General features: G+C 69.1%; 87 protein-coding genes and 1 pseudogene (1 of these 88 cut by a window edge). 40 read left to right on the forward strand and 48 right to left on the reverse strand.

The window, feature by feature from the left end; all coding sequences use genetic code 11:
• Nucleotides 1-668 precede the first annotated feature (668 nt).
• The gene (locus tag GGR66_RS14235; RefSeq protein WP_184448678.1) at nt 669-2741 is read left to right on the forward strand and encodes a carbon starvation CstA family protein; all 2073 of its coding nucleotides are present in this window, start codon (nt 669-671) and stop codon (nt 2739-2741) included.
• Nucleotides 2741-2965, forward strand: coding sequence for a CstA-like transporter-associated (seleno)protein (locus tag GGR66_RS14240; RefSeq protein WP_160970142.1), 225 nt, complete (start codon nt 2741-2743; stop codon nt 2963-2965). The genes GGR66_RS14235 and GGR66_RS14240 overlap by 1 nt, the downstream gene beginning before the upstream one ends.
• Nucleotides 2966-3239: 274 nt before the next feature.
• On the opposite strand, the gene GGR66_RS14245 is transcribed toward GGR66_RS14240, so the two are convergent.
• Nucleotides 3240-3926 carry an HAD family hydrolase gene (locus GGR66_RS14245; RefSeq protein WP_184448679.1) on the reverse strand — a complete coding sequence of 229 codons (687 nt, stop codon included), beginning with the start codon at nt 3924-3926 and terminating at the stop codon, nt 3240-3242.
• Between the two features lie 332 nt (nt 3927-4258).
• On the opposite strand from GGR66_RS14245, the gene GGR66_RS14250 reads away from it, so the two are divergent.
• Both GGR66_RS14250 and GGR66_RS14255 read left to right on the forward strand, forming a co-directional pair.
• Nucleotides 4259-5026, forward strand: a complete 768-nt coding sequence (locus tag GGR66_RS14250; protein WP_184448680.1) for an ankyrin repeat domain-containing protein — start codon at nt 4259-4261, stop codon at nt 5024-5026.
• A gap of 34 nt (nt 5027-5060) precedes the next feature.
• The gene (locus GGR66_RS14255) at nt 5061-6257 is read left to right on the forward strand and encodes an XVIPCD domain-containing protein (RefSeq protein WP_184448681.1); all 1197 of its coding nucleotides are present in this window, start codon (nt 5061-5063) and stop codon (nt 6255-6257) included.
• Nucleotides 6258-6613: 356 nt separating this feature from the next.
• Here the strand turns inward: GGR66_RS14255 and GGR66_RS14260 are convergent, their stop codons facing one another.
• The 5 genes from GGR66_RS14260 to GGR66_RS14280 form a co-directional block, all read right to left on the reverse strand.
• Nucleotides 6614-7273, reverse strand: coding sequence for a hypothetical protein (locus GGR66_RS14260; RefSeq protein ID WP_184448682.1), 660 nt, complete (start codon nt 7271-7273; stop codon nt 6614-6616).
• A complete protein-coding gene (locus tag GGR66_RS14265; protein WP_184448683.1) occupies nt 7260-7781 on the reverse strand; it encodes a sigma-70 family RNA polymerase sigma factor in 522 nt (173 codons plus the stop codon). Before GGR66_RS14265 ends, GGR66_RS14260 begins: the two co-directional genes overlap by 14 nt.
• A gap of 111 nt (nt 7782-7892) precedes the next feature.
• The gene (locus GGR66_RS14270) at nt 7893-9137 is read right to left on the reverse strand and encodes a DUF819 family protein (protein ID WP_160970154.1); all 1245 of its coding nucleotides are present in this window, start codon (nt 9135-9137) and stop codon (nt 7893-7895) included.
• 365 nt (nt 9138-9502) lie between these two features.
• The gene (locus GGR66_RS14275; RefSeq protein WP_184448684.1) at nt 9503-11572 is read right to left on the reverse strand and encodes a S9 family peptidase; all 2070 of its coding nucleotides are present in this window, start codon (nt 11570-11572) and stop codon (nt 9503-9505) included.
• A 471-nt stretch (nt 11573-12043) separates the two neighbouring features.
• The gene (locus GGR66_RS14280) at nt 12044-14002 is read right to left on the reverse strand and encodes an oligopeptide transporter, OPT family (RefSeq protein ID WP_184448685.1); all 1959 of its coding nucleotides are present in this window, start codon (nt 14000-14002) and stop codon (nt 12044-12046) included.
• An 842-nt stretch (nt 14003-14844) separates the two neighbouring features.
• On the opposite strand from GGR66_RS14280, the gene GGR66_RS14285 reads away from it, so the two are divergent.
• From GGR66_RS14285 to GGR66_RS14295, 3 genes are all read left to right on the forward strand, one after another.
• Complete coding sequence (locus GGR66_RS14285) at nt 14845-16605, forward strand: oligopeptide:H+ symporter (RefSeq protein WP_184448757.1); 1761 nt, start codon at nt 14845-14847, stop codon at nt 16603-16605.
• 450 nt (nt 16606-17055) lie between these two features.
• On the forward strand, nt 17056-17220 hold the full coding sequence (locus tag GGR66_RS14290) for a hypothetical protein (RefSeq protein ID WP_160970075.1): 165 nt from the start codon (nt 17056-17058) through the stop codon (nt 17218-17220).
• A gap of 112 nt (nt 17221-17332) precedes the next feature.
• Nucleotides 17333-18898 carry an asparagine synthase-related protein gene (locus GGR66_RS14295; RefSeq protein ID WP_184448686.1) on the forward strand — a complete coding sequence of 522 codons (1566 nt, stop codon included), beginning with the start codon at nt 17333-17335 and terminating at the stop codon, nt 18896-18898.
• Nucleotides 18899-19144: 246 nt separating this feature from the next.
• Here GGR66_RS14295 and GGR66_RS14300 read toward each other — a convergent pair whose 3' ends face one another.
• Nucleotides 19145-21127 (reverse strand): S9 family peptidase, encoded by a 1983-nt coding sequence (locus GGR66_RS14300; RefSeq protein WP_184448687.1) that lies wholly within the window; start codon nt 21125-21127, stop codon nt 19145-19147.
• A 213-nt stretch (nt 21128-21340) separates the two neighbouring features.
• A complete protein-coding gene (locus tag GGR66_RS14305) occupies nt 21341-22348 on the reverse strand; it encodes a LacI family DNA-binding transcriptional regulator (protein ID WP_184448688.1) in 1008 nt (335 codons plus the stop codon).
• Between the two features lie 95 nt (nt 22349-22443).
• Here GGR66_RS14305 and GGR66_RS14310 point away from each other — a divergent pair, with 95 nt between their 5' ends.
• From GGR66_RS14310 to GGR66_RS14330, 5 genes are read left to right on the forward strand one after another with little or no spacing between them, the layout of a single operon-like run.
• The gene (locus GGR66_RS14310) at nt 22444-23496 is read left to right on the forward strand and encodes a sugar phosphate isomerase/epimerase family protein (protein ID WP_184448689.1); all 1053 of its coding nucleotides are present in this window, start codon (nt 22444-22446) and stop codon (nt 23494-23496) included.
• Between the two features lie 27 nt (nt 23497-23523).
• Complete coding sequence (locus GGR66_RS14315; protein WP_184448690.1) at nt 23524-24741, forward strand: nucleoside permease; 1218 nt, start codon at nt 23524-23526, stop codon at nt 24739-24741.
• 11 nt (nt 24742-24752) lie between these two features.
• On the forward strand, nt 24753-25877 hold the full coding sequence (locus GGR66_RS14320; protein WP_184448691.1) for a Gfo/Idh/MocA family oxidoreductase: 1125 nt from the start codon (nt 24753-24755) through the stop codon (nt 25875-25877).
• A gap of 19 nt (nt 25878-25896) precedes the next feature.
• Nucleotides 25897-26751 carry a sugar phosphate isomerase/epimerase gene (locus tag GGR66_RS14325; protein ID WP_184448692.1) on the forward strand — a complete coding sequence of 285 codons (855 nt, stop codon included), beginning with the start codon at nt 25897-25899 and terminating at the stop codon, nt 26749-26751.
• Nucleotides 26752-26769: 18 nt separating this feature from the next.
• Nucleotides 26770-27066, forward strand: a complete 297-nt coding sequence (locus tag GGR66_RS14330) for a cytochrome c (protein ID WP_237475439.1) — start codon at nt 26770-26772, stop codon at nt 27064-27066.
• 27 nt (nt 27067-27093) lie between these two features.
• On the opposite strand, the gene GGR66_RS14335 is transcribed toward GGR66_RS14330, so the two are convergent.
• The 5 genes from GGR66_RS14335 to GGR66_RS14355 all read right to left on the reverse strand — a co-directional run bounded on the left by GGR66_RS14335 (nt 27094) and on the right by GGR66_RS14355 (nt 32253).
• Entirely contained in the window at nt 27094-27837 is a 744-nt protein-coding gene (locus GGR66_RS14335) for a DUF1080 domain-containing protein (protein WP_184448693.1), read from the reverse strand.
• Nucleotides 27838-27880: 43 nt separating this feature from the next.
• Complete coding sequence (locus tag GGR66_RS14340) at nt 27881-28453, reverse strand: gluconate 2-dehydrogenase subunit 3 family protein (protein WP_184448694.1); 573 nt, start codon at nt 28451-28453, stop codon at nt 27881-27883.
• On the reverse strand, nt 28453-30138 hold the full coding sequence (locus GGR66_RS14345; RefSeq protein ID WP_160970060.1) for a GMC family oxidoreductase: 1686 nt from the start codon (nt 30136-30138) through the stop codon (nt 28453-28455). The genes GGR66_RS14340 and GGR66_RS14345 overlap by 1 nt, the downstream gene beginning before the upstream one ends.
• Before the next feature lie 30 nt (nt 30139-30168).
• Nucleotides 30169-31065, reverse strand: a complete 897-nt coding sequence (locus tag GGR66_RS14350; RefSeq protein ID WP_184448695.1) for a TIM barrel protein — start codon at nt 31063-31065, stop codon at nt 30169-30171.
• A 663-nt stretch (nt 31066-31728) separates the two neighbouring features.
• Nucleotides 31729-32253: a single-stranded DNA-binding protein gene (locus GGR66_RS14355; protein ID WP_160970056.1), complete on the reverse strand. Its 525-nt coding sequence runs from the start codon at nt 32251-32253 to the stop codon at nt 31729-31731.
• Between the two features lie 280 nt (nt 32254-32533).
• Between GGR66_RS14355 and GGR66_RS14360 the strand changes: the two genes are divergently transcribed.
• Entirely contained in the window at nt 32534-33532 is a 999-nt protein-coding gene (locus tag GGR66_RS14360) for a polyprenyl synthetase family protein (protein WP_160970054.1), read from the forward strand.
• 181 nt (nt 33533-33713) lie between these two features.
• On the opposite strand, the gene GGR66_RS14365 is transcribed toward GGR66_RS14360, so the two are convergent.
• The 5 genes from GGR66_RS14365 to GGR66_RS14385 all read right to left on the reverse strand — a co-directional run bounded on the left by GGR66_RS14365 (nt 33714) and on the right by GGR66_RS14385 (nt 40408).
• Nucleotides 33714-34517, reverse strand: coding sequence for a dienelactone hydrolase family protein (locus GGR66_RS14365; protein WP_184448696.1), 804 nt, complete (start codon nt 34515-34517; stop codon nt 33714-33716).
• A 79-nt stretch (nt 34518-34596) separates the two neighbouring features.
• A complete protein-coding gene (gene murD, locus GGR66_RS14370; RefSeq protein WP_184448697.1) occupies nt 34597-36030 on the reverse strand; it encodes a UDP-N-acetylmuramoyl-L-alanine--D-glutamate ligase in 1434 nt (477 codons plus the stop codon).
• Nucleotides 36011-37366, reverse strand: coding sequence for a UDP-N-acetyl-alpha-D-muramoyl-L-alanyl-L-glutamate epimerase (gene murL, locus GGR66_RS14375; RefSeq protein ID WP_184448698.1), 1356 nt, complete (start codon nt 37364-37366; stop codon nt 36011-36013). Before murL ends, murD begins: the two co-directional genes overlap by 20 nt.
• Nucleotides 37363-37815 carry a hypothetical protein gene (locus GGR66_RS14380; protein ID WP_184448699.1) on the reverse strand — a complete coding sequence of 151 codons (453 nt, stop codon included), beginning with the start codon at nt 37813-37815 and terminating at the stop codon, nt 37363-37365. The genes murL and GGR66_RS14380 overlap by 4 nt, the downstream gene beginning before the upstream one ends.
• Entirely contained in the window at nt 37799-40408 is a 2610-nt protein-coding gene (locus tag GGR66_RS14385; protein ID WP_184448700.1) for a bifunctional aspartate kinase/diaminopimelate decarboxylase, read from the reverse strand. Before GGR66_RS14385 ends, GGR66_RS14380 begins: the two co-directional genes overlap by 17 nt.
• A gap of 148 nt (nt 40409-40556) precedes the next feature.
• Here GGR66_RS14385 and GGR66_RS21045 point away from each other — a divergent pair.
• Nucleotides 40557-40682, forward strand: a pseudogene (locus GGR66_RS21045) (phenazine biosynthesis protein); the annotation flags it as partial.
• 38 nt (nt 40683-40720) lie between these two features.
• Nucleotides 40721-41599: a PhzF family phenazine biosynthesis protein gene (locus tag GGR66_RS14390; RefSeq protein ID WP_184448701.1), complete on the forward strand. Its 879-nt coding sequence runs from the start codon at nt 40721-40723 to the stop codon at nt 41597-41599.
• A gap of 82 nt (nt 41600-41681) precedes the next feature.
• Here GGR66_RS14390 and GGR66_RS14395 read toward each other — a convergent pair whose 3' ends face one another.
• Both GGR66_RS14395 and GGR66_RS14400 read right to left on the reverse strand, forming a co-directional pair.
• Nucleotides 41682-42287: a glycine zipper 2TM domain-containing protein gene (locus GGR66_RS14395; protein WP_184448702.1), complete on the reverse strand. Its 606-nt coding sequence runs from the start codon at nt 42285-42287 to the stop codon at nt 41682-41684.
• Nucleotides 42288-42512: 225 nt separating this feature from the next.
• On the reverse strand, nt 42513-42944 hold the full coding sequence (locus GGR66_RS14400) for an OsmC family protein (protein WP_160962704.1): 432 nt from the start codon (nt 42942-42944) through the stop codon (nt 42513-42515).
• A 289-nt stretch (nt 42945-43233) separates the two neighbouring features.
• On the opposite strand from GGR66_RS14400, the gene GGR66_RS14405 reads away from it, so the two are divergent.
• From GGR66_RS14405 to GGR66_RS14425, 5 genes are all read left to right on the forward strand, one after another.
• Nucleotides 43234-43632 (forward strand): HU family DNA-binding protein, encoded by a 399-nt coding sequence (locus GGR66_RS14405; RefSeq protein WP_026143706.1) that lies wholly within the window; start codon nt 43234-43236, stop codon nt 43630-43632.
• 144 nt (nt 43633-43776) lie between these two features.
• Entirely contained in the window at nt 43777-44478 is a 702-nt protein-coding gene (locus tag GGR66_RS14410) for a tellurite resistance TerB family protein (RefSeq protein ID WP_160970038.1), read from the forward strand.
• A 4-nt stretch (nt 44479-44482) separates the two neighbouring features.
• Nucleotides 44483-45049, forward strand: coding sequence for a M23 family metallopeptidase (locus GGR66_RS14415; RefSeq protein WP_184448703.1), 567 nt, complete (start codon nt 44483-44485; stop codon nt 45047-45049).
• A 94-nt stretch (nt 45050-45143) separates the two neighbouring features.
• Nucleotides 45144-45446, forward strand: coding sequence for a DUF3861 family protein (locus GGR66_RS14420; RefSeq protein ID WP_160970034.1), 303 nt, complete (start codon nt 45144-45146; stop codon nt 45444-45446).
• 91 nt (nt 45447-45537) lie between these two features.
• Entirely contained in the window at nt 45538-46134 is a 597-nt protein-coding gene (locus tag GGR66_RS14425; protein ID WP_184448704.1) for a DUF1439 domain-containing protein, read from the forward strand.
• 133 nt (nt 46135-46267) lie between these two features.
• On the opposite strand, the gene GGR66_RS14430 is transcribed toward GGR66_RS14425, so the two are convergent.
• Complete coding sequence (locus tag GGR66_RS14430; RefSeq protein ID WP_184448705.1) at nt 46268-46813, reverse strand: type 1 glutamine amidotransferase domain-containing protein; 546 nt, start codon at nt 46811-46813, stop codon at nt 46268-46270.
• Nucleotides 46814-47176: 363 nt separating this feature from the next.
• Nucleotides 47177-47644, reverse strand: coding sequence for an SET domain-containing protein-lysine N-methyltransferase (locus GGR66_RS14435; protein ID WP_160970028.1), 468 nt, complete (start codon nt 47642-47644; stop codon nt 47177-47179).
• Nucleotides 47645-47839: 195 nt separating this feature from the next.
• Between GGR66_RS14435 and GGR66_RS14440 the strand changes: the two genes are divergently transcribed.
• The 9 genes from GGR66_RS14440 to upp all read left to right on the forward strand — a co-directional run bounded on the left by GGR66_RS14440 (nt 47840) and on the right by upp (nt 56024).
• Nucleotides 47840-48298 carry an SUF system Fe-S cluster assembly regulator gene (locus tag GGR66_RS14440; protein WP_017913833.1) on the forward strand — a complete coding sequence of 153 codons (459 nt, stop codon included), beginning with the start codon at nt 47840-47842 and terminating at the stop codon, nt 48296-48298.
• A gap of 15 nt (nt 48299-48313) precedes the next feature.
• On the forward strand, nt 48314-49756 hold the full coding sequence (gene sufB / locus GGR66_RS14445; RefSeq protein ID WP_160970026.1) for a Fe-S cluster assembly protein SufB: 1443 nt from the start codon (nt 48314-48316) through the stop codon (nt 49754-49756).
• A 165-nt stretch (nt 49757-49921) separates the two neighbouring features.
• Entirely contained in the window at nt 49922-50689 is a 768-nt protein-coding gene (sufC, locus tag GGR66_RS14450; RefSeq protein WP_184448706.1) for a Fe-S cluster assembly ATPase SufC, read from the forward strand.
• Nucleotides 50686-51948, forward strand: coding sequence for a Fe-S cluster assembly protein SufD (sufD, locus tag GGR66_RS14455; protein ID WP_184448707.1), 1263 nt, complete (start codon nt 50686-50688; stop codon nt 51946-51948). Before sufC ends, sufD begins: the two co-directional genes overlap by 4 nt.
• On the forward strand, nt 51945-53195 hold the full coding sequence (locus tag GGR66_RS14460) for a cysteine desulfurase (RefSeq protein WP_184448708.1): 1251 nt from the start codon (nt 51945-51947) through the stop codon (nt 53193-53195). The genes sufD and GGR66_RS14460 overlap by 4 nt, the downstream gene beginning before the upstream one ends.
• Before the next feature lie 102 nt (nt 53196-53297).
• On the forward strand, nt 53298-53834 hold the full coding sequence (locus GGR66_RS14465; RefSeq protein ID WP_160970018.1) for a GNAT family N-acetyltransferase: 537 nt from the start codon (nt 53298-53300) through the stop codon (nt 53832-53834).
• Complete coding sequence (locus GGR66_RS14470) at nt 53831-54163, forward strand: non-heme iron oxygenase ferredoxin subunit (protein ID WP_167087568.1); 333 nt, start codon at nt 53831-53833, stop codon at nt 54161-54163. Before GGR66_RS14465 ends, GGR66_RS14470 begins: the two co-directional genes overlap by 4 nt.
• Before the next feature lie 210 nt (nt 54164-54373).
• Nucleotides 54374-55303 (forward strand): alpha/beta hydrolase, encoded by a 930-nt coding sequence (locus tag GGR66_RS14475; RefSeq protein WP_184448709.1) that lies wholly within the window; start codon nt 54374-54376, stop codon nt 55301-55303.
• An 88-nt stretch (nt 55304-55391) separates the two neighbouring features.
• Complete coding sequence (upp, locus tag GGR66_RS14480) at nt 55392-56024, forward strand: uracil phosphoribosyltransferase (RefSeq protein WP_184448710.1); 633 nt, start codon at nt 55392-55394, stop codon at nt 56022-56024.
• 43 nt (nt 56025-56067) lie between these two features.
• On the opposite strand, the gene GGR66_RS14485 is transcribed toward upp, so the two are convergent.
• Nucleotides 56068-57798 carry a glycoside hydrolase family 9 protein gene (locus tag GGR66_RS14485; RefSeq protein WP_326521019.1) on the reverse strand — a complete coding sequence of 577 codons (1731 nt, stop codon included), beginning with the start codon at nt 57796-57798 and terminating at the stop codon, nt 56068-56070.
• A gap of 188 nt (nt 57799-57986) precedes the next feature.
• Between GGR66_RS14485 and GGR66_RS14490 the strand changes: the two genes are divergently transcribed.
• Genes GGR66_RS14490 through GGR66_RS14510 form a run of 5 tightly spaced genes read left to right on the forward strand, consistent with a single transcriptional unit; the run spans nt 57987 to nt 65936 of the window.
• On the forward strand, nt 57987-59474 hold the full coding sequence (locus GGR66_RS14490) for an efflux transporter outer membrane subunit (RefSeq protein ID WP_221236448.1): 1488 nt from the start codon (nt 57987-57989) through the stop codon (nt 59472-59474).
• Between the two features lie 3 nt (nt 59475-59477).
• The gene (locus tag GGR66_RS14495) at nt 59478-60677 is read left to right on the forward strand and encodes an efflux RND transporter periplasmic adaptor subunit (RefSeq protein ID WP_184448711.1); all 1200 of its coding nucleotides are present in this window, start codon (nt 59478-59480) and stop codon (nt 60675-60677) included.
• On the forward strand, nt 60674-63826 hold the full coding sequence (locus GGR66_RS14500; RefSeq protein ID WP_184448712.1) for an efflux RND transporter permease subunit: 3153 nt from the start codon (nt 60674-60676) through the stop codon (nt 63824-63826). Before GGR66_RS14495 ends, GGR66_RS14500 begins: the two co-directional genes overlap by 4 nt.
• Nucleotides 63823-64506: a heavy metal response regulator transcription factor gene (locus GGR66_RS14505; protein ID WP_184448713.1), complete on the forward strand. Its 684-nt coding sequence runs from the start codon at nt 63823-63825 to the stop codon at nt 64504-64506. The genes GGR66_RS14500 and GGR66_RS14505 overlap by 4 nt, the downstream gene beginning before the upstream one ends.
• Complete coding sequence (locus GGR66_RS14510; protein WP_184448714.1) at nt 64503-65936, forward strand: heavy metal sensor histidine kinase; 1434 nt, start codon at nt 64503-64505, stop codon at nt 65934-65936. Before GGR66_RS14505 ends, GGR66_RS14510 begins: the two co-directional genes overlap by 4 nt.
• 16 nt (nt 65937-65952) lie before the next feature.
• On the opposite strand, the gene GGR66_RS14515 is transcribed toward GGR66_RS14510, so the two are convergent.
• The 6 genes from GGR66_RS14515 to rsmD form a co-directional block, all read right to left on the reverse strand.
• Nucleotides 65953-66846, reverse strand: coding sequence for an MBL fold metallo-hydrolase (locus GGR66_RS14515; protein WP_184448715.1), 894 nt, complete (start codon nt 66844-66846; stop codon nt 65953-65955).
• Between the two features lie 55 nt (nt 66847-66901).
• Nucleotides 66902-68659 (reverse strand): gamma-glutamyltransferase, encoded by a 1758-nt coding sequence (gene ggt / locus GGR66_RS14520; RefSeq protein ID WP_184448716.1) that lies wholly within the window; start codon nt 68657-68659, stop codon nt 66902-66904.
• Nucleotides 68656-68940 (reverse strand): YfhL family 4Fe-4S dicluster ferredoxin, encoded by a 285-nt coding sequence (locus GGR66_RS14525; protein WP_184448717.1) that lies wholly within the window; start codon nt 68938-68940, stop codon nt 68656-68658. The genes ggt and GGR66_RS14525 overlap by 4 nt, the downstream gene beginning before the upstream one ends.
• 288 nt (nt 68941-69228) lie before the next feature.
• Nucleotides 69229-69723, reverse strand: coding sequence for a hypothetical protein (locus GGR66_RS14530; RefSeq protein ID WP_160970243.1), 495 nt, complete (start codon nt 69721-69723; stop codon nt 69229-69231).
• A gap of 40 nt (nt 69724-69763) precedes the next feature.
• Entirely contained in the window at nt 69764-70270 is a 507-nt protein-coding gene (gene coaD / locus GGR66_RS14535) for a pantetheine-phosphate adenylyltransferase (RefSeq protein ID WP_019801822.1), read from the reverse strand.
• Nucleotides 70267-70872: a 16S rRNA (guanine(966)-N(2))-methyltransferase RsmD gene (gene rsmD / locus GGR66_RS14540; RefSeq protein WP_184448718.1), complete on the reverse strand. Its 606-nt coding sequence runs from the start codon at nt 70870-70872 to the stop codon at nt 70267-70269. Before rsmD ends, coaD begins: the two co-directional genes overlap by 4 nt.
• Nucleotides 70873-71084: 212 nt before the next feature.
• Between rsmD and htpG the strand changes: the two genes are divergently transcribed.
• On the forward strand, nt 71085-72989 hold the full coding sequence (htpG, locus tag GGR66_RS14545) for a molecular chaperone HtpG (RefSeq protein ID WP_184448719.1): 1905 nt from the start codon (nt 71085-71087) through the stop codon (nt 72987-72989).
• 210 nt (nt 72990-73199) lie between these two features.
• A complete protein-coding gene (locus tag GGR66_RS14550; protein WP_184448720.1) occupies nt 73200-74222 on the forward strand; it encodes an Ldh family oxidoreductase in 1023 nt (340 codons plus the stop codon).
• Nucleotides 74223-74540: 318 nt separating this feature from the next.
• Here the strand turns inward: GGR66_RS14550 and GGR66_RS14555 are convergent, their stop codons facing one another.
• The 19 genes from GGR66_RS14555 to GGR66_RS14645 all read right to left on the reverse strand — a co-directional run bounded on the left by GGR66_RS14555 (nt 74541) and on the right by GGR66_RS14645 (nt 111232).
• Entirely contained in the window at nt 74541-77417 is a 2877-nt protein-coding gene (locus GGR66_RS14555) for a TonB-dependent receptor (protein ID WP_167087562.1), read from the reverse strand.
• Nucleotides 77418-77921: 504 nt separating this feature from the next.
• Nucleotides 77922-80336: a glycoside hydrolase family 127 protein gene (locus GGR66_RS14560; RefSeq protein WP_184448721.1), complete on the reverse strand. Its 2415-nt coding sequence runs from the start codon at nt 80334-80336 to the stop codon at nt 77922-77924.
• A gap of 382 nt (nt 80337-80718) precedes the next feature.
• Nucleotides 80719-82545, reverse strand: a complete 1827-nt coding sequence (locus GGR66_RS14565) for an Svx/AvrXca family virulence/avirulence protein (RefSeq protein ID WP_184448760.1) — start codon at nt 82543-82545, stop codon at nt 80719-80721.
• A 409-nt stretch (nt 82546-82954) separates the two neighbouring features.
• Nucleotides 82955-84550, reverse strand: coding sequence for a family 43 glycosylhydrolase (locus GGR66_RS14570; protein ID WP_184448722.1), 1596 nt, complete (start codon nt 84548-84550; stop codon nt 82955-82957).
• On the reverse strand, nt 84547-88728 hold the full coding sequence (locus GGR66_RS14575; RefSeq protein ID WP_255421710.1) for an Ig-like domain-containing protein: 4182 nt from the start codon (nt 88726-88728) through the stop codon (nt 84547-84549). Before GGR66_RS14575 ends, GGR66_RS14570 begins: the two co-directional genes overlap by 4 nt.
• A 167-nt stretch (nt 88729-88895) precedes the next feature.
• Entirely contained in the window at nt 88896-91724 is a 2829-nt protein-coding gene (locus GGR66_RS14580; protein WP_184448723.1) for a TonB-dependent receptor, read from the reverse strand.
• 331 nt (nt 91725-92055) lie between these two features.
• Complete coding sequence (locus tag GGR66_RS14585) at nt 92056-94422, reverse strand: Tat pathway signal protein (protein ID WP_184448724.1); 2367 nt, start codon at nt 94420-94422, stop codon at nt 92056-92058.
• A 149-nt stretch (nt 94423-94571) separates the two neighbouring features.
• Nucleotides 94572-94880 carry a flagellar basal body protein gene (locus GGR66_RS14590; RefSeq protein WP_160970223.1) on the reverse strand — a complete coding sequence of 103 codons (309 nt, stop codon included), beginning with the start codon at nt 94878-94880 and terminating at the stop codon, nt 94572-94574.
• Nucleotides 94881-95716: 836 nt separating this feature from the next.
• Entirely contained in the window at nt 95717-98029 is a 2313-nt protein-coding gene (locus GGR66_RS14595; RefSeq protein WP_184448725.1) for a S9 family peptidase, read from the reverse strand.
• Nucleotides 98030-98169: 140 nt separating this feature from the next.
• The gene (locus GGR66_RS14600; RefSeq protein ID WP_184448726.1) at nt 98170-99741 is read right to left on the reverse strand and encodes an APC family permease; all 1572 of its coding nucleotides are present in this window, start codon (nt 99739-99741) and stop codon (nt 98170-98172) included.
• A gap of 408 nt (nt 99742-100149) precedes the next feature.
• Nucleotides 100150-101982: a DUF885 family protein gene (locus tag GGR66_RS14605; RefSeq protein ID WP_184448727.1), complete on the reverse strand. Its 1833-nt coding sequence runs from the start codon at nt 101980-101982 to the stop codon at nt 100150-100152.
• A complete protein-coding gene (locus tag GGR66_RS14610) occupies nt 101979-103802 on the reverse strand; it encodes a DUF885 family protein (RefSeq protein ID WP_184448728.1) in 1824 nt (607 codons plus the stop codon). Before GGR66_RS14610 ends, GGR66_RS14605 begins: the two co-directional genes overlap by 4 nt.
• Nucleotides 103803-103884: 82 nt before the next feature.
• Complete coding sequence (locus tag GGR66_RS14615) at nt 103885-105093, reverse strand: Xaa-Pro peptidase family protein (RefSeq protein ID WP_184448729.1); 1209 nt, start codon at nt 105091-105093, stop codon at nt 103885-103887.
• Complete coding sequence (locus GGR66_RS14620; protein WP_184448730.1) at nt 105090-106682, reverse strand: aldehyde dehydrogenase family protein; 1593 nt, start codon at nt 106680-106682, stop codon at nt 105090-105092. The genes GGR66_RS14615 and GGR66_RS14620 overlap by 4 nt, the downstream gene beginning before the upstream one ends.
• Nucleotide 106683: 1 nt before the next feature.
• Nucleotides 106684-107589: a dihydrodipicolinate synthase family protein gene (locus GGR66_RS14625; protein ID WP_184448731.1), complete on the reverse strand. Its 906-nt coding sequence runs from the start codon at nt 107587-107589 to the stop codon at nt 106684-106686.
• A complete protein-coding gene (locus GGR66_RS14630; protein WP_184448732.1) occupies nt 107586-108956 on the reverse strand; it encodes an FAD/NAD(P)-binding oxidoreductase in 1371 nt (456 codons plus the stop codon). The genes GGR66_RS14625 and GGR66_RS14630 overlap by 4 nt, the downstream gene beginning before the upstream one ends.
• The gene (locus tag GGR66_RS14635) at nt 108949-109197 is read right to left on the reverse strand and encodes a (2Fe-2S)-binding protein (RefSeq protein WP_010343411.1); all 249 of its coding nucleotides are present in this window, start codon (nt 109195-109197) and stop codon (nt 108949-108951) included. Before GGR66_RS14635 ends, GGR66_RS14630 begins: the two co-directional genes overlap by 8 nt.
• Entirely contained in the window at nt 109194-110294 is a 1101-nt protein-coding gene (locus tag GGR66_RS14640) for an FAD-dependent oxidoreductase (protein ID WP_184448733.1), read from the reverse strand. Before GGR66_RS14640 ends, GGR66_RS14635 begins: the two co-directional genes overlap by 4 nt.
• Nucleotides 110291-111232: a 4-hydroxyproline epimerase gene (locus GGR66_RS14645; RefSeq protein ID WP_167087558.1), complete on the reverse strand. Its 942-nt coding sequence runs from the start codon at nt 111230-111232 to the stop codon at nt 110291-110293. The genes GGR66_RS14640 and GGR66_RS14645 overlap by 4 nt, the downstream gene beginning before the upstream one ends.
• A 173-nt stretch (nt 111233-111405) precedes the next feature.
• Between GGR66_RS14645 and GGR66_RS14650 the strand changes: the two genes are divergently transcribed.
• The 4 genes from GGR66_RS14650 to GGR66_RS14665 form a co-directional block, all read left to right on the forward strand.
• A complete protein-coding gene (locus tag GGR66_RS14650) occupies nt 111406-112113 on the forward strand; it encodes an AraC family transcriptional regulator (protein WP_017911046.1) in 708 nt (235 codons plus the stop codon).
• A gap of 367 nt (nt 112114-112480) precedes the next feature.
• Nucleotides 112481-113869, forward strand: coding sequence for a signal recognition particle-docking protein FtsY (gene ftsY, locus GGR66_RS14655; protein ID WP_184448734.1), 1389 nt, complete (start codon nt 112481-112483; stop codon nt 113867-113869).
• A 166-nt stretch (nt 113870-114035) separates the two neighbouring features.
• Entirely contained in the window at nt 114036-115097 is a 1062-nt protein-coding gene (mutY, locus tag GGR66_RS14660; RefSeq protein ID WP_184448735.1) for an A/G-specific adenine glycosylase, read from the forward strand.
• 41 nt (nt 115098-115138) lie between these two features.
• Nucleotides 115139-115343: the 5' portion of an oxidative damage protection protein gene (locus GGR66_RS14665; RefSeq protein WP_184448736.1), read on the forward strand. Its footprint extends 74 nt past the window's final position; 205 of the gene's 279 nt are visible here — the first part of the coding sequence; the start codon lies at nt 115139-115141; the stop codon falls past the right edge of the window.

A 115343-nucleotide genomic window follows, 5' to 3' on the forward strand; every position in this document is an offset into this window, starting at 1 on the left:
ATGAACTCCCTTCTCCCGCCGGGAGAAGGTGCCCCGCAGGGGCGGATGAGGGTACGGGCGCAGCCTCGCGCACCGCCCCGTCGTGCAAGCTGAGTTCGCGCGGGCTTCGCCCCTACCCTCACCCCAACCCCTCTCCGGAGGGGAGAGGGGCGCAAGCGGCCGCGCCCCTTGTGCCGTCGCAGCCATGAATCCCTTCTCCCTCCGGGAGAAGGTGCCCCGCAGGGGCGGATGAGGGTACGGGCGCAGCCTCGCGCACCGGCCCGTCGTGCAAGCTGAGTTCGCGCGGGCTTCGCCCCTACCCTCACCCCAACCCCTCTCCCGAGGGGAGAGGGGCGCAAGCGGCCGCGCCCCTTGTGCAGTCGCGGCCATGAATCCCTTCTCCCGCCGGGAGAAGGTGCCCCGCAGGGGCGGATGAGGGTGCGGGCGCAGCCTCGTGCACTGCCCCTTGGCGCGAACTGGTTTCGCGAGGGCTTCGCTCCGTACCCTCACCCCAACCCCTCTCCCGGGGGGAGAGGGGCTGAAGCGTTGCGACGCGCGAACCCTCACTCTCTCCAATCGCGTCACAAGGGCTGTCTACGACCAAAGTACTAGGCCCCTGACCGCCCCCGCCATTGACCCCCCAGGCCATCGGGGCGACCCTTGCGGCAATCTCTGGGGGAGCGTTCTGCATGAAAGGGTTTTCCAAGCTGGCCTGGGCCGCACTCGCCATCCTGGCGGCGTTCTGCCTGGGCACCATCGCCCTGCGCCGCGGCGAACACATCAATGCGCTGTGGATCGTGGTGGCCGCGGTCTCGATCTACCTGATCGCCTACCGCTTCTACAGCCTGTTCATCGCCAACAAGGTGATGCAGCTCGACCCCACCCGGGCCACGCCCGCGGTACTCAACAACGACGGCCTGGACTACGTGCCGACCAACAAGCACGTCTTGTTCGGCCACCACTTCGCCGCCATCGCCGGCGCCGGACCGCTGGTCGGGCCGGTACTCGCCGCGCAGATGGGCTACCTGCCCGGGCTGCTGTGGCTGGTGGTCGGCGTGGTGTTCGCCGGCGCGGTGCAGGACTTCGTGGTGCTGTTCCTCTCCAGCCGCCGCAACGGCCGTTCGCTCGGCGACCTGGTGCGCGAGGAGATGGGCCAGGTCCCCGGCACCATCGCCCTGTTCGGCGCCTTCCTGATCATGATCATCATCCTGGCGGTGCTGGCCATGGTGGTGGTCAAGGCGCTGGCGGAAAGCCCATGGGGCATGTTCACGGTGATCGCGACGATGCCCATCGCGATCCTGATGGGCGTGTACATGCGCTACATCCGCCCCGGCAAGATCGGCGAGATCTCGATCGTCGGCCTGATCCTGCTGCTGGCGGCGATCTGGTTCGGCGGCAAGGTCGCCGCCGATCCCACCTGGGGCCCGGCCTTCACCTTCACCGACGTGCAGATCACCTGGATGCTGATCGGCTACGGCTTCGTCGCCTCGGTGCTGCCGGTGTGGCTGCTGCTGGCGCCGCGCGACTACCTGTCCACCTTCCTCAAGATCGGCACCATCATCGCCCTGGCCATCGGCATCCTGGTGGTCATGCCCGACCTGAAGATGCCGGCGCTGACGCAATACGCGCACAACGGCATGGGCCCGGTGTGGACTGGCGGCATCTTCCCGTTCCTGTTCATCACCATCGCCTGCGGCGCGGTGTCCGGCTTCCACGCACTGATCTCCTCCGGCACCACGCCCAAGCTGCTCGCCAACGAAGGCCATATGCGCTACATCGGCTACGGCGGCATGCTGATGGAATCGTTCGTCGCGGTGATGGCGCTGGTCGCCGCCTCGATCATCGAGCCGGGCGTGTACTTCGCGATGAATGCGCCGGCGTCGATGGTCGGCAACGACGTCGTCGCGGTCGCGGCCAAGGTCAGCGAATGGGGATTTGCGATCACCCCCGAGGTGCTCCAAGCCACCGCCCGCGACATCGGCGAGACCACCATCCTGGCCCGCGCCGGCGGCGCCCCGACCCTGGCGGTCGGTATCGCGCAGATCCTGCACCAACTGCTGCCGGGCGAGGACATGATGGCGTTCTGGTACCACTTCGCGATCCTGTTCGAGGCGCTGTTCATCCTCACCGCGGTCGATGCCGGCACCCGCGCCGGGCGCTTCATGCTGCAGGACCTGCTGGGCAATTTCGTGCCGGCGCTGAAGCGGACCGAATCGTGGGCCGCCAACATCGTCGCCACCGGCGGCTGTGTGGCGCTGTGGGGCTATCTGCTCTACACCGGGGTCAAGGATCCGTACGGCGGCATCCGCACGCTGTGGCCGCTGTTCGGCATCTCCAACCAGATGCTCGCCGGCATCGCGCTGATGCTCGGCACCGTGGTGCTGTTCAAGCTCAAGCGCGACCGCTACGCCTGGGTCACCATCGTGCCGGCACTGTGGCTGCTGATCTGCACCACCTACGCGGGGCTGATCAAGATCTTCGACCCGAACCCGGCGCAGGGCTTCCTGGCGCAGGCGCACAAGTTCCAGGACGCGATCGCCAGCGGCACGATCACCGCGCCGGCCAAGACGGTGGCGCAGATGCAGCAGATCGTGACCAACGCCTACGTCAACACCGGGCTGACCGCGCTGTTCCTGTTCGTGGTGTTCTCCGTGCTGATCTACGCGGTGAAGACCATCCTCGCCGCCCGCCACACCCCGCAGCGCAGCGACAGGGAAACCCCGTACGTGGCCTTGCAGCCGCACCAGATGGCGGACCTGTAATGAGCGGCGCACTGGTTCCGGTCGGCCAGTACCAGGCGCACCGCCGGCTGTGGCGGCGCCTGGTGCAGACCGCGCGGCTGTGCTGCGGCATCCCCGACTACGACAACTACGTGCGGCACATGCTCGAGAAGCACCCGGACCGCGAGCCGATGGACTACAAGACCTTCTTCCGCGAGCGCCAGGAGGCAAGGTATGGCGGCAAGAGCGGATTCCGCTGTTGTTGAGGGGCTGGGATTAGGGAGTCGGGATTGGGGATTGGTGGGACGCCTGACGGCGTTTGGCGATTCGACCGGATCACACGGCGGCTCTCGTTCTGACGCGGCAATGCCTGGCGACAGGCATCGCCGCGGCGCTGTTGTAGGAGCGGCTTCAGCCGCGAGGCCTTACCGATAGCGCGTCGCGGCTGAAGCCGCTCCTACGAACAGAGCGACATTCCGCGATGCCAGGCACTCGCGGAAACCTCCCATTCCCGAATCCCCATTCCCGAATCCCGGCTCTTCAGGCCGCCGCGGCCCGCACCAGTTCCGCATAGGTCTGCGGCAGCTCGCGCATGTGTTCCATCACCGCGGCCACGCCGAGTTGGCGAAGGGTCGCCGCATGCCCGGCAGGAATATGCGCGGCGCCGGTGAAGCCGATCACGGTCATGCCCACAGCCAGCGCGGCACTGGCGCCGGTGGCGCTGTCCTCGATCACCAGGCAGCGCTCCGGCGCCACGTTCAATGTGCGCGCCGCCAGCAGATACACGTCCGGCGCGGGCTTGGGCCGCGCCACCATGTCGGCGCTGAAGATGCGCTCGCCGACGCGCTCGTGCAGGCCGGCACGCGCCACCGAGGCGACCACGCTCTCGCGCATGCTGTTGGAGGCGACGGCCAGCGGCAGCGGCAGCGCCAGCAAGGCCTCGCGCACGCCGTCGATCGGCTGCACTTCGGCCGCGATCAGCGCTTCGGAGCGCGCGCGGATCTCCTGATACAGGCCCGGCGGCAACGTCAGCGCGTACTGCCGTTGCACGCGCTGCACGATCTCCTGCGCGGTGAGGCCGAAGCTGCCGGCGAGAAAGCGTTCCAGTTCGGCCCGCGGCACATAGGCGCCCAGCGCGTCGAGCATCACTCGGTCGGCCAGCACTTCGCTGTCGACGAGCACGCCGTCGCAATCGCTGATCAACAGGTCGAAGGGGGTCGCCGTCATCGCGCGCTCCTTTGGGAAAACGTCATTATGCCGCTGCGCACATGTCCCTCGCCTGTGTGGCATCTGCAGCCGCGGCAGCGCGTGCATGCAGGAGGCGCACGCGGCGCTGCCTGTATGCCCTGCCCGTTCGCCGCCGCACCACATCGCGGCGCATCCCGACTGACGGGCGTTTGTTTCCGGTTAAACCACCATCCAGCTGGTGGGACGCCACCCGAGATCCGCAGACAGCGTCACAAAACTGGCGCAACACCGCCGCGATCGGCTGCTAGCATCGGGAGCGGCGCCAGGATCTGCGCCGTCATCCAGGACCGCGAACAGGAAAGGAGCCTTGCATGCGTACGCCCGTCCCCGCCCTGATCGCACTCGCGACCTCGCTGTTCTTCTCGGTCAGTTGCGCCGCACAGTCCGGCGCCAAGGAGCATTCCGCCATGTCAGCTTCGCTGCAGGATCAGTCGGTCGCCTTTCGCGACCCCGCACTCGCCGACATCGTCGCCGCCATCGCGCGCGGCGATGTCGCCCGCATCGCCGCCCTGGCGCCCAGCACGGATCTGTCCGCGCACGGCGACCAGAACGTCACCCTGCTCGAATGGGCCATCTGGAACGAACAGCCGCGCGCACTGGCGGCGCTGCTCGACGCCGGTGCCGACCCGTCGCTGCCGGGCATGGACCAGGAAACCGTGGTGCACATGGCGGCCATGGCCAAGGACCCGCAGTACCTGCAAGTCCTGCTGCAGCACGGCGCCCCGGTCGACCCGGTGAGCGCGCGCGCGCACTGGACGCCGCTGTTCCGCGCCGTGCAGAGCAAGCGCGACGCGCAGATCGAGATGCTGCTCAAGGCCGGCGCCGATCCGAAGCGGGTCGACGCCACCGGCAACTCGTTGCTGCACCTGGCCGCGCAGAGCAGCGCCGGCAACCCGTGGGTGCCCAAGCTGCTGCAGGCCGGTGTCGATCCGACCCTGCGCAACGCGCAAGGCAAGACCTTCCAGGCCTACTTCTTCAACACGCCCGAGCGCCTGCTCAACGCCAACGCGCAGCAGACCCGCAACGACGTGCGCGCCTGGCTGAACGCCCACGCCATCCCCTTGGAAGCGACCCGCTGATGCGGTCGGTCACCCTCTTCGCACGGAGCCGCGCATGAACCAGAGCGATCTTTCCCCGTCCGATCCGTCCACCTCGTTCTCCGAGGCCGTCCGCGGCCAACAGCCACAGGCCGTGGACCGGCAACTGCCGCCGCTGCTGCAGGACCTCTATCACACCGCGGCCGAGCGCCGTGCCGGCGGCGCCGAGACCTTCGCCGCGCTGCCCGATGGCTGGTCGCGCATGGACGACGCCGCACTGCAGCGCGCCGGCATCGACCCGAGCCTGCAGCACGACGCCAAGAGCGGCTTCGATGCCGCGTTCTACCGCAACCCGCAGGGCAACGTGGTGCTGGGGTTCTGCGGCACCGACGAGCTGAAGGACTGGAAACACAACCTCGGCCAGGGCCTGGGCTTCTCCGACGCGCAATACGCCTCGGCGATCCAGCTCGGCAGCCAGGCCAAGCAGGCCTTCGGCGAGAACCTGCTGATCTCCGGGCACTCGCTGGGCGGCGGCCTGGCCGCGGCGTCCTCGATGGTCAACGACGTGCCGGCGGTGACCTTCAACGCCGCCGGAATCAACAACAAGACCCTGGAACGCGAGGGGCTGGACGCCGAGGCCGCCAAGGCCTACGCCGCCGACGGGCTGATCCGCGGCTACCACGTCAAGAACGAACTGCTGACCTACCTGCAGGAAGACAACCTGCTCACCCGTGGGCTGATGCCCGACGCCGCCGGCCGCCAGATCCAGTTGCCGGAACCGGACCCGCTGTCGTTCGGCCAGCGCCTGATCCCCGGCATGATGCTCAAGCACCGCCTGGACCTGCACGGCATCGACTCGGTGATGAAGGCCGAGGACCTGGCGCAGAACCAGAGCCAGCGTCAGGCGGAATCGGGCACGCTGTCGACCGGCAGCCGCCTGTTCAACGACGCGGTGGTGCAGTTGGACGGGCAGCGCGAGCGGCTCGGCCTGCACGACGACGCGGCCTTCCTCAACACCGCCGCCAGCGTCGCCGCGCGCGCCGGCCAGGACGGCCTGCAGCGCATCGACCAGGTCCTGCCCAGCCGCGACGGCGACCGCCTGTTCGCGGTCCAGGGGCAGCCGGAGAACCCGGCGCACCTGCGCAGCCAGGTGCAGACCGCGGCCGCGGCCCACGAGCCGTCGCAGGCCAACGTCGGCCAGTTGCAGCAGCAGAACCTGCAGGCGCCGCCGCAACAGCAGGAAGAACGGCAGCGCAGCGTGGCGATGCAGTAGTCGCTAGCAGTAGGCCGCATCGCGGCAGGCGTCCACGGAGACGCCTGCCGCGGCGGCCGACTAAGGGCCCCTGCCTGCACGGTGCTGGCCCTGCCCCACTCGCCAGCATGAGCCGGATGACGCATGCGTCGCCGGATGCGGCCCCCCGCTGAAGGGAGCTTCTACTAACTACGGACGCTGCCTGTAGGAGCGGCTTCAGCCGCGACAGGCTTGACCAGGAATGCCTGTCGCGGCTGAAGCCGCTCCTACACGGGCAATGGCGCGTCCCGCTGAGCGAAAGCAAAGCGCGTCATTCGAGGTGCACCGAAGACGCGCCATCCCCGCGAGGCGATTGCGCAAGGTCGGCGGCGTGCGTGTCATGCGCCGCGGCGTGTCCGCCCATCATCGTCCGGACTCTCCTCGTCCAGGCCACGCAGATCGCGCTCGATCTCGGCCAGGCGACGATGCTGCGCAGAGCGCTCGAACCAGGCCGGCCAGCGCAGCGATGCCACCACCAGGGCAACCGAGATCGCCAGCCCTGCCAGCAGATTCGCCAGCACCACCGCCGGACGCAGCACCCACAGATCCACGCCCGCGGTGTGCAGCAGCAAGCCCAGTGCCGGCACCCACATGACGCCGCCGCACGCGAACAGGATGCGATCGCTGCGCAGCCGCGTGCGGCGTAAGCACACGATCGCCTGCTGGCTGTCGGCGATCGGGCCAGCGTAGTCGATCGCGCCGATGCGCCGCAGCTGCACGGCCGCGGTCAACAGCAGCGCCAGGCCGTAGCCGTGCAAGGCGAGGCCGTAGGCGACCAGATGCCAACTCCCCCAATGGTCGGTCCAGGCCGCCCCGCCCCACAGACTGAACAACAGGCCGATCGCCAACTGCAGCCACTGGGCGCCGGCGAGCAACCGCACGCGCCGGCCGATGCCGTGCAGCCCGCGCACGCGCTGCAGCGCATCGCTCCGCGCCGTCTGCCGTTCCAGTTGCCGGCCGTAGTCGATCCAGGCCGTCTTGAGTTCATCGAGTTCCATTGCCGTCTCCTCGGTTGCCGCCGGTGGTGCGGCGCAGTTGATCCTTGATGCGGCCCAGGCGGGTCGCCACGTTGCCTTCGCTCGTGCCCAGCACCTCGGCGCATTCGCGCTGGCTGCATCCGTCCAACTGCAGCAACAGCAGCGCGCGGTTGAGCGGGGACAGCAGGCGGATCGCCTGCTGCAGCAGCGCGACGCGCTGGCGCGCTTCGATATCGACGTCCTGCGCGCCCACCGCGTCCGGCGCGTGCTCGGCAGCCACCTCACGATCGCGATGGCGGCTGCGCCGCTGGTGCGAGATCGCCACGTTCAGCGCGACGCGGTACATCCAGGTGGAAAACGGCCGTGCCGGATCGTAGGACGGCCACGCGCGCCACAGCGCAGCAGCGATCTCCTGGGCCAGATCCTCGCGGTCGTGGTAGCCCAGGCCATAGCTGGCGGCAATCTTGTAGACGATGCCGCGGTGCGCGCGCAGCAGGTCGGTGAAGTCGGAGGCGGCGCGGGGCGACATGACGGTGCCGATGGGAAGGTTGTCCAGGTGATACGCACCAGCGGCCGAAACCTCACACCGGCCGCAGTCGCCGCCGCAGCAAGCCGCGGCTGACCGTCACGCCGCCCCGGCTCAGCCGGCGCCGGCCATCGCGCGCAGCACGATGCCCACCACATAGGCCAGATAGGTACCGGTGGCATAGCCCATCGTGCCCAGCAGCACGCCGACCGGCGCCAGCGCCGGATGGAACGCGGCAGCCACCACCGGCGCCGAGGCCGGGCCGCCGACGTTGCTCTGCGAGCCGATCGCAAAGTAGAAGAACGGCACACGCAGCAGCTTGCCCAGCGCCAGCAGCAGCAGGACGTGCACGATCAGCCAGATCAGGCCCAGCGCGAAGATCCAGGGCCGGTCGAACAGCGCCAACAAGTCCATCTGCATGCCGATGCAGGCGATCAGGAAGTACAGCAGCAGCGTGCCGATGCGCGAGGCGCCGGCGCCCTCGAGGGTGCGCGCGCGGGTGAAGCTGAGCAGCAGGCCGAAGGTGGTCGCCAGCACCACCACCCACACGAACGGGGAGCCGAGGCTGAACTGTTTGGCCCAGCTGACGTTGGCGTCGAACCAGGCCGCCGCCGGCGTGGCGATCGCATGCGCCAGGCCGACCGCGCCGAAAGCCACGCCGACGATCAGCATCAGGTCGGTGAGGCTGGCCACGCGTTCGTGCTGGGCCTGGAAGTGCGCGATGCGTTGCTTGAGGTCGTCGATACCGCGGGTGTCGGCGCCGCTGCGCGCGTCGATGGCCGGCGCACGCTGTGCCAGGAAGATCAGCAACGCCATCCACACGTAGCCGACGCCGACGTCGACCACGGCGAACTGGCCGAAGGTGGTGGCGTCGACCTGGAACACTTCGCGCATCGCCAGCATGTTGGCGCCACCGCCGATCCAGCTGCCGGCCAACGCCGCCATGCCGGCCCAGGTGTCGCCTGCCACGGTGACCGGGTGCAGCCACTTCATGATCTGGAACGCCACCACCGCGCCGAGCATGATGCTGAAGGAGGCGCCCAGGTACATCGCCACCAGCTTCGGCCCCAATCGCAGGATGCCCTTGAGGTCGACGGTGAGGGTGAGCAGCACCAGTGCCGCCGGCAGCAGCACGTCGCGCGCGACCGGGTTGTAGAGCGAATTGTGTTGCCCGTCGATCAACCCGACGGTGTTGTAGATGCCCGGGATCAGGTAGCACAGCAGCAGTGCCGGCACGATGCCGTAGAAGCGCTTCCAGAATCCCGACGGCCGCGCCGCGGTCCAGAACACCGCGCCCAGCGTGGCGGCGATCAGGCCGAAGATGACGATGTCGTTGGTGATCAGGGGCGTCGAGGGCATCGGGCGATGGGGCCGGGATTGGGGATTGGGGATTGGGGATTGGGGATTCGCGATTGGAGGTTGGAGGTTGGAGGTTGGAGGTTGGAGATGAAAACAGGGATCGAAAGAAAGCAGCAGGTTGAGTTCGCAGCATGGGAGCGCCGCAAGCAACCTGCTTTTTGTGGGAGGGGCTTCAGCCCCGACGCTTTACGAATGAAGCGTCGGGGCTGAAGCCCCTCCCACAACGGCTAACGGATCGCTGGGAGCGCAGGGAAAAATCCCGAATCCCGAATCCCGAATCCCCAATCCCCAATCCCCAATCCCCAATCCCGGGACCTGGGCCATGACCCAGAACGGGGCCCGGTAAACCCGAGCCCCAGGTCCCCTCACTGCCCGATATGCTGCTTCAGCCAGCCGTTGACCGTGTCGTGCCACAACAGGCTGTTCTGCGGCTTCAGCACCCAGTGGTTCTCGTCCGGGAAGTACAGGAACTTGGACTCGATGCCCTTGCGCTGCAGCGCGCCGAACGCGGCCAGGCCCTGCTCCATCGGGATGCGGAAATCCTGCTGGCCATGGATCACCAGCATCGGCACCTTCCACTTGTCCACGTGCAGGATCGGGTTGAACTTCTCGTAGCCGGCCGGGTTCTGCCACGGCGTGCCGCCGTTCTCCCACTCGCTGAACCACAGTTCCTCGGTGGCGTAACCCATCATGCGGTTGTCGAACACGCCGTCGTGGTCGACCAGGCACTTCCATGGCTTGTTCCAGTTGCCGGCCATCCAGTAGACCATGTAGCCGCCGTAGCTGGCGCCCAGCGCGCAGGCCTTGTCGCCGTTGAGGAAGCCGTACTGCTTCTGCGCCGCGTCCCAGCCCTTCTGCAGGTCTTCCAGCGGGCGGTCGCCCCAGTGCTGGCTGATCGCATCGGTGAAGGCCTGGCCGTAGCCGGTGGAACCGTGGAAGTCGATCATCACCACCGCGTAGCCCTGCCCCGCGTAGGTCTGCGGGTTCCAGCGATAGCTCCAGCCGTTGCCGAAACTGCCTTGCGGGCCGCCGTGGATCAGGAACGCGACTGGATAGGTCTTGCCTTCCTGGTAGTTGTACGGCTTGACCACGTAGCCGTGCACGGTGTCGTTGTTCCAGCCCTTGAACGAGAACTGCTCGTAGTCGCCGAACTTCACGTCCGGCAGCATCTCGCCGGCGCTGGAGGTGATGGCGCGCGGCTGCTGGCCGTTGGCGTCGGCGACCATGATCTGGTCGCCGCTCTTGAGGCTGTTGCGGGTGAAGGCCAGCGTATTGCCGGCCAGCACCGGCGCGCCGACGCTGCCGTCGGCGGCCACGGTGCGCACCTTGCCGCTGGCCACGTCGACCGCGAACAGCGGGTGCTGGCCCATGTCGTCGGCGGTGGTGTACACGGTGGTGCCGTCGGCCGACAGCACGATGTCGCCGGCGGAACCGTCCCACTGCGGGGCGATCTCGCGGGTCTTGCCGCTGGCCACGTCCATCGCCATCAGGCCGAAGCGGTCGGCTTCGAAACCGGGACGCTTCATGGCGCGGTAGTACAGGGTCTTGCCGTCGGCGGAGAACACCGGGCCGGCGTCCCAGGCCGGATTGGCCGCGGTCAGGTTGACCGGCGCAGCCTTGCCGGCGGCATCCAGCCGGTACAGGTCGAAGTTGGTCGACCACGGCTCTTCGCGACCGGCCACGCGCACGCTGGCGACCAGCGACTGCCCGTCCGGCGCCCAGGTGTAGTCCTCGCTGCCGCCGAACGGCTTGGACGGGATGTCGCCGGCCAGGGTCACGCTGACCGCCGAAGCACCGGCCACCGGCTTGGCCTTGGCGCCGGCCGGCAACGGCGCGACGAACAGGCTGTTGCGGCGGCCGTCGTTCCAGGTGTCCCAGTGGCGCACGAACAACTGGTCGAACACCACGCCGGTGGCCTTGGACTGCTTCTTGGCATCCAGGCGCTTCTGCGTGCAGGCCAGGTCCGAGCCGCAGTCCTGGAACACGCCGGCGCTGAAGGCCACGCGGTCGCCCTGCGGGGCGATGTGGTAGCTGTCCACGTCCAGCGCGAAGTCGGTGAGCTGGCGCGGCGCGCCGCCGGCCAGCGGCAGCGCGTACAGCTGCTGGCGGCCGGACTTGGCGCTGAGGAAGTACACGGTCTTGCCGTCGGCCGACAGCTCCGGCGAATTGACGTTCCAGCCTTCCGGGGTCAGCCGCTTCGGCGGCGCCGCATCGCGGGTGCGCAGGTCGCGCAGCCACAGGCTGGTGTTGGACTTCTCCAGCGCCTTGTCCATCTGCCGCTTGGCGAAGATCACCGTACCGCCATCGGGCGTCAGCAACGGCGAGGACACCCGGTCCAGCGCGACCATGTCGCGGACATCGAAACCGCGGGTGGCGGCCAGCGCGGGCAGCGCGGTCAGCAGGGCCAGGGGCAGCAAGGCGTAGCGCAGGGTCATCGGGCGTCTCCGGAACACGGCAAAACGTCGATGGTAGGGGCCGCGGCGGGCATGGCGCAAAGGACTGAAGTCATGGAAGAGCTGGGATTGGGGAGTCGGGAGTGGGGATTGGCAAGTGCGGCACTGGCTCGGTTTGAAATACGAAGACCAGTGCGAGCCTTCGGATCGCAGGCGGACAGCGGTGGGCGCGCGGCTGGATCGAGAGGGGGCCTCGGGAACGGCAAGCGCGATGCGCTGGCTCGGCGAGGCGTGCGAAGGTCGATGCCGGGCTGGCCTGGTGGGTGAGGCGGACAGCGACAGGCGCGCGCGGCTGAGGCGCGATTCGGTCTTTGCAATGCACGCGGCGCCGCGCCGCCGGCGAGAAACAGATGGGATCGGCACGTGCGGCACGCACGCTGGCTCGGCCGCAAAGGCGAAGCCCGGCACGGGGCCGGGCTTCGGATGTTGCGTTGCGGGAGGCCGTTGCGCCGGTTATGCGCGCGGCGCAGCCGCGGCCTCGCCCTTGCGGCCGGTGCGGTACAGCAGCCAGCCGACGAAGGCCAGCAGCGCCAGGCCGTACCACTGGTTGAGGTGGAACGCTTCCGGCAGCGCCAGCACGTCGGCGCGGCCCGAGGCCACGATCGGCACCGCGATGGCGATGCCCATCAGCGCCTCGCCGGTGATCAGGCCCGCGGCGAACAGCGTGCCCGGACGGTGCACGCGGTCGCGCCCCTCTTCGTCGTCGGCACGGATCTTGTGGAAGCGCTCGACCAGATGGGTCAGCAGGCCGCCGAGGAAGATCGGCACCATCAGTTCCAGCGGCAGGTAGATGCCGATCGCCGCAGCCAGCACCGGCACGCGGAAGCGCTTGCCGGTCTTCTTCAGCCACTCGTCCAGGGCGATGATCGCCGCGCCGACGCCGGCGCCGATGCCGATCATGGTCCACGGCAGCTCGCCGCCGAACAGGCCCTTGGCCACCGACGCCATCAGCGTGGCCTGCGGCGCCGCCAGCGCATTGGGATGCTGCGGCGTGGCCGCGCCGATGCCGTAGGCCTGGGCCAGCAGGTTCAGCACCGGCGCCATGATCAGCGCACAGGAGAACGCGCCGATCGCCAGCATCAACTGCTGCTTCCACGGCGTGGCGCCGACCAGGTAGCCAGCCTTCAGATCCTGCAGATTGTCGCCGCCCACTGCGGCGGCGCAGCACACCACCGCGCCGATCATGATCGCGGCGACCGCGCCGATCGGCGAATCGCGCCCGAGCAGCAGCACCAGCACCGCCGAGGCGAACAGGATGGTGGAGATGGTGATGCCGGAGACCGGGTTGTTCGACGAGCCGATCAGCCCGGCCAGGTAGCCGGACACCGAGACGAACAGGAAGCCGGCGACGATCATGATGATGGTCATCGGCACGCTGACGTGCCACTGGCCGACGATGGCCTGGTACAGGCCCAGCAGCGGCAGCGTGCACAACAGCAGCGCCACCAGCATCCACTTCATCGGCAGGTCGCGATCGGTCTCGGCCACCGCGGCGCCACCGGTGCTCTTGCGCGCCGCAGCGAAGCCGCTCTTGACGCCCGACAGCAGCGACTTGCGCAGCGAGAACAGCGTCCACACGCCGCCGATCAGCATCGCGCCCACGCCCAGGTAGCGCACCTTGGCCGCCCAGATCCCGAACGCGGCCTCGGCCGCCGGCGCATTGGCCAGGCTCTGCGCCAGCGCCGGATCGGAGTTCATGAAGAACTGCTGGTACAGCGGGATGGCCAGATGCCAGGACAGGATCGAACCGGACAGCACCACGATGCCGACGTTGAGCCCGACGATGTAGCCCACGCCCAGCAGCGCCGGCGACAGGTTGGTGCCGACGTAGCCGACCATCTTGCTGCTGCCGATGTACGCGGCCTGCGCCCAGGTATCCGGGATCACCTTCAGGCCGCTGGCCGCACCGAGCTTGACCAGCCCGCCGATGGCCGCCGACAGGCCCAGGATCTTCAGCCCCGGCCCGGGGTTCTCGCCGGCCTTGAGCACTTCCGCGGCGGCCTTGCCTTCCGGGAACGGCAGCGGATCCTCGACGATCATCGAACGCCGCAGCGGCACCGAGAACAGCACCCCGAGCAGTCCGCCCATGCCGGCGATGCCCAGCACCCACCAGTACTTGAAGTCCGGCCAGTAGCCCATGATCACCAGCGCCGGGATAGTGAAGATCACCCCGGCCGCGATCGAGGAACCGGCCGAGGCGCCGGTCTGCACGATGTTGTTCTCGAGGATGGAGCCGCCGCCGAGCAGGCGCAGCACCCCCATCGACACCACTGCCGCCGGAATCGCGGTGGCGATGGTCAGGCCAGCGAACAGACCGAGATAGGCATTGGCGGCGGACAGCACCACGGCCAGCACGATCGCCAGCACCACGGCACGGAACGTGAGCTGGCGCGGCGCGGCAGCGTTGTTCATGGTTACCCCTGAAACGACAAAAACGCTTTGCACGCTAGCGTCTGGGGCGGGGCAAGTCCAGCCTCGCGGTGCCCAGCTTGTGGCACATGCCTGGGAGGCTGGAATTGGGGATTGGGGATTCGTAGAAGCAGCAGTACTCAGCGGCACATGGTTGCCCCTCTCCCACCGGGAGAGGGGTTGGGGTGAGGGTACGGCGACACGCAGCGCATCCAATCCTTGCCTGCCCTGCCCGACCATCATCCGCCCCTGCGGGGCACCTTCTCCCGACGGGAGAAGGAACCGCAGCAGCCCCTCTCCCACCGGGAGAGGGGTTGGGGTGAGGGTACGGCGACACGCAGCGCATCCAATCCTTGACTGCCCTGCCCAACCTCATCCGCCCCTGCGGGGCACCTTCTCCCGGCGGGAGAAGGAACCGCAGCAGCCCCTCTCCCACCGGGAGAAGGGTTGGGGTGAGGGTACGGCGACACGCAGCGCATGCAATCCTTGCCTGCCCTGCCAAACCCTCATCCGCCCCTGCGGGGCACCTTCTCCCGGCGGGAGAAGGAACCGCAGCAGCCCCTCTCCCACCGGGAGAGGGGTTGGGGTGAGGGTACGGCGACCCAGGGTCCGGCAGCACGCAGGACATCCACCATTGCGTGCCTGCCCGACCCTCATCCGCCCCTGCGGGGCACCTTCTCCCGGCGGGAGAAGGAACCGCAGCAGCCCCTCTCCCACCGGGAGAGGGGGTTGGGGTGAGGGTCCGACCTCGTGCGACACCTCACGTGCCGCGGACCGCCATTCGAGCGAACGCCGGCCCCCCTATACTCCGCCGCCTGCCTCCTGCGCCGAGAGTCGCCGTGTCCGTGTCCTCCCTGCCGTTGCGCGACGCGCGCGACGATTTCCTCGGCCATCCCAAGGGCGTCTACGTCTGCTTCTTCACCGAGATGTGGGAGCGCTTCTCCTTCTACGGCATGAAGGCGCTGCTGTTGCTGTACCTGACCAAGTACCACCTGTTCGGCGACGACGCGGGACTCGACCTGCTCGGCGCCTACGGCGGCCTGGTGTACTGCGTGCCGGTGCTCGGCGGCCTGCTCGCCGATCGCTGGCTGGGCATGCGCAAGGCGGTGGTGTTCGGCGGCCTGCTGCTGGTGCTCGGCCACATCGGCATGGCCTTCGAGGGTCACGCCGCCACCCGAATCAACGGCGAGGTGGTGCGCGACACCGCATCCCTGGGCGTGACCTACCTGTCGCTAGCGCTGATCATCATGGGCGTGGGCTTCCTCAAGCCCAACATCTCCACCATCGTCGGCAAGCTGTATCCGGCCGACGACCCGCGCCGCGACGCCGGCTTCTCGCTGTTCTACGCCGGCATCAACCTCGGCGCCCTGTTCGCCTCCCTGGTCTGCGGCTTCCTCGGCGAAGCCTACGGCTGGCGCTACGGCTTCGGGGCGGCCGGCATCGGCATGCTCCTCGGCCTGGGCATGTTCCTGTGGGGCCAGAAGTACCTGCACGGCCACGCCGAACCGGCGCAACCGGCGCTGCTGCGCGAGCGCGTGCTCGGCGTCCCGCGCGAATGGGCGATCTACCTGTGCGCCGTGCTGGGCGTGCTGCCGGTGGCCGCCTTGATGTGGGCCGCGGCCAACGGCGCCTTCAGCCTGGGCGGGGAAATCTCCCTGGCCCTGTTGCTGATGCTGCTGGTGCTCGGCGCGGTGCTGCTGTGGTTCGCCTGGTTCACCGGCACCCAATGCACCCCGGTGCAGCGCCAGCAGATGATCGCGCTGATGGTGCTGATCGCGATGGCGCTGGTGTACTTCACCCTTTACGAGCAGACCTACGGCTCGTGGGTCACTTTCACCGACCGGCTGATGACCAAGGACATCGTGCCATCGCTGGTGATCCGCGGCGGCACGCCCCTGCCCTGGTCGATCGCCTCGCTGCTGCTGGCGCCGCTGGGCTTCGTGCTGGCGGCCTCGCTGTCCGACCGCCGCCCCAGCTCGTCCGCGCCGCGGCGGCTGTTCGTCGCGGTCAGCGCGCTGATGCTGCTGTTCCTGATCCGCGACTGCCTGGTGCTGCCGCAGACCGCCGGCTCGCTGACCTACCTGGGCGCGCTGTTCCTGGTGCTGCTGGCGCCGCTGTTCGCCGCGCTGTGGGCGTGGCTGGCGCGGCGCGGACGCGAGCCGTCCAAGCCCGCCAAGTCGGCAATGGGATTGTTGCTGGCCGGCCTGTCCTTCGTGCCGCTGGCGCTGGCCGCGCAACAGGTCGGCGCGACCGGACAGATGGCGAGCGTGTGGTGGCTGGTGCTCGCCTATTTCGTGCTGGAGGCCGGCGAAATGTGCCTGTCGCCGGTCGGCCTGTCGGCGGTGACCCAGCTCGCAGTGCCGCGCGTGGTCAGCCTGATGATGGGCACCTGGTTCCTGGCAACCGCCTTCTCCGAAGCGCTGGCAGCGCTGTTCGGCAAGCTCGCCGCGATCGAGGTGCCGGACGGCCAGACCCTCAACGTCGCCGACGCCGCGGCCAAGTACGCGCATCTGTTCTGGCTGCTGCTGTGGATCGGCGTGGGCTGCGCGGTGCTCGCCTTCCTGGCCGCGCCGCTGCTGCGGCGGATGATGCACGGAGTGCGCTGAGCGGCTGCGTCGCCTGAGCGGCGACACAGCCGGCTCAGATCTCGACGCGCGCGCATCTGACGTGGTCAGTGCCGACCACGACGATAAGACCGCGAGTCGCACTGAACCCAAAATCCAACCGGGCCCGCTCACTGCCAGGCCCCAACCGTTCGCACAAATAAGTCTGGCCGGTACCGCGTTACTGGCGTCGCCTTTTCACATCGATCAGCGGCACATGATACAAACAGACATAAATTGCCACATCGCGAGACAGTAACGGGTCTTGGCTGCCCATTAACGATACATGGGCGATACATTAAGAACATAAAGGCAGTTTTCTTTATTAAAACACCTGATTTAACAAGTTTCATGTGAAACCATGAAATTCGGCAAACTTGTTTTGCCGTAGGCGCAGTGATAGGTTCTGTTCGTCGCCGCATGACGACGACATCTAAAAAAAGGAGTTTTGTGATGAAAATCCAAGATGGCAAGCTTGAGAAACAAGAGTCCCTCTCCAATCCTTTCGCTGTCCAGCTCGACGAACCCATGCAAAATATCGCAGCGCCCGGCGTCTGCGAGATGAAGCCCTATCTCGGCGACGATTCTCGCTGGTACTCCACGCAGCCGGGCGGCTAAAACGACGGCGATTCGATCGATACGTCGCGATGAAGAACGCCGCCATCAGGCGGCGTTCTTTTGTTCGAAAACGCGGTCACCACACGACACCGCTCTCAGGCAGCCGATCTCCATGATCAAGGCCACCATTGCCTTTTCCGACCTCGAGCAATCGCCGCTGTGGCAGAACGACACCCTGTGCCTCGGGAAAAGCCAGATCGTCCCCTACCGTCACTCCGCTGTGGAAACCGTTGTGGTCCGCACGCAGGGACAGTGGTTCGCCACGGTGCGCGAACGTTGCACGGAGATCGAATGGACAAAAGACGATACAGGCATGCTGGTCGATGCCGATCGATTCAACCAGCTCTACAAAGAGGCTTTGCTATGGCCGCTCGATTATCTCATGATCGAAGTGGCCCAGGCCGGATGCCGATTGAAGCTGCGCGCGGGCCTGCTCGGATCGGCGCCAGTCTACTGCCGGGTCTCCGATGACGCAGTAGAAATCTCCTACGATCTGGCCGACTTTTTTTCCCGGTCCACCACCATTGATCTGGAGATGGCCAGCCGGCGCCTCGCACTCGGCGCGGATTATTCCGCCAGGCAATTGTTTTCGGGCGTTCTGATGCTGACGGAACGCGCCACGCTTTATGCGGAGCCGGGCAAGGTCCGTTACGTCTACCCCTCGCCTGCAGAAACCGTAGCGCCTTCCGATGACGCATTGAGCGACTACGGCATGGAGCGATTCGGCCAACTATTGCATCGCGCGGTTTCGATTCGACCCGCGTCGAAACAGGTGGCCGTCGAGTTGAGCGGGGGCATGGACTCGGCGACCGTTGCATGCGCGCTGACGCGATCGCAGCACAACATCCTTAGCCTGGGAATCTTGCTCGATGAGGGATCCAGTCAGAACCAGGTCGAACGTCGCCGCCTGCTTGTCGAAAAGCTGGGTCTTCGCGACACGGCGGTCAATATCGACGCGTTCCCGCCGACGCTCGATCTGCAACCGAGTGCGAGCCGACCGGACTATCCCCTTGCCGAGTTCTACCTCGAAGCGTTCGAAAGCGTGTGGGACAGTGCTCAAGCGCAGGGGAGCGATCGGCTTTTCACCGGCATTGGCGGAGACCAGTTGTTCCCGACGTATCGGAATGAGGAACACTCCACCGGCAGCCGCAATGGCATTGTGGCCGCAGAAGCCAAGCGGCGCGCGGACCTATTGTTGACGCCCCGAGCGCTCAATGCATCGCGTTCGCTCAATGGATTCGATGCGCCCGCCGGGCCTTTATCGGCCTCCGTGTTGGCCTCGAGCATGTGCCAGGCTCCGCATCTGCTGCGGCGAGGCCTTTGGCCGGTCAATCCGCTAAGCGATCCACATCTGGTTGCTTTTTGTCGGCGCCTGCCGCTCGAGAGCCGGAAAGATCGAGAAACGATGTGGCGATATTTGCAGGCCAACGTAGGCGACATATTTCCACGGGATTATTGCAAGGAAACGTTCGCCCATGTCCTGCCTGAGCTGATCGCACATCACGCCAAGACGATCGCCATGCAGCTGAGCGAATGCGCCCTTGCCGACTTGGGCCTGGTCAACCGCGACGCCGTACTGCAACTTCTGGACGAGTTGGTGGCGACGCGCGCACGTCCGCTGACGGCGCCGTTGATCTCGTTCCTTTGGCTGGAGCGCTTCGTCCGGCAGTTTGCCTGACAATCCCATGCGGCAGGCGAGGACGTCGCTTTCTCAGCCTACGATCGAGGCGCCGGACGGCCAGAGCGGCAAGATCGACCAGCCATGGAAGCAGGTGACCAATTCGGCAAGACCCCGAAGTGCCAGTTGGCCACGCTGAACTATGGAGCCCAACCGTCATCAGTGCGGTCCGGAAGCACCGGACCGCACTGATGCCGCGCAGCTGTGGCGCCTGGCGCCTCACACGTATCGCCGGGCGAAAACCACTTACGGCTTCGTCGCTGCCGGCGCCGCCTGCGCGCCGCCCAGCGACTTGCTCAGAAACGCCAGCAGCCGGGTGTAGAACTCGCGACGGTGTTCCTCGGTATAGAAGCCATGGCCTTCGGTCGGGACATACAGCGTTTCCACCGGCACCCCGGCCTTCTTCAGCGCGGCTTCCATCTTCTTGGAATGCAGGATCGGGGCGCGCTCGTCCTCGCCGCCAGCGGCCAGGAATACCGGCACCTTGATCCTGTCGGCCAGGTTGACCGGCGAGACCGCAGCCAGTTCGCTGCTCGGCCCCAACCACTCCCGCAAATAGGTCTGGCCCGCGTCGCGTTGCTGGATATCGCCCTTCGCGTACATCAGCGGCAGGTCGTAGACACCGACATAGCCGGCCGCACAGCGGTACAGCGACGGCTCCTTGGCGACCCCCATCAACGACGCGTAGGCACCATAGCTGGCGCCGAACATGCAGATGCGCTGCGGATCAGCGATGCCCTGGGCGATCGCCCAGCGTGTGGCATCGGTGACGTCGTCCTGCATCTTGCCACCCCACTGGCCGGCGCCCGCCTGCTTGAACGAGCGGCCGTAGTTGCCGGAACCGCGATAATTGACCTGCAACACCGCATAGCCGGCACTGGCCAGGATCTGGGCATCCTCGTCGAACAGGCCGTTGTCGAAGATCCCGAAGGGGCCGCCATGCGGCATCACCACCATCGGCACCTTGCCCGTGGCGGCCGACGTGGGCAGCGTCACGAAGCCGTGCAAGGTCAGGCCATCGCGTGCCTGCAGCGCGATCGGCCGCACCTCGCCCAGCTTGGGCGGCTGCAAGGCAGCGCGACGCGCAAAGACGAACTCTGCCTTCTTGGCCACCGTATCGAACAGATAGAACTCGCCCGGATTGCGCCCGGACTGCACCTGCACCAGGTTGAGCCGGCCATCGCGGGTGCTCGAGGTGACGTAGACCGCCTGCCCCGGGAAGGCCGCTTCCAGCGAGCGCTGGGTCTTGGCTTCCGGCGAGTTCGCGTCGAAGAACAGGCTGCGCGGCTTGTCGCCCAGCACCTCGACCCCGACCGGGACACGGGTGCCGTGGCGGTACATGATCCGGTAGGGATCGGCCAGCGCATCGTGCGCCACGACCTTGCGCTCTCCGCTGTCCGCATTCCATGACTCGATCGCGTCGCTGCCCTTGGCCTGCTGAACCTGCAGATAGGCGATCCGCCCATCCTCGGAGAATCCGAGCGGCGTCTCTACGTGCTGACTGACGTTCTCGTCGTTGATCAACTTCCAGTCGCCGCCCTGCGGATCGCGGTAGAACAGCTTCCTGGCATTGTCGGCGTCGGCGCCCGAGGCGAAGCGCACCTTGCCTTGCTCGTCGCTGTAGAACTCGGCACCGCGCACCTTCGGCGAACCGGCCAGCGTGCGGCGGCGACCCGTGTACACATCCATGATCTCGGCGCGGCTGTAAGGGTCCTTGCTGACGCTGAACGGGCGGACCTGGATGATGACATTGCGGTCATCGCCAGGCAGCGGACCGACCATGTCGGCGATGACGTCCTCGACCTTCTTGGTCTGGATCAAGGTGCCGGGACCGTTGCCGGTCACCCGCTGACCCACCAGCAATTCGGCGGCACTGCCATCGGCATTGATCGCAAACAGCTCTCCCGTCCCCCTCGGCGCGTCCAGCGACCCTATCTTTTCGGCCATGCTGAACACCACGCGGGTGTCGTTGACCCACTCGAATTCGTTGACGTGGCTGTTCTTGTCCATCGAAAAACTGCCGACGATCTTGCTGTCGGAGCGGCGCATCACCGCCAGCGCAGTGCGGTCGGCCAGCGGCACGGTCGCGGCGTAATACTCACCGGTGGGCGACAGCTTCAACTCGCCAACCTGTTCCTTCTTGAGATAAGGCGCCAGATCCACCTGCGCCCATGCATTCCCCGCTCCCAGCAGACACAACAACGCGACTGCGCGCAGTCCCCTCTTCATTCCCTGTCCCCCTGTTCCTGTTGGCGTGACGTTCGCGTGAAGTTTAATCCAGGCGCTTGTCCGATGGCGTGCCGGAACCTGGGCGCCGACCTCCATCGACGTCACGGCTAGCAACCAAAAAGGGCGTGCAGCCCGGAGGCCGCACGCCCTCATCTGCCACGGAACTGGCAGCGCGCACCGATCAAGCGCATCGCCCCATATCCCCGCCGTCATTTACCCCCTCGGCGCACCGGTCGACCCGCGCACCATCAAGCTGAAATCCAGCGTCTGCTGCAACGGCACGTCCACCTTTTCGATGATGGCGAGCAGCAGGTTGACCGCGCGGACGCCGATTTCGCGCATGGGCTGCCGGATGGTCGTCAATGGCGGCGTGAGGTAACTGGACGAGGCCAGGTCGTCGAAGCCGACGATGGACAGGTCGTCCGGCACGCGGATACCCAGGTCGCGGCAGGCCGCCAGGGCACCCAGTGCCATCTGATCGCTGAAGCAGAAGATCGCGGTCGGCGCGGCTGTACGGCCCAATAGCGCCATCGCCGCCGCATGGCCGGATTCGACGGAGAAGTCGCCCGGCACGACGGTCAGGTTGCGCAGGCGGCCGCATGTCTTGGCGGAAGCGCGGACCCCTTCCAGTCGTTGCTGATGCAGGGGATTGTCGGGCGGGCCGCCCACCACGGCGATCCGCGCGTGCCCCAGTCCATACAGGTGTTCCATCACGGCGCGTGCGGCAGCCGCGTTGTCGATGTGGACGCTGGGAATCCCCAGCGCCGGGTCGAACTCGCAGCCGTTGACCACCGGCGCGGCGGCGCCCTGCTGCTTGACGATCTCACGCGCCGTCGGCGGCAGGCGATGTCCCAGCACGATCAGGCCGTCCGCCTCGTTGCGTGGGAGCATCTGCGCATAGCGCTCCTCGCGGTCGGGCTGGTGCTGGGTATCGCCCAGCAGGACGGCGTAGCCGACCGCCTGCGCGGCGTCCTCCGCGCCCTGCAGGATCTGGGCGAAGAAGGGATTGGCGATGTCCGGGACGGTGACCAGCAGCTTGCCGCTGCGCTGGGTCTTCAGCGTCCGGGCCACCGTGTTGGGGACATAGCCCAGCGCGGCGGCGGCCTGCTCGATGCGCGCGCGCGTGGCGGGCAAGACCTTTTCCGGCCGGGAGAGCGCCCGCGACACCGTGCCCGCGGTGACGCCGACGTGCTTTGCGATGTCGTAGATGGTGGTCGCCATGAACTGAGCTCTTGTTGCTGCTGTGCAGTGCACAACGGGTCTTGCGGGAGGCCCATGCTAGGATGATTCAATCGATTGCATGAGGGCGAATCACGTTGAAGACGCTCAAGGGTCCAGCGCTGTTCCTGGCACAGTTCATCGCCGACACACCTCCCTTCAATCGCTTGGACACGCTGGCCGAATGGGCCGCGGGCCTGGGCTATTCTGGCCTACAAGTCCCCACCAGCGCGCCCCACCTGTTCGATCTGGCCCAGGCCGCGCACAGCCAGGCGTACTGCGACGACCTCGCCGGCATGCTGGCCGGGCACGGCCTGCAGATCACCGAGCTGTCCACCCACCTGCAGGGACAGCTGGTCGCCGTCCACCCCGCCTACGACAGCCTGTTCGACGGCTTCGCACCGCCGGACAAGCGCGGCAACCCCGCCGCCCGCCAGGCCTGGGCGGTGGAGCAGCTGCGGCTGGCCGCCAAGGCCAGCCAGCGCCTGGGGCTGACCGCGCATGCCACGTTCTCCGGCGCGCTGGCCTGGCCTTACTTCTATCCCTGGCCGCAACGCCCGCCCGGGCTGGTGGAAGAAGCCTTCGCCGAACTCGGTCGGCGCTGGCGCCCCCTCCTGGATGCCTTCGACGCCTGCGGCGTGGACCTGTGCTTCGAGATCCACCCGGGCGAGGACCTGCACGACGGCGCGACCTTCGAGTGCTTCCTCGACATGGTCGATCACCACCCCCGCGCCAAGATCCTGTACGACCCCAGCCACCTGCTGCTGCAGCAGATGGACTATCTGGGGTTCATCGATCGCTACCACGCGCGCATCGGCATCTTCCACGTCAAGGACGCGGAGTACCGCGCCAGCGCGCGCAGCGGCGTCTATGGCGGCTACCAGGACTGGATCGATCGTCCGGGGCGGTTCCGTTCGCTCGGCGATGGCCAGATCGATTTCAAGGCGATCTTCTCCAAGTTCGCGCAATACGACTTCCCGGGCTGGGCCGTGCTGGAGTGGGAGTGCTGCCTGAAGCACCCGGAAGATGGGGCACGCGAGGGTGCCGCGTTCATTCGCGACCACATCATCCGCGTGACCGAACGCGCCTTCGACGACTTCGCCGGCAGCGGCGCCGATCCGGACTCGCTGCGGCGCATGCTGGGAACCTGAGCCATTGCCGCCCTGGGAGGGGACGCCATGACGCACACCATGTCGCGCTTGGGCGCGATGATGTTTCTGCAGTTCTTCATCTGGGGGGCATGGTTCGTGACCCTGGGCACGTACCTGGTGCAAGGCCCCCTGCAGGCCAGCGCGAGCCAGGTGGCGACGGCGTTCCTCAGCCAGTCCATCGGCGCCATCGTCGCCCCGTTCCTGGTCGGCCTGATCGCCGATCGCTACTTCGCGGCGCAGCGCATCCTCGCACTGCTGCACCTCGCCGGTGCGGTGCTCATGTGGCTGGCGTCCACGGCGACGACCTTCAGCGTGTTCTTCGCCTGCGTCATGGGCTACATGCTGCTGTTCATGCCGACGCTGGCACTGGCCAACAGCGTGGCGATGCGGCACATGCAATCGCCTGAAAAGCAGTTTCCGCCAGTACGCGTGGCCGGGAGCGTCGGCTGGATCGTGGCCGGCGTGCTGATCGGCTGGCTGGGCTGGGAACAGGCGCATCGGCTCGAGCTGACGTTCCGGATGGCGGCGATGGCGTCGCTGGCCTTGGGCCTGTATGCCTTCACCCTGCCGCACACTCCGCCACTGGCGCAACAGCGCGATGCCGGGCTGGGGCAGATCCTGGGGCTGGACGCGCTGCGGCTGCTGAAGTCGCGTTCCTATCTGGTGTTCTTCCTGGCGTCCATCGCCATCTGCATTCCGCTGGCGTTCTACTACAACTTCACCAACCCCTACCTCAACGATCTGGGCGTGCGCGGTGCGGCCGGCCTGCAATCGCTGGGCCAGGTGTCCGAAGTGCTGCTGATGCTGGCCATGCCGTTCCTGTTCGTGCGGCTGGGCGTCAAGACGATGCTGGCGGTGGGCATGGCGGCGTGGGTGGTGCGCTACGCGATGTTCGCCTTCGGCGATGCGGGCGGCGGCTTTTCCCTGCTGGTGATCGGCATCGTGCTGCACGGCATCTGCTACGACTTCTTCTTCGTCACCGGCCAGATCTACACCGATGCGCATGCCGGCTCCGCCGCGCGCAGCAGTGCGCAGGGCTTCATCACCCTGGCCACATACGGGGTGGGCATGCTGATCGGTACGTTCCTGTCCGGCGCGGTGGTGGAGCACTACACCACCGCGGCAGGCCCGGACTGGCAGCGGATCTGGCTGTTCCCGGCCGGTGTCGCGCTGCTCGTGCTGATCGCCTTCCTGCTGCTGTTCCGCGACCGGCCCGCCGTCGCGGCCGCACCTTCCGCGCCTTGAGGAACCCCCCGATGCCCAAGCTTGGAATCGCCATCGTCGGCACCGGCATGATCGGCGCCGTGCACCGTCGCGCGGCCCTGCTCGCCGGGGCCGCGGTCCGCGGCGTCGCCGCCTCCTCCCCGCAGCGCGCGCGCGACGTGGCGCAGTCGTGGGACGTCCCGCGCGCCTATCGCGATCTCGAGGAGGTGGTCGCCGATCCGCAGGTGCAGGTCGTGCACGTCTGCACGCCCAACCACCTGCACCGTGCCATGGCGCAGGCGGCGCTGGACGCCGGCAAGCACGTGATCTGCGAGAAGCCGCTGGCCACGACGCTGGACGACGCCGGGGCGTTGGCGGCCTTGGCCCGCTCGACCGGACTGGTCGCCACGGTGCCCTTCGTCTACCGCTACCACCCGGTGATCCGCGAGGCGCGCGCCCGCATCGCCCAGGGCGAACTGGGGCCGCTGCGCCTGATCCACGGCAGCTACCTGCAGGACTGGCTGTTGGACCCGGCCAGCAACAACTGGCGCGTGGACCCGACGCTGGGCGGCGCGTCACGGGCGTTCGCCGACATCGGCTCGCACTGGTGCGACCTGGTGGAATGGGTCAGCGGCGAGCGCTTCGCCGAGGTCAGCGCAGCGTTCGCGACCGTGATCGCCGAGCGCGGCACCACCACCGGGCAGAGCTTCACCACGCCGGCGGCGGGCGGCGCGATGCAGGCGGTCTCCAGCGAAGACGTGGCCATGGCGATGCTCAGAACCGGCGCGGGCACGCTGGCCTCGTTGACGGTCAGCCAGGTCTCGGCGGGGCGGCGCAATCGCCTCTGGTTCGAGATCGATGGCGCCCAAGCCAGCGTAGCGTTCGACCAGGAGGACGCCGAACGCCTGTGGATCGGCCGGCCCGATCAGCGCGAGGAAATCTTCGTGCGCGGTCCGGGCGCCGGCAGCGCCGAACAACGCCGGCTGGCGACGCTGCCGGCCGGGCACGCGCAGGGCTACGGCGATTGCTTCGAGGCGTTCGTCGCCGACACCTACCGCGCCATCGACGGCGAGCGGCCGGAAGGCCTGCCCACCTTCGACGACGGGCTGCGTTCGGCGCTGATCGTCGATCGCGTCATCACATCGGCCAGGACACGCGGCTGGACATCCATCGATTGATTCCCGGGAGGACTTCCTGATGAACACACCGACACGCAGAACCGCAACCCTCGCACTGCTGCTCCTGGCTGCCCTGCCCGCCTTCGCACGCGACGCCGCCGGCCCGCAGCCACCCATCGCGGTGCAGATGTACACGCTGCGCAACGCCGGCTCGCTCGACCAACAGTTGAAGATCGTCCACGACGCGGGCGTGGGCGCGGTGGAAACGGTCGGTACGCAGAACGTCAGCGCGGTGGAACTCAAGCAGTTACTGGACAAGTATGCGATCAAGGCGATCTCCTCGCACGTGCAACTGGCCGATCTGCGCAAGGACCTGGACGGCGCGGTGGCCTTCAACCGGTCGATCGGCAACACGACGCTGGTGGTGCCTTACCTGGACCAGAAGGATCGGCCCACCGATGCCGCAGGCTGGACGGCATTGGGCAAGGAACTGGGCCAGATCGCGAAAAAGGCGCGCGCCAAGGGCATGCGCCTGGCCTATCACAACCACGACTTCGAACTGGTCGACTTCGATGGCAAGACCGGCCTGGAGCTGCTGTTCGCCGCGGCCGGCCCCGATCTGCAGACCGAGCTGGACCTGGCCTGGGTCGCGCGCGCGGGCTACGACCCGGCGACGATGCTGGGCAAGTTCAAGGGCCGCATGTTCGCGGTCCACGCCAAGGACAATGCACCGAAAGGCCAGGCCGAAGACGAAGGGGGCTTCGCCGCCGTCGGCCAGGGCGTGCTGGACTGGAGCGCGATCCTGCCTGCCGCGGCGGCGAGCGGCGTGCAGTGGTACATCATCGAGCACGACCAACCGCGCGATCCGGCCACCGTCGTCAAGACCGGGGCGGCGTACCTGCGCGAACACCTGCCCGCCGCCACGCCGCGTTAGTCCACAAAGGAGGCCCGCTTGAAAACGATCCTGACGATGGCCGTGGTGCTGCTGGGGACGACGCTTGCGCCCACGGCATGGTCCAAGGACGACCCGACGGCCGGCGCGCAGCTCTACGCTACCCACTGCACGGCATGCCACGGCGCCAATCGCGCAGGCGTCCCGCCCACGTTCCCCGCACTGACCGACGTGGGCAAGCGCCTGCAGCCTGCGCAGATCAAGGAGAAGATCCGCAAGGGCGGCGGCTTGATGCCCCCCTTTTCGCAGCTGTCCCAACAGGAAGTCGACGACCTCGCCAGCTTCCTGGCGCAATAGGCGACCGGCGCCGACGGCGCGCCGGCGCTACAGCTCGCGCACCCAGATGTTGCGGTAGCTGACCTTGGAATCGTGCTCCTGCAGGAGGAGCGGCGCGCATGCATGCGGCGCGTACGACGGCGCGCCGATGTACTCGGTCTTGCCCGACAGCACGGTGTCGTCCTGCACCAGGACGCCGTTGTGCAGGACGGTGATGCGGGCCGGCGACGTGAGTCCGCCGCCCTGCGAGAAGCGGGGCGCCTTCCAGATGATGTCGTACGCCTGCCACTGGCCCGGCGCACGCGATGCATTCACCAGCGGAATGGCCTGCTTGTAGATCGCACCGGCCTGGCCGTTGGCATAGGTGGGGTTGTTGTAGCTGTCGAGCACCTGCAACTCGTACAGTTCCTGCAGGAAGATGCCGCTGTTGCCCCGCTGCTGGCCTTCGAATCCGCGGGTCGCGGTGGGCGTGCGCCACTCGACGTGCAACTGAATGTCGCAGAAGCGCTGTTTGGTGCGGATGCCCTTGCTGCCCGGCACCACGGTCATCGCGCCGTCGGCGACGAGCCAGGGCGCGCGTCCGCCCTGCTCCGACTCCCAGGCCGACAGATCCTTGCCGTCGAACAGCACGATCGCATCGGAGGGCGCGCTGCCCGGGGGCGTGGCCACGACCGCGGGCACGGGCTTCCACACTTCGGTCTTGGCCGGATCGCGTGCGGGGTCACCGTCGGCCTGCGCGAACGCAGGCGCCGCGACCAGCAGGCAGGCCGCCATCAGCAAGGGTCTGGTCATCGTGTTTCCAGGAAAGGAAGGAATGGCGAAGCGAGGCGTTCCATCAGCTGGTCGCCCAGGCCGGCGTGCCGGGAACATAGGTCACCTCTTCGAAGCGGCCCGGCACGGCGACATAACGCAGCACTTCGGTCGCGCCGACCTTGGACGTGAAGAAGCCGAAGATGGTCAGCTGCTTGAGCATCGTGAAGGGATGCGGCATCGCGTCCGCCGCTTCGGCGGTGCCGATGTCGGTCACGTCGACGACGTGTGTCCTGGCTTCCGCATCCAGGGCGCGCAGCAACTCGGTACGGGCCTGTGGCGTGAGCGACACGAATCGACCGCCGGCACGTTTGTCGATCTCGGTCAGGCCGGTGCGGAACGTCGACTGCTGCCGGGGGGTGTAGCAGTCGGTGACGAATTTCGCCATGAACGCGCCGGCGCCGGCGTCCTTGGCCCCCGGCGTCTTGGTCCGCGGCAGGATGGTCTCGGCGATCTCGTCCAGCATGCCGATATCGACAGCGGAGAACAGGGCCTTCGCCCCGGCGGCCGGCGCCTGTGCAGAGGCGAGCGCGGGCAGGCCGACCATGGCCGCGCCCGTGGCGGCGAAGATCATCTTCAGCAGTTCGCGACGTTCCATCACAGGTTCCCCGCTTTCAGTTCGCGCACGGCATGATCGGCGGCACGCGCGGTCAGCGCCATGTAGGTCAGTGAGGGATTCACGCAGGCACTGGAAGTCATGCAGGCGCCGTCGGTCACGTAGACGTTCGGCGCGTCCCACACCTGGTTGTACTGGTTCAGCACGGAGTTCTTGCGGTCCCGGCCCATGCGCGCGGTGCCCATCTCGTGGATGCCCTTGCCCGGCGCGTAGTCGGCATCGTGCATCTTCACCTCCTTGACGCCGGCCGCCTCCAGCATCTCGGCGGCGTCGGCGGCCATGTCCTTGCGCATGGCCTTTTCGTTCTCGCGCATGGCGACGTCCATCGCCAGCACCGGCAGCCCCCATTTGTCCTTGCGCTGCGGGTCCAGGCGAATCGCGTTGTCGTGGTGCGGCAGCATTTCGCCGAAGCCGGTCATGCCGATGCGCCAGTCACCCGGCACGGTCAGCGCCTCCTTCAGGTCGGCGCCGATGTTCAGCTCGGCGATCTCGCGCGACCAGCCGGTGCGGCTAGCGCCGCCCTGGTAGCCGAAGCCGCGCAGGTAGCCGCGCTTGTCTCCGGCGACGTTGCGGAACCGGGGGATGTAGAAGCCGCAGGGACGACGGCCGAAGTAGTACTTGTCGTCATAGCCTTCGACCCGGCCGGAGGCGCCGGCGCCGAAATGATGGTCCATCACGTTGTGCCCGAGTTCGCCGGACGAGGACCCCAGGCCGCCGTCCCAGACGTCGGTGGCCGAGTTCATCAGTAGCCAGGTCGAATTGAAGGAGGACGCGTTGAGGAAGATGACATTGGCCGTGTACTGGTAGGTCTGCCCGCTCTCGGCGTCGATGATCTCCACGCCGCGCGCACGCTTGCGATCCTTGTCGTAGAGCACCTCCTTGACGATCGAGAACGGCCGCAAGGTCAGGTTGCCCGTCTTCATCGCCGCCGGCAGCGTTGCCGCCTGGGTCGAGAAATAGGCACCGAAGGGACAGCCCAGGATGCACTTGTTGCGATACTGGCAGTTGACCCGGCCCTGCTCGACCTTGGGCTGTGTGATGTTCGCGGTGCGCGAGTGGATCAGGTGCCTGGTGCCGCCAAAGGCCTTCTTGATCCGCGTGGCGACGTCCTTCTCGACGATGTTCAACGGGATCGGCGGCAGGAACTCGCCGTCCGGCAACACGTCCAGTCCCTCGCGCGTGCCGGCGATGCCGGCGAACTTCTCCACGTGGTCGTACCACGGCGCGATGTCGGCGTAACGGATCGGCCAATCGGTGGCGATGCCGTCCTTGAGGTTCGCCTCGAAATCCAGGTCCGACAGGCGATAGCTCTGCCGTCCCCACATCAGCGAGCGACCGCCCACGTGATAGCCGCGGAACCAGTCGAATCGCTTGATCTCGGTGTAGGGCGATTCCTGTTCGTTGGCCCACATGCCCTGCAGGTTCTCGACCAGGGCGTAGTCGCGCATCAGCACCGGATAAGCGGCCTTCATCGCCTGGGTCGGACGGTTGCGGTGCGGAAAATCCCACGCCTCCTTCATCGCGTTGACGTAGTCCTTGACGTGCTCGATGTTGCGGCCGCGTTCCAGCATCAGGACCTTGAGCCCCTTCTCGGTCAGCTCCTTCGCCGCCCAACCGCCACTGATTCCCGAGCCAACGACGATGGCGTCGTAATGATTGTCTGCCATGGGTTCTACTTCACCTGGGTGGATAGCGTTTCAGACGTCGCAGAGGCGGATCGCCTCGCGCAGCGAGCCGACGGGATCCGGCGCCGTAGGAACGAATTCCTGCGCCAGATAGCCATCGAAACCGGTATCGCGAATCGCGCGACAGATGGCGGGATAGTGGAGCTCCTGAGCGTCCCCGATCTCGTGCCGGCCCGGTACGCCGGCGGTGTGGTAATGCTTGAAGCACGCGTGATGCTTGCCGATGGTGGCGATGATGTCGCCCTCCATGATCTGCATGTGGTAGATGTCGTACAGCAGGCCGAAATGGTCCGAGCCGATCCGCCGGCACAACTCGACGCCCCAGGCAGAGTGGTCGCACAGGTAGTCGGGGTGATCGACCTTGGAGTTCAGCAGTTCCATCACCAGCACGACGCCGCGCTTCTCGGCATGGCCGAGGATGCGCTTGAGCCCGACTTCGGCGTGGGCCATGCCGTCCTGCGGATCCATGCCATTGCGGTTGCCGGAAAAGCAGATGAGGTTGCGATAGCCGGCATCGGCCACCAGGTCGATGTGCCGCGTGTAGCGCTCGACCAGCTCATCGTGGAACTGGCTGCCGGCGAAGCCCTTGTCCAGGCCGAGTTCCGCGCCGTTGCACATCGCGCTGTACACGCCATGCGCCTTCAGCATGGGCCAATCCGCCGGGCCCACCAGATCGATGGCGGCGAACCCCATGCCCTTCACCACTTGGCAAAGCTGTGCGGTCGACAGCTGCGGAAACGTCCAGCGGGCGACGGACTGCTTCAGGTTGCCCCTGAGCGGCGTGGCAACGGCACGCGCCGGCAGCACGCCCGCCGCCCCAAGGCCAAGGCTCCCGGCGACCGCCATGCGCAGCGCGTCGCGCCGCGTGAACCCCGAGGCCGGCGCCGGTCCATTCGAATGGATAGACATCCACCTTCCGGCCTCCCAACCGGCGTCAAACGCTGATGAATCGCCGCGATTCAATCGATTGCACCATAGAGGAGGGAATCGCTGTTTTGCAAGACGCACTGCACGACGATCCATGCTGCAGGGCACAACGCCTGTGGCGCCGACGGCCGCATCAACGTGATGGAATTCGCGCGGCGCGCTGAAGCTTCGGCTCGCCTGTCAGCCAATCGATCACATTGGCGCGCATGGCAGTGCAACCGAAGACCTATGAATCGAGATCTTGCGCACCAACTTGCCCGATCACGACACGGTCGAAACGGGATTTGCGATCGACACTGCTGGCTGCCGCAGCGAACAGATCGCCCTCATCGTCTTCGAACGCAATTCACGTCCGCACCGCCCGCCCGACGTCGGCATCGCGACGCCCCCCAGCCGACGCGATGTACGCGGCATTCCAGTACGAGCCGCCCTTCGGCAGGCACGGCTTCGGATTCGCGGGGCGCAAAGGCCGCATCGGTACGCGAGCTTTCGCGCACCCCGGTGCCCCTCGCCTATCGTGTACGTCTGCTACAGGCAGAAGACAGATGTCATGCCGTCAGCAAGGGAAACGCCCGCATAAAAGAAAAACCCCGGTAAGCGCACTGGCTCACCGGGGTCCATTTGCACCGCAGGAACTACGAAAAATCAGAACGGGATGTCGTCGTCCGCGAAGTCGTCCATCGGTGCGGACTGCTGCGGGGCCGGCTGCTGCCGGCGCGGTGCGTAATCCTGCCCGCCACCACCGCCGCCACCGCCCATGCCGGAGCGTTCCTGGCGCGGCGGCGCCGAGCGCTGCGGACGGTCGCCGCCGCCCATGCCGCCACCACCGCCCTCGCCGCGGCCGCCGAGCATCTGCATCTCGTCGGCGACGATGTCGGTGGAGTACTTCTCCACGCCGTCCTGGCCGGTGTACTTGTCGTAGCGGATCGAGCCTTCGACGTAGACCGAACTGCCCTTGCGCAGGTACTCGCCGGCGATCTCACCGAGCTTTCCGAAAAACACCACGCGATGCCACTCGGTGCGTTCCTGCTGGTTGCCGTCCTTGTCCTTGCGCACGCTGGTGGTGGCCAGGCTGATCCGGGTGATGGCCATGCCGGCCTGGGTGTACTTGGTGTCGGGATCGTTGCCGAGGTTGCCGACGAGGATGACTTTGTTGATGCCACGGGCCATGAGCTGCTTCCGTCTGGGGTCTCCGCGGCCGGGGGCACGCAGAGCGGTAAAGAAGATTTCGGGGAGCAATCCTAACATCGCCGGGATGGGCCGGCCTGCGCCAGGCGCCCGCGGGCATGCCGGAAAACGCCGCATCGGCCTGTCGGAATCCTGCCGGGGCGAGACCCGCAGGGCGCTCCGGACCCAGGCGTGGCAAGCCCTCCGGCCCGGGCCCCGCCCCACCGCGGGACGGATGTGGCCGCGCAGCCTATACTTTGCGCACGTTTCCAGTCCTGTCCGCATGAGCATCGCCGAATCCCCCAGCACCGCCCTGGGCCTGCCCCAGATCCAGATGCTCGCCGCGCCGGACATGGCCGAGGTGGACGCCCTGATCCGCCGCCGCCTGGCCTCGGACGTCGTGCTGATCAACCAGATCGCCGACCACATCGTCTCCGCCGGCGGCAAGCGCCTGCGGCCGATGCTGGTGGTGCTGGCCGGCCGCGCCTGCGGCGCCGGCGGGCCGATGCAGCACCAGTTGGCGGCGATCATCGAATTCATCCACACCTCGACCCTGCTGCACGACGACGTGGTCGACGAGTCGGACCTGCGCCGCGGCCGCAGCACCGCCAACGCGCTGTGGGGCAACGCGCCTAGCGTGCTGGTCGGCGACTTCCTGTATTCGCGCAGTTTCCAACTGATGGTGGAGCTGGACAGCATGGCGGTGATGCGCCTGCTGGCCGACACCACCAACCGCATCGCCGAGGGCGAGGTGCTGCAGCTGCTGCACGTGCACAACCCCGACACCGACGAAGCCGCGTACCTGCGCGTGATCGAGCGCAAGACCGCGGTGCTGTTCGCCGCCGGCACCCGCCTGGGCGCGCTGGCCTCCGGCGCCAGCGAGGCGGTGCAGGAGCGCCTGTACGACTACGGCATGCAACTGGGCTATGCGTTCCAGATCGCCGACGACGTGCTCGACTACACCGCCGATGCGGCCGACCTGGGCAAGAACCTGGGCGACGACCTAGCCGAGGGCAAGGCCACACTGCCGCTGATCCACGCGATGGCGCATGCGGACGACGCCACCCGCGCGCGTCTGCGCCAGATCGTCGAACAGGGCGATGCCAGCGCGATGCCGGAAGTGCTCGCCGCGATCGAGGCCAGCGGCGGCATCGACTACAGCCGCCGCCGTGCGGCCGACTACGCCGCCGCCGCCGAGCGCGCGCTGGACGGCCTGCCGGAGAACGAGGCCGTAGCCGCGCTGCGCGGACTGGCCCGCTACGCGGTCTCGCGGAAGCATTGATCCGGCGCGCTGTGCGCGCCGGATTGGGATTGGGGAGTCGGGATTGGGGATTCGCAACGGCGGCTTGGCTGACGCCTGAAGCGCTGCGAGGCTCGCCACACCAACCGGTCAGTTAGGCGGCGCCGACGGACCGCTTTTGCCAATCCCCAATCCCGCCAAGCGCGCAGCGCGAGGCACCTCCCTAATCCCGCCCGAACCGCTCCTCGAAGAAATCCTCGAGCATCCGGTAGGCGCGCTTGGCTGCGCGCGGGTTGTACTGGCAGCCCGGCGGGCTGTTGGCGTCGGCTTCGGCGAAGCAGTGCACGGCACCGCTGAAGTTGACGAACTGCCAGTCGGCGCCGGCGCGGTTCATCTCCTGCTCGAAGGCGACAATATCGTCGCGGCTCACGCTCTTGTCGTCGGCGCCGTTGAGCACCAGCACCGGCGCCTTGGCACTGCCTGCGGCCGCCGACGCCGCGGTGGCCAGGCCACCGTGCAGACTCACGACGCCGGCCAGCGGCGTACCGGCTCGGACCAGTTCCAGCACCGTGGTGCCGCCGAAGCAAAAGCCGACCGCGCCGATCCGGGCCGGGTCCAGCGGCGCCTTGCCGGCCTGCGCCTTCAGCGCCGCCACCGCCGCCAACGCCCGCGCGCGCAGCGTGGCCGGATCCTTCTTCAACGCGCCGGCGAACTGTCCGGCCTCGGTATCGTTGGCCGGTCGCTTGCCCTTGCCGTAGACGTCGGCCACCAGCACCACGTAGTCGTCGCCGGCCAGGTGCTTGGCCTTTTCCACCGCGGAGTCGTTCACGCCGCGCCAGTTCGGCACCATCACCAGGCCGGGGCGCTTGTCGTGGTCGGCATCGTCGTAGACCAGCACGCCGCTGAAACTGTCCTTGCCGACCTGCCACTCCACCGGCTTGGCCTGCATCGCCGCCCAGGCCTGCAACGGCAGCGCCAAGGCCAGGCCGAGCAGCCCGGTCCACCGCATCATCGAACGTGTGCGCATCGCCCTTCTCCCGTGGGAACCAGCGCGGGAGTGTACGCAAGGCGCCGCCAGCGCGATGTGTGCGCCCACGCGACGCGGCTCAGGCGATGCCCAGCCCCGGAATGGTGCTGATCGCGTCCGGGTCGAACCCGGCCAGCGCGGCGAAATGGCGGCCGCGGGCCACGTAGTCGCGATAGGCGCCGAAGCTGGGCGCACCGGGCGACAGCAGCACCACGCCGCCCTGCTCGTCCAGCGCCGCGCGCGCCAGCGCCAATGCCTCCGCCAGGTCGGCCGCGGCATGCAGGCCGAAGCCGGTCTCGGCGGCCAGCGGCGCCAGCAGCGCATGGATGCGCGGGCCATTGGCGCCCATGGTGACGATCTCCAGCGGTGCACCGTGGCGCATCTGCTCGGCGAAGTCCTGCCAGTCCAGGCCGCGGTCGTGGCCGCCGACCAGCAGCGCGATGCGCCGCCCGCGGAAGCACTCCAGCGCCGCGAGGCTGGCATGCGGCGTGGTGCTGATCGAGTCGTTCACATAGGTCACGCCGTCGCGCGTGCCCAGGGTCTGCAGCCGGTTCGGCAGCGGTCGGAAGCGATCGGCCGCCGGCGCCAGCGCCGCCGCATCCAGGCCCAACGCCTCGATCGCCGCCAGCACCGCGCACAGGTTGCCGCGGTTGTGCCGGCCCGGCAGCGGCGCCTGCGCGCTGTCGTACACCGCGGTGTCGCCGCGATAGACCACTTCGCCGCGCATGTGCCAGCCGTCCTCGCGGTTGAACCAGCGCACCTCACTGTCGGGCAATTGCAGGGCCGCCAGCTGCGGATCGGCGGCATTGAGCAGGGCGATGCGCGGCCGCGCATGGGTGACCAGTTCGAGCTTGTCGGCGATGTAGCGCGCCTGGCTGCCGTGCCAGTCCAGGTGCTCGGGAAACAGGTTCAGCACCAGCGCCAGCTGCGGCCGCGCGCCGCTGCGGGCCACGTCGCCGGTCTGGTAGCTGGACAGTTCGATCGCCCAGTATTGCGGCGGCGGCATCGGCGCCAGCACTTCCAGCAGCGGCACGCCGATGTTGCCGACCAGGCCGGTGCGATGGCCGCCGGCACGCAGCAGGTGCGCCAGCAGCGCGGTGGTGGTGCTCTTGCCCTTGGTGCCGGTGACGCAGACGCTGCCGGGCACCACGCCGTCCGCGCCGGCGTGTTCGGCGAACCACAGCGCGGTGCCGCCGACGAAACGTGTGCCGCGCGCCGCCGCGGCCTGCGCCTCGGGCCGGTACGGACTGATCCCGGGCGACTTGATCACGACATCGAACGCGGCCAGGCGCTCGGCGCTGGCCTCGGTTTCCACCCGCAGCGCAGGATCGCCAAGCATTGCGACCTCCTCGGCTTCGGCCGGCGTGCAGAACAGGGTTAGCGGCGTGGACGCCGCGTTCCGGGTCCCGGGTCCCGGGTCCCGGCTATCGCGCAGCGCGCGGTAGGCAGCACGGCCTTCGCGACCCCAACCCCACAGCGCGACGCGCTGCGACTCAAGCTGCGAAATTCGCACGCACGCGTTCCCACAGGTCGGCCGGGATGCGGTGCTGCGTGTCCAGTTCCAGCAGCGGCTCCACGCGCAGGTCGACGGGGTCGAGCTGCGGCTGGATCTCGCGGATGAAGCGCGCCACCAGCGCGTCCTCCTTCCATTCCGCACGCGCGGCCAGCGCCGCCATCGCCGCCCGCGACTCGCGGCCCTCGCCCACGCACTCGAACGGCTTGTGGTCCTGGAACTCCAGCAGCGCATCGAAGCCACCGGCCTGGCCGGCATCGTCGAGCAGGTTGCGGCCGAAGATCCGCACCAGCCGCGTCTTCGGCATGAACGGCGCCAGCGCCAGGAACACGAAGTGGCACTTCGGGCAGACCCCGCACCAGCGGTGCGCCGGACGCTCGCCGAGGATGTGGAAATTGCGGTTGCAGCTGGAGAAATGCGCGTCGTAGTGGTCGTTTTTAGCGAACTGCCGCGCCACCGCCAGCTCCGACAGCGGGCGCAGCAGCGAGTAGTAGCGCAGGTCCGCGGCCACGTAGCGCTGCACCTGGGTCCCGAACGCCTGCTCGAAGGCCCAGCCCTTGGACCACTGGTGGTTGACCTCGCCGGTGCCGGCGATCTGGCTGCCGTAGCTGGCCGAATGTTCGTTGGAGAACACCACCTGGCCCGCGTCGTGCAGCACCGCGGCGAACACCAGGATCGCCGAGTTCACCGCCGTCACCGGGATATGCCCGTTCCACGCGCCCTGCCGGTTCAGTTCGAACAGCTCAGGCGCCAGCGTGCGGCCGATGTTCAAGGTCGGCAGCCCGGTGCGCTCGGCGCAGGCGCGGATCAACTGCGATCCGCCGATCCAGGTCACCGTCTGCGCCACGCCGGCCGCGCGCAGGGCCTCGATGCTGACCAGCGAATCCTTGCCGCCGCCGATCGCCACCAGGGCCTGGTCGCGCAGCCCCAGCGCCGCCGCGTCGGCGGCACCGGCCTCCGCGGCCGGGAAGCGGATGCGTCCGCGCAGGTCCAGGCCGTTGCGATAGGCGAACTCGCCCAAGCCATGCAGGTACACGCTGTCCAGCAGCGCGGCGGTCTCGGCATCGATGGCGTAATCGTCGATGACGATGCGCGGCGGCACCGCCGCCTTGTAGTAGCTGACGCCAGCGATCAGGTGCAGCAGGCGCAGGGCGCGCTGCGCCGCCTGCGCGCGCGCCGGGTCGAGCGCGAACGGCGCGCCGGGCACGGTGATGGTCTCCACCAGCTCCGGGCCGTCGTCGAACGCATAGACCAGGCGCGCCACGCCGCTGTCGGCATCGAAGCCGCAGCGCACGAAGCGGAAGGTGGCGATCTGCTGTTTGTCGAAAGCGGTCATGGACGTCCTGCAAGCACACGGGTGTGCCGCAGGTAGCGGCGGCACAGAAGAAATTCGATCAGCGAAAACGGCAAGGCCGCCCACAGCAACGGCAGGCAGCCGAACACGAAGGCCATCAGCAGCAGTTGCCAATGCTGTCCGGCTGGCACCGACGCGGCGGAGGCCAGGACGGCCACCAGCACATACAGCGCCAGCGCCGGCAGGTAGGCCAACACGGCCAGCAGCAAGGTGCGCACGGCCAGCGCGCCAGCGCTGGCAGCATGCCCGCGGCGCTGCCAGCGCAACGCCAGCCAGGCACCGGCCGCTGCCGCGGCTAGGGCCGGCAACGCCCACTTGAGGCTGTCGGTCCACGGCAGCGACGTGCCGGACTGGTCCAACGCGGTGGCCGCCGCCATCGCCACCGCACCGGCCGCGGCGCTGCCCGCGACGAACTCAGTCCGCGCGCCCATCGATCGCCTCCTCGCGGGGCAACTCGCGCTGGTTGTAGGTGCTGGCCATGCTGTAGCCGTAGGCGCCGGCGTCGGCGATCAGCATCACGTCGTCGGGCACGGTGCCTGCCGGCAGACGCCGGCGCTTGCCGAACACGTCGCTGGACTCGCAGATCGGCCCGACCACGTCGAACACGGTCTCGGCCGGCTGCTCGAACCGGCTCAGGTTCGCCACGTCGTGCCAGGCGTCGTACAGCGCCGGGCGGATCAGCGTGTTCATGCCGGCATCCAGGCCGACCCGGCGGATGCCGTCTTTCTCGATCACCTGGGTGGCACGTGCCAGCAGCACGCCGCATTCGGCGACCAGGTAGCGGCCCGGCTCGATCGCCAGGCGGAATGCCGGATGCACCGCCTTGGCCTCGGCCAGGCCCTGCGCGAAGGTGTCCAGGTCGAACGGTTCGTCGTCGGCGCTGTACGGGATCGGCAGGCCGCCGCCGATGTCGATGACCTCGACGCTGCCGATGCGCCGGGCGAAGCCGGCCAGTTCATCGCACATGCGCCGCCAGTGCTGCGCCGTCTCCACGCCGCTGCCCAGGTGCGCGTGCAGGCCGACGATGCGGATGTCCAGCGCGCGCGCGGCCTCGACGAACTCGTCGACGCGGGTCGCCGACAGGCCGAACTTGGAGGCCTTGCCGCCGGTATTGACCTTCTCGTGGTGGCCGTCGCCGTGCCCCAGGTCGATGCGCAGCCACAGGCTGCGGCCGCGGAACAGTTCCGGCCAGCGCTGCAGCGCCTCGACGTTGTCCACGGTCACGGTCACGCCCAGCGCGAACGCGGCTTCGTACTCGGCCCTGGGCGCGAAGCTGGGGGTGAACAGCACGCGGCGCGGCGACAGCTCCGGCACGCTCTCGAACACCCGGCGCAGTTCGCCGTGCGAGACGCACTCCAGGCCGAAGCCCTCCTCGACCAGGGTCTGCAGGATCGCCGGATGCGCATTGGCCTTGATCGCGTAGTAGCGCTGATCCAACGCCGCGATCGCCTTGAGCGCGCGCGCGCGTTCGCGCAGGGTCGGCAGGTGATAGATGTAGCGCGGCGTGCCGGCCTCGGCCAGGCGCAGCAGATGCGCGCGCTCGCCCTGCCACCACGGCACCGGCCGCGGCCGCACCGTGCCGGCGATCTCGCGCCAGCGCGGGCCGAACACCTCGGTCTCTTCCACCGGCATCGCGCCGCTGTCGATCAGCTCGGCGTGCAGGATCGGCAGCAGCCCGTCGGCATCGGTCTCGTCGATGACGAAGGTCAGGTTCAGGTCGTTGGACGACTGCGAGATCATGTGCACGCGCTCCTTGCCGAACGTGGCCCACACGTCCGAGAGCTTGTGCAGCAGCGAGCGCATGCCGCGCCCGACCAGGGTGATCGCCGCGCACGGCACGATGATCTTGACCCGGCAGATCTCCGCCAGGTCGGCCGACAGCGCCGCCAGCACGTCGGTGTTGACCAGGTTCTCGCTCGGGTCCAGCGACACGGTGACGTTGGTCTCGGCCGAGCCGATCAGGTCCACCGACAACCCGTGCTTCTTGAACAGCGTGAACACATCGGCCAGGAAGCCGACCTGCTGCCACATGCCGATGCCTTCCATCGACACCAGCACGATGCCGTTGCGGCGGCTGATCGCCTTGACCCCGGGCACGGTGCGGGCGTTGCCGTCGATGCTGGTGCCGGGCAGTTCCGGGCGCTCGGTGTCCAGGATCGCCATCGGCACGCCGCCGTCGCGGCACGGCTTGATCGAGCGCGGGTGTAGCACCTTGGCGCCGGTGGTGGCGATTTCCTGCGCCTCGTAGTAGTCCAGGCGGGTCAGCAGGCGCGCATCCGGCACCTCGCGCGGATTGGCGCTGAACATGCCCGGCACGTCGGTCCAGATCTCCACCCGACTGGCGCCGAGCAGCGCGCCGAAGTACGCCGCCGAAGTATCCGAGCCGCCGCGGCCGAGGATGGCGGTGCCGCCGTCCTCGTGTCGGGCGATGAAGCCCTGGGTGATCAGCATGCGTGTGGGCTGGGCGACGAAGCGCGCGCGCCACTGCGGATCGGACTGCCACTGGCACGACACCGACAGGCGCCGCGACCAGGCGCTCTGGTTCGGCTGCGGCGGCAGCGCGTCCAGCCATTGCCGCGCATCCATCCAGCCCATGTCCAGGCCGTTGGCGCTCAGGTAGGCCGCGCCCAGGGTCGAGGACAGCAGTTCGCCCTGCCCCAGCACCTCGGCCTGCCAGTCCAGCGTGCGCTCGGCCGCGCGCGGATCGGCGAGCAGGCCGCGCAACGCCGCCAGGCGTTCGCCCAGCACCGCCTCGGCATCCAGCTCCAGTTCGCCCAGGAACTCGCGGTGGCGCTGCTCCAGCGCGGCGACGCGTTGCGCGCTGTCGGCGCTGCCGTCGGCGATCGCGGTCAGTTCGTTGGTGACCCCGGACAAGGCCGACACCACCACCAGCACCCGCGCGCCGGTCTCGTCCGCGCGTTTTTTCGCGAGCCGTCCAATCGTGTCCCAGCGATGACGACGCGACACCGAAGTGCCGCCGAACTTGAGGACGATCCAACGATCGGCAGGAGAGGAAGCTGACATGGAGTGGGGGTGTCTGGAATGTGGGGAAAACGCCGGCATGCGCGGGCGCAACCCCCGATTCTACTGCCAACCGAGCGCCGATGAGCGAGCGTCGCTACCTGCAACTGGACGTCTTTTCCGCCAGCCCGGGACTGGGCAATCCGCTCGGCGCTACGTCGCCAGCCAGGAACGCGAACTCGGGCGCGACGGCCGCGTCGAGCTGCTGGTCGACGGGGAAGCGGTGTGGATCGGCGGACTGGTGCACGCGGTGATCGCTGACAAGATCGCTTGGTAAGCTCCGGCCTCCCCCACCGCAGTCCGGAGTTTCCCGCCATGGCCGCACGCCGTTTCTTCCAGGTCGATGTCTTCTCCGCCCACGCCGGCAACGGCAATCCGTTGGCCGTGGTGCTCGATGCCGATGGCTTGGACGCCGCCACGATGCAGGCCATCGCGCGCTGGACGCGCCTGCCGGAAACCACCTTCGTGTTCGCGCCGACGCGGCCGGACGCCAGCTACGGCCTGCGCATGTTCAGCCCGCAGAAGGAGGTGCCGTTCGCCGGCCACCCCAGCGTCGGCACCGCGCATGTCGCGCTGGAAGCTGGCATCGCCACGCCGCGCGATGGCGTGCTGACCCAGGACGGCATCGCCGGCCTGCTGCCGTTGCGGGTCGATGTGGATGCCGGAGTGCGCAGCATTGCCATCCGCACGCCGCGCGCGCAAGTGGCCGAGATCGCCGATGCCGCGGATCCGCGCCTGCAGTCGGCGCTGCGCGGCTGGACGCTCGGCGCGCTGCCGCCGGTCCGCATGGACGGCGGCCGCTGCTGGTGGTTGGTCGAAGTGGCCGACGAAGCCACGCTGCGTGCGCTGGCACCGGACTGGGACGCGATCGCCGCCCTGGCCGAAAGCACCGCCAGCATGGGCGTGTTCGCCTACGCGCGGGCCAGCGAACCGGCTTACGCGCTGGCCGTGCGCGCGTTCGTCGGCAATGGCCGGCGCTTCGAGGACGCCGCCTCCGGCGCGGCCAATGCGGTGCTGGCGGCATGGCTGGATCACAGCAAGGCCCTGCCCGGCCACGGCGGCCGCTACGTCGCCAGCCAGGGCCGCGAGGTCGGCCACGATGCGCTGCTGACCCTGCGCGTGGACGAGGCTGGCGAGGTGTGGTCGGGCGGCCAGGTGCAGACGGTGATCGAAGGCAGCATCGACTGGCCCTGATCGCCTGCGCCTGCTGTTCTGCGCCGCGGGCGCGAACGAACGTGCAAAAAGAAAGGGCGCCTCGAAGGAGGCGCCCTGTAGGTCAGTCGGGCAATACGTCGACGCGGACGCGGATGCGGTCGCCCGGAGGCGAGGCGGTGCGGGTGTGGTAGTAGCGACCGCCGTACTCGTAGGTCACGTCGTAGCCGTCGACGCGGTCGTAGCGTTCGGTCCGATACGACACCGGGTCGCATTCGCGGACCACGCCGCCACCATAGCCGCCGCCGTAGCTGCGGGTATTGGTGTCGTAGATCGAGCGACCGGCCAGGCTGCCAAGCATGGTGCCGACCGCGGTGCCGACGAAGCGACCGCTGCCGCCGCCCACGCGGCTGCCCAGCACGGCGCCTGCGATGCCGCCGACCACCGACGAGGCAGTGCGGCCGCCGTCGGTGCCGCGGTAGCCGTAGTCGCTGGCGTAGCTGCCCGAAGCCGGACGGTCGTAACAGCGCTCGGTGGTCTCGCGCGGGCCGTTGACCTGCACCATGATCGGATCGGCGCGTACCACGCGCGCATATTCGTAGGTGCCGGACGCGTAGCCGCGGTCGCGGTAGTCGTCGTAACGGGTGTAACCGTAGTCCTGCGCGGCGGCGGAGCCGATGACGCCGACAGCGAGCGCAGCGGTCAACAGACGGGTCGAGAGCTTGTTCATGGCGATGGTTCCAAGCGCGTGGATCGCGCGATTGCATGCTCGATCCGAGGCGGTGAAACCAGACTGAATAGGGACGGCTGTGGCGCGCACATTTAGTGGCGCGACAGCTATCGGGCAATCAAACCATGCGGGCCGGTGCGAGACGCACGCTGGACTGCGCTGCGGCGGCGCCGCGGGTGCGCTGCACCCACGCGCGGCCCGGCATGCCACCGGGCCGCGCAAGGTTCAGCCCAGTTCGGCTTCCAGGCTGATCGGCACCGCGCTCAACGCCTTGGACACCGGGCAGTTCTGCTTGGCGTCGTCGGCCAGTTCGCGGAAGCGCGCGGCCTCGATGTTCGGCACCACGGCCTTGACCTTCAGGCGGATCTGCGACAACTGCGGACCGCCTTCCATCGACAGGTCGACGTCGGCGCGGGTGTCCAGCGCCGTCGGCGGGAAGCCGGCTTCGGTCAGCTTGGCCGACAGCGCCATGGTGAAGCAGCCGGCATGCGCGGCGGCGATCAATTCCTCGGGGTTGGTGCCCTTCTCGTCGCCGAAACGGCTGTTGAATGCGTAGCGGGTGTTTTCCAGCAGGCCGCTCTGCGGCGTGTTCAACCGGCCCTGGCCGGTCTTGAGATCGCCTTCCCAATGCGCGGTGGCGTGACGCGAAATGCCCATGCGAGGCTCCTGTCGGTGAGTGGAGCGCGGACCTTAGGACAGGCGGCGTTACGCACGTGTGCTGCTGTGTGGCCGGCGCGTTCGCCGCGCGCGCAGCGGCAAAAGACCTGCGGCATCCCGCGGATTTGCCGGTGCCGGCGCCGGCCGCCAGCAAAAAAGGCCGTGGTTGCGGCGGATATTCGCGCTTTTTTGCTTCCGGCCTATTGGCGCGGCGTAGCACATGCCCTACATTTCGCCATGCCGACGGGGTCGGCGCGACCCAAACCACCAAATACGGAATCAGGACATCATGGCAAAGACCGCAAAAAAGGCTGCCCCGAAGAAGGCAGTGAAGAAGGTAGCGACCAAGGCTGCCGCCAAGCCGGCCGCTCCCAAGCCGATCAAGGACGTGCTGAGCAAGTCCGCGCTCGTGGCGCACATCGCCGAGACCAGCGGCGTGATCGCCAAGGACGTGCGCGCCGTGATGGCCTCGCTGGAGCACGCCGTGGCCGGTTCGGTCAGCAAGAAGGGCGCTGGCTCGTTCACTCTGCCGGGCCTGCTGAAGATCACCGCCGTCAGCGTGCCGGCCAAGCCGAAGCGCAAGGGCATCAACCCGTTCACCAAGGAAGAGCAGTGGTTCGCTGCCAAGCCGGCCACCACCAAGCTCAAGGTGCGCCCGCTGAAGAAGCTCAAGGACGCCGCGCTCTGAGCAGCGTCGCCTGATCCAGGCAAGCACACCGACGAGACGGCCCCGGCCGTCTCGTTTTTTTTGGGGCCGCCTGCGCAACCGGGTTGACGGCCAGCTAAGGCGGCTGCCGCTATACCGGTGATTCCCTTCGACAGGATCACCTGCATGAAACTACAGGGCTTTCTCGACCAACTGCTGCAATCGGCGCAGGGTGCCGCCGGCCAGGCCATGGGCAAGACCGGCACGTCCGCTCCCGCCGCACCGGCGCAGACCGCCGGCGGCCTGGGCGGCCTGCTCAACGCCGACTTCGGCAAGGGAGCCCTCAGCGGCGGCGCGCTGGGCCTGTTGCTCGGCAAGCACCGCACCACGCGCAAGCTGGCGACCTACGGCGGCTTGGCCGCGCTGGGGCTGATGGCCTATCGCGCCTATGGCGACTACCGCCGCCAGCAACTCGGTGCCGCCGCACCCGAACCGCAGACGCTGGACCGCCTGCCGCCGCTGGAAGTGGAGCAGCACAGCCAGGCGGTGCTGCGCGCACTGGTCGGCGCGGCCAAGGCCGATGGTCATCTGGACGAGCACGAACGCAGCCTGATCGAAGGCGAGTTCGCCCGCCTCCACGGCAACGACGCCGACGTGCAGCAATGGCTGCATGCGGAACTTGAAAAGCCGCTGGATCCGGCCGAGGTGGCGCGCGCATCGACCAGTCCCGAGATGGCCGCGGAAATGTACCTGGCCAGCCTCCTGGCCGCCGACGAACAGGGCTTCATGGAGCGCAGTTACCTGGACGAACTGGCACGGCAACTCGGCATCGACGACGCCCTGAAACAGCGCCTGCAGGAACAGGCGGCCTCCCTGCACGCGGACTGAGCGCATGGCCGCCGCGCCTACGCCGTCGCCAGCGCAGCGCCTGCGTCGCGGGCTGCTGCGCCTGGCCCTGCTGGCCGGGTTGGCGGTGACCGCGGCCTGGGCCTGGCAGCATCCGTGGGCGCAGCGCCTGCGCGTCGGCTGGGAGTTGGCGCGGGCACCGGCGCCGACGGCGCTGCACATGCCGGTCGAAGGCGTGGATCCGCGGCGCGTCGCCGCCACCTTCGGTGCGCCACGCGGGCGCGACCGCCAGCACGCCGGCGTGGACATCTTCGCCAAGCGCGGCACGCCGGTGGTGTCGGCGACACGCGGCATCGTCGTCGCCATCGCCGACCGCGGCCTCGGCGGCCGCCAGGTCTGGGTGCTGGGCCCGGCCCGGCAGCGGCATTACTACGCACACCTGGAAACATGGGCGCCGGGGCTGCAGGTCGGCAACCTGATACAGCCTGGCGACCTGCTCGGCGCGGTCGGCGACAGCGGCAACGCGCGCGGCACCCCGCCACATCTGCATTACGGCATCTATGCCGAGGGCGGCGCCTACGACCCATTGCCGTTGCTACGCGCCGCACCCTGAACGGAAGCACTGGAACAGAGCGTCGCGGGCAGCAGGCTCGTGGCGGCGGCCGGCCGCGCCTATCTTGGACGCACACCCCGCGTGCGCCACTGCCATGACCGCCTCCCAACGCTACCGCGTCACCGTCACCCCGATCCAGGACGACGGCCTGCCCTGCCAGGGCCGCTGCACCATCGAACTGGAGGCGCGCTGCCGGCAGGACTGGATGCGCCTGCTCGAAGCAGCACAGCGCCAGCCCGGACTGCGCGGCGACGAACGTGCCGCACTGATCGTCGGCGCGCAGTTGCTGCGCAGCCTGGGCGAGCGCAGCGACAGTGAGGCGCGCGCACTGCTGGCACCGCTGCAGCCGGCGCTGGACGCCCTGCTGGCCCGGCTGGCGCCTGCGCCTGCCGCGTAAGTATCGGGGCGGGGAATGCAGCGATTCCGCTAATCGCGCATTCACCGCCCACGGTTATGGTGAAACCCTCTTCGTTGCCAAGGCTCGCTCGATGACCTTCCGCCAGTTCACCCTGCGCACCGCAGCGTTGCTGCTGCTCGCCACTGCCGCCCAGGTCCAGGCCGAGCCGACGATCCAGGGCCATCAGGTCAGCGTCGGCGCCGCCGACGTGCAGCACTACCTCGATGGCAGCTTCCCGCAGACGCACAAGGCGCTGGGCGGGCTGATCAAGATGACCGTGCGCGACCCGAAGCTGAGCCTGCCGCCGGGCGATCGCCTGAAGATGCAGTTCGACCTGAGCATGGCCACCGGCGGCGGTGCGGCGACGCCACTGGGCCAGGTGCTGCTGACCAGCGCCCTGCGCTACGACCAGCAGAGCCAGAGCTTCCACCTGCAATCCCCGACCATCGACGATTTCCGCCCGGCCGCTAATGGCGGCAAGCTCGACGCCAATACCCGCGAGCTGCTCAATGCTTGGCTGGAGGACTACGCGCGCAAGGAGCCGATCTACAAGCTGGATCCGCGTCTGACCGCGATGCTGGGCGACGTGCAGATCCAGTCGGCCGGCGTGGAGAACGGCACCCTGGTGGTGCGTTTCAACCAGGACATCAGCAAGCTGGTGCCGGCGGGCATGCTTCCGGCGCAGTAATCCAGGTGGCGACCTGAGTGCGGCAACAGCCGTCACCAGGGAGCGCAAACAGAGGAACGGCGGCCGTGGCCGCCGTTTCTGCTTCTGTCGTTCACCCGCCACCGTCGCGGCAGCACAGGCGAATCGCCGGGACTCAGCCCAGCGCCTTGGCCACCGCCTGCGCGAACGCCGGAATATCGTCCGGCTTGCGACTGGTGATCAGATTGCCGTCCACCACCACTTCCTGGTCTTCCCAACGCCCGCCGGCATTGGACAGGTCGGTCTTCAGCGACGGCCACGAAGTCACCTGGCGATCGCGCACCAGCCCGCTTTCGGCCAGCAGCCAGGGGCCATGGCAGATCGCCGCCACCGGCTTGCCGGCGCTGGCGAAGGACTGGATGAAGGCGATCGCGGTCGGCTCCGTGCGCAGACTGTCCGGATTGATCACTCCGCCCGGCAGCACCAGCGCGTCGTAGTCGCCGGCTTGGGCCTGCTGCAGACGCTTGTCCACCGGCACGCTGTCGCCCCAGTCCTTTTTGTTCCAGCCGCGGATGCTGTCGGCATCGCCCGGCGCGATCACGTCGACCTGCGCGCCCCAGGATTCGAGCAGGCGCTTGGGTTCCTGCAGTTCCGACTGTTCGAAACCGTCGGTGGCCAGGACAGCCACCTGCTTGCCGGCAAGGGAAGGCATTGCGCTCATGGGGTCACTCCTCGAGTAGGGGGGAGTCCCACCGTAGAAACGCGTCGGTGGCAGGGCCGTGAACCGCGTGTCGGCGCGGCGTGCACGGCCTGCACGCTAGGGCGTGTCACCCATTCCCGAGTATGCCGCGTTGGGTCTGGCAGGCGCGCGGCCGGCGTTGCGTGGCGCAGCGCCTGACTGGCCGTCAGGTCAAGCCGCGCGGCGCCGGCAGCGCGCCTGCCAGGCCCAACCCGAAGGGCCGCGGTTGCGCCCCCCCATGGCCGCGTCATCGCTCGCGCGTGGACGGACGTCCACTTCCTCCCTCTTCCTTGCCACAGGCGCGCGCAACCGCGGCGCGGCATGCTCGGGGATTGATGACACGCCCTAGCGTTTGGGCTGCAGCATGGTGCCGGTGCAGTTCTTGGCGCCGCAACGGCATTCCCAGATCTTCTTCAACCGCGGCGTGTGCCGCTCGCCCAAGGTGATGCCGTAGTTGTAGGTAAGCTCCTCGCCGGGCTTGATGTCGCGCAGCGCCTCGATCACCACCTTGTCCTTGCGACGGTCCTCGCCTTCGGCCTCGACGATCACCGCTTCGCAGTTCGGCGCGCAGCTGTGGTTGATCCAGCGCGCGTCGTTGCCCTCGTAGTTAGCGTCGATCACGTAGTCGTCGCTGAGGGTGAACAGGAAGGTATGCCCGGTCTCGACGTCGCCGGCCTCGTCGCGGTCGACCTCGGCGTGGGTGCGGCGGCGGCCCTTGTACTCGATGACCCGCTCGCCTTTCTTGAGCGGCAGCACGGCGAACACGCCGTTGCCATGGATGCGGGACTTGCGGGCGGCGATCTTGCGGGGCATGCGGCGATCCGGACAGGAAAGCCTAGATTCTGGCGCACATCGCCCGCGATCCCAAGCCCGCGCCGTCCGGCGCAGCGACCGCAGCCGGCGCAATCCCCGATCACGGCGATCGAAATAAAAGATGAATGGCGCGGTTGGACCCCGCGTCGCAAAAGAGTACAATTTCGGTCCGCATTGAAAAACCACTGTGTCGCCATGCTCCGCGTCACCAAGCTCACCGATTACGCCACCGTCGTGCTGACCGTGCTCGCCGCGCGTCCGAACGAAGTGCTGAGCGCGACCGAACTGGCCGAACAGGCCGGGCTGGAGCCGCCCACCGTCAGCAAACTGCTCAAGCCGCTGGCTCAGGCCGGCCTGGTCGAAGGCCTGCGCGGCGTACGCGGCGGTTACCGGCTGGCGCGGCCGGCCGACGCCATCACCCTGATCCAGATCGTCGAAGCGATGGAAGGCCCGCTGGCGATCACCGAATGCAGCCATCACGGCAGCCAGTGCAGCATCGCCCAGACCTGTGGCGTGCGTTCCAACTGGCGGCTGATCAACGACGTGGTCGCCGATGCGCTGCGCGGCGTGACCCTGGCGCAGATGCTCCACCCCCTCCCCCCCTCCGGCGATCCGAAACGGCGTCCCATCGCCGTGCGGTTCGCGACCACCTGACCTGTAGGCAGCCCCATGGCCACCGAAAACGCTGAAATCCTGGAACGGCTGGGACGTCGCTACGACGCCGGCTTCGTCACCGACATCGAATCCGATTCGTTCCTGCCCGGCCTGAACGAGGACGTCGTGCGCGCCCTGTCCGTGAAGAAGGACGAGCCGGAATGGATGACCGAATGGCGCCTGGCCGCCTACCGGCACTGGCTGAAGATGCCGATGCCGCACTGGGCCAAGCTGGACATCGCGCCGATCGACTTCCAGGCGCTGAGCTACTACTCCGCGCCCAAGGGCCCGAAGTACGCCTCGCTGGACGAGGTGCCGAAGGAACTGCTGGACACCTACGACAAGCTCGGCGTGCCGCTGCACGAGCGCGCCAAGCTGGCCGGCGTGGCGGTGGACGCGGTGTTCGACTCGGTTTCGGTCGGCACCACCTTCCGCAAGGAACTGGCCGAGAAGGGCGTGATCTTCTGCTCGATGTCCGAGGCGATCAAGGAACATCCGGAGCTGGTCAAGCAGTATCTGGGCAGCGTGGTGCCGGTGGGCGACAACTTCTTCGCTGCGCTCAACTCGGCAGTGTTCTCCGACGGCAGCTTCGTGTTCATCCCCAAGGGCGTGCGCTGCCCGATGGAACTGAGCACCTATTTCCGCATCAATGCCGGCCATACCGGCCAGTTCGAGCGCACCCTGATCGTGTGCGAGGACAAGGCCTACGTGTCCTATCTGGAAGGCTGCACCGCGCCGATGCGCGACGAGAACCAGCTGCACGCGGCGGTGGTCGAACTGGTGGCGCTGGAAGACGCGGAGATCAAGTACTCCACCGTGCAGAACTGGTACCCGGGCGACGAGGAAGGCCGCGGCGGCATCTACAACTTCGTGACCAAGCGTGGCGAATGCCGCGGCGCGCGCAGCAAGATCACCTGGACCCAGGTCGAGACCGGCTCGGCGATCACCTGGAAGTATCCCTCGTGCGTGCTGCTGGGCGACGACTCAGTGGGCGAGTTCCACTCGGTCGCGCTGACCCATCACCGCCAGCAGGCCGACACCGGCACCAAGATGATCCACGTCGGCAAGCGCACCAAGAGCAAGATCGTCAGCAAGGGCATCAGCGCCGGCCGCGGGCAGAACACCTATCGCGGCCTGGTCAAGGTGGAGCGCAGCGCCGAAGGCGCGCGCAACTACACCCAATGCGACTCGCTGCTGATCGGCAAGCAGTGCGGCGCGCATACCTTCCCGTACATCGAGGTCAAGCACCCGACCGCAACCGTCGAGCACGAGGCCACCACCTCCAAGATCAGCGACGACCAGCTGTTCTACTGTCGCGCGCGCGGCATCGACCAGGAGAACGCGGTGTCGATGATCGTCGACGGCTTCTGCAAGCAGGTGTTCCGCGAACTGCCGATGGAGTTCGCGGTGGAAGCCAAGAAGCTGCTGGAAGTGTCGCTGGAAGGCAGCGTCGGCTGACAGCGTCGCCCTTCTCCCATCGGGAGAAGGTGGCGCGCAGCGCCGGATGAGGGTACGGGCGCAGCCTCGTGCACCCGAACCCCGCGAGATGCTTCGCACCGACCCTCACCCCAACCCCTCTCCCGGTGGGAGAGGGGCTAATCAAGAATTCTGATGGACTACCCCATGCTCACCATAGAAAACCTCCACGCCTCCGTCGCCGGCAAGGACATCCTCAAGGGCCTGTCGCTGCAGGTGAAGCCCGGCGAAGTGCACGCCATCATGGGCCCCAACGGCGCCGGCAAGTCCACCCTGGGCAATGTGCTGGCCGGCCGCGACGGCTACGCCGTGACCGATGGCAGCGTGCGCTTCGACGGCGCCGACCTGCTCGAACTGGAACCGGAGGAGCGCGCCGCCGCCGGCCTGTTCCTGGCCTTCCAGTACCCGGTGGAAATCCCCGGCGTCAACAACACCTACTTCCTGCGCGCCGCGCTCAACGCGCAGCGCAAGGCGCGCGGCGAGGCCGAGCTGGATTCGATGCAGTTCCTCAAGCTGGTCCGGCAGAAGCTGGCGGTGCTGCACCTGAAGGACGAGCTGCTGCATCGCGGCGTCAACGAGGGCTTCTCCGGCGGCGAAAAGAAGCGCAACGAGATCTTCCAGCTGGCGGTGCTGGAGCCGAAGCTGGCGATCCTCGACGAGACCGACAGCGGCCTGGACATCGACGCGCTCAAGACCGTGGCCGAAGGCGTCAACGCGCTGCGTTCGCCCGAGCGCGCGTTCGTGGTGATCACCCACTACCAGCGCCTGCTCGACTACATCAAGCCGGACGTGGTGCACGTGCTGGCCGACGGCCGCATCGTGCAGACCGGCGGCCCGGAACTGGCGCTGGAGCTGGAAGCGCACGGCTATGCCTGGTTGAAGGAGCGCGTGGCGCCCGAGGCGGCAGTGCAATGAGCGCTCTGCTCGACTCGCTGGCCGCCGCATTCCACGGCGATGGCGCGCGCCGCGCGCCGCTGGAGCAAGCGCTGCGCGACGGCCTGCCCGGCACGCGCAGCGAAGCCTGGAAGTACACCTCGCTGCGCGCGCTGGAACGGCGCAGCTTCGCGCCCGCGCCGCAGACCGCACCGGCGGTGGACGCCTCGCTGCTCGACGGCATCCCGGCGCCGCGCCTGGTGTTCGTCAACGGCCGCGCCAGCGACGCGCTGTCGGACCTGACCGGCCTGCCGGCCGGGGTGGAATTGCAGCGCCTGTCGACGATCCTGCGCAGCGGCGACGATGCGATGCGCTTCCTCGGCCGCCGCTTCGAGCGCAGCGACGAGGTGTTCGCGCAGCTCAACGCTGCCCTCGCCGACGAAGGCTGCGTGCTGCGGGTGGACGCAGGCGTGCATGTGGAACAGCCGCTGCACCTGGTGTTCGTCTCCACCGCCGCCGAGGCCGACCTGGCCTGGCACCACCGCCACCTGATCGAACTGCGCCAGGACGCCACGCTGGCGCTGGTCGAGCATCATCTGCACGCCGGCGATGCCGCGCACCTGAGCAACAGTCTGGCGCACGTGCATCTGGCCGCCGGCGCGCAGCTGAGCCACGCGCGCGTGCAGGACGAGGCGGCCGGCGTCACCGCGCTGCTGCGCACCGACGCGGTGCTGGCGCGCGACGCGCAGTACCGGCGCGTGGACCTGGAACTGGGCGGCGCGCTGGCCCGGCACGAACTCAACGTGCGCCTGGAGGGCGACAACGCCCGGCTGGTCGCCAACGGCGTGCTGCTCGGCAACGGCCGGCGTCAGCTCGATACCCGCCTGGGTATCGAGCACATCGCCCGCGACACCGCCTGCGAGCTATTGTGGCGCGGTGTCGCCACCGGCCGCAGCCGCGTGGCGTTCCATGGCGGCATCCAGATCCGCCACGGCGCCGATGGCACCGACGCGGCGCTGTCGAACAAGAACCTGCTGCTCTCCGCCGACGCCGAGATCGATACCCAGCCGGTGCTGGTGATCGATGCCGACGAGGTCAAGGCCGCGCACGGCGCCACCGTCGGCCAGCTCGATACCAATGCGCTGTTCTACCTGCGCTCGCGCGGGCTGCCGCAGGAACGCGCACAGCAACTGCTGACCGCCGCGTTCTGCCGCGAGCCGCTCCGCGTGCTGGACCCGGCGCTGGGCGAGTTCCTGTTGGCGCGGCTGGAGCGGGCGCTCAGCGCCGCAGGCGTGGCATGAACGGGCCCGCCGCGCACACCGCCACGCCGCAGGCGCCGGACTGGGACGCGGTCCGCCGCGACTTCCCGCTGCTGATGCGGGAAGTGCACGGCAAGCCGCTGGTGTACTTCGACAACGCCAACACCGGGCAGAAGCCGCTGCAGGTGATCGCAGCGACCGACGCCTTCTACCGCCGCCACAACGCCAACGTCAGCCGCGCGGTGCACGCGCTCGGCAGCGAGGCCACCGAGGCCTACGAAGGTGCGCGAACCCGGCTCGCCCGCTTCCTCAACGTGCGCGCCGACGAGCTGGTGCTGTGCAGCGGCGCCACTTTCGCCCTGAACCTGGTGGCGTACTCGTGGGCGCTGCCGCGACTGCGTGCCGGCGACACCATCCTGGTGTCGCGCATGGAGCACCATGCCAACATCGTGCCCTGGCAACTCGTCGCGGAGCGTACCGGTGCCACGGTGAAGGTCGCCGAGATCACCGCCGATGGCGCGCTCGACCTGGACGCGCTGCGCGCGGCGATGACCGCCGACGTCAAGCTGCTGGCCCTTGCCCATGTCTCCAACGTGCTGGGCACGGTCAACCCGGTGCGCGAGATCTGCCGCGAAGCGCGCAAGCGCGGCATCGTCAGCGTCATCGACGGCTCGCAGGCCGCGCCGCACCGGCCACTGGACGTGGCCGCGATCGGCTGCGACTTCTACGCCATCACCGGCCACAAGATGTGCGGCCCGACCGGCACCGGCGCGCTGTGGGCGCGGCGCGAGCATCTGCAGGCGATGCCGCCGTTCCTGGGCGGCGGCGAGATGATCAAGGAAGTCAGCTTCGACGGCACCGTGTTCAACGACCCGCCGCACAAGTTCGAGGCCGGCACCCCCAACATCGCCGGCTTCGTCGGCCTCGGCGCGGCGGTGGACTATCTGCAGACACTCGGGCTGCAGCACGTGGAAGCGCGCGAAACCGAATTGCTCGCGCATCTCACCGAGGAACTGCAGCGGATCGACGGCCTGCGCCTGTTCGGTACCGCGCCGGGCAAGGCCGCGGTGGTCTCGTTCCTGATCGAGGGCGCCCACGCCCACGACCTGGCCACCCTGCTCGATCTGGAAGGCATGGCGGTGCGTTCCGGCCAGCACTGCGCACATCCGCTGCTGCAGTTCTACGGCGTCGCCGCCACCTGCCGCGCCTCGCTGGCGTTCTACAACACGCACGAGGAAATCGAGCGGTTCGTGGCAGCGCTACTGAAAGTGCGCAAGCTGTTGGGCTGAAGCGCCGGGATTGGGCATTCGGGATTCGGGATTGGTAAAAGCGCCGCTTTGACGAATCCCCAATCCCCACTCCCGAATCCCCGCCTCCGGCATAATCGCCCCATGCACACCCTCACCTTCCGCACCGCCACCGTCGACGATCTCGACGCCATCGCCGCCCTGGTCACCTCGGCCTATCGGGGCGACAGCAGCCGCGTCGGCTGGACCACCGAAGCCGACCTGCTCGACGGCAACCGCATCGATCGCGAGGTGCTGCGCGCCGACATCCTGCGCCCGCGCAGCCTGGTGCTGCTGGCCGAGCGCGACGGCGAGCTGATCGCCTGTGCGCACGTCGCCGACGACGACGGCGCCGGCTATTTCGGCATGTTCTCGGTGCAGCCGCAGGCGCAGGGCAGCGGCCTGGGCAAGACCGTGTTGGCCGAGGCCGAGCGCATCGCCTGGCAGGAATGGCGGTTGCCGCTGATGCGGATGACGGTGATCGACCTGCGCGAGGAACTCATCGCCTTCTACGAGCGCCGCGGCTACCGCCGCACCGGGATCAAGAAGCCGTTTCCCTACGGCGATGCGCGCTTCGGCCAGCCCCGCCGCGACGACCTGCGCTTCGAGGTCCTGGAAAAACCGCTGGGCGGTGCCGCATGAGCGAGACCTGGACCTTCGTCTGCGCCGATGGCGAACTGCTGCCAGGCGAAATGAAGACGGTGTGGGACGAAGTGACCGACACGCCGATCGTGGTGTTCAACTTCGATGGCCAGTTCTATGCGCTGGAAGACCGCTGCAGCCATGAGGACTACGAACTGTCGCCGGGCACCTTCGACCCCGCCGCCGGCAGCATCGAGTGCGTGCTGCATGGCGCCCGCTTCGACGTGCGCGACGGCCGCGCCCTGTGCGCGCCGGCCTACGGTCCGGTACCGAAGTTTCCGGTGAAGGCCGAACACGGCGGCCTGTGGACCCGCGACGACCGCGGCTGAGGTCGCGCGCTTGTTTACTGTCCGTCGTTAGCCGTCCCTTGCCGGATGATCGCGACACCTGCCGCGGTGCTCCCGTTCGCAATGGCCGGACCTGGTCGGCTGATCGGCCGCGCCCCGACCTCCGACGCCACTGCCGATGGCGGCACGAAGACGCACCGCTGCAACTATCCTGAGCGCCCCGGCGCAAGCCGTCGCTCACAAGGAATGCGCATGCGCCCGCTCGCCCTGGTCTTCGCCGCACTGGCCGCTGTCGTGGCACCGCACGCGTCGGCTGCCACCTGGCAACCGACGCCGGGGCACACCCAGGTACCGATCTGGCCAGGCGAGCCACCCGATGCGGTGGCGCTGTCCGGTCCCGAGACGACGACCACGCGGCCCGCGGTCGGCGGCCGTCCCTGGTTGTCCGTGGAGCGGGTCTCCCAGCCGACGATGACCGTGTATCCCCCCAGGGGGCACAACACCGGTGCGGCGGTGGTGGTGTTCCCCGGTGGCGGCTACTGGGTGCTGGCAATGGACCTCGAAGGGACCGAGGTGTGCGACTGGCTCACCGCGCGCGGCATTACCTGCGTGTTGTTGAAGTACCGCGTGCCGGGAGATCGGCAGCAGCCGCAATCGGGCCCCTATCCGAAATCGCCGATGGCGCTGCAGGACGCCCAGCGCACCGTCGGCCTGGTGCGGCAACACGCCGCGCAGTGGCAGATCGATCCGCACAAGATCGGTGTGCTGGGCTTCTCGGCGGGCGGCCACCTGGTGGCGGCGATCAGCACGCATTTCGAGCGACGGCGGTATCCCGCCGTCGACGCCGCGGATGCCCAGAGCTGCCGGCCGGATTTCGCCGTGGCGCTGTATCCGGGGCACCTGTGGATCGACGACGACAAGTTCGAACTCAATCCGGACGTGCCGGTCAGCAAGCACACCCCGCCGACCTTCCTGCTGCAGGCGCAGGACGATCACGTCGATGGCATCAACCAGGCGCTGGTCTACTACATCGCCCTGAAGGACGCCGGGGTGCCGGTGGAAATGCATCTGTATCCCGACGGCGGACACGCGTTCGGACTGCGCCCGACCAAGTTCGCGATCACCCGCTGGCCGGCGCTGGTGGACACCTGGCTGCACACGATCGGGATGACGCCCGACTGAGCGCGGCCGCCAGCAGCACGGCGCCGACACCTGGCGGCGCCGGAGCCGGCTGCGGCACACTGTGCGCCTCCCCCTCGCGAGCGCGCCCATGAAGATCGTCGAAGTCCGCCACCCGCTGGTACAGCACAAGATCGGCCTGTTGCGCGACGCGGCGCTGAGCACCAAGGGCTTCCGCGAGCTGGTCACCGAACTGGGCACCCTGCTCGGCTACGAGGCCACCGCCGATCTGGAGACCGAGACCCACACCATGGCCGGCTGGGCCGGCCCGACCCAGGTGCAGCGCATCGCCGGCGCCAAGATCACCCTGGTGCCAATCCTGCGCGCCGGGCTGGGCATGCTGCCCGGCGTGCTGGCGCTGATTCCTGCGGCACGGGTCAGCGTGGTCGGCCTGCAGCGCGACGAGGAGACGCTGCAACCGGTGCCCTACTTCGAACGCCTCACCGGCCGCTTGGAGGAGCGCGATGCGCTGATTCTGGACCCGATGCTGGCCACCGGCGGCACCCTCATCGCCACCGTGGACATGCTCAAGCGCGCCGGCGCGCGGCGGATCAAGGGCATCTTCCTGGTCGCCGCGCCGGAAGGCCTGCAGGCGCTGCAAGCGGCGCATCCGGACGTGGAGGTGTACACCGCCGCCATCGACGACCATCTCAACGAGAAGGGCTACATCCTGCCGGGCCTGGGCGACGCCGGCGACCGCATCTTCGGCACCCGCCTGGGCTAGGGCGTGTCATCAATCCGCGAGCATGCCGCGCCGCGGCCGCGGATCAGCGCTGCAGCACCTGCAGCGCGGCGCTCACGTATACCAGCGGCGCATTCCAGTTGATCGCCACTTCGTTGGTGGCGTAGCTGCATTCTTTGTCCAGGTACGACAGCGCCGGCAGTGTCGACGTGTAGGCGTGCTTGCATGCATCGGCGTCCTGCTGCCCCGGCTGCGGGCCGCCGACCAGCCATCCCGGCACCGGCGTGGCCACGCCGTCGGCGATGGAGATGCGATGGTGGATGTGCATCGGCGAGCGCGCGCCGATGCCGGTGACGAAGGACATGCCCAGCGGGTTGCGGCCGAGCACGTAGTCCAGCTGCGACTGCGCGGCCTGCAGGTATTCGGGCTTGTGCTGCAGCTGGTAGGCCTGCAGCAGCATCATCGCCTGGTTCATCGCCGTGGCGTTGCTGCCCCAGTGGAAGTCGGCGTCGCGCATCGTCACCCGCCAGGCCGAGCCCTGCCATACCTGCACCAGATGATCGGCCAGGCCCTCGATCTCCTCGGCGATGCGCGCCTGGTCGGCGCGCGGGGTCAGCCGTGCGCGGTGCTGCGCCAGCGACATCCACGCCAGCCCGCCGACCTGGCGCCAGTCGGGCACGCTGGCCGGCACCTTGCGCGCCATCGCCGCCTCGTAGAACGCGTCGTCGGCGGTGGCCAGGTACAGCTCGGTCGCGGCCCAGGCGAACTCGTCGTCGAACTGGGTGTCCTCGTAGGCGCCGGTATGCACGTCGGCCGGTTGCTTGTAGGCCACGTCCGGATGCGCCTGCGCCCAGGCCCAGGCGCGCCGCGAGGCTTCCAGCATGCGCGTGGAGATGCCGCCGAACTGCGCGTCGTACGGTGCGTAGATGCGGCTGGCCTGGGCCATCACCGCGGCGAAGTCGAGCGTGGCCGCGGTGCTCTTCTGCACCACGTAGCGCGGCGCGCGCGCCTGGTCCGGCATCTGCATGCCGGCGAAGTCCAGGTTGGTCAGCTTGTGGTACACGCCACCGTCGTGCGGGTCCTGCATCGCCAGCAGCCACTGCAGGTTCCAGTCGACCTCGCGCAGGATGTCCGGCACGTCGCCGCCGCTGTTCGGAATGCCTTCGGGATGCTTGGCGAAGTAGGCGGGGAACTGCTCGTAGGCGGCCAGCAGGGTGTAGACGGTGATGCCGGAACTGACCACGTACTTGTTGTAGTCGCCGGCGTCGTACCAGCCCTTGGGCGCGGCGATCACGGTGCCGGCCGGGCGCTCCGGCGACGCCGCCGAGGCATGCACCAGCACGTGGTCGTCGGGATGGCCGGCGGCGCGCGCGTGGCGGCCGGCGTAGTCGCCGTCCAGCGCGGTGCTGGCGCGGTTGTAGTAGTAGGCCTTGAGCGCGGCGCGCGACAGCGCGTTGTAGGCGTCCTCGCCGATGGCGAAGCTGTCCGACGGCGGCAGGCCGTCGACCTGCAGGCGATAGCGGCCCGGCGTGCGCAGCGCGGAGAAATCGGCGATGCGCACGGTCTGCTGCGCCGGCGGCCACGCCGCGGCGGCGCCGAGGGTGCCGCGCAGCACCACCTCGTCGCTGTCGGCGCGCGCGATCGAGAACGCGTCGCCGTGGCCGTCCGGCACCACCGCCAGCTTGCTCGCGGCAGGCAGGAAGCCGACCTGGTTCAGGCGGATCGGCGATGGCATGGCGGTGTCGGCATGCGAGGTGCAGCCGCCCAGCAGCAGGCAGGCGAGGAACAGGCAGGACAGGGCATGGGGCAGCTTCATGCGCCGATACTGGCGGGCCATGATGACGGCTGCAAGCGCCACGTTGCGGACGCGCCGGGGGCGGCCCAGGACGCGGCGCGGGACGGCCGCATGCGGCGTTCCTGACAGCGCCGTCAGCGAGGCGTCAGCGTGGGGTCGCCATGCGGCGCCTACGGTGAAGACCTGTTCCCGCTGCCGGCACCGACCCCGTGACCGCCCTGCCCCCACCGCCCGTTTCCCGCCGCCTGGCGCCGCTCGCACCGCTGCTGAGTGTGCTGCTGCTCGGCGGCTGCATGGCCGGCCCGGACTACGTGCGCCCGGCGCCGCCGGCGGGCGCACAGCAGCCGTTCGCCGAGGCCGACGGCCACTGGGCGCCCGCCGCACCGGCTGCGGCCGACCCGGCGGTGGCGTGGTGGACCCGCTATGGCGATCCGCAGCTGAATGCCTTGGTCGAGCAGGCCGATCGCGCCAACCAGACCCTGCGCCAGGCCGAAGCACGCTATCGGCAGGCGCAGGCGCTGGTCGGCAGCGCGCGTGCGGCCGAAGCGCCGACGCTGGGCGTGCAGGCCGCGACCACGCGCGAACGCGCGGCGACTCCCAAACCCGGCCTGCGCACCACCGATACGCTGGGACTGAGCGCCAGTTGGGAACCGGACTTCTGGGGCCGGATCCGACGCAGCGTCGAACAGGCCGGCGACAACGCCCAGGCCAGCGCCGCCGACCTGGCGCAGGCGCGGCTGTCGCTCCAGGCCGCGGTCGTGGCGGATTACCTGCAGTTGCGCTTCGACGACCAGACTCTGGCGCTGTACCAGCGCACCCTGGCCGGCTATCGCGATGCGCTGCAGCTGACCCAGGCGCGGGTCCGCGCCGGGGTCGCCAGCGCCGCCGACGTAGCCGCAGCGGAAGCCACACTGCACAGCGCCGAAGCCGCGTCGACCGATCTGGCGCTGTCGCGGCGGCAACTGGACCACGCGCTGGCCGTGCTGCTGGGCCATACCCCCGCCGAGTTCTCGCTGGCAGCCAGCGACGCGCCGCTGCCGGCGCTACCACCGACGCCGGAGGCCCTGCCCTCGGTGCTGCTGCAACGGCGCCCGGACATCGCCGGCGCCGAACGGCGCATGGCCGCGGCCAACGCCGGCATCGGCATGGCCGTGGCGGCGTGGTTCCCGACCCTGTCGCTGAGCGCCAGCGGCGGCTACGACGGCGCCGGGCTGGCCTCGCTGCTGAGCGTGCCGAACCGGGTCTGGGCGGTGGGCGCGGCGCTGGCCGGCACGCTGTTCGACGGCGGCGCCCGTCACGCGCAGCGCGCGCAGGCGCAAGCCAGCTTCGATGCCGCTGCGGCCAGCTACCGGCAAACCGTGTTGAGCGCGTTCCAGGGCGTGGAGGACCAACTGGCCGCCACGCGCGAACTGGCGCGCGAGGCGCAGCAACAGCGCAGCGCCGCAGATGCCGCGCAGCAGGCCGAACGCGTGCTGATGGACCAGTACCGCGCCGGCACCACGCTGTACAGCGCGGTGATCACCGCCCAGGCCAACGCGCTGGACGCGCAACGCAGCTTGCTGCAGGTGCAATCGCGCCAGTTCGGTGCCCAGGTCGCGCTGCTGGTCGCGCTGGGCGGCGACTGGGACAGCGCCCGTCTTCCCGCCGTGCGCGGCGCCTCGCCGGGCGCCACGCCGGCTCCTGTCGTCCCGGAGTAACCCATGTCCATCGCCGCTCCCACCCGCCCCGCTGATCCGCCAGCGCGCCATGCCGCGCCGCGGCGACGCTGGCCGTTCGTCGTCGCCGCGTTGCTGGTCGTGCTGCTGGTGCTGTGGCTGCGCCCCCGCCACGCGCCCGCCGCCGCCACGCCGCCGGTGCCGGTGACCAGCGCGCCGGTGCTGCGCAAGGACGTGCCGATCCGCCAGACCGGGATCGGCACCGTGCTGCCGATCGCTTCCGTAACCGTGCACTCGCGCATCGACGGGCAGCTGATCGACGTGGGCTTCGGCGAGGGCCAGGACGTCAGGGCCGGGCAGGTGCTGGCGCGGCTGGATCCGCGCACCTACCAGGCGCAACTGGCCGCGGCCACCGCGCAACTGGCCAAGGACCAGGCGCAGTTGGGCAATGCGCAGGCCGACCTGCAGCGCTACACGCAACTGCTGCAGGACAACGCCACCACCCGCCAGACCCTGGACACGCAGAAGGCGCTGGTGACGCAACTTCGCGCCACCCTGCAGAGCGATGAGGCGGCGATCGACAGCGCGCGGGTGCAACTGGACTTCACCACCATCCGCGCGCCGATCGACGGCCGTGCCGGCGCGCGCCTGGTCGATCCAGGCAACATCGTCCACGCCAGCGATGCCGGCGGCCTGGTGGTGCTGAACCAGATCGACCCGATCGCGGTGCAGTTCACCCTGCCGGAAAGCGCGTTCCAGCAGATCAACCGCGCGCTGCATGCCGCGCCGGCCAGCGTGGGCGTGGACGCGGTCGACCACGGCAGCGGACAGGTGCTGGCGCACGGCACGCTGGCCCTGCTCAACAACCAGATCGACACCAGCACCGGCACCATCGCGATGAAGGCGCACTTCCCCAATCCCGGGCACACGCTGTGGCCGGGACAGACCGTGGATGCGCGCATCACCCTGGGCATGCGCGCCGGCGCGCTGGTGGTGCCGAGCGCGGCCGTGCAGCGCAGCCAGGACGGCGAGTTCGTGTACGTGGTCGGCAGCGACGGCAGCGTGCGCGACCAGCCGGTGCAGGTCGTGGACGATGCCAACGGCGAGACGGTGATCGGCCAGGGCCTGCAGGCCGGCCAGCGGGTGGTGGTGGATGGGCAGTACCGGCTGCATCCGGGGGCGAAGGTGGTGGAAGCCAAGCCGGCCAAGCACGCCAGGCCGGCCGCGGCGGGAGCGCACGCGTGAGCGTCTCGGCCGCCTTCATCAAACGCCCCATCGGCACCTCGCTGCTGGCCATGGCGCTGCTGTTGCTGGGCCTGGTGGCCTGGCCGCTGCTGCCGGTGGCGCCGCTGCCGCAGGTCGATTTCCCCACCATCCAGGTCTCGGCCAGCCTGCCCGGCGCCAGCCCGCAGACCATGGCCTCGAACGTGGCGCAGCCGCTGGAGCGGCAGTTGTCGCTGATCCCGGGCCTGAGCCAGATGACCTCGACCAGCGCGCTCGGCTCGACTCAGGTGACGCTGCAGTTCGACCTGGACCGCAACATCGACGCCGCCGCGCTCGACGTGCAGACCGCGATCAACGCCGCGTCCGGGCAGTTGCCGAGCGCGCTGCCGAGCGCGCCGAGCTTCCGCAAGATCAACCCGGCCGAATCGCCCGCGCTGATCCTGGCGGTGCAGTCGCGGGTACTGCCGCTGACCCAGGTCAACGACTACGCCGACAACGTGCTGGCGCAGCAGATCTCGCGCATCTCCGGCGTGGGCCTGGTCAACCTGTACGGCGCGCAGAAGCCGGCGGTCCGCGTGCAGGTGGATCCGGCCAAGCTGGCGGCGCTGGGACTGAGCCTGGAGGACATCCGCGCGGTGATCGCCACCACCACGGTGAACGCGGCCACCGGTTCGATCGACGGCGCGCGCCAGGCCTTCACCGTCTCCACCAACGACCAGTTGCTGCAGAGCCAGGCCTGGAACGACGCCGTGCTGGCCTGGCGCAACGGCGCGCCGATCCGCGTGCGCGACGTCGGCACCGCGGTGGACGGGCCGGAGAACGCCAAGATCGCCGCCTGGGGCTTCGCCGGCGCCGCCGCGCCGGCCGACAGCGGCATCGTCAACGGCCGCGCGATCATGATCGCCATCACCAAGCAGCCCGGCGCCAACGTCATCGACACGGTGGAACAGGTCAAGGCGGCGCTGCCCAAGCTGATGGCGTCGATTCCGCCCAGCGTCAGCGTCAAGATCCTCGCCGACCGCACGCAGAACATCCGCGCCTCGGTCCGCGACGTGGAATTCACCCTGCTGCTGTCGATCGTGCTGGTGGTGGCGGTGATCTTCGTGTTCCTGCGCAGCGCGGTGGTCACCCTGATCCCGAGCCTGACCGTGCCGCTGGCCATCCTCGGTACCGCCGCGCTGATGTACGTGCTCGGCTACAGCCTGGACAACCTGTCACTGATGGGCCTGACCATCGCCGTCGGCTTCGTGGTGGACGATGCCATCGTGATGCTGGAGAACATCTACCGGCACATCGAGGACGGCATGGCGCCGCTGCAGGCGGCACTGCAGGGCGCGGCCGAGATCGGCTTCACCCTGGTCTCGATCTCGGTGTCGCTGGTGGCGGTGTTCATCCCGCTGCTGCTGATGGGCGGCATCGTCGGCCGCCTGTTCCGCGAGTTCGCGGTGACGGTGAGCCTGACCATCCTGGTGTCGTTGCTGGTGTCGCTGACCCTGACCCCGATGCTGTGCGCGCGCCTGCTCAAGCCGCACGCCGAGCAGGCGCAAGGGCGTCTGGCGCGCGCGTTCGAGCGCGGCTTCGAGGCGATGCTGGCGGCGTACCGGCGCGGCCTGGAGACGGTGCTGCGGCACCCGCGGCTGACCCTGGCCAGCTTCCTGCTGACCGTGGCCACCAGCGTGGCGCTGTTCGTGGTGATGCCCAAGGGGTTCTTTCCGCAGCAGGACACCGGCTTCATCTCCGGCACCGCCGATTCGGCGCAGGATTCGTCCTCGGCGGCGATGCGCACGCGCATGCTGCAACTGGCCGACATCATCCGCCGCGATCCGGACGTGCTGTCCTTCGGCATGCAGAGCGGCGCCAGCACCTTCAACTCCGGCACCTTCTCGATCGCGCTCAAGCCCAAGGACGACGGCCGCACCGCCAGCGCCGACCAGGTGATCGCGCGGCTGCGCAAGCGCCTGGCGCACGTGCAGGGCGTCACCCTGTTTATGCAGGCCGGGCAGGACATCAACGTCGGCGGCCGCATGGCCCGCACCCAGTACCAGTACACCCTCACCGACGCCAACCTGGACGAACTCAACACCTGGGCGCCGAAGCTGCTGAAGGCGTTCCGGGCCTTGCCGCAACTGACCGACGTCGCCTCCGACCAGCAGAACGCCGCGCCGATCGCCAGCCTGACCATCGACCGCCAGCGCGCGGCCAGCTTCGGCATCACCCCGCAGCAGATCGACGCGACCATCAACGATGCCATCGGCCAGCGCCAGGTCGCGCAGTACTTCACCCAGCTCAACAGCTACCACGTGGTGCTGGAAGTGACGCCGGCGCTGCAGGGCGATCCGTCGCTGTTCCAGCGGCTGTACCTGACCTCGCCGTTGAACGGCAAGCAGGTGCCACTGTCCACCTTCGCCACGCTCGACACCGGCAAGACCGGCTACCTGTCGGTGAGCCACCAGGGCCAGTTCCCGGCGGTGACCATCTCCTTCAACCTGGCGCCGGGCGCGGCGCTGGGCGATGCGATGGACGCGATCCAGCAGGCCCAGACGCAGCTGCGGGTGCCGGCCACGCTCAGCGGCAGCTTCCAGGGCACGGCGCAGGCGTTCAGCGCCTCGCTGCGCACCCAGCCGTATTTGATCCTGGCGGCGCTGATCGCGGTCTACATCGTGCTCGGCCTGCTCTACGAGAGCTACATCCATCCGCTGACCATCCTCTCCACCCTGCCCTCGGCCGGCGTCGGCGCGCTGCTGATCCTGATGGCCGGCGGCTACGACTTGAGCGTGATCGCGATGATCGGCATCATCCTGCTGATCGGCATCGTCAAGAAGAACGGGATCATGATGGTGGACTTCGCCCTGCATGCCGAACGCGAACGCGGGCTGTCCTCGCGCGATGCGATCTACGAGGCCTGCCTGATGCGCTTCCGGCCGATCATGATGACCACCCTGTGCGCGCTGCTCGGCGGCCTGCCGCTGATGCTCAGCCACGGCGCCGGTTCGGAACTGCGCCGGCCGCTGGGCTATGCGATGGTCGGCGGCTTGCTGCTGTCGCAGCTGCTGACCCTGTTCAGCACGCCGATCGTGTACCTGTACCTGGACCGCCTGCACGGCTGGTACATGCAGCGGCGCCAGGCACGCCGCGCACGCACCGCCGCACCGGGGGCGCTGCAGCCATGAAGGTGCTGATCGTCGAGGACGAGCGCAAGACCGCCGACTACCTGCAGCAGGGGCTGAGCGAACAGGGCTGCACGGTCGACGTGGCCTACGACGGCATCGACGGCCAGCACCTGGCCCTGCACTACGACTTCGACGTGATCGTGCTCGACGCGATGCTGCCGGGCCTGGACGGCTTCGCCATCCTGCGCTCGCTGCGTTCGGTGAAGAGCACGCCGGTGATCATGCTCACCGCGCGCGACAGCGTGGAGGACCGGGTCAAAGGCCTGCGCGAAGGCGCCGACGACTACCTGATCAAGCCCTTCTCCTTCATCGAACTGCTGGCGCGGCTGCAGGTGCTGGCGCGCCGCGGCCGCGCCCAGGAAAGCACCCTGCTGCGCGTGGGCGACCTGCAGATCGACATGATCAGCCGCAAGGCCGTGCGCGGCCGGCAGCGGCTGGACCTGACCGCCAAGGAGTTCGCGCTGCTGGCGACGCTGGCCCGGCACCAGGGCGAGATCCTGTCCAAGACCGCGATTGCGGAAATGGTCTGGGACATGAACTTCGACAGCAACACCAACGTGGTGGAAGTGGCGATCAAGCGCCTGCGCGCCAAGATCGACGTGCCGTTCGACGCGCCGCTGCTGCACACCGTGCGCGGCATGGGCTACGTGCTGGAAGAACGCGAGGACGCGGCCGGGTGAGCGCGCCGGCGCGGCCCTCGATCGCGCTGCGCCTGGCCGGCCTGTTCGCGGCCACCGCGCTGCTCGGCTTCGCCCTGATCGGGCTGGTGTTGCACCAGGTGCTGGAACACGAGTTGCGCCGCCACCAGCGCGAGGAACTGCGTTCGCGCATGGACGCGGTGCAGTACATGCTGGTCAACAGCCGCTCGCCGGACCTGGCCGCGCATGCGCGCACGCGGCTGGCCAGCGTCTCCAGCGCACCGGACCTGCGCTTCTGGCTGTGGAGCGAGGACCCGGCGTTCCGCTACGGGCGTGGCGCCGAAGCGATGGCGCAGGCCACGCGCGGGCGCAGCGGCCTGGTGCGCATCGGCGATCCGCAGGCGCTGGGCATCGCCGACGCGCATCCGCAGGCATGGCAGGCCATCGGCCAGACGCTGCCGGCCACGCCGGTGCGGCCGCCGGTGCAACTGATCGCGGCAATGGACAGCGCGCCGTTCGCGCTGACCCGGCGCCGCTTCGACATCGCCCTGGCGCTGGTCACGCTGGCCGGCACCGCGCTGGTCGGCGCGTTGGGCTATTGGACCGCCAAGCTCGGCCTGCGCCCGGTGCAACGGCTGTCGGCCGATGCCCAGCGCATCGGTCCGCACGACCGGCGGCGCCTGGACCTGCCGCGGTTGCCGCGCGAACTGGAGGACCTGGGCGCGTCGTTGAACGCGGCGTTCGATCGACTCGACGCCGCCTACGCGCAGCAGGAAAGCTTCAATGCCGACGTCGCCCACGAACTGCGCACGCCGCTGGCCAGCCTGATCGGCCAGACCCAGGTGGCGCTGACCCGCCACCGCGACGCCGAGCAGTTGCGCCAGGTGTTGCAGTCGAACCTGGAGGAACTGGAGCGGCTGCGCGCGATCGTCGCCGACATGCTGTTCCTGGCGCGCGCCGAGCAGGGCCAGCGCGCGCGCCAGTGCGAGGATGCGTCGCTGGCCGAGGAGGTCGGCAAGACCGTCGAGTTCTTCGAAGTGCTGCTGGACGAGGCCGGCTTGCGCGTGGAGCTGCGCGGCGATGCGGTCGCCCAGGTCGAGAAGTCGCTGCTGCGGCGCGCGCTGTCCAACCTGCTGCACAACGCGATCCAGCATTCGGCGGGCACCGCGCCGATCGTGGTGGAGATCGTGCAGCGCGGCGGGCAGGCGTTGATCGCCTTCTCCAATCCCAGCGTGGCGCTGGCGCCGGAACATCTGGAGCGCCTGTTCGACCGCTTCTACCGCGGCGACGCTGCCCGCGCCAACAGCCGCGAAAGCCACGGCCTGGGCCTGGCGATCGTCAAGGCGGTGGCGACCATGCACGGCGGGCGCGTGTTCGCGCAGCACCGCGACGGCATCACCACCATCGGCTTTTCGGTGGCGCTGGACGGCGCCACTGCCGGCGCGCTCCCGCACGCCGACTTGCGCTGGTAGCGCCGGAACGCCGCGCTCAGGCGGCGAGCGCGCGCGCCTGCAGCGCCGGCACTTCGTGCGCGGTGACGAAGCGGCCCTTGGGATCGCGCTGCACCTGCGCCAGCGCGCAGTCCGGGTCGTGGGTGAAGAACAGGCGCACGTCGCGCGCCAGCGCGTCTTCCAGGAACGCACGCTTCTCGTCGATCAGCAGCTCGGCGTTGCGGTCGTAGCCCATGGTGATCGGCACGTGCACCCACGACCGGCCCGGGATCAGGTCGGCGCAGAACGCCACCCCGCCGTGCGCCTGGCCGTCCTCGCCGTGGTGGGGGCCGACGATCTCGGCCAGCATCAGCCCCGGCGTGTGGCCGTCGCTGAAACGGAATCGCACCGCCTCGCCGAGGGCGCGCGAGTAGTCGCCCTCGACCAGTTCCAGGCGGCCGCTGGCCTCGAGCAGGCCCGGCAGTTCCGGGATGAAGCTGGCGCGGTCGCGCGGATGCGGGTGCAGCGCGCGCTGCCAGTGCGCCGCACCGACCAGGAACTGCGCGTTGGGGAACAGCAGCTCCGGCGCGGCGCCTTCGCGGTACGGCGCCAGCAGGCCGCCGGCGTGATCGAAGTGCAGATGGCTCAGCACCACCACGTCGATGTCGGTATGCGCAAAGCCCGCAGCCTGCAGCGAATCCAGCAGCACGTGCCGCGCCTCCTGCACGCCGTAGCGCTCGCGCAGCGCCGGCGGGAAGAACGCGCCGATGCCGGTCTCGAACAACACCGTCTTGCCGGCCAGCGGGCTGGCCAGCAGCGCGCGGCAGGCCAGCGCGATGCGGTTGCCGTCGTCGGGCGCGGCCCACTGTTGCCACATCGCCTTGGGCGCGTTGCCGAACATCGCGCCACCGTCAAGTTTCTGCGAGTTGCCTTGGATGGACCAGAGCTTCATGAGCGGGGATTCGGGAGTGGGGAGTGGGGATTCGCAGAAGCGGGCGTCGCGCGGCTCAGCGCGCCGGCGCGGTCTGCAGCACTTCGGCGCTGCCGACCTCGTTACGCGGGTCGCTGCCGCCGCTGAGCACGTTACGGCGCTTGTCCCATTCCACCGTCTGCAGGTTGCCCCAGACGTGGCTGGACCCGTGGCCATCCTCGGCGCTGTCGCCGGGCAGCTTCAGCGCATGCCCCATCGCTTCCAGGCCCTTGGCCGTGGCCGCGTCGAAGGTGCCGGTCTCGGCCTCGATCACGTCCGGCAGCCACTGGTGGTGGTAGCGCGGCAACGCGGCGACCTGCTGCGCAGTGAGGCCGTCGTCGTAGCCGAGGATACCGAGCAGCACCATGGTGATGATGCGGCTGCCGCCCGGGGTGCCGAGCACGATGGCCTTGTCCGCGTTCTCCATGAAGGTCGGCGACATCGAGCTGAGCGGGCGCTTGCCCGGCTTGGGCGCGTTGGCCGCGTAGCCCATCACCCCGAACGCGTTGGGCGTGCCCGGACGCAGCGCGAAATCGTCCATCTCGTTGTTGAGCAGCACGCCGGTGCCCTTGGGGATCAACCCGGAGCCGTACAGCAGGTTGACCGTCTGGGTCGCGCCGACGCGGTTGCCTTCGCCGTCGATGATGGAGAAATGCGTGGTCTCGTCGTCTTCCAGCGGAGTCGGCTGGCCCGACAGCAGATCGCTGGGCGTAGCCTTGTCCGGGTTGATGGTCGAGCGCAGGCCCACGGCGTAGTCCTTGCTGAGCAGGATGCGCTGCGGCACATGTGTGAAATCCGGGTCGCCCAGGAAGAAGGTGCGGTCGCGGTAGGCGCGGCGCATCGCTTCCACGGTCAGGTGCACGCGGTGCACCGGGTCCATGGTCTTGAGGTCGTAGCCCTCCAGGATCTGCAGCATGCTGGCCAGGGCGATGCCGCCGGAGGACGGCGGCGGCGCGGTGGTGATGGTCCAGCCCTTGTAGTCGAAGCGGATCGGCGTGCGTTCCTTGACCGTGTAGCCGGCCAGTTCCTGCGCGGTCCAGCGGCCGCCGGCCTGCTTGACCCCGGCCAGCAGCTTCTTGGCGGTGGCGCCGCGGTAGAAGCCATCGAAGCCCTTGTCGGCCAGCAACTGCAGCGTGTTGGCCAGTTCCGGCTGCTTGAACACGTCGCCCTCGGCGATCGGCCGGCCGTTGCGCAGGTAGACCTCGCGCGTGCCGGGATAGCGCTCCATCACCTTGCGCCGCGACTGGTAGCCCTCGGCCATGCGCGCGTACACCGGGAAGCCTTCGCGGGCGATGCGGATCGCCGGCGCCAGCGACTGCCGCAGCGGCAGCCGGCCGTGCTTGGTCGCCAGCTCCACCAGCGCCGCCGGCAGCCCGGGGATGCCGGCCGACCACGGGCCGTTGATCGAGCGGTCGCGGTCCAGCTCGCCCTTGGCGTCCAGGAACGCGGCCGGCGTCGCCGATTCCGGCGCGGTCTCGCGCGCGTCCAGCATCACGTCCTTGCCGGTCTTGGCGTCGTGCAGCAGGAAGAAGCCGCCGCCGCCCAGGCCCGAGCTGATCGGCTCGACCACCGACAGCGTCGAGGACACCGCCACTGCGGCGTCGAAGGCATTGCCGCCCTCACGCAGGATCTGCAGGCCGGCCTCGGTGGCCAGACGGTGGCCGCTGGCGATCGCGGCACCGGGCGGATGCGCGGCTGGGGCGGTGGCAGTCGCTTCGGCGACCGGTGCCTCGGCCCACGCCGACGGCGTCAGGACCAGGGCGAGCAGCAGGACACGGCGGACGAGGCTTCTCATGCGGCGGGGGGCTCCAGTGGGTACAACTCGGGGTGGTCGCGCTGCAGGCGCTGCAGCTTGGCCAGCAATTGCGCGTGCGTCTCCGGAATGGCCGGGTCCGGGTCGATGCATTCCACCGGGCACACCACCACGCACTGCGGCTCGTCGAAATGGCCGACGCATTCGGTACAGCGGGCCGGGTCGATCACGTAGATCGTCTCGCCCATGGCGATGGCTTGGTTCGGGCAGGCCGGCTCGCAGACGTCGCAGTTGACGCAGAGCTCGTTGATCTTGAGGGACATGGGGCGCACTTCGGCACTGACCCGGGCAGTTTACCGGATCGGGACGGGACGGCCCCGCGAAGGCGGCGCCATGGCGCGGAACGCTGTATCGCCATTGCCTCGTCGTGAAGGAGCGCGTCTGCCCCGCGATCGACGCCGGACACACGGCGCCTGGCATCGCCGCATCGAAAGATGGCACGCCTGGTCTCGAGGGCCAGGCCCTTCTCCGCTGTGGCGGAGAGACTGGGTTCGCGCCGTGCGGCGCGACATGGCGGGACCGGCGCGCATCGGCGCGCCGGCCCTGCGGGCTTACTTGGCTTCGACGAAGATGTAGTCGGCGCCGGTCGGCTTGACCACGGCTTCGACGCGGGCGCTGTCGGCCGGGGCGCCGATGTAGACCACGCGCACGCCCTTCATGGTGTTCGGCTCGACCTTGGCGAAGGCCGCGGTGATCAGGTCGGCCATCTTGGCCGAGGCCGAGGAGCCGAACGCCAGCATGTTGCCCGGCTGGATGCCGCGGCCGATGGCGGTGGTGGCGCTCTCGACCTGGCGGTCGTACTTGGCCTGGAACTCCGGATCCGACTCCGGCGGCAGGTAGTACAGGAACGGGCTGTTGGTGACGTTGCCCATGTTCTGGATCGCCACTTCCTGCAGGTACTTCTTCCAGCCGGCGTCGTCGTCCTTGGCCGGGGCGGTCAGCGCGGGCTGCGCGTCGGCGGCCGGCTTGGCGGCCTCTTCCTTCTTGCAGGCGGTGAAGCCCAGGGCCAGCGAAGCGATCAGCAACGCGCGTGCGGTGGTGTTCATGGAACGGCTCCCTCTGTGTCGTCAGTGAATGGTGGACGGCTCAGCGCTGCGCGGCGGCCTGGCGGGCCTGGACCAGCGCCTGCACCACCGACGGCGGCACGAAGCCGGAGACATCCCCGCCCAGGCGCGCGATCTCGCGCACCAACGAGGACGAAATGAAGCTGTGTTGCTCGGCCGGGGTGAGGAACAGCGTCTCCACCTCCGGGATCAGATGCCGGTTCATGCTCGCCATCTGGAACTCGTATTCGAAATCGGACACCGCGCGCAGGCCGCGCAGCAGCACGCCGCCGCCGACCGAGCGCACGAAATGCGCCAGCAAGGTGTCGAAGCCCAGCACTTCCACGTTGCGGTGCCCGGCCAGCGCCTCGCGGGCCAGCGACACACGCAGCTCCAACGGCAGTGTCGGACCCTTGGACGGGCTCTGCGCCACGCCCACGATCACCTGCTCGAACAGCGGCGCCGCACGGTTGACCAGGTCGATATGGCCGTTGGTGATCGGATCGAAGGTGCCGGGATAGACGGCGATGCGGCTATGGGCCACGGTCATGCGTCGGGTACCGCGTGAAGGTCGCCGGGAAGTGTAGCAGCGGTGCGCCGGTACAGGGCAGCACGCACCTCGCGGCTGCCGCCCTCGCGGTACAGCGCCCAGGGCGCAGGCGGCGCCGGTCCCTGCCCGGCCGGCGACTCCAGGTACAGCCAGGCGTCGGCAGCCAGCCGCGCCGGCAGGCGTTGCAGCACCGCGTCCCACAGCCCGGCGGCGAACGGCGGGTCGACGAAGGCGATGTCCGCCGGGGCATTGGCCGGCGCCTCGGTCAGCCAACGCAGCGCATCGCCCTGCACCACCTCCACTTGGTCCTGGGCCTGCAGCCGCGTGACCGTGGCGCGCAGCTGTGCCACCTGGCCCGGGTCGCGTTCGACCAGCACCGCGCCAGCCGCGCCGCGCGACACCGCTTCCAGCCCCAGCGCGCCGCTGCCGGCGAACAGGTCCAGCACGCGCGCCCCGGGCAACACCGGTTGCAGCCAGTTGAACAGGGTCTCGCGGACCCGGTCGGAAGTCGGGCGCAGCCCGGCCAGGTCCGGCACCGGCAGCCGCGTGTTGCGCCAGCGCCCGCCGATGATCCGCACCTGCCCGCCGCCGGGACGGCTCATCGGCAGCCCCGCAGGGGCCTGGACAGGCAGGACATGAAACGCAAGGACGGCATCGGCGACGGGCGGCGGAACGGGGTCCGGATCATAGACCAGCGCGCCGACCGGCGTCTGCGCGGCCCGGTGCTTGAAGCCGGCCGCGGCCGCCACCATGTCGGCCGGCAGAGCCGTGCCCCCCTCCGCGCGGCCGCCCATCCTTCATGGAGCACCTACCGATGAGCGTGGAAACCCAAAAAGAAACCCTGGGCTTTCAGACCGAGGTCAAGCAGCTGCTGCAGCTGATGATCCATTCGCTGTATTCCAACAAGGAGATCTTCCTGCGCGAGCTGATCTCCAATGCCTCCGACGCCGCCGACAAGCTGCGCTTCGAGGCGCTGGTCAAGCCGGAACTGCTGGACGGCGACGCGCAGTTGCGCATCCGCATCGGCTTCGACAAGGACGCCGGCACCGTCACCATCGACGACAACGGCATCGGCATGAGCCGCGAGGAGATCGTGGCGCACCTGGGCACCATCGCCAAGTCCGGCACCTCCGAGTTCCTCAAGCACCTGTCCGGCGACCAGAAGAAGGATTCGCACCTGATCGGCCAGTTCGGCGTGGGCTTCTACAGCGCCTTCATCGTCGCCGACCAGGTCGACGTGTACAGCCGCCGCGCCGGGCTGCCGGCCAGCGAAGGCGTGCACTGGTCCTCGCGCGGCGAAGGCGAGTTCGAGGTCGCCACCGTCGAGAAGGCCGAGCGCGGCACCCGCATCGTGCTGCACCTGAAGGACGACGAGAAGGATTTCGCCGACGGCTGGAAGCTGCGCGGCATCGTGCGCAAGTACTCCGACCACATCGCCCTGCCGATCGAACTGCCCAAGGAACATCACGGCGAGGACAAGGACAAGCCGGAAACGCCCGAGTGGGAAACCGTCAACCGCGCCAGCGCGCTGTGGACGCGCCCGCGCAACGAGATCAAGGACGAGGAATACCAGGAGCTGTACAAGCACATCGCCCACGACCACGAGAACCCGGTGACGTGGAGCCACAACAAGGTCGAGGGCAAGCTGGAGTACACCTCGCTGCTGTACGTGCCCGGCCGCGCCCCGTTCGACCTGTACCAGCGCGACGCCTCGCGCGGACTCAAGCTGTACGTGCAGCGCGTCTTCATCATGGACCAGGCCGAGCAGTTCCTGCCGCTGTACCTGCGCTTCATCAAGGGCATCGTCGATTCCAGCGACCTGCCGCTGAATGTCTCGCGCGAGATCCTGCAGTCCGGCCCGGTGATCGACTCGATGAAGTCGGCGCTGACCAAGCGCGCCCTGGACATGCTGGAAAAGCTGGCCAAGGACGACGCCGAGCGCTACCTGGGCGTGTGGAAGAACTTCGGCCAGGTGCTGAAGGAAGGCCCGGCCGAGGACTTCGGCAACCGCGAGAAGATCGCCGGCCTGCTGCGCTTCGCCTCCACCCACGGCAGCGACGGCACGCAGAACGTGTCGCTGGCCGACTACGTGGCGCGGATGCAGGAAGGCCAGGACAAGCTGTACTACCTGACCGGCGAGAGCTACGCGCAGATCAAGGACAGCCCGCACCTGGAGGTGTTCCGCAAGAAGGGCATCGAAGTGCTGCTGCTCACCGACCGCATCGACGAGTGGCTGATGAGCTACCTCACCGAGTTCGATGGCAAGTCCTTCGTCGACGTGGCGCGCGGCGACCTGGACCTGGGCAAGCTCGACAGCGAGGAAGAGAAGCAGGCCAAGGAAGAGGCCGCCAAGGCCAAGCAGGGCCTGGTCGAGCGCATCCAGAACGTGCTGAAGGACGAGGTCTCCGAAGTGCGCGTCTCGCACCGCCTGACCGATTCCCCGGCGATCCTGGCCATCGGCCAGGGCGACCTGGGCCTGCAGATGCGGCAGATCCTGGAAGCCAGCGGCCAGAAGTTGCCGGAGAGCAAGCCAGTGTTCGAGTTCAACCCGGCGCACCCGCTGATCGAGAAGCTGGACGCGGAAGCCGACGGCGAGCGCTTCGGCGATCTGGCGAAGGTGCTGTTCGACCAGGCTGCGCTGGCGGCCGGCGACAGTCTCAAGGACCCGGCGGCGTATGTGCGGCGGCTCAACAAGCTGTTGTTGGAGTTGTCGGTGTAGGCCTTGCCAGGCCCAAACGGTGGGAAGAACGAAGCCGGCGACCTGCCGGCTTCGTTGTTTCTGGGCCCGCTGTCAGACATGGAACGGGCTGGGGATCTCCAGTTGCCGTGCTCTGGCCACGACGGATCTCAGTCAGGACAGCCGCCAGAGGGTTCTCACGAAGCACGGCTCGGGCCAGAATCCAGAGCACTCCCCCGCCCGCCTTTCTCGATGAACACCAGCGACACGATCCCCCTGTCCCTGGACCAGGCCACCAACCTGGTCGAGCGCATCCTCTCCCGTGCCGGCTTCAGCCCCGCGCATGTGCATGCCCTCACCCACACCCTCGTCGCCGGCGAACGCGACGGCTGTGCCTCGCACGGGCTGTACCGGACGCTGGGCTGCGTGGCGACGCTGCGCAACGGCAAGGTGGTGGGCGACGCCGAGCCGGTCGTGCACGACCATGCGCCCGGCATCGTCCGGGTCGATGCGTGCGGCGGGTTCTCGCTGCTGGCGTTCGAGCGCGGCCTGCCGTTGTTGATCGAAAAGGCGCGCGGCAATGGCCTGGCGGCGCTGGCGATCAACCATTGCGTGCACTTCTCCGCGCTATGGCCGGAGGTGGAACGGCTCACCGAGGCCGGTCTGGTCACGTTGATCTGCAACCCCAGCCATGCCTGGGTCACGCCGGCCGGCGGTCGCACGCCGCTGCTGGGCACCAATCCGTTGGCGTTCGGCTGGCCACGCGTGGACGCGCCACCCTTCGTGTTCGATTTCGCCACCAGCGCGGTGGCACGCGGCGAGATCGAGCTGCGCCGCCGCGCCGGCCAGCCGATTCCCGAAGGCTGGGGCGTGGATACGACAGGCGCGCCGACCACCGACCCGGCCGCGGTCGCCGACGGCGGCGCGATGCTGACCTTCGGCGGACACAAGGGCTCGGCGCTGTCGGTAATGATCGAACTGATCGCCGGCCCCTTGATCGGCGACCTCACCAGCGCCGAATCGCTGGCCCACGACGCCGGTGCCGGCGCGGCGCCCTACCACGGCGAACTGATCCTGGCGCTGGATCCGGCGCGCTTCCTCGGCGCCGACCGTGCGACGCATCTGGCCCGCGCGGAAGCTTTCTTTGCCGCCTACGAGGCCACCGGGGCGCGCCTGCCGTCGCAACGCCGCTACCAGGCGCGGGCACGCAGCCGCAGCGAAGGCGTGCGGATTCCACAGGCCTTACATCAGGATCTGCTGGCCTTGCTCGATTGAGGGGCGCCGCTAATAGCCCGCTTTGCCGTAGCTCAGCGGGACATGGCGTCGTCGTGTAGGAGCGGCTTCAGCCGCGACGCGGCGTTACCGGTGATGCCTGTCGCGGCTGAAGCCGCTACTACGAGTGGCCTTCCGTCATCGCTAGGTACGCGGCGCAATCGTGCGATGCGCCGCGCCAGATGCGGCAGCCAACCCGCAATCCGCACGCCGTGACGGCTCGACGCCACCGGTGCGGAAGCGCACCGGCCGATCGCACCGCGGCGGGCTGCACCCGCCACGGCACCGGCACCCTGCTCGCCTGTGCAAACAGCATTCGGCTCAGAACTTCACCGTCGCGCGCGCCCAGTAGTAGCGGCCAAGCAGATCGTAGGTGGCCACGTCGGTGTTGGCGTTGGTGACGTTGTTGGCGTAGTACAGCGGCGGCTGGCGGTCGGCCAGGTTGTCCACGCCCACTTCGAAGCGCGTGTTCCACGGCTTGACCTGATAGCCCACCTGTACGCTGTGGTAGACGTAGGCACCGATGTCGCGGACCACGGCGGGCTGGTCGGCGTCGGCCGACAGGCTCTGCCGCGTGTCGGCGCTGCCGATCTCGGTGCGGCCGATGTAGCGGACGCGCCACGACGCGCTCCAGTCGCCCAGGTTCCAGTTCAGCGTGCCCAGCGCGCGCCAGCGCGGGAAGTTGCCGTAGGCGTAGGTGTACTTGCCGGCGTTGTGGATGGTGACGGTGCTGGGGTCGGTGGTGTCGGGGTTGATGTCGTAACGGATCACGTAGGTGCCGTTGAGGCCGGCGCTGAAGCTGCCCCAGGCGGTGTCGGGCAGGCGGTAGTTGAGGCTGAAGTCCGCGCCGCTGGCCCACAGCTTGCCCAGGTTCACGGTGGGCTCGGCGATGTAGTTGACGGTGCCGTTGTCGTTGCGGTGGATCAGCGCGCAGAACGCGCTGGCGTCGTTGGCATAGCACTGGTTGAGCACCGTCTGCGCCGAGACCTGGGTGATGGTGTCCTTGAGGTTGATCTTCCACAGGTCCGCGCTCATCGACAGGCCCTCGACCCAACCCGGGTCGTAGACCACGCCGAAGTCGTAGGACATGCCGGTCTCCGGCTTGAGCTGGTAGCCGGCCACCGCCGCGCCGGAGGCCTTGGCGCCGACCTGGTTGTCGGCCTGCTGGTAGCTGCCGTCGGTGGGCACGTTGGCGCAGGCCGCGGCATGGCCGCCGGTGTAGCCGTTGCACGGGTCGGTGACCGACGGCGAGTCGCCGGCCACGCCCGCATACAGTTCGTTGATGTTGGGCGCGCGGAACACCTGCGAGGCGGTGCCGCGCAGCAACAGGTTCTCGATCGGGCGGTACTCCAGCGAGACTTTGCTGTTGGTCTTGCTGCCGACGGTGTCGTAGTCGGAGAAGCGGGTGCCCACGGTCAGGTTGAGCGAGTGCACGCCGGGCAGCCCCGCCAGCAGCGGGAACAGCGCTTCGGCATAGGCTTCCTTGACGCTGAAGCTGCCGCCGAGCACCGACGCGCAGTACTCCAGCACCCCACACATGCCGTTTTCGTCGCCGGTCCACAGCGGATCGGCGGCGGTGCTGGTGCTTTCCTTGCGGTAGGACACGCCGGCGGCCAGGCTGACGGTGCCGGCCGGCAGCGCGAACAGTTCGCCGTTGGCATTGGCCTCGAACTGCTTGACCGTGTAGACGTTGGTGACGATCGGGTTGACCACCAGCGCCTCCAGCGCGGCCTTGTTGCTGGCGGCGTTGAGGTTGAACACGTCGATCGGGGTGCAGCCGGCGATCACCGCGCCGGCGCTGCCGCACTTGACGGTGCCGTCGGCGGCGAGGAACGACGGCCCCACCGCGGCGTTGAAGCCGGCGTAGTCGAGGAAGCCCTGGTTGATCGACTTCTGCTTGACCTTGCCGTAGTTGAGGCTGGCATCCCACTGCCAGGAACTGTCGCCGAAGCTGCCGCGCAGGCCCGGATTGATCTGGAAATTGTAGGTGTCGTACTGGTATTGCCGGTTGCCGAGCACCGTGGCGCGCGTGTTGAAGTTGTTGTACGAGGTGCCGGTGCTGCGGTCGGTGCCGAAGTTGACCCCGAACGGGTTGTAGTAGCTTGCGGAGGAGACCAGGAAGTTGTCGCCGTTGGCGAAGATCGGGATCGGCGCGATGATCGAGGACGAGGTGGTCTTGCTGAAGTAGGTGTTGACGTAGCCTTCCAGATGGTCGTTGAACCGGTAGCTGCCGAGCACGAAGGCGTTGGTGCGTTCCTGCGGGGTCTGCAACAGGTTGTAGGGCTGGTAGTTGTAGGAATCGGTCGAGGCGACGTAGCAGTGGTACTGGCTGGCGTTGGTCGGGCTGCTGCTGCCGCCGTTGAAGGTGACCCGCGAACAGCCGTTGCTCGCCGCCAGCGCCTTGGCCGCGGCCGAGCCGTCGTTGAAGCTGATGCTGCCGGTCGGGGTAGCCGAGGAGCCCTGCTTCACCCCGACGCCGTCGATCAGCGACAGCGCATCCTTGGAATAGGCGCGCTCGCCGGCCGAGACCGGATCGATGTCGTGGTAGGACAGGCCGGCGACGATGCTGCCGCGCTCGCTGGTCTTGCCGGCGGTCAGCGAGAAGTTGCGGCGGTTGCCGTCGCTGCGCGAGCTGGTGCCGAAGTCGGCGCTGGCCTCGATGCCGTCGAAGCCCTTGCGCAGGATGAAATTGACCACGCCACCGATCGCGTCCGAGCCGTACACCGCCGAGGCGCCGTCGCTGAGCACTTCCACCCGCTCGATCATGGTCGCCGGGATCGCGTTGACGTCGTTGCTGGCCAGGCGCGTGCCGTTGACCAGGACCAGGGTGCGCTTGTCACCGAGGCCGCGCAGCGAGATCACCGAGGCGCCGGTGCCGCCGCCGTTGTTGGTGTTCGGATTGGTGGCGTTGCCGGCGATCGACGGCAGCTCCTGCACCAGATCGCCGAGCGTGGCCTTGCCGGTGGCCTCGATCTGCGCGCGGCTGATGGTCACGACCGGGTTGGCGGTCTCGGTGTCGACGCGGCGCAGGCGCGAGCCGGTGACCACGATGCTGTCCAGGGTCTGGGGAGCGCTGTCGGCGCTCGCCTCCTGCGCCTGCGCCGTCCCCGCGCTGCCCAGCGACAAGGCGGTGGCGACCGCCAGCGCCAGCGGCGTCGCGGCATGACGGAAGGAGGGGCGTGGCGGCGAAAACGACATGGGCGAGCTCCAGGAGTGATGACGAGACGGGACAGTGAGAAACGCAGGCCGAACGACGCCATGCCGGCGCCATGCCGACGGACGGACCTGCTGGACGGTGGCGCCTGCGCGGCGCCTGCGATGGCATGCCTGCGCCCGGCCTTGACGGCCTGGCGCACCGCGGGGATGGCGATGTCCTGCGCGCACGGCCGGTGCGCGGCTCCCCGCTACTGCGATGACGTCCGACGACGACGGCGGCGCTCCGGTGGCGCGCGCCGGCGCCACGGCCGGTACGACGATGCGATCAGAATTTCATCACGCGGTCACACTGTGCCGTGGATGCATGCCCGCGTCTTGTCGCGATTCGCGGTTTCACGTGCGGAATCATGCATGGTCGGGTGCGAGTCGGCGCCTGTGCGCGACGGCCGTGCTGCGGCATGGCGCCGTGTCGCGCAGACGCCGCCACGACAGGCACACGCTGCAATCGGTCGCACGAGGCGATGCCGATGTTCGTGCCGGGCCGCATCACACCGGAATCAGCCAGCCGCCGAACAGCGGGCCGGCGGTGTCGCCGTGCTGCGGCTCGATGCGCACGGTCAGCGGCTGCGCGTCGCGGGTCAAGGCGGGCGGCAGCGGGTAGTCGCGGTCGACGAAATCGATCACCTGGCCGCGCTCCACCGCCACTTCCACGGCCAGCTTGCCATTGACCAGGATGTTGAAGCGGCCCTTGTCGCTGCCCCAGAAGCGCAGGCGCAGCGCCAGCGGCTGCGCGCTGCCACGCATGCGGAACTCGACGAAGCCCTTGCCGCGCACGTCGCGGCACTGCTGGCGGCGGTAGGCGCCGCCGAAGGACGTGTCGCTGCGCAACTGGTGGGCCTGCTCGGAGGCTTCGTCGCCGAACTGGATCATGTCCACCGCGGTCGCACGCAGGCTATCCTGCTCGGCCTGGCGGCGCGCCCGCCGCTGCGCTTCCTGCGCCCATTGGGCCGGACCCATACGCTTGAAGTACAGCGCGCTGCGCCGCTCGTACTGCGCATAGAACGGCACGAAGGTCAGGCCAGTCGGCTGCGTGCTGCTGGCCAGGAAATGGCCGGGTTGCGGCAGCTCGGCGAAGCCGCGCAGTGGATCGGCCGCGGCCACCAGCGCCGGGTCCGGCGCGTCGTAGGGCGTGCTCACCGGGCCCAGGTCGGCGGCCAGCGCCAGCGGCCCGCGCATCACCACCACCGTGTCCGCATCGCCGGCCGCGTGCTCCAGCCGCAGCGGTGTGGCCAGGTCCAGGTCGATGACGTCGCCGGCGCGCCAGTCACGCTCCAGCGTCAGGTAGCCGTCGGCCAGCGCCGCGCGTGCGGGCTTGCCGTTGACGCGCAGGGTGTAGCGGCCCTGGCACCAGGCCGGCACCCGCAACAGCAACCGCCGCGGCGCCCGTGCGCCGGCGCGCAGCACCTGCAGGCGCACCTTGCCGTTGTCGGGCACGCCGCTGTCCAGTTCCAGCGCCAGGTCGCGCTCGCTCCAGTCCAGCCGCGAGGGGATGTAGAGATTCACGTACAACGACGTGGCGTCCTGCCAATAGATCGCATCGCCGAACTGCGCATGCGCTTCCATGCCGCTGCCGACGCAGCACCAGAACGAATCGAACTTGTCGGAGAAACCGCGTTCGCCGCCGCTGATCATCGGCGTCATGTAGGTGAACATGCCGGTGGCCGGATGCTGCGCGGCCATAGTGTGGTTGTGCAGCGTGCGCTCGTAGTAGTCGAAGTAGCGCGCCCGCGGCGTCCACTGGTACAGGTGCCGGGTCAGCTTGAGCATGTTGTAGCTGTTGCAGTGCTCGCAGGTCTGCTCGGTGAGGAACGCGGCGATGGTGTCCGGCTCCTGGAAATACTCGCGGTCGGCGTTGCCGCCGATCACGTAGCTGTAGTGCGCGGTCACCGTCTCCCAGAAGAAGCGCGCCGCCGCGGCCGCATCGGCGTCGCCGGCGACCTCGAACTGGCGCGCCTCGCCGATGAACTTGGGCACCTGGGTGTTGGCGTGGATATGCGGCAGCGCATCGCGCCCGGCCGCGGCCGGGTCGATCACCTTCTCGTGGCGCAGGCGCTTGCCGATGGCGATCCAGCGCGCATCGCCGGTACGCGCGCCCAGCTCGATGTAGGACTCGTTGAGGCCGCCGAACTCGGTGTCCAGCAGGGTCTGCATCTGCGCATGGTCGAGCGCGTCGAACACCCCGCCCAGATAGCCGGCCAGCGGCAGCAGCACCTGCAGCGCTTGTGCGTTGCCGGCCAGTGCGTGCGCGTCGAGCAAGCCGGCGAACAGTTTGTGCACCGTGTACAGCGGCGACCAGCTGCCGTTGAGATTGAACTTGCTGCCCTTGATGACGCCGCGGCGCACTTCCTCGAACACCACCTTGCCGCTGTCGATGGCGCCTTTGTCGTTCTTGCGGGTGAGCCCGCCGACGTAACCGTCCGCGTCCTTGGCCTGCGCGCGCGCCAGTTCGGCGACGATGTAGTCGATGCGCTCGCGCAGCACGGGATCGCGCGTCTGCGCATGCATCTTCGCCAGCGCGCTGAGGTAGTGGCCCAGCGTGTGGCCGGCAATGGTGTCGCCCTCCCAGCCGCCGTAGACCGCGCCCTTCGGCGGCAGGCCGGCGTTCTGCAGGAAGTTGTGCAGCAGACGGTCCGGCTCCAGTTCCAGCAGGTAGCGACGGTTGGTCTGCAGCGAATCCAGGAACAGCGACGGCTTCAGCGTGACCTGCTGCAAGGGCAGCGCCTGCACCCGCCCGGGCGTGGACGCGGCGGCGTCGAGCGGGAAGCGCAGCATCCCGGCCGCCACCGCCAGCGCGCTCCACTGCAGGAAGCGGCGCCGCGAGGGATCCAGTGCCGCGCCCGCCGTCTCCCCGGTGACATGCGCGCACGCGGCGCCATGCCGATGCATGCCCTGCCCGCTCATGGCCGGCTTCCCGCGTGCGACGCGGCATGCGGGAAAGAAACGCATCGAGGCATGGACTGCTCCTGTGTGAGATGTCGGGACGCCGACTCCGCAGGGCAACGACCAGCGGATCCATGGCCACTGTGTCATCCGGGTGACAGCGCGTCTTGTCCCCACTGATGCGTGCAGATGCGGATTTCTGCCGAATCGCCGCTTCGGCCGGCCGCAGGCGACCAAGCACCGCACACACCGCAGGCGAACGCGGCCGACACACCAGTGCCCTGCGTCTCATGAGCCACCTACGCGACACGTCGCGTCATGCAGGCATCAGGAAACTGTGGCGGTGCGGCGGCGAATGCACAGGCATCCGCCGCGACGCCGCCGGCCAGTCAGTGCCGGTCGATCAGCGTGGCCTCGCCGTGACCTCTGGCACCGCGTCGGTCAGGTCGGCGCCATAGTCGGGATTGGTCACCGTATCCGCATCCACGTAACCGTAGAACACGCCCTTGCTGGCCGACGCGCCGCGCTGCTCGACGTCGCCACGCATCTGCGCGGCGCCGGACAGCGTGAACCCACCGAATGCCCCTGCCGGCTTGAACACCGTCTGCAGCTGGGCGCGATCCTTGATCGTCACCCCGTCCTGCAGCACGCTCAACCCGCCGACCACGGCGCCGTCCTGCACCTGCCCGCCCATGATCGTCGCGTGGTCCTCGATCCGCGCATCCCCCAGCACCTTGCCCCCGAGCACCCGCGCCTGCGGGCCGACATAGGCCGTCGACGCGACATACGCATTCTGCGCGACCCAGCCACCGCCGTTGGGATGGCGGCTGCCGACGCGCGTCGGCGTCGGCGCACCGGGCTGGTGGCCTGACGGATAGGCGTTCTCCAAGGTGACGCTCCACGGATAGCGGTAGACCGAATAGTAGGACTGATCCCACTTAATCTTCTGCATCTTGCTCGGCGTGCCCATGACCACCAGATACAGGTCGCTGTCGTCGCTGCGCACCTGGAACGACAGCGCGGCATCGGCGCCACGCTGCAATGCGCTGTAGCGCGGCTTGCCGTTCGCATCGATCGCGACCAGACCCCAGCGCCAATCCGAGTCCGGTGCGCCGAGCGTCTCCGGATCGTTCGCCAGGCCCGGCAACGTGTCGACCGCCGGCCGCTGCTGCACGTTGCCATGGAACTTCACCACGACCGCATCCGCACCCTCGGCGGGAACCAGCCGGACCAGGTTGTACCCCCAACGCTGCGGCGCCCAGTCGAACGGCACCTGGTAGCCGCCGGCCTGGCCCTGCACCGGATCCAGTTGGGTCAGGCGCAATGCACGATCGCGATTGGTCTCGTCGGATGGGTTTTCCGGATCGAACGCGGTATTGCTGCCGTATTGCTGGCGCATCACGGCGCCATGGTCGCGACCATCGGGGTCGATGTAGTCCCACTGCACGTTGTGCATGGCCCAGTCGCCGAACACGTCGTTGAGCTGCGACTGGCTCCAGCCCATGTTGTCGCGGAGGATCGTGAACGGGTCGGCATCGGCCTGGCCAGCATCGCCGGCCTTGGGCGCCTTGCTCCACAGATCGTTGACGATCGCGTAGCCGAAGCGATCCTTGAGGTACTCCATGAACTGCCAGTTGCAGTAGCGGTCGCGCGTCGAGCCAAGGTAGAGATGCGGGTAGTTCACCAGCATTTCCGAGCATTGCACATCGTCGTGGAAATACTGATGCGCCATCCAGTTGGCATGGGATTCCCAGATCCAGCCCACGTACGGCGAGTCACGCAAGCCGCCGGTACTGCCCTGCAACCCATGGGTGAGTTCATGCGCCAGGCCCCAGTGATATCCCAACTGATCCGGATTGATCCACATGCCCATGCCGCCGCTGGCGGAGGTACCGCCGTTCAGGGCGAAGTCGTGGTCCAGGTAAACGCTGACCTTGTACTTCTTTCCCGTATTGCAGTAAGGCTCGGGAAACCCGACGCGCCCCATGTAGTCATCCCAGATCAACTCCAGTTCCTTGGCTGCCGAGGTCACGTCGTCCTGCGAAACGGTTTGTCCGTCCTTCCAGCGGAAAGCGAAGTGTTGGGTTTCGTAGCGGACCGCCGGCATGTCGGTGTCGTCGGGATTGGCGATCCATTGGCCGGCGGTGCAGACGGCCGCGGCGGCCGCATGCGCATGCTGCGCAGCCAGCACCAGAATGGCCGACAGGCACACCGTGGAGACCATACGCATGAATCGAGAAGCAGCAATTTTCACGGCTCTACACTCCTCTTGTCCGACGACATTGGATGGATAGGACGATCGACGCGCGATCCGCCGCAACAGCCCCGGTGATGGATGCATGCCGCCACCCCGACGGCATGCCGGTACAAGAACGCTTCCGGCGGAACCCCGACAACATCCGGCGCGTCAGCCACGCACGCATCGGCGACGCGTCGCCAGACTAGTCCAGTAAAACGCAATGCACCCGACGGTTCTCTTCATGGAATCGGGATAATTCCGCACAGAGTCCGAAAATCAAACGATCGTCACGACAGGAACATGATGCGGCCGGCAACCGGCCGAGGTCAGCGGCAGGTGTTGCAACTGCAACGCGTGCGAAGCTCTGCGAGGTTGGCTCGGTCAGCATGCGCGCCTCGCCTCAATGTGCATCGCAATGCTGCGCATCGGCGGTGCCGGCCTGCGGCAGACGCTGCGGCTGCGGCGCCAGCATTTCCCACTCCTGCACAGCTAACGCGGCGTAGCGCTCGCCACCGCCGGAAGCATCCAGCACCGCGCGCACGCAGCGCGTGGTCACCGGCGCGAAGCGCAGTGTCTGCCAATGGCCGGCAACAGGCGTGTGCGTGCTCTGCGCCAGCGGCCACCAGCGCCCATCGCGGCGGTATTCCAGCCGCCAGCGCGCCGGCGGCGCCACGCCGGTGTCCGCGCCCGGCGGATGATCGGCCCAGAACAGGATGCGGCTGCGCTGCAGCGTCACCGGTTGCGCCCAGCTGTATTGCAGCCACTGCTGCGGCGGGTTGTGCGCGGTCCAGCTACCCCATAGCTGCGGCGGCAAGGGATTGCGCTTGACCCGACCGTCGTTGAGCGCGGCGATCCAGTACTGGTGCGGGATGTCCGGACCGTTGGACGCGCTGGCCTGCGCATAGCGGGCGACGTTGCGCTGCGGCGGCAACGGCGGCTGCGGCCGCCGCGTGGCCACCACCGGCAGGATCCGCGCCGGCTGCCGGGTGTCGTCCCACTGCAATCGGTCGATCGCCACGCTGCGGCGGAAATGCCCGCCGCCCTTCGCATCGGCAGTGTGGTAGACCAGATACCACTGACCCTTGAATTCGACGATGCCCGGGTGCGAGGTGGTCGAGGACACCGGCGGCAGGAGCACCCCGCGGTAGGTCCACGGGCCCAGCGGCGACGGCGCGCTGCCGTAGGCGATGCAGGCGTGGTACAGCGTCGGCGTGCAGTCCGAATCCGGTCCGGCGCGGTTGCCGGCGTAGGCCATGTAGTAGGTATCGCCGCGCTTGAACAGCCAGGGTGCCTCGAAATAGCCGTCCAGCGTGGTCACCGCCACCGCCTGCCCCTTCGGCGTGACCATGTCGCGCTCCAGCTCGATGCCGAACAGCTTGCCGAAGGTGCCCCAGTACAGGTACACGCGGCCGTCGTCGTCGACCAGCACGGTCGGGTCGATGTTCTGGATCGCATTGGGCACCGGCAGCGATTGCGACAGGATCGGCCCCTGCGGATGCGCGTCGCGCCACGGCCCCAGCGGGCTGTCGGCCACCGCCACGCCGATCGCGAACGGATCGGCATTGCGCGAGTGCGCCTCCTGCACCGGCGCATACAGGTAGTAGCGTTTGTCCGGACCCTGCACGATCTGCGCGGCATAGGCGTGGCCGGGCGCCGCCCAGGCGAACACCTGCTGCGGGCGCAGCAGCCTCGGGTAATGGGTCCAGTTGCCGCGGCCGACGTCGTCGGTGACCAGCAGTTGCCAGCGGTCGATCACGAAGTCGTTTTGCTCCGGCGCAGCATCGTCGCGGCCGGCGATGATGTAGAGCTTGCCGTCGGCGACCAGCGGCGCGGGATCGGCCGAATAATCGCGGCCATCGGCCAGGATCGGATTGCCAGGCGCATGCACCTGCCGCGACCACGGCACCGCCGGTGCGGCGGCTGCGGTCAGGCCGATGCAAGCAGCGCATGCCGCAAGCAGCCAAGCGACTGCAATGCGTACGGGCTGCCCGCTCATGGCGCTGCCTCCGCCTCGATCACCAGTTCCAACCGCACCGGCAGCGTTCCGGTGCCATCGCGGCCCTGCGCCTGCCCGACCACGCTCGTGCGACCGGGCGTCGCATAGGAAGCCGGCGCCAGGGGCGACCACTGCACCGGCACGCGCTCGCGCGAGCCGTCGTTGTACTGCACGGAAACCCGCTCCGGCAGCGCCGGCGCTTGCCCGGCGCGCACGTGCAGTGGCGGCGGCGCCTGCACCGTGGTGAGCTGGCCCGGCGCGGTCGCGCGGACCCAGACGCTGGCGCTCACCGGCACGCCGCCATCGGCCAGGCCCTGCACCTGCACGCGACCCTCGCCCGCCAGCGCCGCCGGATCCGCTGGCGACCAGCGCACCCCCAGCCAGGCCCAGCTGCCGTCGGCGAAGGTGCCGGCAATGCGATCCGGCAACGCCGGCACCTGCCCGGGCGCGATGCGCACGTCCACCGGTTCGGTCGCCACCGCCCGCTCGGCGAATACCTGCCATTCGTCCAGGCCGACCGCGTAGTGGCCCTCGCCCTGCGCCGCGGTCTGCAGCACCGCACGCAAGGCCGTGGTCACCACCGGCGCGAATGTCACCCGGCTCGGTGCGCCGTCGCCATGCACCGGATAGCCGCCGCGCACGGCAATGTCGCGCCACTGCGTACCGTCGAGGTACTGCAAGGTCCACGCGCGCGGCAACGCCACCCCGCCCTGCGGCTGATCGTCCCAGAGATACAGCGCCGCCGCGCTCAGCCGCTGCGCTTGCGGCCATTGGTACTGCACCCATACCGAGGCAGGCTGCGCGCGGCCCCAGCTGCCCCAGCGGCGGTCGGCGGCCGGCACCTGGTCCGGCGCCGGCAGCAGCCCATCGTTGAGCGCCTGCAGACGGTGGTGGCCGGCCGTGAACTGCGCGCTCGGTGTGGCCTCGCCTTGCACCTGCAGCGTCTGCCCGGCCGGCGTCGGCGCAGCGACCACCGCGATCTCGGCGTGCCCCTGCAAGGCGCCATCGTCGGCCTGCAGTTGCAAGGTGTAGGCACCGGGCGCAGTGAAGCGCACCTCGGTCGTGGCCGCCTGCGGCTGCTCGAACAGCGCCGCGCCGCCCGGCGGCGCCTGCAGCGTACGCCAGTGCAGCGCCAGCGTGCCGTTCGGCAGCGCGTCGTCGCCGACCCGACCGACCAGGCGCACCACGCCGCCCGCGGCACTGCCGTCTTCCTGCCAGGCCTCGACCTGCGGCGCCTGGTTGCCGTGCGCGGCCGGCACCGCGGCACCGCTGGCATAGGCCTGGATCTCCTTGATCCCGGTGCGCAACGCGCCGGCATGCGTCACCTGCACCCGCCAGTGCTGCGCGCGCAGCGGCGGGAAGCGGATGCGGTTGCGGTTGCCCTGCGCGATCGGCATATCGCGCACCTGGCCCGGCACGGTCTTCCAGGCGTTGCCATCGCGATACTGCAGCACGTACAGCCACGGCGGCGCGTAGCCGGCGCGCGTGCCCGACGCAAAGCCGTGCTGTTCGCCCGGTGGCGATGAACTGCGATAGAAGTACACGCGCACGTCGTCGAGGGTCTGTGGCCGATGCAGATCCAGTTCCAGCCAGTCGCTGGCGGCGGGCGAACCGGCCGTGCCCCAGAACGGCTCGTTGGCGGTGCTGCCATCGACCGCCGCCGTGGCCGGAAACCCATCGGTCGTGTAGCTGGCGCTGACCGCCGCACCCTGCGCCAGGTTGCGCGCGCCGGGCGGCAGCGCGATGTCGAGCCCGGCGTCGGCGAGGACCGCCCCGATTCGCGCCGCGCCTGGAAAGCGCACCTGCTGCGGCACCTGCAGCGCCAGCCGGTGCGTGGCCAGCACGCGCAGCGACGCTGCATCGGCATTGACCGCGTCCGGCAAGGCCTGCACGCGACCGCTGGCCGGGTCGTACAGCACGTGCGCCAGGCGATCGATGGTGAAGGCCAGGCGTCCGTCCAGGTACAGCGAATAGCCCTTCGGCGCGGCGCCGCCGTAGCGGCGACCGTCGCGGTCCCAGACGATGCTCAGGTCGCGGTCGCGATAGCGCAGGCGGTCGGCGGCGAAATGGTCCCAGCCGATGTCGATCGGATACAGCTCGATCAGGGCATCGCTGCGCGGCCGCAGGCCCATCGCATCCTCGATCACGGTGAAGTTGGTGGCGCCGAGCTGGGTGTGGTGGATCCACGAGCGATAGCCGATGCGGCCGCCATCGGCGGCGCTGCCCTGCGCCCAGAATTCGTTCTGGTCCGGGTAGCGGTTGTCGCCGTCGATGTAGTGCGCCCACGCGTTCCAGTACAGCAGCTTGCGGTAGCTGGACGCGTCCAGGTACGGGCTGGGGTAATCGCGCAACACGCTGCCGAGCAGACGGAACGCCACGGTGGAATTGATCACCGAGAAATTGTTGCTGCCGCCCTCGCCGCGCGCCTGCTGGTCGGCCTGGTTGGCGGTGTAGAACGGAAACAGCGGGAACTGCCGGGCGTCGGCGAACAGGCGCAGCGCGCGCACGTACTTGGGATCGTCGTCGGCATCGCCGTGCCTGGGCATCAGGCCGACGCTGAAGGGGTAGTAGTTGTTGGTTTCCTTCCAGTCCACCGGCAGGCGCGGTCCGTCGGCCTGGCGCTGCTTGAGCAGGTCGCCGTGCAGGCCCATGCCATCGGCCTGCGCGCTGTGGTCCTGCCACAGCACCTCGAGCACGGCGCGACGGATCTTCGCCGCCAGCGCCTGCATGCGCACCGCGGTGGCGGCGTCGCCGGCCAGCTGTGCGGCCTGCGCGGCGGCGAGCGCATTGGCGTACACGTACGCGCTCTCGCTGCGGTCCATGCGCGGCGCGCCATGGTGCTTGGCCCAGTCGAAGGAGACCGCGTCGGCGTCGTTGCCGGTCATCGCCGCCCAGTCGTATTCGATCAGACCGTTGCCGTTGCGGTCGTAGGCGCGCAGCAGCGCCTCCACGTCGTCGCTGGCGTAGCGCGCCAGTTGCCCGGCGATCGCCGGCGGCCCGCCATGCACCTGGTAGGCGCGCCAGGCCGCGGCACTGAGGTACTGCGCGTAGGAATTGGACCAGTTCTCCGGCGCGCCGGGGTTGTCAACGTACTTGCCGCCGCCGGCGGTCTCGCCGGCACCGAGCCAGGAACCGTACGCGTAGAGCGGATCGCGCAGGTACTTGAGGTCGTCGATGAACATGCCGGTGGTGAGCACGATGGCGTTGTCGTAGCCGAGCACGCCCTCGATCGCCACCGGGAACTGGTAGTCGTTGCCGGGTACCGCGGCATCCACGAAATTGAAGCGCAGCAGCCACCAGCGGTAGAACAGGGTCTTGTCGAGATTGTCCTCGGGCGTGTCCAGGTACGGCAGGTTGTCGGCCCACCAGCGGTTGTAGGCGACGACGTGCTCACTGTAGGCCTGCTGCGGCGACTGCGCGGCGATGCGCCGGTACTCCTGCAGCGACGCCGGCAGTTCGCGTGCGACCAGCCCCAGTTGCACCTTCAGGGTCGGCGCAGGCGCGCGTGCCGGCACCACCAGCGGCCGCACGATGCTCGCGCCATCGACGGCGAAACCATCGCCGGACAGCCGCGGGAACAGCGTGGTGATGGCGTTGTGGGTGACGAAGGCGCCGGTCAGTTCGGCGCCTTGCGCATGCGTGGCCATCGGCGAGACCGCGCGCAGGGTCAGCGTGTGCGCCACGCCGTCGGTACTGGACACGGTGGCCTCGGCCACCGCCACGTTCTGCTCGCTGATGAACTTGACCAGTTGCAGGCGCACGCCAGCGCCGGCATACACGCTGCTGAAATAGCTCGGCGTCTGCCGCCGCTGCGCACTGTCCTCGATCAGGGCGATCGGCACGCCGTCGCGCTCCAGTTGCAGACGGAACAGCGCGTCGTGTCCGGTCTTGTGCACATAGGCCACGTCGCCGACGAAGCCGGGCTCCTCCGGCCGGTGCGTGTACAGGTAGGCGGCGCGGCCGCGGGTGAACAGCCAATTGTTGCTGTCGCCGAAACCGCCGCCGGTGCCCTGCCGCACCAGCAGGCGATCGATCCAGAAATCGCGACCGGGCGCGCTGCCGGCGCCCGCCGCCAGATCGGCGGCGAACACCCGCTGCAACTGGCCCTGTCCCTGCCCCGGCGCGAACGCCACGCCGCTGTCCGGCAACGGGTGCGCATCGCCTTTGAAGCGCGGCATGCCGATCGCGGCGTTGCTCGGCTGCAGGCCTTCGCCGTCGCTGTCGAGCGGGTCGCCAGCGTCGGCCGCTGCCGACACCGCAGCGGCCACGAACAGCAGGCTGCCAAGCAGGGCGATGGCGCCACGCCGCACGCGCGACGCGGCGCCACCGGGTGCAGGCGTACGAATCAAAACTCGGTCCTGATCCGCGCCCAGAAGTAACGCCCGAGCGTGTCGTAGGTATACGCATCGGTATTGGCCGCACTGGCGTAGCCGTAGTACTGCGGCGGCTTGCGGTTGCCGACGTTGTTGGCGCCGGCCGACAGCGTGGTGTGCAGGCTCTCGAACTTCCGGCTCAGCGAGACATCGTGGTAGGTCACCGTGCCGACCTTGAAGTAGACGCAGCTGCCGTCGGCGGCGGTGTTGATGCAATAGTCCTCGTAGGCGCTGCCGACCGTGGTCGGGCCGATCAGGCGCGTGTTCCAGCTGGCATGCCATGGGCCGTTGTCCCAGCCCAAGTTGAAGTTGGCGCGCCAGCGCGGCATGTTGCCGTAGCTGGAGGTCTCGCCGACGTAGTTGTGGCTGTCGCCGCTGAACGTGTAGCTGGACAGGAACGTGGCGTCCACGCCGGCCTGGAAGTTGCCCCAGGCGGTATCGCGCAGCGCGTACTTGATGCCGATGTCGTCGCCGCGGATGTCGACCTTGCCGCTGTTGATCGCGAACGGCACGGTGACGCTGACCAGTTGCCCGGTGGGGCCACGCTTGATCAGCGGGCAGTAGGCGCTCTGGCCGTCGTAGCAGTTCTGCAGCACCTGGTCCAGGCCGGTACCGTTGATCATGTCGTCCAGGGAGACGCGCCAGCTGTCCAGGTTCAGCGACAGGCCCTCGGCCCAGCCCGGGTCGTACACCGCGCCGATGTTGTAGGAGCGGCCCTGCTCGGGCTTGATCGCGAAGCCGGCGTTGGCCGAGCCTGTGGTGAGCACGGTGAACGAGGAGGTGTTGACGAAGCTGCCGTTGGTCGGCACGTTGGCGCAGGCCGCGGGATTGCCGCCGCCGGTGTAGCCGTTGCACGGATCGGTGTAGGTGCCGACGTCGTCGACCACGCCGTTGTACGGCGAGCCGTACAGGTCGCCCAGCGCCGGTGCACGGAACACCTGCGAACCGGTGGCGCGGATCAGCAGGTTGTCGATCGGCCGCCATTCCAGCGCGACCTTGCTGTTGGTGGTGCTGCCCCAGTAGTCGTAGCGCGAGTAGCGCGTGCCCAGGTTGAGGTTCAGCGCCTGCGCACCGGTCACACCCTTGAGCAGCGGCACCAGCACTTCGGCATACGCCTCCTTGATGGTCTCGTCGTGGCCCTGGTTCATGATGCAGCCGTCGTTGTAGTCGCAGTTGCCGTCCGCATCGGCGGCCGCCACCGGGTTGCTGGTGCCCTGCGAGAAGCCGTTCCTGCGGAACGACAGGCCGAACGCGGCCTGCACCGCGCCGGCCGGCATCGCGAACAGGTCGCCGTTGACGCTGGCCTCGGCGAATTTCATCGTGCTCTCGTCGATCAGGTCGACCGCGCTCTGGGTGGCCTTGATGCCGGCGATGGTGGCCGGATCGTCCGGATTGAACACGTTGATCGGGGTACAGCCGGCGATCACGTTGCCGGGCGTGCCGCATTTGATGGTGCCGTCGCTGTCGCGGAACGAGGCGCCCACCGCGTTGTTCAGTGCCGAGGTGATGGAGAAGCCGTTGCGCACCAGGGTGTCCTTGTAGTGCGCGTAGCCGGCCGCCGCATCCCACTGCCAGCTGCTGTCGCCGAACTTGCCGCGTAGCCCGGCGACAATGTTGGTCTGGTACATCGTCGAGGTGTAGACGCGGGTGTTGGCCGGCACCGAACGCAATAGGTAGCGGGTGAGCTGGCTGCCGAAGGGGTTGTAGTAGTTCTGCGCGGCGTTGGGCAGCTCCAGGCCGTAGGCGGTGAGCTGCGAGGTGGTCTCGCTGCGGGTCCAGAACATGTCCAGGTAGCCCTGCACGTTCGGGGTGAAATCGAAACTGGCGTGCGCGGAGGCGTTGGTGCGCTGTACGGGGGTGACCAGGTACTGGCCGGTGTAGGCGTCGTAGCCTTCCACCGCCTGATTGTAGGTGTGGAAATCACCCGCATTCACCTGGCCCGGTGCCAGGTTGGCATTGGGCGTCAGCACGCTGCCATTGCTGAGGAAGGCGCGCGTGCCATTGCCGCGGCGCTCCACCACTTGGCCGTTGAGGTAGTTCTGCGCGGTGCGCGCGTAGTCGCGGTCGCTGTCGTACAGCGCATTCATCGAACTGCGGCTCACGCCGAGGATCAGCCCGCCGCGCTCCCAGGTCTTGCCCCACTCCAGGCCGAGCGAGCGCCGGTTGCCGTCGCCGTGGGTGCTCAGGCCGTAGTCGGCGGTGGCGGCGAAGCCGTCGTACTTGTCCTTGAGGATGATGTTGATGACGCCGGCGATGGCGTCGGAACCGTACACCGAGGAGGCGCCGTCGGTGAGCACCTCGATGCGCTCGACCATCGCCGCCGGAATCGCGTTGACGTCCACGCCGGGCGCGGCGGCGACGCTGCTGGCCGGCCCGGCCATGCGGTGGCCGTTGACCAGCACCAGGGTGCGCTCGGGCCCGAGGTTGCGCAGCGACACCAGCGCACGGCCGTGGCTGAAGCCGGAGTTGAGCGCGACGTTGGGCATATTGCCCGCCATCGCCGGCAGCTGCTGCAGCAACTGGCCGAGCGTGTCCTGGCCGCTGTCCTCGATGCGCTGGCGGTCGATGGTGATGACCGGGCTGGCGGTCTCCGCATCGACGCGGCGCAGGTGGCTGCCGGTGACGCTGATCCGTTCCAGCGTGGTCGCCTGGGTGTCCTGGGTCGGCGCATCCTGCGCCTGCGCCGCCGGCGCGAGCAGGGCCAGCGCGGTACAGATCGCCGCGGCCAATGGACCGGGCTGCGGCGCGGCGCGCCAGGAACACGGGAGCAGCGGCGCAACGCGTTCGAGCAAAGACGGCATCGGAATCTCCTGAGCGGCGGCCTGGCGATCGTCGGAGCGCCGCCCTTCCCCAGGCGGCCGCTCCGTCACCAGCGCGTGTGGCGGATACGAAAACGGACGTGTCCACGCATGCGCCGCCGGACGGGACGATCCCGACGCCGCCTGCACGGCGACGCGCACGACTCATGCGCTGCGTCCCCGGTGGCGTGCAGGAATCTCCCCCTGGACATTCACTGCACGGCCACAATGTGCGCGTAGGCTGCGTGCGGCGTCTTGTCGTATTTATCGGGAAAACGTGCGGAATACCGCACTGCCCCGCCCGCGACCGGGACGTTTCCGACTTTTTCGCCACTCAGCCGTAGACGGCCGAAATCGCCACCGTCGCCGCGCTGCCGGCCGGGACCAGCACGCGCTCGTTGCGCGGCCCGGACAGCGCCGCCGACTGCCCGTCCAGCCGCACCTCCTGCAGGCGGGTGCCGGCCGGCACCCGCAGGGTCAGCCAGGTGCGCGCCGGCCGCTGCGCCGGCAAGCGCACGCCGCCCTCGATGCGGCGCTGCGCCGGATCGGCGCGCAGGCGCAGCGACACCGCACCCCAGCGGGTCGGCGCGGCGTCGATCGCGATCGTCTCGCCGCTGCCCAGCCAGTCGCGCGGCACCGCCCGCGCCAGGAACAGTTCCTCGCCGGCGCTGTCCTCGAACACCAGCATCCAGCGCAGCAGCAGCGGAATGGTCATCTGCGCGGGGATGCAGAACAGCGGCATGCCGCCGGTGATGCCGGTGACCTCGCCCGCGGTCCAACTGCCGCGGGTATGTACGTGGTAGCGGTGCGCGTACAGGAACAGCAGGTACTCCTCGATCCGGTCCAGGCGCAGCAACTGCTGCGCGTAGCCGTAGGAGATGAAACCGAGCAGGTCGCGCGCCTCCGGCGTCGGCGCGGTGATGTTGCCGACCACGCCGAGGCTGGTGCCGCCGTGGCCGCGCACGCAGTCGATGACCAGGTTCGCCAGGTCGTCGGGCAGCACGTCGGCCTGCAGCAGTTCGGCGTAGGCGCGATGCGGCCAGCCCTGCTCGCTGGGGTGCTCCTGCTGCAGCGACTGGCGGAAGGTGAGCTTCACTCCGGGCAACGGGCCGATATAGGGCGGCTGCAGATCGCGGCGGACGTTGCCGCGCAGGGTGCGCAGCAGTTGTGCGGACAATTGCTGCGCGCGGCGTTGCCACTGCGCTGTAGCGGCCTGCCCGCCAGGCCCGGCGATGCCGCTCCACACCGCGGCCAGGTCCTGCCAGCCGCGCACCGCCAGCGCGCTGTTGGCGTAGTACGGCTTCCACCACACCTGCGGATCGGGGAACAGGCAGGCATCGGATTCGTTCCAGCCGTGGATCAGGCCGTGCCCTGGCGCCGACGCCGGCAGGCGCAGGCTGGCGTCGTGTAGTTCGGCCAGCACCTGCGCGGTGGCGGCGATCTTGTCGCGGTGCTTGCGCAGCAGCGCAGCATCGCCGGTGTAACGCAGGTAGCGCGCCAGCAGCGACAGGGTCAGTCCGAACTGGCCGGTCTCCGCGCCGCGCATGTTGACCATGCCGTCGGCCTGCACGAAATCGCTGAAATAGCCGTCCAGCACCGCCGCCGCCTGGGCGAAGCGGCCCCACTCGAGGTTGGCGTACAGCGAACTGGTGAAGGTGTCCTGGAAGCCGTCGTACTCGTTGCCGTAGTAGTCGCGATCCACCGCGCCGTACTTGGGATAGGTGCCGCCCGGACGCACCACCAGCTCGCGGGCGAAGGCGAAGCGCGCCATGTCGCGCCAGCTCGGGTCCGGGGTCTGCGCCTGCACGGTGTCGGCGAGTTGCGCCTGCCAATAACCGGCGAAGGCCAGCAGGCCGCGGTAGAAGTCCTCGGCGCTGCGCGGGCCGCGCCGCGGCGGGTAGTCGGGATAGCTGTAGCCGTACACCACCTTGCTGACCTTGCCGTGTTCGACCAGCGCGCTGCGGTGCCAGGTCTGCACCACGAAGCGGTCCTCGGCCAGCACGTCGGCGAACAGCAGGATGTCGTAGTAGCGGCCTTCGCCGGCCGGCACCACCTTGCGCACCGCCGGCATCCAGCCGCCGAGCAGGCCTTCGCTGCGACGCCGCACCAGTTCGTCCTTGCCCAGCTCGGGAAACGACTGGATGGCGCGATAACAGCGGGTGCGCCCGTCCGGGTACACCGGCATGGTGTCGGCGCATTCGCGGGTGCCGACGAAGGTGGTCCACGGCAGGCGCCCGTTGTAGTCCTTGGGATCCAGTTGCGAGGCCGGCGGCGGCGCGACGTCGCGCACCTCATCGGCGCGCGGGTCGCCGTCGCGCAGCAGGCGATCGGCGAGCAGGTCGGCGTCGGCCATCGCCACCTCGGCCAGGGCCATGCCGAAGTACGGCGCCTGCGCGGCCGGGAACACCGCTTCGGTGCGCTTGCCCAGTACCAGCGCCCCGCCCGGCCCGCGCAGGGTCAGGTCGCCATCGGGCTGGCGCAGGTCTTCGTACACCTCCCAGGTCGCGCCGGCCTCGACGAAACGGCACTGCAAGGTATGCCCGGCGAGCGCATCGGCCGCCAATGGCTGCAGTTGCGGCGGCGCTGGCGCACGCGTGCTGCTGACCGCCGCCGGTGCCGCGGCGGCACGCCCGGCCAGTGCTTCCACGCCGGCGACCGCACCGACCGCCAGGCCCTGACGCAGGAAATCTCTCCGATCCATCTACCGTCCCCGATGCAATGCGATCGTTGCATCGTGCGCTGCGCACGCCGCAGCGTCTTGTGCGCTGTGCCGAGGATCGGTGCGGAAAATCGCATAGCCGCGTGGTCGCGGCGGTGCTGCGCTGCGGGAATGCGATGGACCGGTGCGGCTTAGGCGAGCACGTCGAGCAGGCTGCCGATAGTGTCGTCGGCCGCGCGCAAGACCCGCGCATTTGCCTGGAACGCGGTGCGCTCGGTCAGGGTGCCGACCATGTCGTCGACCAGATCGCTGCCCTGCCCGTCGGCCTGCTGCACCTGGCCTACAACGCCGCCACCGGCGGTGGCCTGGTTCACCGGCACGGAACGCTGGAAGCCATCGGTGGAGAGATTGGCGATGTTGTTGGCGCGCACCTGCAACCCGGACGTCGCGGCACGCATGCCGGACAGCGCGATCGAAGAACTGGGAGCGATGGCAGTCATGGCGGGCCAGGGTGCAGGGAGACGTGCCGGGATATCGGCTGGTTTGGCGAGGTCTTTAGTTTGGGGATTTGGGAGTGGGGATTCGGGATTCGCAAGAGCGGATGCGTCAGCGCTGATAGCGAAAGCCCCTCTCCCCTCGGGGCGACGGGGCACGGCTTGCGCGCCACTGGCGCGCAAGCCCTGGAGCGCCCGCGCCGCAAGCGCGGGCCGGGGCGCGGAGCGGGGGTTGGGGTGAGGGTCCGGGAGCACCGCGCCGCTTCCGGACTCATTGCAGCGCCCGCACCCTCATCCGCCCCTTCGGGGCACCTTCTCCCACAGGGAGAAGGAATCATCGCGGGAGACCAAAGCCCCTCTCCCACCGGGAGAGGGGTTGGGGTGAGGGTCCGGGAGCACCGCGCCGCTTCCAGACTCATTGCACCACCCGCACCCTCATCCGCCCCTGCGGGGCACCTTCTCCCGGAGGGAGAAGGAATCATCGCGGGAGACCGAAGCCCCTCTCCCACCGGGAGAGGGGTTGGGGTGAGGGTACGGGAGCACCGTGCCGCTTCCGGACTCGGTGCAGCGCCCGCCCCCTCATCCGCCCCTGCGGGGCACCTTCTCCCGGAGGGAGAAGGAATCATCGCGGGAGACCGAAACCCCTCTCCCGCCGGGAGAGGGGTTGGGGTGAGGGTCCGGAGGCGCAGCGCCAGCTCCGCAACTCATTGCACCACCCGCACCCTCATCCGCCCCTGCGGGGCACCTTCTCCCGGAGGGAGAAGGGAAAAGCCGAGCCCTGAAGGAGCAGGGATCCCACGCCTTTGCCAATCCCCAATCCCAACTCCCCAATCCCGCCCCCACTACAGCCGATTCCACGCCGGCGTCGGCTCTCCAAGCAGATGCCGCACGAAGAAGTCGTACTGCCGCCGCTGGACGTAATCGATGGGACCGGTGGAGCGGCCGACGGTGTGCTCGCCGCCAGGCACGACCAACAGGTCGAAATCCTTGCCGGCCTTGATCAAGGCGTCCACCACCTGCGCGGTCGAGGCCGGGTCGACGTTGCTGTCCTGCTCGCCGACGATCAGCAGCAGGTCGCCGCGCAACTTGCTCGCATTGTCCACGCCGGAGGCGCGCGCATAGCTGGCGTCCACCGGCCAGCCCATCCATTGCTCGTTCCAGCTGATCTTGTCCATGCGGTTGTCGTAGCAGCCGGCGTAGGCCACGCCGACCTTGTAGAAGTCCGGGTGCCGCTCCAGCGCACCCAACGTACTCTGCCCGCCGGCCGACGCGCCGTAGATGCCGACGCGGCCGATGTCGTAGGACGGATCCTGCGCCGCCAGCGCCTTGTGCCAGGCGATGCGGTCGGGGAAGCCGGAATCGCCGAGGTTCTTCCAGGCCACGTCGTGGAAGGCCTTGGAGCGGTTGGCGGTGCCCATGCCGTCGATCATCACCACGATGAAGCCCAGGTCGGCCTGCGCCTGCATGCCGATCTGCTTGTCGCCGCCGGAGTGGTAGCCGAACGGCCAGAAGGTCTTGGGCACGAAGGAATCGTGCGGGCCGGCGTAGATGTTCTCGATCACCGGGTACTTCTTGTGCGGGTCGTAGTCGCGCGGCCGCACCACCATGCCCCAGATGTCGGTCTTGCCGTCGCGGCCCTTTGCGACGAAGGTCTGCGGCGCGCGCCAGCCGGCGGCCTGCAGCTTGCGGATGTCACCGCGCTCCACCACCTGCAGCAGCTTGCCGTCGGTGGCATGCAGCTCCATCACCGGCGCCATGTCCGGACGCGAGTACACGTCCACGTAATGGCGGCCGTCGGCGGCGATGGCCACGTCGTGGTCGGCATCGGCCTCGGTCAGCCGGGTCAGGTGGCTGCCGTCGAAATCCACCGCGAACAGGTGCCGGTAGTAGGGATCCTTGCCCGCATCCATGCCGCTGGCGGTGAACCAGATGCGCCGCTGTGCGTCGTCTACGCGCAGCACGTCGCGCACGATCCACTCGCCCTTGGTGATCTGCGCCTTGATGCGGCCGTTGCTGCCGTCGAACAGGTACAGGTGGCGCCAGCCGTCGCGCTCGGAGATCCAAAGGATCTCCTTGCCCAGGCCATCGACATCGTGGTGGTAGCTGCGGTCGGCGTAGACGAAGGTCTTCGCGTCCTCGCCCACCGCCACGTGCGCCTTGCCCGTGGCCGCGTCCACCGCGATCGCGCGCATGCGCTGGAAACCGTGCTGCACGTAATCGAACACGAAACTGGCGCTGTCGCGGCGCCACTGGATCGGCGAGAGCTGGTAGGGGTTGGCGAACAAGGCATCGTCGATGGCCAGCCGCTTGGGCGCGCCGCCGCGTGCCAGCGCGCCGAGGTCGAACAGCACCGGCCGCTCGATGTCCACCGCGTCGCCGGGCTTGGGATACAGCTGGGTGCGCACTACCGGCTGTCCGCCGCCAGGCGGTGCCGCTTCCACTCGGGTGACGCGGCGGGCGAAGCCGGGCCGCACCCGGTACAGCGCCAGCCGCTGCGAATCCGGCGCCCAGGCGATGGTTTCCGGATCGTAGAAATCGTCGCTGCGGCCATCATCGGCCAGGCGCAGCGTGTGCCCGTCGGCCAGCGCACGCAGCATCACCGCGTTGCCGTCGACATAGGCCTCCCAACGTCCGTCAGGCGAGCGCCGCGGAGTGGCGTCGGCCGGCACGCTGAGGTCGCGCACCACGCCAAAGCCCCGCGGTCGCGGCTGCGGGCCGCTATCGGCGCGGGCGCAGACGTAGGTGGTGAGGGTGCAGCGCCACAGCGCTTCGTCGAGCTCGAAGGCGATCGCCGCCTGCGGCTGGCCGCCCTCGGCGGCATAGGCGAAGCGTGCGAACGGCAGGCGTAGCGCCGAATAGGCGGTGCCGGTCGCCGCGCTCAGCGCGCGCGCCACTCGCTGCTGGTCGAACGCCGGCTGCTTGCGCTGGCTGGCCACGTCCTCGACCACGAAGGCGAAGCCGCCTGGCACGGTCTTGCGGTAGTAGAACGTGCCGTCGTCGCGCCACTGCGCCGGCCAGGTCACGTTCTCGGTCAGGCCGATCCAGGCCTCGCGCAGGCCCAGCGAACGCTGGTAGTCGGCGACGCTGGGCGCGGCCTGTGCGGCGCCGGCGCAGCACGCCAGGGCGACGATGAGAGAGGCGACGAACTTGTTCATGCGGTTTCCGAGAGTTTCGATGGCACGCTTCTTTTTTTGTAGGAGCGGCTTCAGCCGCGACCCGGCGTTACCAGCAAAGCCTATCGCGGCTAATCCCACAAAAGGGGACAAGAGCCGCTCCTACGTACATCCACAACGGGCTATTCCCCGTCATCCTCTTCCAGCGCCAACTCCTCATGGCGCAGGCCGCTGCGGGCGCCCCAGTGATAGCAACCCAACGCGATCGCCGCCACGCACAGCGTGTCCCAGGGATGCGTGATCCAGCCGCTGCCGCCGAAGGTGCCCAGGCGCGACACCACCAGGACCAGGGCGAAGAACACGATCAGCCACAGCACGCCGCGCACCTGCCGCCACAGCCGCGCACGGCCGGCGGCGTTGGGTAACCGATACAGCACGTACAGCACGCACATCGCGATCTGCAGGCCGAGCAACCACGACAGCGTGCTCCAGGTCGACCAGTACACGATCAGGCCCGCGACGATGAACGACAGTGGGCCGAGCAGCGCCATGCCGCGCAGCCGGAACGGCCGCGGCAGCTCCGGCGCACTGCGCCGCAACGCGGCCACGGTCACCGGCGCCACCGCATAGCTGAGCACCAGCGCCGCCGACACCACCTGGATCAGGGTCTCCCACGACGGGAACGGCAGAGTCCAGAACACCGACAGGCCCAGGCTCAGCCACAGCGCCGGGCGCGGGATGCCGGAGGCGGCATCGACGCGCGTCAACACCGGCAGGAAGCCGCCGCTGCGCGCCCAGCCGTACACCACCCGCGGCGTGGCGTTCATGTAGATGTTGCCGGTGCCGCTGGGCGAGATCATCGCGTCGCAGATCACCAATGCCGCCAGCCAACCCATACCCAGCGCCAGGGCGATGTCGTGGTACGGCAGCGAGAACGCCTTGTCGATGCCGCCCCAGCCGTTGGCCAGGTGCTGCGCCGGCACACCGCCGAGGAAGGCAAGCTGCAGCAGCACGTAGATCACCGTGGACAGCGCCACCGACAGGATCAGTGCGATCGGGATATTGCGCTGCGGATCGCGCACTTCGCTGGCCACCGACACGATCGGGGTCAGCCCGAGGTAGGCGAAGATGATGCCGCCGGCGGAGATCGCCGCCTCCACTCCGGCCGCGCCGAACGGCGCGAAGCCCTGCACGTGCAGGTTGCGCGCATCGAAGTGCGCCATCAGCAGCACGATCACCAGCACCGGCACCAGGAACTTGAACACGCTGACGATGTTGTTGGCGGTGGCGAAGGTCTTGACGCTGTAGTAGTTGAGCAGGAAGAACGCGACCAGCAGCGCCAGTTGCAGCAGCCAGCCGGCGACGCTGGGATGGGTGCTGCCGGCCTGGTTGAGCCAGGGGAACCACGCCGCCGCGTATTGCCGCGCTGCTTCCACTTCGATCGCGATCAGGCTGGAGAAGGCGATCAGGGTGATGAAGCCCATCAGCCAGCCGAGCAGCACGCCATGCGAGTACTCCGGGTAGCGCACCACGCCGCCGGCGCGCGGCAGGGCCGCGCCGAGTTCGCAGTACACCAGGCCCAGCAGCAGGACCGCCACGCCGCCGGCGATCCACGACACGATGCCGGCCGGCCCGGCGATCGCCGAGACGTGGCTGGCGGAGAACAGCCAACCGGAACCGAAGATCGAGCCCAGACCGATGAAGGTCAGATCGGTCAGGCTCAAGCGCTTGTGGAACTTGCCTTGTGCGGCCATGGCGTCTCCCGCTGGATTGGTGTCACTGGCGAATCAACGATCTGCGATGCTTCCTACCCTCACCCCAGCCCCTCTCCCGGGGGGAGAGGGGCTCGCGCAGCCCGGCCGAAGCCGGTGATTCCTTCTCCCTCCGGGAGAAGGTGCCCCGAAGGGGCGGATGAGGGTACGGGCGCAGCCTCGTGCAGTTGAAACACCGCATGCGCTTCGCGCCCGACCCTCACCCCAACCCCTCTCCCGAGGGGAGAGGGGCTTATTGCTCCCTTCTCCCCTCGGGACCATGGCCCCCTTTTTGGGGGAAGGTGCCCCGCAGGGGCGGATGAGGGTGCGGGCGCAGCCTCGTGCAGCTGAAACACCGCATGCGCTTCGCGCCCTACCCTCACCCCAACCCCTCTCCCGGAGGGAGAGGGGCTATTGCTTCGCCGCCTCCCGCGCCCAAGGCGACTTCCCACCCTCGGCGATGAAGCGATCGATGCGCTGCTCCAGCACCGGCAGCGGCACCGAGCCGGTTTCCAGCACCGCGTCGTGAAACGCGCGCAGGTCGAACTTCTCGCCCAGCGCCTGTTCCGCCTTGCGCCGCAGCTCCAGGATCTTCAGCTCGCCCAGGTAGTACGACAGCGCCTGGCCAGGCCAGGCGATGTAGCGGTCGACCTCGGTGGTCACCTCGTGCTCGCTGAGCGCGGTGTTGTCGCGCAGGAACGCCTGCGCCTGCTCGCGCGTCCAGCCCTTGTGGTGGATGCCGGTGTCGATCACCAGCCGGCACGCGCGCCACATCTGGTAGGTCAGGTAGCCGAAGCGGTCGTAGGGGGTGTCGTACATCCCCATCTCCTGCCCCAGGTACTCCGAGTACACCGCCCAGCCCTCGCCATAGGCGGAGATGTAGCTATAGCGACGGAAGTCCGGCAGGCCTTGCTGCTCGGCCGCAAGCGGCATCTGCAGCGCATGGCCGGGCGAGGATTCGTGCAGGGTCAGCGCGGTGAGGTTGTACAGCGGCCGCGACGGCAGGTCATAGGTGTTGACCAGGTAGATACCCGGGCCGCCACGGCCGCCGGTGTAGAACGGCGCCAGATCCGCCGGCACCGGCTCGATCGCGAAGCGCTGCCGCGGCAGCCGGCCGATGTAGTCGCCGATCTTGCCGTCCACGCGCTTGGCGATCCAGGCCGCGTCCTTGAGCAGTTCCTCCGGAGTCTTGGCGTAGAACTTCGGATCGGTGCGCAGGTAGTGCAGGAACGCCGGGAACGTCTGCTGCCCCGGCGGGGTCTTGAAGCCGCTGTCGGCGATCGCCTGGTCCATCTCCTTGCGCAGCCGCGCCACTTCCTTCAGGCCCACCGCGTGGATCTGCTCGGGGCTGAGGTCGAGCGTGGTGTATTCGCGGATCTGCGCACGGTAGTACGCGGCGCCGTCGGGCAGCGATTCGGCGGCGAGCGCCGGGCGCGCCTTGGGCAGGTACTCCTCGCGCATGAAACGCAGCAGCTTGGCGTAGGCCGGCGCCACCTGCTGGGCGATCGCCGTGCGCGCCTGCGCGCGCAACTGCGCCTGCAGCGGCGCCGGGATCGTCGTCGGCATCTGCTTGAACGGGGTGTAGAACAGATTGCTCTCGCCGGTCGCCTGCGCGACCTCGGCGATCGACTGGTCGCGGCCCTGCAGGGTCACCGCCGGCTGCGCGAAACCACGTGCCAGGCCGGCGCGCATGTTGGCGATCTGTTCGTCGAAGTAGCGCGGGATGTCGGCAAGCTGCCCCAGGTAGCGCTGGTAGTCCTCGCGGTTGCGCAGGGTGGCGCGCGCGGTGAAGCCCAGGTCGCTCCAGAACGCGCTGTCGCTGTTGAACGGCATTTCCCAGACGCGGAACCGCTGCTGGTCGAGCAGCACCTGCAGTTGCTGGCGATAGACCTGGTAGTTCACCTGGTCCTGCGCCGACAGCTGCGCCGGGTCGATCGCGTCCAGGTCATGCAGGACCTGCTGCCAGTAGGCAGTGCGCTGCGCCTGGGTGGCCGGATCGACCTTGGGCAGGTGATCGGCGGCCTGCCCTTGCGCATCTTCGTCGTCGGCACCGGCGAACTGCTCCTGGCGCCATTTCCACTCGCGCTGGTACAGCGCCTTGAAGCGCGCGCCGGCATCGCCGGCGGGGGCTGCGGAGGCCGGCGCGGAGGCCTGTGCCGGCGTGGCGGCGGCGGCGCCCTGCCAGGCCAGGGTGCAGACGATGGCCAGAGCCAGCGCCGTGCGCAATCGGGAACGAGACATCATCGTGGGGTCTCCGGAGTGGCGGGGGCGCCGGCCTGGACCTGGGCGATCCAGGCGTCGATGCGCGCGTCCAGCAGGTCCAGCGGCATCGCGCCGCCGCCGAGCACGGCATCGTGGAAGGCGCGGATGTCGAAGCGCTCGCCCAGCGCGCGCCTGGCCTTCTCGCGCAGCGCCAGGATGTCCAGTTCGCCGAGCTTGTAGCCCAGCGCCTGGCCCGGCCAGACGATGTAGCGGTCGGTCTCGGACTGGATGCTGGGTTCGTCGTCGGACGGATGCGCGTGGAAGAAGTCGATCATCTGCTGGCGGGTCCAGCGCTTGTAGTGCACCCCGGTATCCAGCACCAACCGGTTGGCACGCAGCAGTTCGCCGGCCAGGCGGCCGTAGTCGCTGTACGGGTCGCGGTAGAAGCCCACTTCCTTGCCCAGCCGCTCGGCGTACAGCGCCCAGCCTTCCACGTAGGCGTTGTAGCCGGATTGCTGGCGGAACGGCGGCAACGGCAGGCTCTGGGCAAGCGAGATCTGCAGATGATGGCCGGGCACGCCCTCGTGATACGCGGTGGCCTCGATGTTGACCAGGGTGCGGTGCGCGTAGTCGCTGGTGTTGACCATCACCAGCCCCGGCTTGCTGCCCTGCGCATCGCTCTGCCAGTACTCGGCACCGGGCGCGGTGGCGCGGAACGCGGGCATCGCGCGCACCTCCAGCGGCGTCTTCGGCAAGGTGCCGAACAGCTTGGGCAGCATCGGCTGCATCTGCGCGATGTCGTCGCGGTAGCGCTGCAGGATCTGCTCGGGCGAGCTGGCGAAGAAGCGACGCTGCTGCGCCACCGCCTGGCGCAACGCCGGCAGATCGGCATAGCCGAGTTGCTTGGCGATGGCGCCCATCTCGTCTTCGATGCGCGCGACCTCGGCCAGGCCGGTCTGGTGGATCTGCTCGGGCGACTGGTCGGTGGTGGTCTGGGTGTGGATCGCAAAGCGGTAGCGGCGCGCGCCATCGGGCAGCGACCACAGGCCTTCGTGGGCGCGGCCTTGCGGCGCGTATTCGTTGGCGACGAAATCGGCGAGCTTGCGATAGGCCGGGCGCACCTGCTGGTCGATCGCCGCGATCATCGCCGCGCGCAGGCGCGGCCGCTCCGCCTCCGGCACCGCCGCCGGGAACTGCTGCAGCGGCGCCGCGAACGGACTGTCGGCGCCGGCCGGCGCGGCGATCTCGCGCACCTGCGCGGGAATGCGTTCGAGCAGGTACTTCGGCTGCACCAGCCCATCCTTGGCGCCGGCGCGCGACAGCGCCACCACCTGGTCGAGCAGCGCCGGGATCGCCTGCAGGCGCTTGATGTAGTCCTCGTAGTCCTTGACGCTGGCGAACGGAAACGCCTGCGCGTAGCCCGGCAGCGCCACCTGGATGCCGCCGACCGGCTCCAGCGGCATCTCGTCGTTCTTCAGCGCGATCGCCTCGAGCCGGTCGCGCAACTGGCGCTGCATCATCTGCAGGCTCAACCGCTCCTGCGCCGACAGCGCCTTGGCATCGATCGCATCGAAGCGCGCCAGGAACCCGGCGGTGGCCTGGCGTTCGGCCTCCAGCGCTGCAAGCGAATAGTCGCTCCAGCGATCGTTGTAGCGGCTGTCGCCGATGATGCTGGCGAACTCGGGATGGTGGGCGAGCTGGTACTGCCATTGCGCATCGAGCAGCGCGGCGAAGGCCTGCGCTGGCGGCACCGCGGCCTTGGCCGGTGCCGCCGCGGAGGACGTCGGCGCTGCGGACGGCTGGCAGCCCGCCAGCAGGCTCAGCAGCAGCACGCCGGCGGCGGGCAGAGGCATGCGTTTCATCGATGGACTCCGCAGGGCGGCACGCGCCCGTGGCACGCCGCGGCGGCCGCCGCGCAAGGGTCGTGGGCGGCCGCCCTGCGCATCAGGCGAACGGCCGGTCGATCGCCGGCGACGGCGGGGTGAACCACTGCGCGCCGTCTTCGGTGACGTAGAAATGATCCTCCAGGCGCACGCCGAACTCGCCCGGCACCACGATCATCGGCTCGTTGCTGCAGCACATGCCCGGCGCCAGCGCCAGCGCATTGCCGCGCACCAGGTACGGCGCCTCGTGGATGCTCATGCCGCAGCCGTGGCCGGTGCGGTGCGGCAGCCCTGGCAGCTGGTAGTCCGGGCCGAGCCCGGCGCGCTGCAACACCTTGCGTGCGGCCTCGTCCACCACCGCGCAGGCCACGCCCGGCCGCACCGCGGCGAAGGCCGCCGCCTGCGCCTCGTGCTCCAGTTGCCAGATACGCCGTTGCTTCTCGCTGGGCTCGCCGAAGATGTAGGTGCGGGTGATGTCGGAGTGGTAGCCCTGCACGGTGCAGCCGGTGTCGATCAGCACCAGTTCGCCCGGGCGCAGCGCCTGCACGCCGGGAATGCCGTGCGGATACGCGGTGGCGTGGCCGAACTGCACGATGCAGAAGGTCGAGCCGTTGTCGGCGCCGAGCGCACGGTGCGCCTGGTCGATGAAACGGGTCAGTTCCGCGGTGGTGATGCCTTCGCGGATCAGCCCGGCGGCCAGCCGCTGCACGTGCAGGGTCATGTCGCAGGCCTGCTGCATCAGCGCCAGTTCCGCCGGCGACTTGCGCATGCGGCAGCCGTCGACGATGGCCGCGGCATCGCGGATCGCGATGCGGCCCAGCACCGCGGCCAAGCCGGTATGCACCGCGAAGGCCACGCCCGGGTCCAGCGCCAGGCTCTGCGCGTCCAGCTCCAGCAAGGCCTCGGCGACCAGCGCGTGCGGGTCCTCGTGTTCCTGCCACAGGCGCTTGCGCACCGGCACCGACAGCACCGCGTCCAGCGAGCCTTCCTCGAACGCCGGGCAGATCAGCAGCGGATCGCCTTCGACGGTGAGCAGCATCGCCACCAGGCGCTCGCTGGCGCCCCACGGCACCCCGGTGAAGTAGCACAGCGAGGCACCGGCGCCGATCAGCAGCGCGTCGGCGCCGTGCGCGCGCATCAGCGCACGCGCGTTGGCCAGGCGTTGCCGGTACTCCGGCTCCTGGATCGCCGGCGCCCGCTGCGGCCACGGCGCCAGTTGCGCATGCGCCTGCTCCAGGGTCAGCCCGCCGATCTGGGACTGCTCGCTCATGCGCTGCGCTCCACGTCGGCGGTGCTCCAGCAGCCATCGATCAACCGCTGCACGCCGCCGGGATTCCGGTCGCGCAGCAGCGCCGGCAACAGCGCGTCGGGAACGCCGTCGTAGCTGTGCAGCGCGGCGAAGCGACGGATCGCCGCCGGCATGCCGACCGCGGTGAAGCCCGGATGGCCGGTGCTGGGATACGGGCCGCCATGGTTCATCGCCGGGCTCACCGCCACGCCGGTCGGCATCTTGTTGCAGATCAGCCGCCCCACACGCGGACGCAGCGCCGCGGCCAGCGCGGCGAAGACCGGATCGTCGCTGCCATCGGCGGCGCGATAGAGGGTACCGGTGAGATTGCCTTCGAAGCTGCGCGCCAGGGCGGTCAACTGCCCCACCCCACCGCCGCGGACGATCAGGCTGACCGGCCCGAACGCCTCGGTCTGCAGCGCCTCGGGCTGCTGCAGGAACGCCTCGGCCGACACCTCCAGCAGGGTCGGCGCATGCCGATAGCCCGGCCCGGCATCGGCCTCGCCACCGGCCAGCACCGCGGCGCCGGCATCGCGCAGCGTGCCCACGCTGCGCTGCAGATGCTCCAGCACCCCGCGCGAGAACAGCAGCGCCGGCGCGGCCGCGGCGAAATGCGCGGTGGCGGCGACGACGAAGGCATCGCCGGCCTCGCCCTCGGGCACCACCACGATGCCCGGATTGGTGCAGAACTGGCCGCTGCCCATGGTGCAGGAGGCGAAGAACTCCTGCGCCAGTGCCGCGCCGCGTTCGGCCAGCACGCCCGGCAGCAGGAACACCGGATTGACGCTGGAAAGCTCGACATAGGCCGGCACCCCGGCACGGTCGGCGGCGGCCTTCAGCGCCAGCCCGCCGGCGCGGCTGCCGGTGAAGCCGATCGCGCCCAGCCGCGGATCGCCGGCCAGTTCCAGGCCCAGCGTGTTGTCGAAGTGGTACAGCAACTGCACCGTCGCCGCCGGCAGGTCGTTGGCCAGCAGCGCCTGGTGCGCGAGCTGCGCCAGACGCTGGCTGGTGGCCGGATGCGAAGGGTGCGCCTTGGCGATGACCGGATTGCGCGCGACGATGGCCGAGGCGAAATCGCTGCCGGCCACCGCGTTGAACGCGAACGGGAAATTGTTCGGGCCGAACACCAGCACCGGCTTGTGCAGCGGTCCCAGCTGCGCGCGCAGGCCGGCCGCGGTGTCGATCACCGGCTGCGCCCAGCTGTGGCTGCGCGCCGCCTGCGCGGCCTGGCGCAACTGCCCGCTGGCGCGCGGCAGTTCCACCTTGGCCAGGCGCGGCTCCACCGGCAGGCCGGTTTCGGCATGCGCCAGCGCCACCAGGCGCTCGACGTCGGCGTCGATCGCGTCCGCATACGCATCCAGGAACGCGGCGATGCGTTCCGGCGCGGCCGCGGCCAGCGCGTCGGCGCTCAGCGCCGCCGCGCTCAGCGCCGCTTCCAGGTCGGCGGCGCCGCTGATCGGGAACGACGGACCGAACTCGCTTCCGTCGCGCGGGTCCTCGGCGCGGAAACTACCGCGCTCCTCCAGCGAGGCCTGCCAATGGCCGGCCAGCAACAGCGGTTGCATGCTCATCTCAGTGCCCGGGATGGGTGGCGATGGCGTGGTCGATGACCTTCAGCGCGGCCTCACGCTCGGCGCCTTCCAGTACCAGCCGCGGTGCGCGCACGCGCTCGCTGCCCAGGCCGACCTTCTCCTGCACCAGCTTGATCAGCTGCACGAACTTGGGCACGGTGTCCAGGCGCAGCAGCGGCAGGAACCAGTCGTACAGCGCCTTGGCCGCCGGGTAGCCGCCGTCGCGGGCCAGTTCGAACAGCTTCACCGACTCCTTCGGATAGGCATTGACCAGGCCGGCGATCCAGCCCTTGGCACCCATGCTCAGGCCTTCGACGATCGCATCGTCCATGCCCACCAGCAGCACCAGGCGGTCGCCGAGCAACTCGCCCAGCGCGGCGAAGCGGCGCACGTCGCCGGAGGATTCCTTGACCGCCTGCAGGTTCGGGAATTCGGCAGCCAGCTCGGCGATCTGCGCCGGGCTGAAATCGGTCTTGTAGGCGATCGGGTTGTTGTACAGGATCGCCGGCAGGTCGGTGGCGGCGATCACGGCGCGCATGTGCGCACCCATCTCGCGCCAGTCGGTGGAATACACGTACGGCGGCAGCACCATGAGGCCACCGCAGCCGATCTGCTTGGCCGCCTGCGCCAGGCGCACGGCCTCGTCGGTGGACAGCGCGGCGATGCCCGGCACCACCGGGATGCGGCCATCGACCGCCTGCACCAGGGTCTTCAGGATCGCCAGCTTGTCGTCGAAGCTCAGCGTGGCCGCTTCGCCCAGCGAACCCAGCGGCACGATCGCGGTGCAGCCGGCGTCGATCATCAACTGCGCATGCTTGGCCAGGAACGCATGGTCGATGCTGCCGTCGGCGTTGAACGGGGTGGTGATGGCCGGCAGCACGCCGTACCAGAAGGAAGCCTTGCTCATGGATGTACACCTTGTGGAGAGTTGCGAAGGGATGCCGCGCGCGACGGCGCGGCGCAAGCGGTGTCCGGACCGGGGTCCGGACAGGGATGGGCCAGCGCGTCCAGCCGCGCCGGGAACAGCGGCGGCCGGCGGCCGTCGTCGGAGAAATCGTCGGCGCGCGCGGCCAGGCCAAGTTCGGTCAGCGCACTGCCGCAGATGCGGCCCTGGCAGGCGCCCATGCCGCAGCGCGAGGCCAGCTTGGCGTCGCGCAGGTCGGTGTGGCCGCGCAGCGCGGCCAGCGGCACGTCCTCGCAGCGGCACACCAGCGTGTCCGGCGCGGCCAACGCATGGATGCGCGGATCCAGCGCGAACTGCCGCTGCAGCAGCCCGGCGAAGGCGCGCGCGCGTCGCCGCTGCGGCTGCAGCGCCTGCGCATCGGCGTCCTGGCCGGCCGCTAGGTGGCCGGCGATGGCGCCTTCCACCCGCGCGCAATCGCGCCCGCCGATGCCCAGCGCCTCGCCGGCGGCGTACACGCCGTCGATGCTGGTACGCAACTGCGCATCCACCGCCACGCACGGATGCGTGCCACTGCGGCCCAGACGGCAGCCCAGCAGTTGCGCCAGTTCCACGTTCGGCACCAGGCCGTAGCCCACCGCCAGTTGATCGCAGGCGAGACGGCGGCGACCATGCGGGCCGTCGATTTCCACCTCCTGTACGCGGCCTTCGCCATGTGCGGCCAGTACCACGCTGCCGGCGTGGTAGCCGACCCCGGCCAGTTGCGTGCGCAGCGCCAGCGCCTGCAGCGCCTTGTCCGGCCAACGCAGCGGCAGTTGGGCGGCGAATGCGGCCAACGCACGCCATGGCGCCTGTTCGACGATGCCCAGCACCTGCGCGCCGTGGCGATGCAACGTCGCCGCAGAAGCCAACAGCAGCGGCCCGCTGCCAGCGACCAGCACGCGCCGTCCGCGCAGCGGCCAGCCCTGCTTGGCCAGCGCCTGGGCGCCGCCCGCGCCGGTCACCCCGGGCAGGGTCCAGCCCGGGAACGGCAACAGCAATTCGCGCGCGCCGGTGGCCAGCACCAGCGCGTCGTAGCCCAGCCAGCGCGGGCCATCCGGACCATCGGTGAGCAACTGCCGGTCCTGCGCCAGCAGCACCTGGGTCTGCGGCAGGAAGGTCACCGCGCTGGCCGCCAGTTGCGCCAGCGCGCGCGCGGCCAGGCGTGGCGGCGCGTGGGCGACATCGTGGCGCCAGATCTGGCCGCCGGCACGCGCCTGCAGATCGACCAGGCCGACCCGGCGGCCATGCGCGGCCGCGGCCAGCGCCGCCGCCAACCCCGCCGGGCCGGCGCCGATCACCAGCACGTCGTAGTGGGCGCGCGGCTCAGCCATCGGTCCACACCTGCATGCCGTCGCGCGCCGGGGTGATGCAGGCGCGCAACTGACCGACGCGGTCGATGCGTACCCGGCACTCGGCGCACACGCCCATGCCGCACAGCGGCGCGCGCGGCTGACCACTGCGCGAGCGGCGGAAATGCGTGGCGACCTGCGCCACCGCCGCGGCCACGCTGCTGCCGTCGAGCACTTCGACGTCGCGTCCGTCGACCTGCAGGCGCAGCATCCGCGCGCTCATGCCAGCGCCCGCGCCGGCGCGTACGGCGCCGGGTCGATGGCCGTGGGCCGCTGCAGCAATTGGTCCAGCAGCAGACGCGCACTGCCCAGCGCGGTGGTCACGCCCAGGCCTTCGTGGCCGGCCGCGACCCACACGTCGCGCCGCTCCGGCACTGCGCCCAGGTAAGGCCGCCCGTCCGGCGTGGCCGGACGCAGGCCGGTCCACACCCGGATCGCCTGCAGTTGCCGCAAGCCGGGCAGGAACGCGAAGGCGCGCTCCAGCATCCGCTGCAGCATCGGCATGGACACCGCGCGGTCGGTCGCGTCGAATTCGCGCGAGGAGCCGATCAGGATCTGCCCGGTCGGCCGCGGCTGCACGTTGAACGCCACGCTGCTGCCGTCGCTGCCATGCGCGCTGTCGGCGTAGCCCAGTTCCAGCAATTGATGGGCGACGAAGCCCGGATAGCGGTCGGTGATCACCAGTTGCCCCTTGCGCGCGCGCATCGGCAGTTCCGGCAGCAGCTCCGGCACGGCGCAGCCGGTGGCGACCAGCACCGGGCCATGCAGCGCACTGCCATCGTCCAGGCGCACGCCGGCATCGAGCAGCGCGGTGGCGCGGCGTCCGGCGTACAGCTGCGCGCCAGCGGCGCAGGCGCGCTCGACCAGGTAGCGCGCCATCCGCGGCGGATACACCACTGCCTCGGCGGCCACGCGCATGCCGCCGGCCAGGCCCGGCACCAGGGCCGACTCCAATTGATACAACCGCTGCGCATCGAGCGCTTCGGCCTGCACGCCGGCCACGGCCAGGCGCTGGATCTTGGCCGGAATCGCCTCCAGCTCGCGCGCCTCGCGCGCCACCCACAGCGTGCCGCAGCGGCTGAACTCCGCCTCCGGCAGCGGCGCGAATTCTTCCCACAGGCGCAGCGAATACGCCGACAACGCCAGTTCCGCCGGATCGTCGTCCATCGCCACCAGGTGGCCCATCGCCGCGGAAGTGGAGCCGCCGCCGATGCTGCCCGACTCGACGATCGCCACGCGCAGGCCGGCGGCCGCCGCCGCATCGGCACAGGCCGCGCCGACGATGCCGGCGCCGACGACGATCAGGTCGAAACCGCTCATGCGGCGCCGATGCCCCAGGCGAACGGATCCTGTGGATCGATCAGCAATTGCGAACGCGCGGTGATGTAGGCCTGCCCGGTGATGCGCGGCAGCACCCCGCGGGTGCCGGCCGCATAGCTGCCCTCAAACACGCTGCCGAGGATGCCCTGCTGGCGCCACACCTGGCCCGCCGCCAGCTTGCCGTCGGCGGCCAGGCACGCCAGCTTGGCGCTGGTGCCGGTGCCGCACGGCGAACGGTCGTAGGCCAGGCCCGGGCACAGCACGAAGTTGCGCGCATCGGCGCTGGCGTCCGGCGCCGGCCCGTTGATCTCGATGTGGTCGATCTCGCCGCCGTCGGCGCCGCGGATGCCCGCCGCCTCCAGCGCCAGCCGCACCGCCTCGGTATAGGCGGTCAGCGCGCGCTGGTGGCGCAGTTCCAGCGCGCACGGGGTCTGTTCGGTGATGAAGAACCAGTTGCCGCCCCAGGCCACGTCGCCGCGCACGCGCCCGTACTCGGGCACCTGCACGTCGACGCCGGTGGCATGGCGATAGCTCTCGACGTTGTCGACCGACACGCGGCCGTCGGCGTGCAGTTCCACGCCGACCGTGCCCACCGGCGTCTCGATCCGGTGCGTGCCCGGGCTCAGCCGGCCCAGCTCGGCCAACGTGCGCACCAGGCCGATGGTGCCGTGGCCGCACATGCCCAGGTAGCCGACGTTGTTGAAGAAGATCACCGCCGCGCAGGCGTCGGCGGCCACCGGCGGCAGCAGCAAGGCGCCGACCATGGTGTCCGAGCCGCGCGGCTCGCAGGCGATGGCGCTGCGCCAGCGGTCGAAGCGCGTGCGGAACAGCTCGCGGCGCTCGGCCAGGGAACCGGTTCCCAGATCGGGGAAGCCGGAGACGACGACACGGGTCGGTTCGCCGGCGCTGTGCGAGTCGATGACATCGAGTGTATGCATGGGGCCATGCTCACATTCGGCACCGCCGCCGGCTAGCAGCGTTTGCCTGTCGCCAATGCGGAAGTTCGCACAACCCGGCGACGCCCGACGGCGCCGACTTAGGCTAGCATCGGCATTCAGGGGGACGCGCGGCGGCGCGCCCGCACCGCCGCCCACTCCCGCAGGTGAACGCCATGGACACTCTGATTTCGGCACTGGAACTGCAGACGCTGTTCGACGCCTTGCCGGACGTGGTGTTCTTCGTGAAGGACCGCGACGGCCGCTACACCCACGTCAACCTGACCCTGGTGCGGCGGCTGGGCAAGAAGTACCGCGCCGACCTGATCGGCAAATCGGCCGCGGACGTGTTCCCGCTGCCGCTGGGCGGCAGCTACCTGATGCAGGACCGGCGCGTGCTGTGCGGCGAGGTGATCGAGAACCAGCTCGAAGTGCACCTGTTCCCGAACCGCACCCCGGGCTGGTGCCTGACCTTCAAGCGCCCGCTGTGCGAGGGCGAGGAGGTGATCGGCGTGGTCGGCATCTCCCGCGATCTGGGCCAGCCGGACAGCCGCCATTCCGCCTACGAGCGCATCAGCCGCGCCATGGAGCACATGCAGGCGCACTACGGCGACAACCTGCGCGTGCAGACCCTGGCCGACCTGGCCGAGCTGTCGGTGGCGCAACTGGAGCGGCATTTCCGTCGCGTGTTCCAGCTGACCCCGCAGCAACTGCTGACCAAGATGCGCATCGAAGCGGCGATGCGCCTGCTGCACGGCGACGACAGCATCGCCAGCATCGGCCAACTGTGCGGCTTCGCCGACCAGAGCGCCTTCGCCCGCCAGTTCAAGGCCACCGTCGGCATGACCCCGCGCGACTATCGGTCGATGAAGGGCAAGCTGTGAAGAGCCGGGATTGGGGATTCGGGAATGGGGATTCGTTTCCGAGCTGAATGCGCGCGTTGAGATCGCGACGCTGGATATGCAAGAGCCCCTCTCCCTCCGGGAGAGGGGTTGGGGTGAGGGTACGGCGGAGCCATTACGTCGAAAAACCATGCCAATTCCGCACCTGCACCCTGCGACTGTGCTTCAGTGGGAATCCGCCTGTCGCGGCTGATCCCACAAAGGGCCAGGAACCGCGCCTAGCGCGACACACGCATACGCAGTCGCGACGCCCGAAGTCCACCTTGCCGACCATCCCAGCCGCCCCCGCTGCACAGGCCGCTCAGGTCGCAAGTGGTAGCATTCCGCGTTTCCGGTCCACGCGTCATCCATGGTCAGCCTATTCCGCCGCAACAAGCCCCAGGACAACGCCGGCGAGAGCCGCACGCAGCGCTACAGCATCGAGGAATTGGCCGCCGCCTTCCCCAAGCCGGCAAGCGCCGAACCCGCTGCGCCTGCGCCGTCGGCGTCGCCTGCCGCTGAGGCGGCGCCTGCCACCCCAGCACCCGCTCCTACTCCGGAGCCAGCGCCCGCGCCGGTCGCCGAACACCCCGTCCAGGCGCCGGCCCCGGTCGCTGCCCCGCAGCCGCAACCGACGCCGCTGCCGGCTGCAGCACCCACACCGCCGCCGCAGGCCTATGTGCCGCCGCCAGCCGCCGCGCCGGCACCGAGCGTGCCGCACCCGACGCCCGCCCCCGCCCAGCAGCCCGCTGCGGTACCCGCGCCGACACCTAACGCCGCGTCCGTGCCCGCCGCCGACGCCGACCTGGTACGCAGCGACGCCCTGCCCGCCGCGCCGGCCGGCAAGCCCGGCTGGCGCGAGCGCCTGCGCAACAGCAGCTTCGCGCGCAGCGTCGGCAGCCTGTTCTCGCGCAATCCCAAGCTCGACGACGACCTGCTCGACGAGATCGAGACCGCGCTGATCACCGCCGACGTCGGCATCCCCGCCACCACCGCGCTGATCGAAAACCTGCGCAAGCGCATGAAGGCGCGCGAGTTCGTCGACGCCAGGGCGCTGCAGCAAGCGCTACGCGCCGACCTGCTGGCGATCCTGCAGCCGGTGGCCAAGCCGCTGCAGATCGATCGCAACGCCAAGCCCTTCGTGGTGCTGACCGTCGGCGTCAACGGCGTCGGCAAGACCACCACCATCGGCAAGCTGGCCAAGCGCTTCAAGGACGAAGGCCACAGCCTGATGCTGGCTGCCGGCGACACCTTCCGCGCCGCGGCGGTGGCGCAGTTGCAGGCCTGGGGCGAGCGCAACGGTGTGAGCGTGATCGCACAGGGCCAGAACGCCGACGCCGCCTCGGTGGCCTTCGATGCGCTGCAGGCCGGCAAGGCGCGCGGCACCGAGGTGCTGATCGCCGACACCGCCGGCCGCCTGCACACCCAGACCGGGCTGATGAACGAACTGGGCAAGATCCGTCGCGTGCTCGGCAAGCTCGACGCCAGCGCGCCGCACGAGGTGCTGATGGTCATCGACGGCACCACCGGCCAGAACGCGCTGTCGCAGCTGCGCCAGTTCCATGCAGCGGTCGGCGTCACCGGCCTGGTGGTGACCAAGCTCGACGGCACCGCCAAGGGCGGCGTGGTGTTCGCCCTGGCCCGCGAGTTCGGCATCCCGATCCGCTTCGCCGGCATCGGCGAACGCCCCGAAGACCTGCGCGTGTTCGACGCCGAAGCCTTCGTCGACGCGTTGCTGCCAGAAGCGCTCGGCGGCTGACCGCTGAAGCCCCTCTCCCTCCGGGAGAGGGGTTGGGGTGAGGGTGCGGCGGAGCCTGCCAAGCCAGCACTGGCACCACCCCAACCGCACCAGGCTTCGCCCGTACCCTCATCCGGCCCTTCGGGCCACCTTCTCCCGGAGGGAGAAGGCACGAGTTCCTGCCAGCATGCGCCAGCCCTCCGACACCTTCCCCGCCCGCCTGCTCGCCTGGTTCGATCGCCACGGCCGCCACGACCTGCCCTGGCAGCATCCGCGCAGTCCGTACCGGGTGTGGCTGTCGGAAATCATGCTGCAGCAGACCCAGGTGGCGGTGGTCATCCCCTACTTCCTGCGCTTCCTGCAGCACTTCCCGACCCTGCCGGCGCTGGCCGCCGCCGACAACGATGCGGTGATGGCGCAATGGGCGGGGCTCGGCTACTACGCCCGCGCGCGCAATCTGCACGCCGCCGCCAAGCGCTGCGTGGAACTGCACGGCGGCGAACTGCCGCGCGATTTCGATGCCCTGCATGCGCTGCCCGGCATCGGCCGCAGCACCGCCGGCGCGATCCTCAGCCAGGCCTGGAACGACCGCTTCCCGATCCTCGACGGCAACGTCAAGCGCGTACTGACCCGCTACCACGGCATCGCCGGCTACCCCGGCCTGCCGGCGGTGGAAAAGCCGCTGTGGGCGCTCGCGCAGTCGCATGTGGACGCGGTGCCCGACGGGCGCATGGCCGACTACACCCAGGCGCAGATGGATTTCGGCGCCACCCTGTGCACCCGCGCCAATCCGGCCTGCGTGCTGTGTCCGCTGCAGGACGATTGCGTGGCGCGTCGCGACGGCCTGGTCGAGGCGCTGCCCACGCCCAAGCCGGGCAAGACCCTGCCCGAGCGCGAAGCGCTGGCCCTGCTGCTGGAGAACGCCGCCGGCGAACTGCTGCTGCAGCGGCGGCCGCCGACCGGCATCTGGGCCTCGCTGTGGACGCTGCCGCAGGCCGACACCGACAGCGAACTGCGCGCCTGGTATGCGCGCTGGATGCGCGGGCGCGCCTACGACGATGCCGAAGCGCTGCCGCCGATCGTGCACACTTTCAGCCATTACCGCCTGCACCTGCAGCCACTGCGCCTGCGCAAGGTCGCCATGAGCGATGCGCTGGGCGACAATGACGACCTGCGCTGGGTGGCGCGCGCCGACCTGTCGACGCTGGGCCTGCCCGCACCGATCCGCAAACTGCTCGACGGCCTCTGACGCACCAACGCGGGGCCGTGCGCGCATCGCCAGGAATTGCCATGTCCCGCACCGTCTTCTGCCAGTACCAGCAACGCGACACCGAAGGGCTCGACTACGTGCCGTATCCCGGCGAGCTCGGCAAGCGCGTGTTCGCGCACATCGGCAAGGCCGGCTGGCAGGCGTGGCTGGCGCACCAGACCATGCTGATCAACGAGAACCGGCTGTCGCCGCGCGATCCCAAGCACCGCGCATTCCTCGAAGCGG

The sequence above is a fragment of the Xanthomonas sp. 3498 genome, assembly GCF_014199795.1.
Taxonomy (GTDB): Bacteria; Pseudomonadota; Gammaproteobacteria; order Xanthomonadales; family Xanthomonadaceae; genus Xanthomonas_A; species Xanthomonas_A rydalmerensis.

Coding starts and splice junctions, on each gene's coding strand:
- GGR66_RS14585 (WP_184448724.1), bottom strand. CDS start 94,422: ATGGATCGGAGAGATTTCCTGCGTCAGGGCCTGGCGGTCGGTGCGGTC.
- GGR66_RS14295 (WP_184448686.1), top strand. CDS start 17,333: ATGATCAAGGCCACCATTGCCTTTTCCGACCTCGAGCAATCGCCGCTG.
- GGR66_RS14235 (WP_184448678.1), top strand. CDS start 669: ATGAAAGGGTTTTCCAAGCTGGCCTGGGCCGCACTCGCCATCCTGGCG.
- rsmD (WP_184448718.1), bottom strand. CDS start 70,872: ATGAGCCGTCCCGGCGGCGGGCAGGTGCGGATCATCGGCGGGCGCTGG.
- GGR66_RS14505 (WP_184448713.1), top strand. CDS start 63,823: ATGAAGGTGCTGATCGTCGAGGACGAGCGCAAGACCGCCGACTACCTG.
- GGR66_RS14400 (WP_160962704.1), bottom strand. CDS start 42,944: ATGGGCATTTCGCGTCACGCCACCGCGCATTGGGAAGGCGATCTCAAG.
- GGR66_RS14600 (WP_184448726.1), bottom strand. CDS start 99,741: ATGGCCGCACAAGGCAAGTTCCACAAGCGCTTGAGCCTGACCGATCTG.
- GGR66_RS14335 (WP_184448693.1), bottom strand. CDS start 27,837: ATGACCAGACCCTTGCTGATGGCGGCCTGCCTGCTGGTCGCGGCGCCT.
- GGR66_RS14265 (WP_184448683.1), bottom strand. CDS start 7,781: ATGTCGCCCCGCGCCGCCTCCGACTTCACCGACCTGCTGCGCGCGCAC.
- mutY (WP_184448735.1), top strand. CDS start 114,036: ATGCGCCAGCCCTCCGACACCTTCCCCGCCCGCCTGCTCGCCTGGTTC.
- GGR66_RS14525 (WP_184448717.1), bottom strand. CDS start 68,940: ATGTCCCTCAAGATCAACGAGCTCTGCGTCAACTGCGACGTCTGCGAG.
- GGR66_RS14385 (WP_184448700.1), bottom strand. CDS start 40,408: ATGTCAGCTTCCTCTCCTGCCGATCGTTGGATCGTCCTCAAGTTCGGC.
- GGR66_RS14550 (WP_184448720.1), top strand. CDS start 73,200: ATGAACACCAGCGACACGATCCCCCTGTCCCTGGACCAGGCCACCAAC.
- ftsY (WP_184448734.1), top strand. CDS start 112,481: ATGGTCAGCCTATTCCGCCGCAACAAGCCCCAGGACAACGCCGGCGAG.
- GGR66_RS14605 (WP_184448727.1), bottom strand. CDS start 101,982: ATGATGTCTCGTTCCCGATTGCGCACGGCGCTGGCTCTGGCCATCGTC.
- GGR66_RS14570 (WP_184448722.1), bottom strand. CDS start 84,550: ATGAGCGGGCAGCCCGTACGCATTGCAGTCGCTTGGCTGCTTGCGGCA.
- GGR66_RS14340 (WP_184448694.1), bottom strand. CDS start 28,453: ATGGAACGTCGCGAACTGCTGAAGATGATCTTCGCCGCCACGGGCGCG.
- GGR66_RS14325 (WP_184448692.1), top strand. CDS start 25,897: ATGAACACACCGACACGCAGAACCGCAACCCTCGCACTGCTGCTCCTG.
- GGR66_RS14565 (WP_184448760.1), bottom strand. CDS start 82,545: ATGCGTATGGTCTCCACGGTGTGCCTGTCGGCCATTCTGGTGCTGGCT.
- GGR66_RS14380 (WP_184448699.1), bottom strand. CDS start 37,815: ATGGGCGCGCGGACTGAGTTCGTCGCGGGCAGCGCCGCGGCCGGTGCG.
- GGR66_RS14300 (WP_184448687.1), bottom strand. CDS start 21,127: ATGAAGAGGGGACTGCGCGCAGTCGCGTTGTTGTGTCTGCTGGGAGCG.
- GGR66_RS14290 (WP_160970075.1), top strand. CDS start 17,056: ATGAAAATCCAAGATGGCAAGCTTGAGAAACAAGAGTCCCTCTCCAAT.
- murL (WP_184448698.1), bottom strand. CDS start 37,366: ATGACCGCTTTCGACAAACAGCAGATCGCCACCTTCCGCTTCGTGCGC.
- GGR66_RS14425 (WP_184448704.1), top strand. CDS start 45,538: ATGACCTTCCGCCAGTTCACCCTGCGCACCGCAGCGTTGCTGCTGCTC.
- GGR66_RS14395 (WP_184448702.1), bottom strand. CDS start 42,287: ATGAACAAGCTCTCGACCCGTCTGTTGACCGCTGCGCTCGCTGTCGGC.
- GGR66_RS14555 (WP_167087562.1), bottom strand. CDS start 77,417: ATGTCGTTTTCGCCGCCACGCCCCTCCTTCCGTCATGCCGCGACGCCG.
- upp (WP_184448710.1), top strand. CDS start 55,392: ATGAAGATCGTCGAAGTCCGCCACCCGCTGGTACAGCACAAGATCGGC.
- GGR66_RS14245 (WP_184448679.1), bottom strand. CDS start 3,926: ATGACGGCGACCCCCTTCGACCTGTTGATCAGCGATTGCGACGGCGTG.
- GGR66_RS14575 (WP_255421710.1), bottom strand. CDS start 88,728: ATGCCGCGCTTCAAAGGCGATGCGCACCCGTTGCCGGACAGCGGCGTG.
- GGR66_RS14580 (WP_184448723.1), bottom strand. CDS start 91,724: ATGCCGTCTTTGCTCGAACGCGTTGCGCCGCTGCTCCCGTGTTCCTGG.
- coaD (WP_019801822.1), bottom strand. CDS start 70,270: ATGACCGTGGCCCATAGCCGCATCGCCGTCTATCCCGGCACCTTCGAT.
- GGR66_RS14350 (WP_184448695.1), bottom strand. CDS start 31,065: ATGTCTATCCATTCGAATGGACCGGCGCCGGCCTCGGGGTTCACGCGG.
- sufB (WP_160970026.1), top strand. CDS start 48,314: ATGGCCACCGAAAACGCTGAAATCCTGGAACGGCTGGGACGTCGCTAC.
- GGR66_RS14280 (WP_184448685.1), bottom strand. CDS start 14,002: ATGAACAACGCTGCCGCGCCGCGCCAGCTCACGTTCCGTGCCGTGGTG.
- GGR66_RS14460 (WP_184448708.1), top strand. CDS start 51,945: ATGAACGGGCCCGCCGCGCACACCGCCACGCCGCAGGCGCCGGACTGG.
- GGR66_RS14390 (WP_184448701.1), top strand. CDS start 40,721: ATGGCCGCACGCCGTTTCTTCCAGGTCGATGTCTTCTCCGCCCACGCC.
- GGR66_RS14485 (WP_326521019.1), bottom strand. CDS start 57,798: ATGAAGCTGCCCCATGCCCTGTCCTGCCTGTTCCTCGCCTGCCTGCTG.
- GGR66_RS14470 (WP_167087568.1), top strand. CDS start 53,831: ATGAGCGAGACCTGGACCTTCGTCTGCGCCGATGGCGAACTGCTGCCA.
- GGR66_RS14430 (WP_184448705.1), bottom strand. CDS start 46,813: ATGAGCGCAATGCCTTCCCTTGCCGGCAAGCAGGTGGCTGTCCTGGCC.
- GGR66_RS14530 (WP_160970243.1), bottom strand. CDS start 69,723: ATGAACACCACCGCACGCGCGTTGCTGATCGCTTCGCTGGCCCTGGGC.
- ggt (WP_184448716.1), bottom strand. CDS start 68,659: ATGAGAAGCCTCGTCCGCCGTGTCCTGCTGCTCGCCCTGGTCCTGACG.
- GGR66_RS14275 (WP_184448684.1), bottom strand. CDS start 11,572: ATGACCCTGCGCTACGCCTTGCTGCCCCTGGCCCTGCTGACCGCGCTG.
- GGR66_RS14620 (WP_184448730.1), bottom strand. CDS start 106,682: ATGAGCATGCAACCGCTGTTGCTGGCCGGCCATTGGCAGGCCTCGCTG.
- htpG (WP_184448719.1), top strand. CDS start 71,085: ATGAGCGTGGAAACCCAAAAAGAAACCCTGGGCTTTCAGACCGAGGTC.
- GGR66_RS14355 (WP_160970056.1), bottom strand. CDS start 32,253: ATGGCCCGTGGCATCAACAAAGTCATCCTCGTCGGCAACCTCGGCAAC.
- GGR66_RS14560 (WP_184448721.1), bottom strand. CDS start 80,336: ATGAGCGGGCAGGGCATGCATCGGCATGGCGCCGCGTGCGCGCATGTC.
- GGR66_RS14630 (WP_184448732.1), bottom strand. CDS start 108,956: ATGGCTGAGCCGCGCGCCCACTACGACGTGCTGGTGATCGGCGCCGGC.
- GGR66_RS14635 (WP_010343411.1), bottom strand. CDS start 109,197: ATGAGCGCGCGGATGCTGCGCCTGCAGGTCGACGGACGCGACGTCGAA.
- GGR66_RS14260 (WP_184448682.1), bottom strand. CDS start 7,273: ATGGAACTCGATGAACTCAAGACGGCCTGGATCGACTACGGCCGGCAA.
- GGR66_RS14465 (WP_160970018.1), top strand. CDS start 53,298: ATGCACACCCTCACCTTCCGCACCGCCACCGTCGACGATCTCGACGCC.
- GGR66_RS14410 (WP_160970038.1), top strand. CDS start 43,777: ATGAAACTACAGGGCTTTCTCGACCAACTGCTGCAATCGGCGCAGGGT.
- GGR66_RS14610 (WP_184448728.1), bottom strand. CDS start 103,802: ATGAAACGCATGCCTCTGCCCGCCGCCGGCGTGCTGCTGCTGAGCCTG.
- GGR66_RS14320 (WP_184448691.1), top strand. CDS start 24,753: ATGCCCAAGCTTGGAATCGCCATCGTCGGCACCGGCATGATCGGCGCC.
- GGR66_RS14435 (WP_160970028.1), bottom strand. CDS start 47,644: ATGCCCCGCAAGATCGCCGCCCGCAAGTCCCGCATCCATGGCAACGGC.
- GGR66_RS14305 (WP_184448688.1), bottom strand. CDS start 22,348: ATGGCGACCACCATCTACGACATCGCAAAGCACGTCGGCGTCACCGCG.
- GGR66_RS14640 (WP_184448733.1), bottom strand. CDS start 110,294: ATGAGCGGTTTCGACCTGATCGTCGTCGGCGCCGGCATCGTCGGCGCG.
- GGR66_RS14255 (WP_184448681.1), top strand. CDS start 5,061: ATGAACCAGAGCGATCTTTCCCCGTCCGATCCGTCCACCTCGTTCTCC.
- GGR66_RS14595 (WP_184448725.1), bottom strand. CDS start 98,029: ATGAACAAGTTCGTCGCCTCTCTCATCGTCGCCCTGGCGTGCTGCGCC.
- GGR66_RS14615 (WP_184448729.1), bottom strand. CDS start 105,093: ATGAGCGAGCAGTCCCAGATCGGCGGGCTGACCCTGGAGCAGGCGCAT.
- GGR66_RS14415 (WP_184448703.1), top strand. CDS start 44,483: ATGGCCGCCGCGCCTACGCCGTCGCCAGCGCAGCGCCTGCGTCGCGGG.
- GGR66_RS14440 (WP_017913833.1), top strand. CDS start 47,840: ATGCTCCGCGTCACCAAGCTCACCGATTACGCCACCGTCGTGCTGACC.
- GGR66_RS14365 (WP_184448696.1), bottom strand. CDS start 34,517: ATGCGCACACGTTCGATGATGCGGTGGACCGGGCTGCTCGGCCTGGCC.
- GGR66_RS14645 (WP_167087558.1), bottom strand. CDS start 111,232: ATGCATACACTCGATGTCATCGACTCGCACAGCGCCGGCGAACCGACC.
- GGR66_RS14420 (WP_160970034.1), top strand. CDS start 45,144: ATGACCGCCTCCCAACGCTACCGCGTCACCGTCACCCCGATCCAGGAC.
- GGR66_RS14515 (WP_184448715.1), bottom strand. CDS start 66,846: ATGAAGCTCTGGTCCATCCAAGGCAACTCGCAGAAACTTGACGGTGGC.
- sufC (WP_184448706.1), top strand. CDS start 49,922: ATGCTCACCATAGAAAACCTCCACGCCTCCGTCGCCGGCAAGGACATC.
- GGR66_RS14315 (WP_184448690.1), top strand. CDS start 23,524: ATGACGCACACCATGTCGCGCTTGGGCGCGATGATGTTTCTGCAGTTC.
- GGR66_RS14625 (WP_184448731.1), bottom strand. CDS start 107,589: ATGAGCAAGGCTTCCTTCTGGTACGGCGTGCTGCCGGCCATCACCACC.
- GGR66_RS14360 (WP_160970054.1), top strand. CDS start 32,534: ATGAGCATCGCCGAATCCCCCAGCACCGCCCTGGGCCTGCCCCAGATC.
- sufD (WP_184448707.1), top strand. CDS start 50,686: ATGAGCGCTCTGCTCGACTCGCTGGCCGCCGCATTCCACGGCGATGGC.
- GGR66_RS14240 (WP_160970142.1), top strand. CDS start 2,741: ATGAGCGGCGCACTGGTTCCGGTCGGCCAGTACCAGGCGCACCGCCGG.
- GGR66_RS14345 (WP_160970060.1), bottom strand. CDS start 30,138: ATGGCAGACAATCATTACGACGCCATCGTCGTTGGCTCGGGAATCAGT.
- GGR66_RS14590 (WP_160970223.1), bottom strand. CDS start 94,880: ATGACTGCCATCGCTCCCAGTTCTTCGATCGCGCTGTCCGGCATGCGT.
- GGR66_RS14495 (WP_184448711.1), top strand. CDS start 59,478: ATGTCCATCGCCGCTCCCACCCGCCCCGCTGATCCGCCAGCGCGCCAT.
- GGR66_RS14650 (WP_017911046.1), top strand. CDS start 111,406: ATGGACACTCTGATTTCGGCACTGGAACTGCAGACGCTGTTCGACGCC.
- GGR66_RS14250 (WP_184448680.1), top strand. CDS start 4,259: ATGCGTACGCCCGTCCCCGCCCTGATCGCACTCGCGACCTCGCTGTTC.
- GGR66_RS14270 (WP_160970154.1), bottom strand. CDS start 9,137: ATGCCCTCGACGCCCCTGATCACCAACGACATCGTCATCTTCGGCCTG.
- GGR66_RS14475 (WP_184448709.1), top strand. CDS start 54,374: ATGCGCCCGCTCGCCCTGGTCTTCGCCGCACTGGCCGCTGTCGTGGCA.
- GGR66_RS14405 (WP_026143706.1), top strand. CDS start 43,234: ATGGCAAAGACCGCAAAAAAGGCTGCCCCGAAGAAGGCAGTGAAGAAG.